This is a genomic window from Arthrobacter sp. A2-55, from assembly GCF_025548615.1.
Classification (GTDB): domain Bacteria; phylum Actinomycetota; class Actinomycetes; order Actinomycetales; family Micrococcaceae; genus Specibacter; species Specibacter silviterrae.
The window spans coordinates 1-99,646 of the sequence record NZ_JAJLOZ010000006.1 but is presented as its reverse complement, the minus strand read 5'-3'; the positions used below and the strand labels follow the sequence as shown (position 1 = coordinate 99,646).

Below are 99,646 nucleotides of genomic sequence, written 5' to 3'. Positions count from 1 at the left end.
AACATCACCACCCCCTTGGGGTGCGGCAAAACAATCAAAGGATGCAGGACGACGTCATCCGCCCCCAAAAACAACTACACCACCCCGCCCAACAGCAGCGGCTCCCCGGCAGCAAACGCCCCCAACCGCTCCCGGACCTCCTCCGGCAACACCAGCTCCGGCTCCCGCCCCTCCAACCCCAGCAGGACCGCCGTCATCGTCCCATGCCCGCGCCCCGTCGCAGCCAGGGACCCATACAAATCCACACTGACCCAGGCCACCCGGGCCAACACGCCCGCAGCAGCCAGCCCGCCCGCAAACGCCGCCGCCGCCCGCATCGGCCCCACCGTATGCGAACTCGACGGACCAATACCCACCGAAAACAAATCAAAAACACCAACAGACATGGCACTAACACCTTTCGGGTTTCCGGTGATGCTGCGGCCGGGAACAACGTCGACGAAAAAAGGGGAAGAGGAAAACAAGGCCCTCCGGGCGCCCCCAGGGGACACCCGGAGGGGGACGCCCGGAGGGCCCAGGCTGTCAGGACAGCGCGGCAACCCCGGGATACAGCGGATGGGCAGCGGCCAGGGCGGCCACCCGCGAGCGCAGGCCCGAGAGGTCGTCGCCGGGTGCAGCGATGAGTGCCTCGGCAATGATGTCCGCGACCTCGGTGAACGCTTCCAGGCCGAAGCCGCGCGTGGCCAGGGCGGGCGTGCCGATGCGCAGGCCGGAGGTGACCATGGGCGGCCGGGGGTCAAACGGCACGGCGTTGCGGTTGACCGTGACGTCAATCGCTGCCAGCCGGTCCTCGGCCTGCTGCCCGTCCAGCTCGCAGTTGCGCAGGTCCACCAGGACCAGGTGGACGTCGGTGCCCCCGGAGATGACGGAGATCCCCTTGGCGGCGACGTCGGGCTGGATGAGGCGCTCGGCCAGGATCCGCGCGCCGGCCAGCACCCGTTCCTGCCGCTCCCTGAACTCGGCCGAGGCGGCGATCTTGAACGCCACGGCCTTGCCGGCAATGACGTGCTCCAGGGGTCCGCCCTGCTGTCCGGGGAACACGGCAGAGTTGATCTTCTTGGCGATCTCGGCGTCGTTGGAAAGGATGATGCCGCCGCGCGGACCGGCCAGGGTCTTGTGCGTGGTGGAAGTGGTGACGTGGGCGTGCGGCACGGGGGACGGGTGCAGCCCGGCCGCGACCAGGCCGGCGAAGTGGGCCATGTCCACCATGAGGTAGGCCCCCACCAGGTCCGCAATGCGGCGGAACTCGGCGAAGTCGAGCTGGCGGGCGTAGGCGGACCAGCCGGCCACGATCAGCGCCGGCCTGTGTTCCAGGGCCAGGCGTTCGACATCGGCCATGTCAACCTGGTGCGTGTCCTCGCGGACCTGATACGGGACCACGTTGTACAGCCGGCCGGAGAAGTTGATGCGCATGCCGTGCGTCAGGTGCCCGCCGTGGGCCAGGTTCAGCCCCATGATGGTGTCGCCGGGCTTGATGAGCGCATGCATCACCGAGGCGTTGGCCTGGGCGCCGGAGTGCGGCTGCACATTCGCATACGCCGCCCCGAACAGGGCCTTGACCCGGTCAATGGCCAGCTGCTCAATGGCGTCCACGTGCTCGCAGCCGCCGTAGTAGCGCCGGCCCGGATACCCTTCGGCGTACTTGTTGGTCAGCACGGATCCTTGGGCCGCCATGACGGCCGCCGCGGTGTGGTTCTCCGAGGCGATCATTTCCAGGCCGTTGCGCTGGCGGGCCAGCTCGGCGTCGATCTGGGCGGCCACTTCCGGATCGAGGGTGGCCAGGGGCGCATCCAGGCTGGGCGAGACCACCTGGGCATAGCCGACGGCGGCGCTCACAGCGTGCCTCCGTTGGCCGCGGCGTATTCCTCAGCTGTCAGCAGCGGGCCCTCGGCGTCAACAGCCACCTTGAACAGCCAGCCTGCCCCGTAGGGGTCGGAGTTGATCACTGCCGGGTCTTCGACGGCGGCGGCATTCACTTCCGTGACCTGGCCGGTGACGGGGGCGTACAAATCGGAGACGGACTTCGTTGACTCGATCTCCCCGCAGGTCTCGCCTGCCGTGACGGTGGCACCCACCTCGGGCAGGTCCACGTACACAATGTCGCCGAGGGCTTCGGTGGCCACGGCGGTGACGCCGACAGTGGAGGGGCCGGCGCCGTCGGAGGCGAGCCACTCATGTTCGGCGGAATACTTCAGTTCAGCAACTACCTTGCTCATCATGATCCTTGTCGTTGGACGTAAATAAACGGGAGTGGGGACTACTTTTGGCGCTTGTAGAACGGCAGGGCGACAACCTCGAAGGGCTCGGCCTTGCCGCGGAGGTCCACGTCCAGCCGGGTGCCCACCGCGGAGTGCTCGACGTCGACATAGGCCAGGGCCACCGGGTAGCCGAGGGTGGGGCTGGGCTGGCCTGAGGTGACCTCGCCAACGGCGGCACCGTCCTTGAGGACCGTGTAGTGCCCGCGGGCGGCCCGGCGGCCCATGCCCTTCAGGCCCACCAGGCGGCGGCCGGAGGTGACGCCGTCGCCGGATTCCTTGATCGCGGCGAGCGCGGCCTTGCCCACAAAGTCGCTTTCCTTGGCCAGGGAGACCACGGGCCCCAGGCCGGCGGCGTAGGCGTGGCCGTCCCGGGAGAGCTCGTTGCCGTACAGCGGCATGCCCGCTTCCAGGCGCAGGGAGTCGCGCGCGGCCAGCCCGGCCGGAATGAGCCCCCGGTCCTTGCCGTTTTCGAGCAGGGCCTGCCAGAGGGCCGGCGCCGCGGCGTTGGGCAGGTAGATCTCAAAGCCGTCCTCGCCGGTGTAGCCGGTCCGGGCCACGAGCAGCTTCCCCGTGGCGCCGTTGACGGTGATGCCCACCTCCGCGGCGGAGTAGTACTTCATCTCCGTCACGAGCTGGTGCTGGTCCTCGGGCACCAGCGACAGGAGGATGGCCTCGGCGTTGGGGCCCTGCACGGCGATCAGGGAGGTTTCGCCGGAGACGTTTTCGACGGCGGCGTCAAAGCCGGCGGACCGCTCTGCCAGGAGGGCGGCCACGGTGGCGGCGTTGCCGGCGTTGGGGACCACCAGGTACCTGTCCGCGCTGCGACGGTAGGAGATCAGGTCGTCAATGATGCCGCCGTCGTCCTTGCAGATCAGGGAGTACTTGGCCTTGCCGACCGCGACGGCGGACAGCTTGCCGGCGAGCGCATAGTCCAGGAACGCTGCGGCGTCGGGGCCGGTGACCCAGACCTCGCCCATGTGGGCGAGGTCGAAGAGGCCGGCGGCGTTGCGGACGGCGTGGTGTTCGGCCAGCTCGGAGGAGTACTTCAGCGGCATCTGCCAACCGCCGAAGTCGGTGAAGGAGGCGCCGGCTTTTTCGTGTTCGCCGTAAAGGGCTGTGTGGTTCTCAGTCATGGGAATTCCTTTGCGGTGCTAGTTGGTGAAGTCTGCTGCGAAGTCTTCGATGGGCGGGCAGGAGCAGACCAGGTTCCGGTCACCCGCTGCGCCGTCGATGCGCCCCACAGGCGGGAAGTACTTGTCCTGGCGCAGGCTGTCCACCGGGAAGGCGCCCTGTTCGCGCGGGTAGCCGCGGTCCCAGTCGGAGGTGATCAGGGAGGCGGCCGTGTGGGGGGCGTTGCGCAGCGGGCTGTCCGCGAGCGTGAACGCGCCGTCGGCCACCTGGTCGATCTCCTGGCGGATGGAGACCATGGCGGTGATGAAGCGGTTGATTTCGCCCAGGTCTTCGGATTCCGTGGGCTCCACCATGAGGGTGCCGGCCACGGGGAAGGACAGGGTGGGTGCGTGGAAGCCGTAGTCGATGAGGCGCTTGGCCACGTCTTCGGCGGTGACGCCGGTTTTGGCCGTCAGCTCGCGCAGGTCCAGGATGCACTCGTGGGCCACCAGCTCCCCGGCCCCGGTGTAGAGGACGGGGAAGTGGGCGTCCAGCTGGGCGGCAATGTAGTTGGCCGCCAGGAGTGCGGACTTCGTAGCTTCGGTCAGGCCCTGCCCGCCCATCAGCTTCACGTAGGCCCAGGAGATGGGCAGCACGCCGGCTGATCCGAAGCGGGACGCGGAAATCGGCAGCATGGAACCCGTGCCGGCCGCGGCGTTGGCGTCGCCGGGCATGAACGGCGCCAGGTGGGCCTTGGCTGCCACGGGACCCACGCCGGGGCCGCCGCCGCCGTGCGGGATGCAGAAGGTCTTGTGCAGGTTCAGGTGGCTGACGTCCCCGCCGAACTTGCCGGGCTGGGCCAGGCCCACCAGGGCGTTGAGGTTGGCGCCGTCAACGTAGACCTGCCCGCCAGCGGCGTGGACCTCCTCGCAGACCTCGCGCACGTCGGCGTCGTAGACACCATGTGTGGACGGGTAGGTGATCATGATGGCCGCCAGCTGGTCCTTGTGGGCCTCGATCTTCGCGGCGAGGTCGGCCCGGTCGATGGCGCCGTCGCCGGCCGTTCCCACCACAACCACCTTCATGCCGGCCAGGACGGCGGAGGCGGCGTTGGTGCCGTGCGCGGACTGCGGGATGAGGCAGATGGTGCGCTGCACGTCTCCCCGGGAGAGGTGGTAGCCGCGGATGGCCAGCAGGCCCGCCAGTTCGCCCTGGGAGCCGGCGTTGGGCTGGAGGGACACCTGGTCGTAGCCGGTGATCTCGCACAGGTCGGCTTCGAGCCCCGCGATGAGTTCACGCCAGCCAACGGTCTGGGAGTCCGGGGCAAAGGGGTGGATGGAGGCGAAGCCGGGCCAGGAAATGGCCTCCATCTCCGCCGTGGCATTGAGCTTCATGGTGCACGAGCCCAGCGGGATCATGGTGCGGTCCAGGGCCAGGTCGCGGTCGCTGAGGCGGCGGATGTAGCGCAGCAGCTGCGTCTCCGAGCGGTGGGTGTTGAAAATCGGGTGGCTCAGGTAGTCCGAGGTGCGCAGGGTGTCCGCGGCGAGGGCGAAGGCCGCCCCGGTGCCGTGGTCGGTGCCGTCGCCTGCGGGTGCGGCGCCAAAGGCTGCGGCCACACGGGCCACGATGTCCGCCGTCGTGGTTTCATCCAGGGAGATTCCGACATGGTCGGCGTCGATGGGGCGCAGGTTGATGCCGTCCCGCTCGGCCAGTTCGACGACGGCGCCCGCGCGCCCGGGCACCCGCACCGTGAGGGTGTCGAAGAAGGAGGTGTGGAGCACCTCGATGCCGGAGGACTGCAGCGCGGCGGCGAGGGTGAGGGCGTGGCCGTGGACGGTTTCGGCAATCGCCTTCAGGCCGGCCGGGCCGTGGTAGACGGCATACATCGAGGCGACGATGGCCAGCAGGGCCTGGGCCGTGCAGATGTTGGAGGTGGCCTTTTCGCGGCGGATGTGCTGCTCGCGGGTTTGCAGGGCCAGCCGGTAGGCCGGGAGGCCGGTGGAGTCGGCGGAGACGCCCACAATGCGCCCGGGCAGGGAGCGTTCCATGCCCTTGCGCACTGCCATGTAGGCCGCGTGGGGGCCGCCGAAGAACAGCGGGACGCCGAAGCGCTGGGCGGTTCCGACGGCGATGTCGGCACCCTGCTCGCCGGGGGCCGTGATGACGGTCAGGGCCAGCAGGTCCGCGGCCACGGTGACCAGGGCGCCGCGTTCCTTGGCTGCCGCAATGACGGGGGCGTGGTTGAAAACGCGGCCCGAAACGCCGGGCTGCTGGAGGACGATGCCGTTGATGTCGCCGTCGGGCAGGCCCAGGGCGAGGTCAGCAACCTCCACCTCGAAGCCCAGCGCCTCGGCGCGCCCGCGGACCACGGCGATGGTCTGCGGCAGCAGGTCCGCGTCCAGCACGGTCTTGGCGTCCGCGGCACCCTTGGCCTTGTTGGCACGGCGCATCAGCAGCACGGCTTCAGCCACGGCGGTTGCCTCATCGAGCAGCGAGGCGTTGGCCACGGGCAGGGCGGTGAGGTCGCTGACCATGGTCTGGAAGTTCAGGAGCGCCTCGAGCCGGCCCTGGGAAATTTCCGGCTGGTAGGGCGTGTAAGCGGTGTACCAGGCCGGGGATTCCAGGATGTTGCGGCGAATCACGGCCGGCGTGACGGTGTCGTAGTAGCCCTGGCCGATGAGCTGGACGGCCGTCTTGTTCTTGGCGGCGAGCCCGCGGAGCTCGGCCAGCACCTCCACCTCGCTGAGCGCGGGCTGGAGCGCCAGTGGCGTGGCCTGGCGGATGGAATCGGGAACGGCGGTGTCCACCAGCGAGTCAACGCTGTCGTAGCCGACGGCCTTGAGCATGTGCGCAATGTCGGCGTCGCGGCGGGCGCCAATGTGCCGGTCGGCGAACACGGTGGGCTGGGACAGAATCGTCATGAGGAACTCCAAGTTACGGCCGCACCAAGGGGCGCGGCATGGGTTGGGTTCCTCCCCGCTCTGTCGTGGACCTGAGAGATTCCGCAGAAAGTATCTTCCGCTTGCACCGTCGGTGAGCCCGGTTTCCCGGGCTGCTTTCCAGAGTTGCCTCGCCGTGGCGGTACATGGGCCTGAGAGATTCCTGGGGAGGGTTTGCTCCTACGGCGCCGCCAAAATTGCTGGGAGGACTCTCCCGCCACGATTTGTTAGGCATATGAAAATGTGGGTGATTCGCAGCACACATTACAGTATTTGTCCTGGCTGGGCAAAACCACGCCGCCCGCGGCGCACCCTGGCCAGGCCCCACTTCGTGCCGCCGGAGACCCGGGTTTGCGCAAAGCCACCCGGCTGCATTACCGTGTGACTCGCGTCACCCAGCATGTTGAAGTGCCCATGATCCGCGGCGGGAGAGTCCTGCCGGTACAGTCAGCAGGCGCCGAAGGAGCAAACCCTCCCCGGGAATCTCTCAGGCCCATGTACCGCCGTGGCAAGGCAACTCTGGAAAGCAGCCCGGGAAACCGGTCTCACCGACGGTGCAAGCGCCCCTGTTCCCTCATGGACGCGGAAACTCTCAGGTCCCAGACAGAGTGGGGAGGAACCCGAAAATACGTGACACTGTGCCACAGAAACGATGGAGTTCCTTTTGACGATTCAACGAACCAAGGCCCCGCTGGCCTCCGCACCGCACCTTGAACGGCAACTCAGCAACCGGCACATCCAGCTCATCGCCATCGGCGGGGCCATCGGAACCGGCCTCTTCATGGGCTCTGGCAAGACCATTTCCGCTGCCGGGCCCTCCGTCATCTTCGTCTACATGATCATTGGCTTCATGCTCTTCTTCGTCATGCGTGCCATGGGCGAGCTGCTGCTGAGCAACCTCAGCTACAAGTCGTTCAGCGATTTCGCGGCGGACCTCCTTGGCCCCTGGGCAGGTTTTTTCACCGGCTGGACCTACTGGTTCTGCTGGGTGATCACCGGAATCGCGGACGTCATTGCCATCGCCGGATATTCGAAGGAACTCTGGCCTGCGCTGCCGCTGTGGATCCCCGGACTTGCAACAGTTGGCATCCTGCTGGTGCTCAACCTCACCACGGTCAAGGCGTTTGGCGAGACCGAATTCTGGTTTGCGCTGATCAAGATCGTAGCCATCGCCGCCCTGATCATTGTGGGCCTGTTCATGATCTTCGGCGGCTTCCGCTCCGAGGCCGGGACGGCCAGCTTCACCAATCTGTGGAGCCACGGCGGGTTTTTCCCGCACGAATTCATGGGCTTCGTTGCCGGATTCCAGATTGCCGTCTTTGCGTTCGTGGGCATTGAATTGGTGGGCACCACAGCCGCCGAGGCAAAGGACCCTGAGAAGAACCTCCCCAAGGCCATCAACTCCATCCCGGTCCGTGTGCTGCTGTTCTATGTGGGCGCCCTGATCATCCTCATGTCGGTCATCCCGTGGACCCAGTTCGCCGCCGGACACAGCCCGTTCATTGCCATGTTCTCGCTGGCCGGCTTGGGTGCAGCCGCGACGGTAGTCAACCTGGTGGTGCTGACGTCCGCGATGTCCTCGGCCAACTCCGGAATTTACTCCACCTCCCGCATGGTCTACGGCCTGGCCCACGAAGGTGACGCCCCGGGCTTCTTTGCCAAGCTCTCCGGCCGAAAGGTGCCCCGCAACGCCCTCTTCCTCTCTTGCGTGCTGCTGCTCTCGGGCGTGGTGCTGATGTACGCCGGGCAGGATGTCGGCAAGGCCTTTGAAATGGTGACCACAGTTTCGGCCGTCTGTTTCATCTTCGTCTGGTCTGTAATCCTTGCCAGCTACCTCGCCTTCCGCCGGCGCCGTCCCGAGATGCACAAGTCATCCACCTTCAAGATGCCGGGCGGCATTCCGATGGTGTTTGCAGTCTTCGCGTTCTTTGCGTTCGTCCTCTGGGCGCTGACCACCCAGGTCGACACCCTCCTGGCCCTGCTGGTCACGCCGATTTGGTTCATCGTCCTGGCAGTGGTGTGGTCCTTCCTGCGCCGGCGCCCGGGCCACCTGCTCCGCTACAAAAAGTTCCAGGATGACATCAAGGGCGAACGCACTGCCGCCGTGGCGGTCATTCCGCAGGCGTAGCGGGCGTTACATTGCGGCCGGGACGGCCGAACCAGCGCTTTAACGCTTGGTCGAGGCCGTCCTGGCCGTTGGCCCCGCCCTGGCCGTCCCCCGCCCACACGATGTGGCCGTCGGGGCGCAGGAGCACGGCTGGCGCGCCAAGTTCCCCGATGGGTCCGGCAATCACATCCACGCGGTTCTCCCAGCCGGCAACCGCGAGCCGGCCGGACTGGTCCAGGAGCAGGCCGTTGCCGGCATGCATCCTTTCGTACAACCGGCCGTGCTCCAGCCCCATGTCCCGCAGCCGCCGCCCGAGCATCCCCTGCCCTTGGCCGACGTCGTACCTCACGGAGATCGCGGTGAGCTTTTCGATCAGGAAGCGGTTGACGTCGTCGAAGTCCATGAGCTCGGAGACCAGCCTGCGGACGGACTGCGGGCCAGGCTCGGTGTCGAGCAGCAGCATGCTGGCCCGCGTCGTCTCCAGCACGTCGGCGGCCACGGGGTGCCGCTCGGTGTGGTAGCTGTCCAGGAGTCCGCCCGGCGCCCAGCCGTTGATCGTTGCGGCCAGCTTCCAGCCCAGGTTGAACGCGTCCTGGACGCCCAGGTTCAGGCCCTGGCCGCCCACGGGCGGGTGGATGTGGGCGGCGTCGCCCGCAAGCATCACCCGCCCCACCCGGTAACGGTCGGCAAGCCGGGTGGCGTCGCCAAAACGGGACAGCCAGCGCGGGGAATGGACACCAAAGTCGGTTCCGGCCACCGCCAGCAGCTGCTGCCTGACCTCGCCAAAATCCGGAGGGGTCCCCCGGTCTTCGGCCACCTGGGCGGCGGGCACCACCACCCGGTAAAGGCCGCCGCCAATGGGGCCCACGCCGAACCGCTTCTGGGTCTTTCGTATGTCACCGACGACGGCGGCGACCTCCTCGGGCGCGGCCGTCACCTCCATCTCGCCCATGAGCGTGTCGACCCGGGACGGTTCTCCGGGAAACCCCACCCCCAGCAGTTTCCGCACGGTGCTGCGGCCGCCGTCGCACCCCACCACGTAGCGGGCGGCCAGCCGGGCGCCGTCCGCCAGTTTCACGTCAACGCGGCCGTCGCCTTCGGCGAGCGCCACCACCTCGCAGCCGCGGCGGATTTCGGCGCCCAGTTCCGCGGCGTGCTCCTCCAGCAGTTGGTCGGTGAGGGGCTGGGGGATACCCAGGACGTAGCCGTGGGCCGTGTCAAGGTTTGCCGGCGCCGGTTTGGAGATGCCGGCGAAGAAGCCGTCCAGCGGGTACTTCTGCCCGCGGGCCAGGAACTTGTCAAGCAGCCCGCGCTGGTCCATTACCTCGATGCTGCGCACGTGCAGGCCCAGCGCCCTGGCGATCCCGGTGGGCTGGGTTTCCCTTTCCAGCACCAGCGTTGAGACGCCGTGCAGCCGCAGCTCCGCCGCCAGCATGGTGCCCGTGGGGCCGGCACCGACAATGATTACGTCGAACACAAGAATCTCCAGACCTGTCAGGGGATGGCCCGCCAGGGGCGTCCCGGCGGCGGCTCCGGAGGGGCCGGCCTATCATTATGCGCCCGCGCTGGGCCCTTGCGGCAAGGCCCCCCTGGGCGGATATCCTGAAGATGGCAGGACACGCGGCCCACTGCCTTTCGGCCAGGCGTACCATCACACCATGGGAACAGTCACCACGTATCTGGCCACCATCGACGGACCCGACCGTGCCGCCTTGGAGCGCGTCTATGCCATGGCACAGGAAATGGTGCCGGAGGCCGAGGAAGGCACCAGCTACGCGATGGCGGCACTCATCTATCGGGGGAAAGGGCTGATTGCCGCCGTGCAGGCCAAGAAGTTCCTGTCCATCTACCCCTACAGTGGCGCGGTCATCGCCGCCAACCTCGAGGCAATCACCGGCTTCGAGACCACCACCGGCAGCATCCACTTCTCCGCCGCCCATCAATTGCCGGATGACGCCCTGAGACGGATCGTCCAGGCACGCCGGGCGGAGATTGACACCAAGGCCCGCTAGGAAACAGCCGCCTTGACCAACTCTTCAACCTTCTTCGCCACCACGGGGCTCCACTCTTTCAGGGCGTAGGACACCGGCCAGATCTCGCCGTCGTCGAGCCTGGCGGCCTCCTGGAATTCAATGGTGGAGTACCGGGTGCCGAACTTGCCGGCGTTCTTGAAGCAGAAGACCACCTTGCCCTCGGCATTTGCATAGGCCGGCATTCCGTACCAGGTCTTCGGCGTAAGCCCCGGGGCGTTCTCGGCAACCGCCACATGCACCCGCTCGGCAATCAGGCGGTCTTCCGGATCCATCTTGGCGATGGCATCCAGCACCGCCTGCAGGCCATCCGCCTTCTTGGCCCCTTGTTTCCCCTCGGCACGCAACTCCGCGGCGCGCTGCTTGATGGCGGCGTGCTCCGCTGCGGAAAACCCGGTGGATTCGGTCTTGGCTGTCGTGCTTGGCATTTTGTGCTCCCAATGGTGGTGGGGCCGCGCTTCCCGCCGCCCTATGGAATGAGGCTATGCCACACCGCCGTCGGGCGCTTCTTCAATCCTGCTCAAACGAAGCACACCGAAACCGGCCCTCAGGCCGTCAGCCCCAGCTGGCTCATGCGCTTGGAGTGCCCGCGGGTGAGGGCCGTCAGGATGGCGTGCACTTCAGCCGCGGCCTCCTCCTGCGTGCCGTCGGGCCGGAGCCCCACCAGGAAGCTGTGCTTGGCGCCGATTCGCTGCACCTGCGTCAGGGCCTCGCCCACCAGGCGCCGCCCCCACAGCGCCAGCCGGGAAGACAGCCTGGGGTCCTCGGCCAGCATCTTTTGCAACAACCCCACCAGCAGGGCGGACTGTTCCTCGCCGGTGCGGGCCTGGGCAATCACGGCACGTGTGTCGGCGTCGAGGTGTTCGGCAATCCTGGCGTAAAAGTCCTCCGTGATGGCATCCACCACATAGGCCTTCATGAGCGATTCATGCCAGTCGGCCGGGCGGGTCCGCGCGTGGAAGGCATCCACGATGAGCTGGAACGGCAGCATGGCCAGTTCCGGGTCCATGCCCATGGCCGAAAGCCGGGCGCACACCATTTCAAAGTGGCCAAACTCCGCCACCGCCATTTTCCCCAGGACGGCCCTGTCCTGCAGGGTTGGCGAATGGCGGGCGTCAGAGGAAAGGTGCTCAAAGGCGGACAGTTCGCCATAGGCAATGCCGCCGAGCAAATCAACCACGAACTTGTCATAGCGGGCGCTTAATTCCCCGGCTGAGATGGCATCGTCGGAGCCGGGGGACGGAATACTCATAGGCCCCAGCTTAACCCGTGCCGCGCCGCCCTTGTGCCTGTGGCCGAATCGTTTACGCTGAAACCGTGCCGTACTCTCACATTGGCGTCAGACAAAGCGCCGCGCAGCAGTCCCTCGCCCAGGCCCTTGACGCCCTGTCGGCGGAGTTCAAGTTGCCGGACGGCTTTGACCCGCAGGTCATGACCGAGGTGGACAAGGTGATTGCGGGCCACCAGCTTCCCACCCCCGACCTGACGGCGCTTCCGTTCATCACCATCGATCCGCCCGCCTCGCAGGACCTCGACCAGGCCATGTTCCTGGAGCGGGAGGGCTGCGGTTACGTGGTGCACTACGCCATTGCCGACGTCCCCTCCTTCGTCCCTGCCGGCGGCCCCCTGGACACCGAGACGCGCCGCCGCGGCCAGACCATCTACACGCCCGGCAACCGCATTCCGCTGCACCCGATCCCCCTGAGCGAGGGCGCGGCCAGCCTGTTTGCCAACGATTCCCGCTCCGCGTTCGTGTGGGAAATCCACCTCGCCGCCGACGGCACCCAGACCACCGCCCAGGTCCGCCGCGCCACCGTCCGCAGCGTGGCCAAGCTTGGCTACGAGCAGGCCCAGCAGATGCTCGACGCCGGGAACGCACCTGCCGCTTATGCCGAAACCTTGGCGCTGTTGGCTGAGATCGGGACGAAGCGCATTGCGCTGGAGCGCGCCCGGGGCGGGGCCAGCCTGAATGTGCCCCAGCAGGAAGTGGAATTTGTGGACGGGCACTACGTGCTGGAATTCCGCCCCGCCCTGCCCATCGAGGACTGGAACGCCCAGATTTCCCTGCTGACGGGCATGGCTGCCGCCCAGGTGATGCTGGCGGGCAAGGTGGGGATACTGCGCACCATGCCGGCGCCGGACGCCGACGCCATCGCAGCGTACCGACTGCAAACTGTTGCGCTGGGCAAGCCGTGGGCCGCCGACATCGCCTACGGGGAGTACCTGCGCACCCTTGACACGGCCGACCCAAAGCAGCTTGCCCTGATGCACGGCGCCAGCACGCTGTTTCGCGGCGCCGGCTACACCCCGTTTAACGGCAGCATCCCGGAAGCCGTGACCCAGGCTGCCGTCGCCGCGCCTTACGCGCACGCCACCGCCCCACTGCGCCGGCTGGTGGACCGCTTTGTGCTGGCCATCTGCGCCGCCCTCTGTGCCGGGGAAGAGGTGCCGGGCTGGGCCGTCGAGGCGCTGGACGCCCTCCCGGAGATCATGTCCGCCTCCAATCAGCTGGCCAGCAAGGTGGACCGCGCAGCCATTGACACCGTCGAAGCGGCGCTCCTGAGCCATCGGGTCGGCGCCGAGTTCGACGCCGTCGTGCTGGCAGGGCCGCGGACCAACGGACACAACACGAAGGCCTCTGCGGCACGCAGCTCCATCCAAATCCAGGACCCGGCCGTCACCGGCTATTGCGAGGGCATCCTGGAGCCCGGCTCCGTGGTCCGCGTCAAGCTCGTGGCGGCGGACATTGCCACCCGCACCATCACCTTTGTTCCGGCAACCGCCGTCCCCACAGCCGTCCCATCGGGCAGTTAATGGGCATGCCGGGCGCCAACACCCCCGTTATGTGCCGGTTCGCGCAAGGGAATTGGGGGTGAGCGGCTAGACTGATGGGGTAGACATGGTTGCCCGGTCGTTGATTGATGTTATTAGTTCAACAAACCCGCCCCTGCGCGCGTCTTTTATGCTCCTCCCGCAACCGCCACTTCCCGGCGGAGGGAGGGCACGTTTTTGTTAGCCCGCGATCGGCTTCCCAAGATTGTGCTGTGCCGCCAGGCTCCGTTGGCCCCCTGAAAGCGCCCGCGTTGAGCCCACGGTCCGGCACCTGTACAGACGAATTGAACGGTAAGCATTTGAGCATTGAGACAGACACCCTGCTGCAGGCTGAAGACAACAGCGAAAACGTTGAAATTGACGGCACCCTCAGCAGCAACGAACCTCCCCGCCAGGAAGACAAGGCAACCTTTGCCAGCTTCGGCGTTCACCCCGACATTGTCCTGTCCCTGACGGACGCGGGCATCACCCACCCCTTCCCCATCCAGGCCATGACCTTGCCCATCGCCCTGGGCGGCCACGACATCATTGGCCAGGCCAAGACGGGAACGGGCAAGACCCTCGGCTTCGGCATCCCGGCACTTCAGCGCGTGGTGGGGCCCAAGGATGACGGCTATGACAAGCTCCCCGTGCCCGGCGCACCGCAGGCCCTGGTCATTGTGCCCACCCGCGAGCTGGCCGTCCAGGTGGCCGGCGACCTGACGACGGCGTCCAAGCACCGCGGCGTGCGCATCGCCACCATCTACGGCGGCCGCGCCTACGAACCCCAGATCGAATCCCTGCAAAAGGGCGTGGAAGTGGTGGTGGGCACCCCCGGGCGCCTGATCGACCTGCTCCGCCAGCGCCACCTGAACCTGAAGAACGTCAAGATCGTCATTCTCGACGAAGCCGACGAAATGCTGGACCTGGGCTTCCTGCCAGACGTGGAAACCCTCATCGCCGGCACCCCGGCCGTGCGCCAGACCATGCTGTTCTCCGCCACCATGCCCGGCCCGGTGGTGGCCATGGCCCGCCGCTACATGACGCAGCCCACCCACATCCGCGCCGCCGACCCCAATGACGAAGGCCTGACCAAGCGCGACATCCGCCAGCTGATCTACCGCTGCCACAATTTGGACAAGATCGAGGTCCTGGCCCGGATCCTGCAGGCCAGGGGCCGCGGCCGCTCCATCATCTTCACCAAGACCAAGCGCACCGCCGCCAAGGTCTCCGAGGAACTGGTGGACCGCGGCTTCGCCGCCGCCGCCATCCACGGGGACCTGGGCCAGGGTGCCCGCGAGCAGGCCCTGCGGGCATTCCGCAACAACAAGGTGGACGTGCTGGTGGCCACCGACGTGGCCGCCCGCGGCATCGACGTGGACGACGTCACACACGTGGTCAACTACCAGTGCGTCGAGGACGAGAAGATCTACCTGCACCGCGTGGGCCGCACGGGCCGTGCCGGCAACAAGGGCACGGCAGTGACGTTTGTGGACTGGGACGACATGCCCCGCTGGGCGCTCATCAACAAGGCGCTGGGCCTGAGCGTGCCCGAGCCCATCGAAACCTACTCCTCCTCCCCGCACCTGTTCACGGACCTGGACATTCCCGCGGGCACCAAGGGCCGCCTGCCGCGCAACATGCGCACGCATGCCGGCATTGAAGCCGAAACCCTTGAGGACCTGGGCGAGACAGGCAAGCGCCACGGGTCCGGTTCGGGCAGCCACGACGGCGGCCACGACGGCGCTCGGGGCGGCAACCGCGGTGGCAACCGCTCCGGTGCCCACCATGGCGAGCGCCGCACGGGTGAGAGGAACGACGGCGGCCGCAGCCGGCGTCGTCCGTCTTCAGAAAGCCCCGCCACCGCTGAGGCCAGCGGCCCTGCGGAAACCGCCGGCGAGGCCGCTCCCCGGGCCCGCCGCACCCGCAGCCGCACCCGCCGCCGCAACGGCGAGGTCGTGGGCGCCCCGGAAACGTCCGGCGAGTAGCGTCCTCGCCCCATGACTGCAACCGCCTGGCAACCGGATGGACTGGGCCCGAACTTGGTGGTCCATGCGGACAATTCCGAGTTTCTGCCCACCCTGCCGGACGGCGCCTTCACCATGATCTACGTGGACCCGCCCTTCAACACGGGGCGGGTGCAGAGCCGCCAGCAAACCACCACGGTGCGCAATGCGGACGGTGGCGGCGACCGCGTGGGCTTTGGCGGGCGCAGTTACGACACCATCAAGGGCGCGCTGCACAGCTACGACGACGCTTTCACCGACTACTGGTCGTTTTTGGAGCCGCGGCTGGCGGAGGCGTGGCGGCTGCTGGCGGAGGACGGCACACTGTACCTGCACCTGGACTACCGCGAGGTGCACTATGCCAAAGTGATGCTGGATGCAATCTTTGGCCGCGAATGCTTCCTGAACGAGATCATTTGGGCCTACGACTACGGCGCGCGGGCCAAGAGCCGCTGGCCGGCCAAGCACGACAACATCCTGGTGTACGTGAAAAACCCGAAGAAGTACCACTTCGACAGCGCCGAGGTGGACCGCGAGCCGTACATGGCGCCGGGGCTGGTGACGGCGGAGAAGCGTGAACGCGGCAAGCTGCCCACCGACGTGTGGTGGCACACCATTGTCTCCCCCACGGGCAAGGAAAAGACGGGCTACCCCACCCAAAAGCCCGAGGGGCTGTTGCGCCGGGCCGTGACGGCCTCCTCCCGCGAGGGCGACTGGGTGCTGGACTTCTTCGCCGGCTCCGGCACGCTCGGCGCGGTGGCGGCGAAGCTGGGGCGCCGTTTTGTGTGCGTGGACCAAAACCCGCAGGCCATCGACATCATGGCGGCGCGCCTGGGGCATGTGGCGACGGTGGTCGGGCGCCCGGCGGCCGAGCCTGTCGAGACGCCGGTGGCCGGGCCTGTCGAGACGCCGGCCCCGCTGTTCGACAGCTAGGGCAGGAAGGCCTTTGCGCCGGTCGCCGTTGCGATGATCCGCTCGAGCACCTCCTGCGCCGTGGTGTTTTCACCCAGCAGGTTCGGCTTCCCGGCGCCGTGGTAGTCCGATGATCCCGTGACCATGAGACCTTCCTCGCGGGCCAGGGCGCGGAGCCACTCGCGGCCCTCGGGAGGATTGTCCCGGTGGTCGACCTCCAAACCCAGCAGGCCGGCGTCGATCATGTCATGGAAGATGTGCGGAGCCACCACCCGGCCCCGGGAGGACGCCACGGGGTGCGCAAAAACGGGCACCCCTCCGGCCGCCCGGACCAGCTGCACGGCCAGGACGGGGTCCGGGGCGTAGTGGCTGACGAAGTAGCGCGAGTGTGAGGTGAGAATGCTGGCGAAGGCTTCATTCCTGTCGGCGGCAATGCCCGCGGCCACCAGGGCGTCGGCAATGTGGGGCCGGCCCACGGTGGCCCCGGGTGCGACATGGGCACTGACGTCGTCCCAGTTCAGGGGGTAGTCCTCGGCCAGCCGCTCCACCATGCGTTCGGCACGGGTCAGCCGGGCGTCCTTGGACTTGGTGATTTCCTCCAGAAGCCCGGGATGGGCCGGATCGTGGAGGTAGCTGAGCAGGTGGACGCTGATGCCCTCCGGCGTCTTGCAGGAAATCTCCATGCCGGGCACCAGCCCCACGCCGAGTTCCCGGGCGGCGGAGAGCGCCTGGGCCCAGCCCGCCGTGGAATCGTGGTCCGTCAGCGCCACAATATCGAGGCGGGCGGCCGACGCCGCGGCCACCAATGCGGCGGGCGGCTGCGTGCCGTCGGAGACGTTGGAATGCGCATGCAGGTCGATCCTCACGCACCAAGCCTACGTCCCTTCCTCCCCGGACGGCGCAGGCGGCCTGCTTTGTGCCCCCGCATGGCCGGTGAGAGACTTAAGGGGTGAACCAGACAGAGCAATCCTCCGTGCACCCCGACCCCTCCAACCAGCAGCCGCTTGAGGAGCGCGTGAACAACCGTTCGCACCGCCCCGACTCCGATGCTTTCCGGTCCTTCATGGCCGCCAACTGGGCCCCGGCCTCCACCGCGCTGCCTGCCCGGGCGGACGTCGCGGACCATGCCGCGCGCCGCCGTCGTGCCATTTCCGTGCAATTCACGGGTGAGCGCCTGGTGATCCCGGCCGGTGCCTTGAAGGTGCGCTCGAATGACTGCGACTACCGTTTCCGCCCGCACTCCGCCTTTGCCCACCTGACGGGGCTGGGCGTGGACCACGAGCCGGATGCCGTGCTGGTCCTGGAGCCGGTGGCCGACGGCGAGGGGGACGACGGCGGCAACCACCGTGCGTCGCTGTACTTCCGCCCGCTGGCCGGTCGGGACACGAAGCAGTTCTACGCCGATTCGCGCAGCGGCGAGTTCTGGATCGGCCCGCGGCCCACCCTGGCCGAGTTCAAGGCCCTGCTGGGCCTTGAGACAGTGGACATTTCCGAGTTGGAGGTGGCCATCACCAAGAACGTGGGCGAGCCGTCCGTGGGCGGCATTTCCGTCCGCCTGGTCCGCAAGGTGGATGAAAACATTGACGCGCTCGTGGACACGGCCCGCTACAACACGGCCAAGGACCCGGACAACATGGACTTCGCGGCCCTCGACGCGCTGGACGCCAAGCTGGCCGAGGCCCTCTCCGAACTGCGCCTCCTCAAGGACCCCTGGGAAATCGAGCAGATGAAGGTGGCCGTCGCCGCAACCGCCGCCGGCTTTGAGGAAATCATCAAGGCGCTGCCCCGTGCAGTGGCCCACCGCCGCGGAGAGCGCGTGGTGGAAGGGGCGTTCTTCGCCCGGGCCCGCGAGGAAGGCAACGAACTCGGCTATGACACCATCGCCGCCGGCGGCAACAACGCCACCATCCTGCACTGGACGCACAACACCGGCACCGTGAATGAGGGCGAAATGCTCCTGGTCGACGCCGGTGTTGAGGCCGACTCCCTCTACACGGCGGACATCACCCGCACCCTGCCCGTCAACGGGAAGTACTCCGAGGTCCAGCGCAAGATCTACCAAGCCGTGCTGGACGCTGCCGACGCCGCCTTCGCCGTGGCCGTTCCGGGACGGAAGTTCCGCGACGTGCACAGCGCCGCCATGGAGGTCCTCGCGGCACGCCTGGAGGACTGGGGGCTGCTGCCGGCCTCCGCCGCCGTCGCGCTCTCACCCGAGGGCCAGCAGCACCGGCGGTGGATGCCGCACGGCACCAGCCACCACCTGGGCCTTGACGTGCACGACTGCGCCCAGGCCCGTGCCGAACTGTACCTGGACGGCACCATCACCGAGGGCATGGTCTTCACGATCGAGCCGGGCCTGTACTTCAAGGACGAGGACCTGGCCATCCCGGCCGAGTACCGCGGCAACGGCGTGCGCATCGAGGACGACATCCTGATCACCGCCAACGGGCCCGTCAACCTCAGCGCTGCCCTCCCCCGCACCCCGGACGACGTTGAGGCCTGGATGGCCCGCCTGTCGGCCTAAGCAGCCATCAAACGGACAAGGCACGAGCAGGGCCCAAGGTACGAACAAGGGGCAAGGTTCGGTCAAGGGGCAATGCACGACGGCGGGAGGTCACCTTCATCAGGTGGCCTCCCGCCGTCGTCCTCAGACCCTCGGTTCCAATCGGGGCGTTTTTCCCAGACCCTCGGTTCCAACCGGGGCGTTTTTCCCCAACGCTCCCGCAGCACGTGAGGGAACGTCCCCTCAAACAACCCGAAAGATGAGGGAGGACCGGCCAAAACACCTCGAAAGGTGAGGGAGCGTCTTATTGGGCGTGGCCGGGTTGCTGCGTCAGTGCTGCCCTGGCACGTCCTTGCCGGGCTCCGTGGGCGCCTGCTGCGGCGCGTCGTCGACGCGGATGCCGTACTGCGGGCGGCCGTCGGGCAGGTCGGGGAACTGGCCGCGGCGGGGTCCGCTCAGCGGAGCCTGGCCGGGGCGCTCGCTGCCTTCGGCCGCGGGGCCCTGCCCCACGGGCTGGTCAACGGGCTGGGCGGGGGCGCCGTAGGGATCGTGCCACCCCTCGGGCCGTGCGGGAGGCTGCTGTCCCGGCTGCTGCGCGGGCGGCTGGGCCGGCGGGCGGTAACCCTGGCCCTGGTAAGGCTTCGCCGCGGTGGAGTTCATCGGCAGTTGGGCGAGGAGGCGGCGCGCATCCATGGCCACGTCGGGGGTGACAATCACGTCGTAGCTGCTGGCCAGGACCTGGTTGGTGGAGGTGAAGTCACGCTTGCCTCGCTGGGCGGCGTAACCGATGATGGCGAACAGCATCCAAAAGGCAGCACCCATCAGCACCGCCGTCATGACATTGAGGTACGGCCCGCCGGACGCGCCGGAATTGCTGTCAAAGAAGGAAAGCATGACGCCAATGAACAGGCCGAACCAGGCACCGGTCATGGCCCCGTTCAGGGCCACCCTGGGGTAGCTGAGCTTGCCCGTAACCCGCTCCACCATCTTCAGGTCATTACCCACAATGGATACATGCTGCACAGGGAATTTTTCGTCAGCGAGGTAGTCAACCGCCTTTTGGGCATCCAAATATGAGATGTAGGAACCGATTGTCTCGCCTGTGGGGACAATGCGGGCCTCATCCATCGGTCGGGTGCGTCCAAAGAGGTTAGCCATATCCCCATTGTTCACCATCATCCTGCAGGTTGGCTGGAGTATCGCTGGCAGTGAAACCCAAGGCCTTGAAAGTTCGGGTAATTCCGGGGCAGGGAAGTAGCCTGTAAGAGTGAGCACACAACCCACGCGCATCTTTGTTGCGCGACTCCTTGGCCTGGACGTCTTTGACCCGCTGGGCGACCGGCTGGGCAAATTGCGCGACGTCGTCGTGCTGGGCCGCGGCCCCGCCCGCACGGCCCCCCACGCCGTCGGCATCGTGGTTGAAGTGCCGGGCAAGAAACGGGTGTTCGTGCCCATGACGCGTCTGACGTCCATGGACCAGTCCCAGATCATCTGCACCGGCCTGGTCAACCTGCGCCGCTTTGAGCAGCGCGGCGCCGAGCAACTGGTGGTGGGCGGCATTTTTGACCGCAGGGTCACGCTGGTGGACGGAAGCGGCGACGCCGTCATTGAGGACATTGCCATGGACCAGCAGCGCAACGGCGACTGGCTGGTCACGAAGCTCTTTGTCCGGCGCGGCAGCAGCACCTCACGGCTGCGCGGGCTGCGCCGCGGGCACACCCTGCTGATCGACTGGGAAGAGGCGCACCCGGAGGACGCCGCCGAGCCTCAGGGCGCCCTCCAATTTGTGGCCACCCATGAGGACTTGAAGCCCGCCGACTTCGCCGACGCCCTGCAGGAAATGAGCGACAAGCGCCGGGTGGAGGTGGCCAGCGAACTCCAGGATGAACGCCTGGCGGACATCATGTCGGAGCTGCCTGAGGAAGACCAGGTCACCCTGCTCTCAGCTCTGGACAACGAACGCGCCGCGGATGTCCTGGAGGAAATGGACCCCGACGACGCAGCCGACCTCCTGGCGGACCTGCCCCAGGCCAAGGCCGAGGAACTGCTGCTGCTCATGGAGCCCGAGGAAGCCAAGGATGTCCGCCGGCTGCTCCAATATGAGGAGGGAACAGCGGGCGCGCTCATGACCCCGGTCCCCGTCATCCTGCCGCCGGAAGCCACGGTTGCGGAGGCGCTGGCCCATGTGCGCAGCGAAGACCTCTCGCCCGCCCTGGCCTCCGCCATTTTCATCTGCCGCCCTCCCCTGGAAACCCCCACGGGACGCTTCCTGGGCCTGGTCCACATCCAGCAACTGCTGCGCAGTGCGCCCCCCGAGCAGCTGGGCACCCTGGTGGACAAGAACCTGGAGCCCGTTTCGGACCACGACACGATCTCGGTGGTCAGCCACACCATGGCCTCGTACAACCTGAATTCGCTTCCGGTGGTCAACAAGGAAGGCCGCCTGGTGGGTGCGGTCACGGTGGATGACCTGTTGGACCACCTGCTGCCGGAAGACTGGCGGACACACGAGGACGGCGCGCCGATCCGCAAGCTAGGAGGACGCATTGGCTGAACGGCACCATTCCAAGGGCGGCGGCCTTGACACGCCCATGGAGCTCAAGTCCCGGCTCCTGCCCAACCTTGCCGGCGACCCCGACCTTTTTGGGCGCTTCGCCGAACGCTTTGCCCGCTACATGGGCACTGCCAACTTCCTGCTGTACATGACCATTTTCGTGGTGGTCTGGATTGCACTGAACGTCATCGGGCTGTTCGGGCTCAAGTGGGACCCATACCCCTTCATCCTGCTCAACCTGTTTTTCTCCACTCAGGCCTCGTACGCGGCCCCGCTGATCCTGCTCGCCCAGAACCGCCAGGATGACAGGGACCGGGTCCAGATTGAACAGGACCGGACCCGCAATGAGCGCAACCTGGCGGACACGGAGTACCTGACCCGCGAGGTGGCGGCGCTGCGCATTTCACTGCGCGAGGTTGCCACGAGGGACTTCATCCGTTCGGAACTGCGCAGCCTCCTCGAGGAGCTCTCCACCCTGTCGGACGACGACGCCCCCGAGCCCAGCGAGCGCCGCGACTCCCGGGCCCAGCACCCCGCCACCACCTCCCTGAAAACCGTTTCCCCCAAGCGCACCACCAACCCCTAAGGCAAGCTCCACATGTCCTCCCCAACACCCGACGCCCTCCAAGCTGCCCTCGCCACGGTCATCGACCCTGAACTGCGCCGGCCCATCACGGAGCTGGGCATGGTGGAGTCCGTGGAGGCGTCCGACGGCGGCCGGGTACACGCCGTCGTCCGCCTCACCATCGCAGGCTGCCCACTGCGCGGCACCATCACCAAGGACGCCACGGCGGCCCTGATGAGGCTCGACGGCGTCACGGACGTCTCCGTGGACCTCACCGTCATGACGGCGGAGCAGCGTGTGGAGCTCAAGGAAAGGCTGAAGGGCTCCACGCCGGAGCGCGGCATCCCGTTCAACGCCGAATCCTCCCTGACCAGGGTTTACGCGGTGGCCAGCGGCAAGGGCGGCGTCGGCAAGTCGAGCGTCACGGTGAATCTGGCGTGCGCCCTGGCGGCCAAGGGCCTGCGGGTGGGCATTGTGGATGCGGACATTTACGGTTTCTCCGTCCCGGCACTGATGGGTATCACGCAGGCGCCCACGCGGGTGGACGAAATGATCCTGCCACCAGTGGCCCACGATGTGAAGGTCATCTCGATCGGCATGTTTGTCACCGGCAACCAGCCCGTGGCGTGGCGCGGCCCCATGCTGCACCGGGCTTTGGAGCAGTTCCTGACGGACGTGTATTTTGGCGACCTCGACGCCTTGTTCCTTGACCTGCCCCCGGGCACGGGTGACGTTGCCATTTCCGTGGCGCAGCTGCTGCCCAAGGCGGAGATCCTGGTGGTGACCACCCCCCAGGTGGCCGCGGCCGATGTGGCGGAGCGGGCCGGCGCGATTGCCGTTCAGACCGGGCAGAAGGTGGCCGGCGTCATTGAAAACATGTCGTTCCTGACGCTGCCGGACGGCAGCACCATGGAACTCTTTGGCTCCGGCGGCGGCCAGGTCCTGGCCAAGCGGCTGAGCCAGACGGTCAACTCAAATGTGGAGCTGCTGGGGCAGATTCCCCTGGATGTGGCCTTGCGGGAGGGCGGGGACATTGGCGCCCCGATTGTGCTGGCCAATCCGGAGTCGCCCGCTGCGGCGGCCCTGCTGGGCATTGCCGACAAGCTGGCCGTCCGCCCGCGCGGATTGTCCGGGCTGCACCTGGGCGTCACCCCGCGCTGACACCGACGCGAACACCCGACGCGAACACCGACGCTCGGTTGCAATCGGGGCACTTTTGGGCAACGCTCCCTCAGCTGCTGCGGGAGCGTTTGCGAAAACACCCCCGATTGCAACCGAGCGTCGAAAGGGTTAGGTGGCCTCGACGTCGAAGGGGGCCCTTTGGCCTTCGGCGAGGCGTTCAATCTCGGGCGCCGCAGGAGTGGCTGCCTCAATGGCGTTTTCGTTGCTGTCCTTGCCCATCATTGAGGCAATGGCGGCGCCGGGGGCGGCTTTCAGGGAGTTCAGTGCCGCAACGTCGTCGTCGTCCATGAGCGCTTCGCGAATGATGCGCCGGGGATCGTATTGGCGGGGGTCCAGCTTCTTCCAGTCGATGTCATCAATATCCAGCCCGGACTCTTCCTTGATGGTTTCGCGCGCGCCGGAAGCCATCTTGCGCACCTCGCGGATGAGGTTCTTGAGCATCTCCACATAGCCGGGGAGCCGCTTGGGGCCGATCACCAGGACTGCCACAATGACAATCACGATCAGCTCAGGGGTATTGATACCAAACACGTTAGGAAGATTACCCTCTCAAGGCTAAAAGCAACGATTCCGCAGGGGCAATGGTCCAGATTCTGGCCGTTGTCGCGGTCTGGCCCGCTGAATCGAATGCTACAGGGCGGCTGATGCGCCCACAATCCGGGGCAGGGACAGCCGGGGCTTCTTGGGCCCGCGCCCGTCGCGGCTGCGGGCGGGGTCCCGGTCTGCCAGCGATTCGCGCAACATCGCACGCCCGCGGTGGATCCGGGAACGGACGGTCCCCAGCTTGATGTCCAGCGTGTGGGCCACCTCGTCGTAGGACAGGCCCTCCATGTCGCACAGGACCACGGCGGCCCGGAAATCCGGCGGCAAGGCCTCCAGGGCGGCGGCAATGTCGACGTCGAGGTTGTTGAATTCAAAGGTGCGTTCCGGGCCGGGGTCCGAACCCGCAAGCCGGGACTCGGCGTCGTCCGCCAGCGGGTCAAAGCGGATCCGCTGCTTGCGGCGTGCCTGGTCAAGGAAAAGATTGGTGGTGATGCGGTGCAGCCAGCCGTCCAGGGTGCCCGGCTTGAAGTTGGCGAGGGCGCGGAAAGCCCGGACAAAAACCTCCTGGGTGAGGTCCTCGGCGTCGTATTTGTTGCCTGTCAGCCGGTAGGCCAGGCGGAAGACCTTGGCGGAATGGTTGGTGACCACCTCATCCCACGACGGCGCAACCCAGTCCTGCACGGACCGCGGGGGCATGGCGTCGGAATCCGCGGTGATGGCTGCGGAGCTGGCGGCGGAACTCATGGCGGCACCTCGTCTCTTGCGGCTCCCGGCCGGACGGCTTGTGGCCCCGGACCGGCCCGGGCATGTCATCCCCGGGTCCCAACATTGTGCCAAGGAAAGCTGACATTTTGCTGGGCAATCGGGTAAATTCAGCCCACGGCGCAGGCAGTAGGCTAGAGGAAATCATTGCGACAGTTTAGGAACCGGCACCCATGAGCGCTGACAAGTCCACCAGTTGGTCATATGCGGAAGGCCTTCCCGTGGAGGATGACGTCCTCCGCCGGGCCCGTGAGCGCTCCCACGAGCTGGGCCTGTTCCCCGTCAGCCATGGCGTTGCGGCCGCCCTGACCGTCCTGGCGGCGGCTTCGAAGGCGCAGACCGCAGTGGAGGTGGGTACCGGGGCCGGGGTCTCAGGGGTTGCCCTGCTGCGAGGTCTGGGTCCGACGGCGGTGCTGACCACCATTGATCCCGACGTTGACCACCTCCGCGCCGCCCGCGAGGCGTTCATTGAGTCCGGTTCCCGCGCCAACCGCACGCGCACCATCTCCGGGCGCGGGCAGGACGTGCTGCCGCGCCTCACGGATGCCGCCTACGACCTGGTGTTCATCGATGCCGACAAGCCCAGCTTCCCGGACTATGTGGAGCAGGGCATCAGGCTGCTGAAATCCGGCGGGCTGCTGGTCATCAACGACGCCCTGGACAAGGACAGGGTTTCCGATCCTGCCATCCGCGAAGCCAGCACCGTGGTGCTGCGCCGGGTGGGCAAGGTGATCCGGGACAACGACTCCCTCATGTCGGCCATGCTGCCCACGGGGGACGGCCTGCTGCTCGCCGTCAAGCGCTGAGCGGCGCCGTCAAGCGCTGAACGCAGCCAAGCGCTGAGCGCGGCCCCATGCGGCTTAAACGCCAAGCGGGACAGCAGCAGCTGCCCCGCAGGTACATCAGCGGTGGAAATGGAGGTGCTTGCTACTCAGTCACGCCCACCAGGCAGTCCTTGAGACTGCTTGCCTCGTCGGCATTCATTTCCACCACAAGCCGGCCGCCGCCTTCAAGCGGGAGCCGCAAGATCAGGCTGCGCCCCTCCTTGGTCACTTCCATTGGACCGTCGCCGGTTCTGGGTTTCATGGCCGCCATCAGGACTTCCCCTTTTCATAGTACGAACCCACACGGTATGTGGGCTTTCCCCACATGAGGATTCGTGTTGTATCCCTCACAATCCATTATTCCGCACTTGGGCCACCGGGTGCTAATCGGGGGCTCCCGCCGGCACCTGAGGACACACCCCGCACGCACCCGTCACGGCGGCCACGCCTGCCCGGTACTGACGGCGGAGAACTGCCACAGCCACACCACCCATACAATCTGCAGCAGCGTAAACATGACCACCACGGCCCACCGGTAGGCCCTGTCGGCCGAAAGGAAGGCCGCGGCAAGCGCCAGCGGGAACAGCGGGAGCATCATCCGGAAGGTGCTCGACTGCGGGTCCAGCACAGCGAACAGGTACGCCATGTACAGGGCGCACCACAGGCGCAGCTCCGTGCCCATCCGCCGCACCGACTGCGAGCCAAGGTACAGTGCAGCAACAACCATCAACAACACGGGCAGCAGCGGACCAAAGAACGGCCCTGCCAGCTGGACTCCGGCGTCGAACCAGGGCTTGAACAGGACCAGGCCGGTGCCGCGCCAGGCCGTTTCGGTGTCCGTATAAGCGGTGCGCTCCCCCGTCGCAACCCAGGCAATGCCCATCCAGGCAAACGCCATAACCGCGCTGGCCGCAAACAGAACAATTCCCCCTGCCGCTGACCGGCCCCCCAACGGCTCGCTCCGCCGCTTGCGCCACCGCAGGAGCAGGTGAATGCCGACGACGGCGGCAAACGGCACCCCGGCCGGCCGCGAAAGGCACATGAGCACCATGACGGGAACGGCCGCCCAGTACCGGCGCCGGACCAGCAGCAACAGGGACGCAGCCAGCAGGAAGGTGCTCAGCGACTCGGCATACCCCACCTGCAAAATGGGCGAGATGGGAAAGGTGGCAAAGAAGGCGGTGCCCCACAAGGCCGTGCCCGGGGGTGCGGCGTGGGCAACCACCGCGAACAGGCGGTAGATCACCAGCGCGGCCGCCAGCCCGGCCAGCCCGGCCACCAGCGGCGCCACCTCCGCCCACGGCAGGCCCGTGACGGCGTTGAACCCGCGGGCCAGCAGTGGAAACAGCGGGTAAAACGCCCATTGGTTGGGCTGTGCCGTCCCGTTGGGGTTGCGGGGAATGGTGTCCGGGTAGCCGCCGTTGAAGATGCGTTCGTACCAGCCTGCGTCCCAGCGGTTGATGAACGTGAGGTAGTCGGGCCGGGCCCCGCTCCACGGCGATTCGCCCGCATGGTAGGCCGCCACGGCCAGGATGATGAAGGAGACCCCGCGTGCACCGAGGTACACCAAAACCACCTTGAGCCACCACGGCGCCGTCCGGAGGGCGCCGCGCACAGGAACCACAACGGGGGCCAGCCAGGACGCCAGCACCGTGCCAGCCCAGCCGGACTTTTCCACACTGGACGGGAGCCGGGCCGGCGGCCTCACACCGGGTCCGCGGCCAGGGTCTCCGCCACCCAGCAGCCGGGCTGGTGGTCGTTCGCCAGCCCCACAGCCTGCATCATGGCGTAGGCGGTGGTGGGCCCGACGAAGGCAAATCCGCGCTTCTTCAGCTCCTTTGCAAGGGCCGTGGATTCGGCTGTTTTCGCCGGCACGGGGCTCCCGGCGGGGCGCGGCGCGGGGGCGTGCCCGTGCAGCAGCGAGCCCAGCGTCACGCCGTCGGGCAGTGCCAGGATGGCCTTGGCGTTGCCGATCGTGGCGTTGATTTTCATCAGGTTCCGGACAATCCCGGCATTGGCCATCAGCCGGTCTACGTCCGCGGGGCCGAAGCGGGCCACGGCGGCGGGCTCAAAGTTGGCGAACGCCTCCCGGAACGACTCACGCTTGCGCAGGATGGTGATCCAGCTCAGCCCGGACTGGAACGCCTCAAGGCTCAGCCGCTCAAAAAGCTCCCGCTCCCCCGCCACGGGACGGCCCCACTCTTCATCATGGTAGCGCTGGTAGAGCAGGTCCGATTCAATCCCGGCCCAGGCGCAGCGGGGTTTTCCATCGGAACCGACGACGACGTTTTCCATGCTTTAGCCTTCCCCGTCCGGTTGGGTGCCGCTCACGTCCGGTGACGGCGCAGCGTCGTCCGGGCCCCCGGCCGCCAGGGCGGCCTCAAGCTCTGCGATGCGGCTGTCCTTGGCGGCCAACTCATCACGCAGGCGGTCCAGCACCTCGTCGACCTGGTCCATGCGGTAGCCGCGCAGGCCCAGGGCAAAACGGAGCCTGTCAATGTCGGCGGGCACGGCCCCTGCGGGGAGCAGCACGGGAGGGAGCCCGTCCACGGGGGCGGCCAGGCCGTCGTCGTACACGGCGCCGGCCGGCTTTTTCAGGCCAACCACATACATCGCCACCGCGGCGGCCAGCATGACGGCCAGGAAAATCAGGAAGTAGCTCACCCCACCAATGGTGCCAGATGATCGGCTCAGCCGGCGGCGACCTTGTTCCCGGCCTCGCCTGCCATGACCAGGGCCACCGCCTCCTCGGGGGTGTCGGCCAGGGCGATGATGTCCAGGTCCCCGGGAGAAACCAGCCCCTGCTCCACCATGGTGTCCTTGATCCAGGCCACCAGCGGGCTCCAGAACGCGGAGTCAACCAGGACAATGGGGAACTGCGTGACCTTGCTGGTCTGCACCAGCACCATGGCCTCAAAAAGTTCATCGAGCGTGCCGAGCCCGCCGGGGAGCACCACGAAGCCCTGTGCGTACTTGACGAACATGGTCTTGCGGGCGAAGAAGTAGCGGAAGTCCACGCCGAGTCCCACCCACTGGTTCATGCCCTGCTCAAAAGGCAGTTCAATGCCCAGGCCGATCGAGAGGCCGTCGGCCTCGAAGGCACCTTTGTTGGCGGCCTCCATGGAGCCGGGCCCGCCGCCGGTGATGACGGCCACGCCTGCTTCCACCAGCCGCCGGCCCACCTCAACGCCCATCTCATAGTGCCGGGTGCCGGGCTTGGTGCGGGCGGAGCCAAACACGCTGATGGCGGGGCCAATTTCGGCGAGGGAGTCAAAGCCCTGCACAAACTCGCTTTGGATCCGCATGACCCGCCACGGGTCCGTGTGCGTGAAGTCGCTGCTGGGCGGGGTGTCCAGGAGGCGGGAGTCGGCAGTTGACCCCACGGCCGCGCCTTTCCGCCAGCTGCCGAAACGCGGCTTTTTGGAACGGAGGGGGCTGCTGGAACCGGTGGGTGCACTCATGCCTCCAAGCGTACGTGAAAGCGGCCCCAAGCATTCCAGCAGAGGTATCGAACACGCAACGATCGGTGGCGAATCGTGAAACTCATTTACCGTAAGTGGAAATGTTCGATAGATTCGCTTCATGACTATTCCCGTACAGGCAACTGCCCTCGTGGAGCTCAAGGCCGTCAACAAGCACTACGGCCCCCTCCACGTGTTGCAGGACATCAACTTGCAGGTCAAAAAGGGTGAGGTGGTGGTGGTCATCGGGCCTTCGGGCTCCGGCAAGTCCACGCTGTGCCGCACCATCAACCGCCTCGAGACCATTGATGACGGCTCCATCACCATTGAAGGTGCCGAGCTGCCCAAGGAAGGCAAGGGGCTCGCAGCGTTGCGCGCCGACGTCGGCATGGTCTTCCAGTCCTTCAACCTGTTCGCCCACAAGACCATCCTGGAAAACGTCACGCTTGGCCCCATCAAGGTCAAGGGCGCTTCCAAGGCCGACGCCGACAAGCAGGCACTTGCGCTGCTGGAACGTGTTGGCGTGGGCCACCAGGCTGCCAAGCTGCCGGCCCAGCTCTCCGGCGGGCAGCAGCAGCGCGTGGCCATTGCCCGCGCGCTGGCCATGAAGCCGAAGGTCATGCTCTTTGATGAGCCCACCAGCGCCCTGGACCCCGAAATGATCAATGAGGTCCTGGACGTCATGGTGGAACTGGCCAAGGAGGGCATGACCATGGTGGTGGTCACGCATGAGATGGGATTTGCCCGGAAGGCTGCAGACAGGGTTGTCTTCATGGCCGACGGACAGATCGTGGAGGAAGCCACCCCGGATGAATTCTTCACCAACCCGCAGAGCGACCGCGCCAAGGACTTCCTCTCGAAGATCCTGACCAACGGCTGACCAGCCGCTGGCAAGCCGAATTTTCAGTCCCATCCGTTGAGTCCCATCACGCTCAAATTTTTTCACCCGCACCGGCGGCCGCACAGGCCGTTTATGAAAGGAAACCATGAAGAACTTCTTTAGCCGAAAGAGCCTCAGTGTTGCGGCGATCGTCGCTGCCGCAGGCCTGGCACTGTCCGGTTGCGGCGGGGGTGGCACCGCAGGGGGCGGTTCCTCCGACGCGGCAGGGCCCGCCTTTGACGTCGCCAAGACCGTTGCCCTGACCGGCAGCCCCACGTACGACAAGGTCAAGTCCGCCGGCGCCATCCGCATCGGTGTCAAGGAAGACCAGCCCGGCCTGGGCTACCTCGACGCCGCTACGGGCGAGCGCACCGGCTTTGACATCGAGATTGCCACCTGGATGGCGGCTTCCCTGGGCATTGCCAAGGACAAGATCCAGTTCAAGGCCATCCCGTCCGCCAACCGTGAAACGGCCCTCGCCAACGGCGACGTGGACCTCTACGTGGGCACCTACTCCATCACGGACAAGCGCAAGAAGATCGTGGACTTCGCCGGCCCCTACTTCATCACGGGCCAGGGCCTGTTGGTGCAGAAGGCGAACACCACCATCAACAGCGAGAAGGACCTGGACGGCAAGAAGGTTTGCTCGGCCACGGGTTCCACGCCCATCCAAAACATCCGCCAAAACTTCCCGAAGGCCATTCCCGTCGAATTCGACCTCTACTCGAAATGTGTGGAGAACCTCAAGAACGGTTCTGTGGACGCGGTGACGACCGACCAGGCCATCCTGTTGGGCTTCGCTTCGTCTCAGGATGGTCTCAAGGTAGTGGGCCAGCCGTTCACTGTTGAAAAGTACGGGGTCGGCCTGGCCAAGGGCGACACCGCGCTGCGCACCTTCCTGAACAAGACCCTGACCGACGGCGGCGCCACGTGGACCAAGATCTACAAGGACACGCTGGGCAAGTCGGGCACCACGGTGGAACAGCCGAAGGTCGACCAGTACTAACAGTCCAACGCCGCAGGTGGTGTGCCGGCATTGGGGACCGGCACACCGCCTTGCGGCTTCGTCCTCTCGACATCACTGAAAGCGACACTGCACTGTGAACGTACTCATTGACAACAGCGAGCTCTTTGTCACCGGCTTCAAGAACACCGGCATCTTGTTTGTCATCTCGGCGTTCTTTGCCCTGATCCTGGGCACCATCGTGGCCGGCATGCGCGTGTCCCCGGCCCCCGCCATGCGAGCGGCCGGCACCCTGTATGTCAACGCCGTCCGCAACACCCCGTTGACGCTGATCCTGGCATTCTTTGCCCTGGGCTACCCGAAGCTGGGACTGCCGGAAATCAGCTTCATGACCGCTGCGATCGTGGGCCTCTCGCTCTACACGGCCACCTATGTTTCCGAGGCCATCCGCTCAGGCATCAACACTGTTGCCGTGGGCCAGTCCGAGGCCGCCCGGGCCATCGGCCTCCCCTTCATGCAAACCCTGACGTTGATCGTCCTGCCCCAGGCGTTCCGCTCCGTGCTGCCGCCGCTGTTCAGCGTCTTCATCGCGCTGCTGAAGAACACCACGGTTGCGGCCGGCTTCTCCGTCTTCGAGGCCGGCGCCATTCGCGCCTACCTCAGCGAACGCGGCGAACCTCTGCTGCCGGGCCTGCTGTGGGTGGCCCTGATTTTTGTGCTGCTGGTATTGGGCATCCTGACACCGCTGCAACGCTACCTTGAGAAGAAGTGGAGGGTGGCCCGATGAGCTCGGTACTCTTTGACGTTCCCGGCCCCAAGGCCCGTACCCGCAACGTTTTCCTGAACGTTTTCACTGTCCTTGTGGTGGTCGGCATCATTGCCTTCATCCTCTATAGGTTCAATGAATCGGGCCAGTTCACGGCAAAAAAGTGGGAGATCTTCACCTTCCCGCGGGTCCAGCAAATGTTCCTGACTGTCATCGGTGCCACGCTGAAGGCGTTCGCGGCGTCAGCCGTCGGCAGTTTGGTGCTGGGCATCCTCCTGGCCTTCGGCCGCCTGGCCGACTCCAAGTGGGTTCGGGTGCCCTGCTACTGGTTCACCGAATTGTTCCGCGCCATCCCGGTACTCGTGCTCATGATGATCGTGTACTACGGCCTGCCGTCCGCCGGGGTTAAGGGCATTACGCCGTTCATCGCCGTCGTCGTCGGCTTGATCCTGTACAACGGCTCGGTCCTGGCCGAGGTGTTCCGTGCCGGCATCGAGTCGCTGCCCAAGGGGCAGCGCGAGGCCGGGCTGGCCGTGGGCCTGAGCAAGGGCCAGGTGCAGCGGATCATCCTGCTGCCGCAGGCCGTCCGCTCCATGCTGCCCGTCATCATCTCGCAGCTGGTGGTCATCCTCAAGGACACCGCGCTGGGCTTCCTGATCACATACAACGAGGTCCTGTACTACGCCGACTTCCTCGGTTCCCAGGGCCAATACGGCTCCCCCGTGGTCCCGGCGCTCATGGTCACGGCCGTCATCTACGTGGGCCTGTGCCTGATCCTCTCCGGCATTGCCAAGCTGGTGGAGTCGAAGATGTCCTCCCGAGTCAAGGTCGTCAAGACCCGCGTGGGCCTGGCAGGCTAACCCCTCCAACTGTGTGTCAGAAGTTGCATTAAGAAATCGTTTTCTACACGGTTTTCGTGCAGCTTCTGGCACACAGTTGGGGTTTAAGGGGCGACGGCGGCGCTTGGGCTTGGGTGTCAGTAGAGCCAGCGGGTCAGGGCGGCCAGGCACTCCCGGATCGCATCCGCGTCCACGTGCTCGTTGTCGCTGTGGGCCAGGAGGGGATCGCCCGGACCGAAATTCACGGCCGGGATGCCCATCTCGCTCAGCCGCGCCACATCCGTCCAGCCGTACTTGGGCAGGGGCTCGCGGCCCACGGCCGTCACGAACGAAGCTGCCGCGGGGGCGTTGAGGCCGGGCCGGGCTCCCGCCGAAGAATCCGTGCACACCAGCTCAAAGCCGGAAAGCAGCTCCCGGACATGGGCCTCGGCCTGGGCGGGCGATTTGTCCGGGGCGAAGCGGTAGTTGATCTCCACCACGCACTGGTCCGGAATCACGTTTCCGGCCGTGCCGCCGTGGATTTTCACAGCATTGAGGGATTCGCGGTAGTCCAACCCGTCAACTGTGACAGTGGCCGGCTCATACTCTGCCAGCCGCGCCAGGATGGGCGCGGCCTTGTGGATGGCGTTCTCCCCCATCCAGGCGCGGGCCGAGTGGGCCGCCAGGCCGCTGGTGGTGGCCTCAAAGCGGATGGTGCCGTTGCAGCCCCCCTCCACCGTGCCGTTGGTGGGTTCGAGCAAAATGCCGAAGTCTGCGTCCAGCAATTCCCGGTTCTCGCGGACCAGCCGTCCCAGCCCGCTCTTGACGGCCGCCACTTCCTCATTGTCATAGAAGATGAAGGTGATGTCCTTGCTGGGCTCGGGCACCGTGGCCGCAATGGCCAGCTGGACGGCCACGCCGCCCTTCATGTCCGTGGCCCCGCGGCCGTACAGCACCTCCCCGTCCCATGAGACAGGCACCGTCCCGCGCGAGCCGGCCACGGTGGGCAGCGGCACGGTGTCCAGGTGCCCCGCCAGAATGATTCTCTCGGCCCGGCCCAGCATGGTCCGGGCGACGACGGCGTCACCGTTGCGGGTGACCTCCAGCCGGCCCAGCCCGCGCAGGGCGGACTCCACGGCATCGGCCAGTGCGGCCTCGTTGCCGGAGACGCTCTCGATGTCCATGACGGCAGCAGTCAAAAGCGCCACATCGGCAAACAGGTCAAGTGCGGGGCGGTCTGCGGGGGCGTCGTCGTCGTAAGTCACCGCCCAAGTTTACCGGGCGCGGTGTTGGCGGCCGCGCAAGGCGGCGAGAACTTTTCGATCCGGGCCGGCAAGTCGATAGACTGCATGCATGACGCAGAACCCAGCAACGCCCGCCGAACGCACCGCCCACGGACACGGCCTGGCCTCCATTGCCGATGACGGCTCAGTCCTCGATGTGTGGTTCCCCAGCCCCGCGCTGGGCACCTCCGTCAACTCACTTGGCACGGTCCGCGAGGCCGGACCGGAGCTGACGGCGCTTGCCGTTGCCGGGCGTGACGACGACCGCGGCGTCACGCCCACCGTTGTCTTCGCCCAAATCGACCTTGATGAAGCTCCCGCTGACGCCGTCGACACCTACCTGCGCCTGCACCTGCTCTCCCAACGCCTGGTGGCCCCGAACACCATCAACCTGGACGGGATCTTCGGCAAGCTCAACAACGTGGTGTGGACCAATTTCGGCCCGGCCCCCGTGGAGGGCTTTGAACTCACCCGGGCCAGGCTGCGCCGCCGCGGTCCGGTCACGGTGTATGGCGTGGACAAGTTCCCGCGCATGGTGGACTACGTGGTCCCCTCCGGTGTCCGCATTGCCGACGCCGACCGCGTCCGCCTCGGCGCCCACCTGGCCGACGGCACCACCGTCATGCACGAAGGCTTCGTCAACTACAATGCCGGCACACTGGGAGCCTCCATGGTGGAAGGCCGCATTTCCGCTGGCGTGGTGGTGGGCGAAGGCACCGACGTGGGCGGCGGCGCCTCCATCATGGGCACCCTCTCCGGCGGCGGCAAGGAGCGGATCACCCTGGGCGAGCGGGTGCTCCTGGGTGCCAATTCCGGCGTCGGCATCAGCATTGGCGACGACTCCGTGGTGGAGGCCGGCCTCTACGTGACGGCGGGAACCCGGGTGCGCGTCCAGGGCCCCAAGAACGACGACGGCGAAGACACCGCCGTCATCGTCAAGGCCAGCGAGCTTTCCGGCAAGGCCAACCTGCTCTTCCGCCGCAATTCCAGCACGGGCGAGGTGGAGGTGCTCCCCCGGCACGGATCCACCGTCTCCCTCAACGACTCGCTGCACAGCAACTAGGGCCGCTTGCGCAACACCAAGCGACGCCGGCGCGGCCGGGCATTCGCGGTACTGCTGACCGTCACCCTGGTCGCCGCCGGCCTGCTGGTGGGCGGCGGCATCTGGGTGGCAAGCTACCTGCGCGGCGCCCTGGCGCCCGGGCTCAGCGTGGGCTGCACGGCCACGGTGGGCGGCACGCCCTACACGCTGGCCGTTGACCAGACGGGCTACGCGGCGCTGATCTCCGGCATCTCCATTCAGCGCGGCATGCCTGCGCGGGCCGCCTCGATTGCACTCGCCACTGCCCTGCAGGAGTCCAAGCTGCGCAACATTGACTACGGCGACCTGGATTCCGTGGGACTGTTCCAGCAGCGGCCCTCCCAGGACTGGGGCACGGTGGCGCAAATCATGGACCCCGTCTACTCCACGAACGCGTTTTACAGTGCCCTGGACAAGGTGCCCGGCTACGTTGACATGCCCCTGAACGACGCCGCCCAAATAGTCCAGCGCTCCGCCTTTCCGCACGCCTACGCCCAACACGAGAGCCTGTCCCGCGCCTTTGCCTCCGCCTTGACGGGCCAGTCGCCGGGGGCGCTGAGCTGCACGCTTCCCCCGGCCACGGCTGCGGGCTCCCCCGCCGCCGTTGAGGCGGCGCTGAAACAGGCGCTGGGCACACTGCCGGTCGCCACCATGCCGGGGCAGTCCGCCACCACCCTCGAGGTGGCGGCATCCGGCAACATGGGGTGGGCCGTGGCGCACTGGGCCGTTGCCAATGCCTCCCAGTTGGGCCTGACCCATGTCAGCTACGGCGGCCTGGCCTGGGACCGCAACACGAACGACGCCGGCACAAACGTTGGGTGGAAGGGCGCCGGGAACGCCGGGGGCAATGTGGTCATCACGATGGCCGCGGCCGGTTCCTAGACGAGCAGCTCCACGACGGGCTGGACGTAGCTGAGGAAGTTTTGCTGGTCATCGAGCAGGTGTTCGCTCATGATGAGCCTGTCGGGTTCAATGAACCAGGCCCGCTGTTCGGCCAGCGGCATCTCCACAATGGTCAGGGTGAAGTCGCGGGCGCTGCGGCCCAGTTCCATTTCCCGGTTCTGCACCAGGTCCGCGAGGATCTTGTGCCCGCCCAGGGTCTCGCGTTCAGCCGCCATGAGCGAATAGGCCCGGCTTTGTTCCCGGGACCAGGTCAGGGCCGCCCCGAAGTGGGCCTGAACCACCCGTTGCAGCGCGGGCATCGCATTGAACTCGGGGAACGACGGCGGAGTCATGGCCGGCTCCGTGCCGTCCGGCTGCACCAACAGGGTGCCCCACCAGGCTTCCCACTGCCCGCGCAGCGCCTTTTCGCCGCCCACATGGGCCGTGAGCCTGCTGTGGTCGGCCGCGCGGACGTGCGGTGCCACGTGGGACAGGGAGGGGCTGCCGGCCCCCGTCAGGCCTGCCACATCCCGAATGTACAGTGCAATCAACATGGGGCCCGACGTGTCCATGGTGATCCGCCAGCCCGGCCCGCCCGTATGATGCATGGTTCTCGCCTCCAGCGGCCGCAGACTGCGGCCTCCCACGTCCAAGATTACCCTTTTGCACGGTGGAGCGGCAGGGGCGGGCAGCCGGGCCGCCTAGGGTGCCAGCAGGGATTCCAGGTGGCGGCGGAGCGTGGTCCGGCCTTGTTTCGGGGTTGCCCAGGCGGGCTGCAGCACCAGGCGCAGGCCCAGTCCGTCCAGCACGGCAATGAGCCTTTCGGCCTCGTCAACGGGTTCGGGCGATCCGGCCATGAGCCCGCTGCCCAGCAGTGCCAGCACCACCCGGCCCACCACTGCCCCGGTGGCACGGTAGTCGTCCCGGGCCGCGTTCTGAAGATTGTTGTCCGTGCGGGCCGCCAGCATGAATTCCATGTGCACCACGGCCTCGCTGCGGCGCAAGTCATCCAGCGGCAGCAGTTCCTCGAGCACCCTTGCGCATTTGTCCACCACGGCGGCGGGGTCCCGGGGCAGGACGTGTTGTTCCAGGATTTCCAGGGCGTCCAGGGCGCGCAGGTGGATGCGCTCGGAATTCACCCGGAAGGCAAATTCCATGAGCTCGGCCTGGTTGTCAAAGTAGTGGCGCACCGACCCCAGCGCCAGCCCGGCTTGGGCAGCCACGTTGCGTAGCGAGGCTTGTGCCAGGCCCTGCTGGAGAATGACGGCGAAGACGGCATCGGCTACGAGTTCGCGGCGGTCATCCGCGTCAACAATTTTCGGCACAAGTCTTTTTTAGCACAGATGTTTCATCTGTTTCCCCATTACGGCGCCCGTGGCGGAAATTCGCGCGGATTTCAGTGCACGGCTACTTGCCGACGGCCCGGCGCCGCCTGTCCACCAGGACCACGGCCACCAGCGCCAGCGTGATGACGGCGGCAACAATGGCCACCGGCCAAAGCTCCGGGTGCCCGGCCAGCGCCACCACAACCACCACCACGGTGACCAGGCCCAATGCCAGGGCGGACGCCTGGCCAATCATTTTCAACATCTTCTTCTCCGGTGGTGCCGAGGGTCAGCGCGAGGGGTACATGCGCTCCGGTTCGCCTGTGTACAGCTGGCGCGGGCGGCCGATCTTGGTCTGGGGGTCCTTCATCATTTCGCGCCACTGGGCAATCCAGCCCGGGAGGCGGCCAATGGCGAAGAGCACCGTGAACATCTTTTCCGGGAAGCCCATGGCCTTGTAGATCAGGCCGGTGTAGAAATCGACGTTCGGGTAGAGCTTGCGGGAGATGAAGTATTCGTCCGTCAGGGCAACTTCCTCCAGGCGCATGGCGATGTCGAGGAGTTCGTCGTTGCCGCCCAGCTTGGCCAGGATTTCGTGGGCGGTGGCCTTGACGATCTTGGCGCGGGGGTCGTAGTTCTTGTAGACGCGGTGCCCGAAGCCCATGAGCTTGACGCCGGCTTCCTTGTTCTTCACCCGTTCCACGAACTTCTCAACAGGCTCGCCGCTGGCCTGGATCTGGCGGAGCATGTTCAGCACGGCCTCATTCGCTCCGCCGTGCAGCGGGCCGAAGAGGGCGTTGATGCCGGCGGAAACGGAGGCGAACATGTTGGCGTTGGCGCTGCCCACCAGCCGGACGGTGGACGTGGAGCAGTTTTGCTCGTGGTCGGCGTGCAGGATCAGCAGCAGGTCCAGTGCCTTGACCACCACGGGGTCCATCTCGTAGGGCTCCGCGGGCAGGCCGAAGCTCAGGCGGAGGAAGTTTTCCACCAGGCCCATGGAGTTGTCCGGATACAGCATGGGCTGGCCAATGGACTTCTTGTGCGCGTAGGCGGCGATGACGGGCATCTTGGCCATGAGGCGGATGGTGGCCATCTCCACCTGCTCGTCGTCGAACGGGTCCAGGGAGTCCTGGTAAAAAGTGGAGAGCGCCGACACCGCGGAGGAAAGCACCGGCATGGGGTGCGCGTCACGGGGGAAGCCGCCGAAGAAGCCCTTCAGGTCCTCGTGCAGCATGGTGTGGCGGCGGATCCGCTGGTCGAACTTTTCCAGCTCGGAGGCGGAGGGCAGGTTGCCGTAGATGAGCAGGTAGGACACTTCCAGGAAGCTGGAGTGCTCGGCCAGTTCTTCAATGGGGTAGCCGCGGTAGCGCAGGATTCCCTTGTCGCCGTCGATGTAGGTGATGGCGGAAGACGTGGCCGCAGTGTTGACGAAGCCGGGGTCGTAGGTGACCGCGCCGGTGTCCTTGAGGAGCTTGGATACGTCGAAGCCGGCGTTGCCTTCTACCGCTTCGATGCGCGGAAGAATAAGCTCCCCGCCGTCGTAGCGCAGTGTTGCGCTCGTGGAGTCAGTCATGGAGTCCCCTTCATGAGGTAGCCCTTGTCGGGCTGTGCTTGGATCTATGCAGCTGTCCAGCCCGCAGGGTTGACCTGCGCACCGTGTGGCCCCAAAGTGCCCGCCGGGCAGGGGCCCAAGCTGGCGTCAAGGCGCGCGGCGGCATAAACGTCTAAGTACGAAACTACCGCTTGGGTGCCCTTCTACACTAATCCTGCCCCGTTTTGTGTCTCCGCCATGGGCCGTGCCGGGCCGGTTCAGCCCTTGAGCCGCCGGACGGCGGCATCGATGCGCTCATCGGTCCCGGTGAGCGCCACCCGGACAAATCCGTTGCCGGCGTCGCCGTAGAAAACGCCGGGGCCGGCCACAATGCCCAGCTCCGCGAGCCGGCCGATGGTGGTCCAGGTGTCCTCCCCGGCCGTGCACCACAGGTACAGTCCGGCCTCGGAGTGGTGGATGGCCAGGCCAAAGGATTCCAGCGCGGGCACCAGCCGGGCCCGGCGGTTGCGGTACAGGGCCTTTTGGGCGCTGACATGGGAGTCATCCCCCAGCGCCACGCGCATGGCTTCCTGGACGGGGCGGGGCACAATCATGCCTGCGTGCTTGCGGCTGTTGACGAGGTTGGCGATGATGGCGGCGTCTCCAGCCGCGAAGGCGGCCCGGTAGCCGGCCACATTGGACTGCTTGCTGAGGGAGTAGACGGCCAGGAGGCCGTCGTTGCTGCCACCGGACACACGCGGGTCCAGCACGCTGGGGACCGGTTCCCCGCCGTTTTCCGGGTCCCAGGCTCCCCAGCCCAGCTCCCCGTAGCATTCGTCGGAGGCGACGACGGCGCCAACGGCCCGCGCCTGCCCCACCAGTTCGCGCAGGGACTCCACGCCGCGGACAATGCCGGTGGGGTTCCCCGGGGAGTTCACCCACACCAGGCGCACGCGGGCACGCGTGCCGGCGTCGAGCTCGTCAAGGGAGTCCGCGGCAACTGCCGTGGCGCCGGCAAACTCGGCGCCCATGTCGTAGGTGGGATAGGCCACGGTGGGGCGGACCACCACATCCCCGGCACCGAGGCCCAGCAACAGCGGCAGCCAGGCCACCAGTTCCTTTGAACCCACTGTGGGCAGGACATCATTCGGGTCCAGGCCGGGCACGTTCCGGCGCCGGGCAAACCAGTCCACAACGGCCTGGCGCAAGGCCGTGGTGCCGTGCGTGGTGGGGTAGCCATGGGCGTCCGAGGCAGCCTGCAGGGCCCCCTGGATCAGCGTGGGCGTCGGGTCAACGGGCGTGCCGATGGACAGGTCCACCACGCCGTCGGGGTGCAAGGCGGCCGTGGCCCGGTAGGGCGCCATGGCCTCCCAGGGGTACTCGGGCAGCTGCAGGCCAAAAGGCTTTGCCTGGGGCGGCGTCACGGCGGCGCTCAGCCCTGGTTCTGCGGCGGCAGCGCGGCAATGATCGGGTGGTCGGTGTGGGTGTTGCCGATCTTGGCGGCTCCGCCCGGGGACCCCAGGACGTCAAAGAACTCCACATTGGCCTTGTAGTATTCGGCCCACTCTTCGGGGGTGTCGTCCTCGTAGTAGATGGCCTCCACGGGGCAGACAGGTTCGCAGGCACCGCAGTCAACGCATTCGTCGGGGTGGATGTAGAGCGAGCGTTCACCCTCGTAGATACAGTCAACAGGGCACTCCTCAACACATGCCTTGTCCTTGACATCCACGCACGGCTGCGCAATTACATACGTCACGTCCCCAACCTTCCTCATTTGCGGCTCGACCCCGGCCGGGAGCCGGGTACGTTCATTATCCCCCACCGGGGACGGCCATGCATCCTGGCGAGACTTAGTATGAAGTGGTGAGCCATCCACTCCAGCTTTTGTCCAGCGTTCCCCTCGGCACCCGCGTGGTGGTCCGGTACCGGATTCCCGGCGGAACCACCGACGCCCTGGGCACGCTCGAGGCCCGCGACTCCGCCAGTTGCACCGTGGCAACGCGCTCCGGGAGCGTCATGGTGAAGCTCGACGACGTCCAGCTCGCCAAGGCTGTCCCCCCGCCGCCACCGCGGCGCGAACGGCGCGCAACGCCGGCGTAGCACCCTCTCCCCGCACCGAAAGGACACTTTGGGCGGCCCGGATCAGCGCCGACCCGCCGCATCCGTACTCTCGGCGGGCACTGTGGCAGCTATTTTCCGCGCGTGGTGTTGCCCGGCCTCAGGATCAGCACAGCAATCCACGCCATGACAGGCGTCAGCACGGCAATGCCGTACAGCCACAAGTTGCCCTGGAGGTTGGCCGAGATCATGCCAAACGCGCCGAGCCGCAGCGACAGCAGGCCGGCGCACAGGTAGGCAGCACCGCCGCACAGCACCACCACCCAGGCGCTTCTGCCCCACAGGCCAACGAAGAGTTCCACGGCGGCCAGCATGACCAGCGCCGCCACGGCGCCCAGCGGCACAATGTAGCCGGTCCCATACAAGGCGTGGCCGTGCAGCGAAGTGCCCAGCAGGCCCGTTCCGATCCCGGCCCCGAATGCCGCAGCAACCACCGCCCAGCGCCGCGGCGTGGGCATCCGGGCACCGGGTTCGTGGCGGTCCGCCAGCTCCGGACCGCTCATTGGCACACCGTGGCGCCCACGGGCCCTTCAACTGCAACTTGGCCGGGTTCGTCCCCGCCCGCCCCGGCACCGCCTGTTGCGATGCTGCCTGCTGCAATGCCTCCCGCTGGCGCCCGGAGGACTTCAATGAACTCCTCGGTCCCGGAGATGTCCTTCCGGACACCGTCGGAGAGCGCGTAACGGCTGCCCTCCACCGTTATCTGGGTCCGGTGCGCCCGCATCGCAGCGGTCTTCGCGGCCACATTGCCGTCCACAGCAATGCGCGGCACGCCCTCCCCCAGGGGGCGCTCGGGCCGGTCGCTGACAATCGCGAAGACGCGTGGCACGCGCCAGCCGTCCGCACGGGTCCCGTCACTGAGGGTCCCGCTGCCGGCACCTCCGGGGTGCGCCGCCAGCTCCAAGGCCGCCATGGACAGCTGGTGCGCCCGCACGTGGTCGGGGTGGCCATAGCCCCCGTCGGGCGCATAGGTGACCAGCGCATCCGGGCGCAGCGCACGGATCAGCTGGGCCGCCAGCGCGGCAAGTTCGGACAGCGGGGTGCGTGAAAGCGAACCGTCCAGGACGGTGTCCGCAGCCATGGCGCGCCCGTCCGGACCCCACTGCATCCCTGAGTCCCGGAAAACCACGGGTCCCGCTGCCGGCGCAGTGGCGCCCTGTCCCAGCCACACGTGTTCAGTGACGCCCAATGCCACAAGGGCGGCGCCCAGTTCGCGTTCGCGCTCCCGGGCCAGCCCCGTGCCATCCGCGGCGGCCCGCGGACCCGGCCCGCCGGCGTCGTGCATCCCGGGCTCATCGGGGAGGCGGAGCTCGCGCCCAATTTCCAGGTGGCCAAGCTCCGGCGGGATGACCTCGCCCAGCTCGCCGCGTGTGCACGTCAGCAGCACCACGCGCGCCCCGGCGGCGGCGTAGGCGGCCATGGTGGCTCCCGTGGCGATGGACTCATCGTCCGGGTGGGCGTGCACAAAGAGGAGGGTGGCATCGGGGCCGAGCCCTGGCAAGAGCTGCGGCGTGGGCGTGTCGGGGCTGATGTCCATGGCAACCAATCTACTCGCCGCGGGCCGCCGGGCGTGAACGGGGGAACGGCAAAAGGCCGGCACGCCCACGTAAAATCCGTGGGCGTGCCGGCCTTGTGGCACCAGCCGGGGCAGCGCTAAACCAGCAGCGTGGCTCCCGGAATGGCGTTGAGCAGTTCCTGCGTGTAGACCTGCTTCGGGTTGCTGAAGACCTCATCCGTGGAGGAGGCCTCAACGACGCGGCCCTTTTGCATGACGGTGACGTGGTCTGCAATCTGGCGGACCACGGCAAGGTCGTGCGTGATGAACAGGTAGGTCAGGCCCAGGTCCTCCTGCAGCTCGTTGAGCAGATTCAGCACCTGCGCCTGCACCAGCACGTCCAGGGCGGACACGGCCTCGTCACAGATGATCACATCCGGGTTGAGGGCCAGGGCACGCGCAATGGCGATGCGCTGGCGCTGGCCGCCGGAGAGCTCATTCGGGTAGCGGTGCATGGTGCTGGCAGGCATGGAAACCTGGTCCAGCAGCTCGCGGACCTTCTTCTCCCGGGACTTTGAATCGCCGATCTTGTGGATCTTCAGCGGCTCCTCAATGGTCCGGTAGATGTTGAACATCGGGTCCAGCGATCCATACGGGTCCTGGAAGATGGGCTGCACGCGGCGGCGGAAGTCAAAGAGCGCCCTCCCCTTGAGCGTGTTGACCTCAACACCGTCGAACAGGATGCTGCCCTCGGTCGGGGCCAGCAGGCTCAGCGCCATCTGTGCCACCGTGGACTTGCCCGAGCCGGACTCGCCCACAATGGCCATGGTGGTGCCGCGCGGCACGGAGAAGGACACGTCGTCCACAGCCTTGAAGTCCGTGGACTTGCCAAGCGCACCGCGGAGTTTGAACACCTTGGTGAGGTTCTTGATCTCCAGGATGGTGTCGCCGGCCTGCGCGTGCTGGCGGCCGTCGGCGCTCACCGGCTTGGCTGCCGCGGGGACTGTCCTCGGCGCAACGGGGGCCGGGTGCTCGCCATCTAGGGGCGTGTCCAGGTCCGCGACGGCCGCGGCCAGCGCGTCCTTGGCCTTCTGCGACTGCAGCCGGCGGGATGCCAGCGATGGCGCGGAGTTGACCAGGCGCTGCGTGTAGGGGTGCTGTGGGTTGCGCAGGATCTCCAGCGCCGGACCCGATTCCACCACCTGCCCCTTGTACATGACCACCAGCTTCTCGGCACGTTCCGCGGCCAGGCCGAGGTCGTGGGTGATCAGCAGCACGGCCGTGCCGAGCTCGGTGGTCATCTTGTCCAGGTGGTCCAGGATCTGCCGCTGCACTGTCACGTCCAGGGCGGACGTGGGCTCATCGGCAATCAGCAGGCGAGGCCGGCAGGCCAGGCCGATGGCGATGAGCGCGCGCTGGCGCATGCCGCCGGAGAACTCGTGCGGGTACTGCTTGGCGCGTGCGGCGGCGTCCGGGAGGCCTGCCTCGGAAAGCACTTCCGCGACCCGTTCCTTGGAATTGGCGCCGTCCAGACCGTTGGCCCTGAGCGTCTCCTTGACCTGGAAACCGATCTTCCACACGGGGTTCAGGTTCGACATGGGGTCCTGGGGGACCATGCCAATGGAGTTTCCGCGCAGTTCGACGATCCGCTTGCTGCTGACGTTGGTGATGTCCTCGCCGTCGAAAATGATCTTGCCGCCGCTGACCCGGCCGTTGGACGGGAGCAGGCCGATGGCGGCCAGGGCCGTGGTGGACTTGCCCGAACCGGACTCCCCCACAATGGCCACTGTCTCGCCGGGCATGATGGTCAGGTGTGCGTTGCGCACTGCCTCGACCGGGCCGTTGGAGGTTTCGAAGGTGATGGCCAGGTCCTGGATGTCCAGAAGTGGCTGGTCGCTTGACCGGAGGGCGCGGGCGCCCTGTCCTGTTGCATGGTTGGACATGGTGGTCACCGCTTCCTTGCTTTGGGGTCGAGGGCGTCACGGAGTGCGTCACCGAGCATGATGAAGCTCAGGACGGTGACGGACAGCGCGGCTGCTGGCCACAGCAGCACGCCGGGGTTGTTGCGCACCTGCGGCTGGGCGGCCGCAATGTCATTGCCCCAGGACATGACGGTGTCCGGCAGGCCGATGCCCAGGAAGGACAGCGTGGCCTCGGCCACGATGAACGTACCAAGCGAGATACTGGCCACCACAATGATGGGGGCCAGCGAGTTCGGCAGCACGTGGCGCACCAGCGCGTTGAAACGGGACAGCCCCAGCGCCTTGGCGGCGGTGACGAAATCAGCGTTGCGGTTTTCAATGACCGCACCGCGGGTGATGCGCGCAATCTGCGGCCAGCCGAAGATCACCAGCGTTAGCACCACTGTCCACACGCTGCGGTTGTCGCGGAACGCGGGCAGCTGCATCATGACAATGGCACCCAGGATCAGCGGCAGGGCGAAGAAGACGTCGCCCAGGCGGGCCAGGATGGCGTCGACCCAGCCGCCGTAGTAGCCGGCCAGGGCGCCCATGATGCCGCCAAAAACCAGCACGCCGAGGGTGGTGAAAACACCCACCATGAGGGACGCGCGCGTGCCGTAAATCATGCGGGAGTACACGTCACAGCCCTGGAGGGTGAAGCCCATAGGGTGCCCGCCGCGCGGGCCCGCGGAGGAATCGTTGAGGGTGCAGCTGGTGGGATCGACATTCGCGAACAGCTGGGGCAGGAAGGCCACCACCAGCACCAGCACGATCAGGATGACCGAAATGATGAACAGGGGCTGGCGGCGCAGGTTGCGCCAGGCGTCTGCCCACAGGCTCAGCGGCGCTTCACTCTCATCCACATTGTCGATGGCGGCGAGGGGTGTTTCCTCCAGCGGAGCCACGAAATGAACAATTGCGCGGCTGGACGTTTTTCCTTGACGCGCGGCTGCCGGGATCACCGGCTTGGTCAGGTCAGTTTCAGGTGTCAGGTTCTCAGACATAGCGAATCCTTGGGTCGAGCCAGGCGTACAAGAGGTCCACCACGAGGTTGGCGACCACGAAGACAATGACCAGAATGCCGACGACGGCCACCACGGTGGCGCTCTCGCCCTTCAGGATGGCCTTGTAGAGCAGGTTGCCGACGCCGGGGACGTTGAAGATGCCTTCGGTGACAATGGCGCCGCCCATGAGGGAGCCGAGGTCGGCACCCAGAAAGGTCACCACAGGGATCAGTGAGTTGCGCAGGATGTGCACCACTACCACGCGTCCGCGGCTCAGGCCCTTGGCCGTGGCGGTGCGGACGTAGTCTGCATTCATGTTTTCACTGATGGAGGCGCGGGTGAGCCGGATGACATAGGCCAGGGACACCAGTCCCAGTACCAGAGCCGGCAAAATCAGTTCGTTCCACGGCGCGGCGCCGCTGACGGTGGGGCGGGCCCAGCCAAGCTGAACGCCGATGACCAGCTGCAGGACGAAGCCCAGGACGAAGGTGGGGACGGCGATGACGACCAGTGAGGCCACCAGGACCGTGGCGTCGAACAGCTTGCCCTTGCGCAGGCCGGCGATGACGCCGAACAGGACGCCGAAGATGGCTTCAATGGCCAGCGCCATGAAGGCCAGCCGGGCGGTGACGGGGTAGGCGCGCCCAATGACGGCCGACACGTCCTGTCCGGAGAACGTCTGGCCCAGGTTGAGGGTCACCAGGTTCTTCAGGTAGAGGCCGTACTGGATCCAGAAGGGCTGGTCCAGGTTGTACTGGGCCCGGAGGGCGGCCTGCACGGCGGGCGCCATCGGCTTGCCGCCGGACAGGGCAGCGATGGGATCGCCGGGGGTTGCAAAGACGAGGAAGTACACCAGTAGCGTGGCCCCGAAAAAGACGGGAATCAGCTGCAGGAAGCGGCGGAGCGTGAACATGACCATTATGGCGTCTCCTCCCCCGGTGTTCCTGTTGGCAAATCGTTCATGAAATTACCTGTTCAAATAGTGGACGGTACTGGACAACATGCGGGATCACCGCATTGTCCCTGTACGGAAAGTAACACAAAGGCATGTGATTTAGACAATGAAAGGGGACCCGGCACCTAGACCGGGTCCCCCTTCATGCGTCAGTGCTACTGATCTTACTTAGCGGTGATGTTGTAGTACAGCGGAACGCCGTTCCAGCCAAACTCCACGTTGGTGACATTGTTGCTCCACACGCCCTGGACTGCGGCGTACCACAGCGGGATGACGGGCAGGTCCTTGAGCAGGATTTCCTGGGCCTGGTTGAAGAGCTTGTTGCCTTCGTCAACGCTCTTGGCGGCCAGGCCTTCCTTCAGCTTGGCGTCAAACGCCGGGCTGGAGTAGTCACCGTCATTGGAACCTGCCCCGGTGCCATACAGCGGGCCGAGGAAGTCCTGCAGCGACGGGTAGTCCGCCTGCCAGCCGGCACGCGAGGCACCGGTGAGCTTCTTGGAATTGATCAGGTTGCGGGATTCCTTGAAGGTGGCAATCGGGTTCAGCTGAGCCTTGATCCCCAGGGTGGTGGCGATCTGGTTGGCCATGGCCGTGATGTATTCCTTGTTGCCGGCACCATCGATGTTGGACGTGATGGTGAAGACCTTGCCTGCGGGCCACGGGCTGATCTTGTCAGCAGCCGCCCAGAGTTCCTTGGCCTTGGTGGGGTTGTACTTCAGCACGTCGCTGCCGGGCAGGTTGGCGTCGTAGCCGTCCAGCACGGGCGAGGTGAAGTCGGTGGCGACCTTCTTGTTGCCGTAGAAGATCTTGTCAATGATCTGCTGGCGGTCGATCGACATGGAGATCGCCTGGCGGCGCATCTGGCCGGCCTCGCCCTTGAATTCGGGCAGGTAGCTGGGGATCGTCATGGTGGCGTTGCCCGCGTAGGCCTGGTTGACGAAACGTCCCTTGAAGTCCGTCTTGTAGTTCTGCAGGCCGCTCGGGGGAACCTGGTCCAGGACGTCAAGGTTGTCAGACTGCACATCCGTGTAGGCGGCGTCCGGGCTGGAGTACAGCGTGAAGGTCACGCCGCCGTTCTTCGGCTTGTTCGGACCCTGGTACTTGTCGTTCGGAATGAGCGTGATGGAGGTGTCGTGCTTCCAGCCACCGGGTGCCAGCTTGTACGGGCCGTCGCCGACCGGGTTCTGGCCGTATGCCTTGATGTCCTTGTAGGCGGACTCGGGCATCGGGTAGAACGCCGTGTAGCCCAGTGCCAGCGGGAAGTCGGATTCCGGAGCGGTCAGGTCAACCGTGAAGGTGGTGTCGTCGACAACCTTCAGGCCTTCCATGGTGTCCAGGGTGGACTTGTCGGCGCTTACCTTGTCGTAGCCCTTGATGGGTGCGAAGAAGTAGCTGTTCAGCTGGGCGTTCTTGGCTGCCGCACCGTAGTTCCAGGCATCCACGAAGTTCTTTGCCGTGATGGGGGTGCCGTCACTGAACGTCTGGCCGGACTTGATCTTGATGGTGTAGTGCTGGGAATCCGTGGTCGTGATGGACTGCGCCAGTTCGTTGACGGTTTTGCCGTGGACGTCGTAGCTGACAAGGCCGGAGAAGATGAGGTCCATGACACGGCCGCCACCAACTTCGTTGGTGTTTGCCGGCAGCAGCGGGTTTTGGGGTTCGGTGCCGTTGGCCGTAATTGCCTTGCTGGTGTTGGCAGCTGCGCTGGTGTTGTTCCCACCCGAAGTGCCGCCACATGCGGTGATGGACATGGCGAGAACTGCCGCCAGGCCCAGTGCTTTGGAAGTGCGCGAGTAACGCATTCCGCCTCCTTGACTAATTAATGGATTCGAGTAGAAGCACTCAAGTGCAGATTCACCGTTGAATCTTGATGTGTTTCAGCTCATACCCGTCAAGGCTACAGACAAACACCTACTTGTGAGTAATCCAGCGCACAGTTCGAACATATCTTTATCGAGATGAAACCTTAAACGAAGCAGCCCGCCCCCGGTTTTGGCCGGGGACGGGCTGGATTCAAGGCGTGGAAGCCGCCTGGGGCGCTGGGGATCAGGCCTTGGCGCGGCTGCGGAACGCCTTGGCGCGGTCGCCGGCGTTCAGGATGACCTTGCGGATGCGGATGGACTCCGGGGTGACCTCAACGCACTCGTCCTCGCGGGCGAATTCCAGGGACTCTTCCAGGGTCAGGTTGCGCGGCGGGGTCATGTTCTCGAAGGTGTCGGAAGAAGCTGCACGCATGTTGGTGAGCTGCTTTTCCCTGGTGATGTTGACATCCATGTCATCGGAGCGTGAATTCTCGCCAACGATCATGCCCTCGTAGACCTCGGAGGTGGGCTGCACGAAGAAGTTCATGCGTTCCTGGAGCTTGATCATCGCGAACGGGGTGACCACGCCGGAGCGGTCAGCCACGATGGAACCGTTGGTGCGGTACTCGATGGGGCCGGCCCACGGCTCGTAACCCTCAGCGATGGACGAAGCAATGCCGGCGCCGCGGGTGTCGGTCAGGAAGCGCGTGCGGAAACCGATCAGGCCACGGGCCGGAACGATGAATTCCATGCGGCACCAGCCGGTGCCGTGGTTGGCCATGTTGATCATGCGTCCCTTGCGGGCCGCCATCAGCTGGGTGACGCCGCCCAAGTATTCCTCGGGTACGTCGATGGTCATGTGGTCCATCGGCTCGTGCGTCTTGCCGTCGACCTGCTTGGTCACAACCTGGGGCTTGCCCACTGTCAGCTCGAAGCCTTCACGGCGCATCTGCTCCACCAGGATGGACAGGGCCAGCTCGCCACGGCCCTGGACTTCCCAGGCGTCGGGACGCTCCGTGGGAAGGACCCTGAGGGACACATTGCCCACCAGTTCCTTGTCAAGGCGGTCCTTGACCTGGCGTGCGGTGACCTTGTGGCCCTTGACGCGGCCGGCGATCGGGGAGGTGTTGATACCGATGGTCATGGAGATGGCCGGCGGGTCAACGGTGATCAGCGGAAGCGGCTGCGGGTCCTCAAGGTCGGTGAGGGTTTCACCAATGGTGATGTCCTCAATGCCCGCAACAGCCACAATCTCACCGGGGCCGGCGGATTCGGCGGGAACACGGGTCAGGGCCTGGGTGGCCAGCAGTTCGGTGATCTTCACCGGCTTGATGGTGCCGTCGTGGCGGTACCAGGCAACAGTCTGGCCCTTGCGCAGGGTGCCGTTGAAGATGCGCAGCAGGGCAAGGCGGCCCAGGAACGGTGAGGCATCCAGGTTGGTGACGTGCGCCTGCAGGACACCCTCCGGGTTGTAGCGGGGGGCCGGGATGTGCTCGAGGATCGTCTTGAAAAGCGGCTCAAGGTCCTCGTTGTCCGGGGCTTCACCATTGGCAGGCTGGGTCAGCGAGGCGCGGCCCAACTTGCCGGAGGCGTACACGACGGGCACGTTCAAAACGGCGTCGAGGTCCAGGTCGGGAACTTCGTCGGACATGTCGGAGGCCAGGCCCAGGAGCAGGTCCATGGATTCGGCGACAACTTCGTCGATGCGGGCATCGGGGCGGTCGGTCTTGTTGACCAGCAGGATCACGGGCAGCTTGGCGGCCAGGGCCTTGCGCAGCACAAAGCGGGTCTGCGGCAGCGGGCCTTCGGAAGCGTCAACGAGGAGCACCACGCCGTCCACCATGGACAGGCCGCGCTCCACCTCGCCGCCGAAGTCGGCGTGGCCCGGGGTGTCAATGACGTTGATGGTCATGACGGTGCCGTCAGCTGACGGACCGTTGTAGGCCACGGTGGTGTTCTTGGCCAAAATGGTGATGCCCTTTTCACGCTCCAGGTCACCGGAGTCCATGACGCGCTCAGCAACATTGCCGTGCTCGGCAAATGAGTGCGTCTGCTTGAGCATGGCGTCCACCAGGGTGGTCTTGCCATGGTCAACGTGCGCCACAATGGCGACGTTGCGCAGGTCATTGCGCGAGGCAGTGTTGAGGGAAGTATCGCTCATGCGTGAAGACTCGTTTCAGTTGGGCCCGGCTGCAGGCCCTAAGGGGCGACGGCAGAAAGTCACATTTATGTTTGGCCGCGATTATCGGCAGATAACACCATTCTAGACGTAGTGCCAAATACGGCCTAGTCACTTTATCGCATGACGGCCATGTTTTGCGCCACGCTGGCGCTGAATTCACCGCTTGGGGCGGGTTTTTCCGCCCAAAGTACGACGGCGGCAGGCGGCTTGCGTGACCAAGCTCACCCGCCGCCGTCGTGCTTCAGGGCCGCTGCCGGCGCTACTTGACGTAGCTCCAGTCCCAGACGTTCCACCACACACCAACCGGCACGGGCGAGTAGGCGACGCCGGCCACGTGCGGGCCGGTGGCGGCCAGCCCCAGGCGCTGAAACAGGGGAAGCCCGTACCCGGCGTCGACAACGAGCTTGTCAATCTGCATCTTGAGGGCATTTTGCTTGGCGTCGTCGGGTTCGCCGGCCAGCTGCCCGGCCAGCTGGTCCACCACGGTGTTGGAGAAGTTGTTGAGGTTTGATTCGGCGCCGGTCTTGAAAATCTGCGGGACCTGCACGGATCCCGTGGCGTTGCTGGTCCAACCGTAAAGCGCCACGTCAAAGGCGCCTTCCTTGAGTGCCTGCTGCCACTGGCCGGCGGGCTTGCCGGCATCCGTGACCGTGAACCCGGCCAGCTGGGCCGAGGCCGAAATCAGGGAATATTCCTCCGCGCGGACAGGATCGTCCTTGTTGTAGAGGATCCGGATGGTGGGCTTGGCCCCCGCCAGCAGGGTCTTGGCCGCGTCGATGTCCGCCTTCGCATAGCCGGAAGTGCCGTTGCTGCGCGCGGACTCCTTGTAGGGGGTTTGCGCAGGGCGGAACACAAAGGAGTCCAGCGTGCCGGCGTTGCTTTCCAGCGGCTGGGCCAGCTGGTCGACGATGTCCTGGCGGGGCACCGTTTTGAGGAAGGCCGTGCGAAGGTCCGCTTTGGCAAAGACGCCTTTGAAATTCAACACAGCTTGGTCAAATCCGAGGCCCTGGCCCTGCAGGATCGCGATCTTCGCCGTCTTCATCGCTTCCAGTTGGGCATGGACGTCCGCGGTGTCGGGAGGCGAGATCACATCCGCAGTCTTGTCGGTGAGGGCCGCAACCTGCGCCTGGGAATCAGCTGCGTAGTGCACCGTCAGCGTGTCCAGCTTCGGGGTGGGACCCCACGTGTAGTCAACGTTGCGGGTCAGCACCAGCTCGTGGCCTGCCGTGACGCTCTTGACCAGGTAGGGGCCATTGGACAGCGCCAGTGAGGGATCCGGCATGGACTTGGTGTCAAAGCCCGTGTTCCAAAAGTCGGCCACCTTTTTGAGTTCCGCGTTGGGCCGCACCGGCACGGCGGCGTCGCCCTTGGGGACGGTTTGCAGGAGGGCCGTGAGTGCGTCGGCGTCCTTCAGGCCGGCGCGGACTGCCACAATGTGTGCCGGGATGCTCACGGTTGAACCCAGCGCGGTTTCCCAGTCGGAGAAGGGCTTGGTGTAGCTAAGGGTCAGGGACATGCCGTTGTCGCCGATGACGGGCAGTGCCGTGCGGGAAAGGCCCGTGGTGTCCCCCGTGGCATGGAAGTATGAGGTCCCCTTGACCACCTTGAACGTTGCATCCAGCGTGGCGTCGTTGTAGTAGCCGGAATCCGCTGCCCACTGCAGCAACAGATCCGCCGCCGTGACGGGCGCGCCGTCGGACCACTGGACGCCGTTGTTGATGGTGTACTTGACCACCAGCGGGTTGTCCGAGATTTTTTCGTATTTGCCGAACTTGTCATTCTTGACAATCTTCAGCCCGGGATCCACGTAGTTGAACCCGGTGTGGGTGGCATAGTCAACCCTGGCGTTCGTGGCCGATGATCCGGTGACGCTTCCTGCGTTAAAGGAGGTGAAGGGAGTGGACTCGAGCACCGTGACGTTGCCACCTGCCACGGCGGTGGCCGTGGAGGTGGGGTTGTTGGGGGCGGGCGGCGTGCCCGTGCAGGCACCCAGTGCCAGCACTGTGGCCACGGCCACCGTTAGTGCCTTGGAAATGCGACCGGCGCGCATTCCACCTCCATTGTCTCTTTGGGTGTTGGGGGGTTTCCCATGGATCGCGGCGGCACTGCCGCAGCGGGGTTCAGCCTGTCTGAAAGACTACCGCAGCGCGCCAGCCCGCGGCCGACGGCGGCAGGCGGGGACCGGCGTCGGCAGGCGGGGACCGGCGTCGGCAGGCGGGGGCCGGCGTCGAGCGTCAGTAACCGGTGCTGCCGTCGAGGCATTCGCGCAGCAGGTCCACGTGTCCCAGGTGCCGCGCGTATTCCTCGATCATGTGCGTGTACACCCAGCGCAGGTTCATCTCACGGCCGCGCCAAAGCCCGGGCAGGGGTGCGCTGAGGTCGGCAACCGACGCTGCATGCGCGCGGACGCGTTCGAGTTCCGCCGAGTAGGCGGCCACGTCCGCCAGGGCCGCCTCCTCGCCGTAGCCGTTGAAGTCGGCGCTGCGGTCAGCCTCACGGTAAAGGGCTTTTTCCCCCGTCCCGGCCGCCACGTTGGAAAACCAAAAGCGTTCGACGTCGGTCAGGTGCCGGACGATCCCCGCGATGGTCAGGGCGGACGGCGGAATGGCGGCGCGGCACAACTGTTCCGCGGTGAGCCCGCCAACCTTCCAGGGCAGCGTTTGGCGGTAAAACTCCAGCCACGCCTCCAGCGATTCCCGTTCCCCTGCCGCAATCACGGGCATGGTGCGGGTGTCGGGGATGTCCGGCGTGCGTTCCTCGGGGGTGTCCATGGGACCACTGTTCCACAAGCTGGTGGTGTCCGTCTTGGACGTTCCTGTGCAATTGCTGTGGCCATTGCACGGCTCCGGTGCTGGCCAAGCGCCGGCGGGCACGGCAGAATGTCGGCATGGGATTCCGCATCGAAAACATTTCCATTGACTCCACCTCGCCGGCTGAAACCGCCCAATTTTGGGCAGAGGTGCTGGGCTGGGTGATTGTTGAGGACGACGACGACGAAATCGCCCTGCAGCCGCCCGCGGGGAGCCCGGAAGCCGGGGTGGTGCCGGACATCTTGTTCCTGAGGGTTCCTGAGGACAAGGCTGCCAAGAACCGGCTGCACCTGGACCTGCGCCCCGACAACCAGGCCGCGGAGGTGGCCCGCCTGGAAGCCTTGGGCGCCACCCGGGTTGACATTGGGCAGGGCGGGGACGTGACGTGGGTGGTCATGGCCGATCCGGAGGGCAACGAGTTTTGCGTGCTGCGGGCGGTGCCTGCGGCGCCGTAGGGCCTTTGGGCCTGTGGATAACTTCAAGCAGGAATTCCGGTTCGCTGGAAAAATTGCTCCATGGGAATCAAATACTTTGCACTTCCGGTGCCAGCTCCATTGGTCAATATCGCGCGCATCAATCCGCGTGCGTTCCTTTCCGACCCGCACTTTTGGGAATCCTGGTCCGATCCCCCTGACCGGCCCGAATGCCTTTACCTGGACAAGCCGTGGAGGGATCTGAGGGACCTGCTGGGCCAGCCGGGGGCCGAACCGGCCAGGCCTGCCTATGAATTGCTCAGGGGTGAGGTGAAACCGTATGGGTACGGCTGGATTCCATACTGCCGGGTGCTCGGCACAGACGAAGTTGCCGCCGTCGCGGAGGACCTGGAGCGGGTGGACCTGCCGCCGCTCTACCAGCGCTGGAGCGCCCACGTTTCACCTGACTGGGCCGCCATTGTGAACGGACGCCGGGACATGGTGGAGTCCTACCTCAAGGACGCCAGGCGATTTACCACCGAACTGGCAGGCCAGGGCCTGGGCCTGGTGTATTCAATCGGCTGAGTGCTGCAGACTCAGCTGAGCGCTACTCATTCCGCTAAGCGCTGCTTATTCCGCTGACCCGCGGCGGGCCGCCGTGGTCCAGATGTCCCGCACTGCGTCGAGGGAACGCCTGTCCAGCCATCGCGGAGTCCGCGCGCAGTACTCGAGGTACGCCTCTGCGAACCGGCCGCGCAGCGCTTCCTCCTCGCGGACCACCTGGAGCCGGTCGAGAGCCACCACAAACCCGGCCACGGGCAGCAGTGCCTGCCAGGAGCCCCTTTTCACGGCAAGGGAAAGCAGCAGGCCCGCCAGGCCCACATACATGGGGTTGCGCGAGATGCTGTTGCTGCCGCCCGTCACCAGCACCGAGGCGGTCCCCGGGGCGTTCGGGTTGAGAGTGGTGCCGCGCCTGGCGAAGTCGGCGAGGGTGGCAAGAACCAGCGTTCCGGAAGCTGCCGCCAGGACCACTGCGGCCACGCGGCGGAGCTTCCGCACCTTGCGTCCCCGCGGCGTAAACCGTTGCGTCAGTGCTGCCACGGCCATGGCCACCGGTGGAACGGGTATGCCTTCATGCTTCTTCATGGTGCTCCTCCACGTTGGTGTGTCCGCCCCCTCCTCCAAGAGTAGGACCTTGGCTGGCCGGAAGGCACGGACCCGTATCCGGGAATCCTCTTTTAGGGATTGGAAAAGCCAAAACTGACCATGGGCGGCAGTCCGGCTGTGAGCCGATCCAAGACGTACCGTTCGTGGGGAACCACTGTCTTGGGAAGACCGTTGAGGCTGTACCACTGCAATCCGGCCGCCTTGCTGGCTTCCATGATGTGCGGGTTGCCAGCCCAGGATTCGCAGATGAAGAAGAAATCCACGCGGCCAGCCTTGTCCGGGTCCGTCGGTTGGCCGCGATGCATCGTGGTGAGCGGAACCAGCTCCTTGGGGTCAATTACCACACCGAGTTCCTCATGGGCCTCGCGGACAGCAGCCTCAATTGCGGACTCCCGGGGCTCAACATGGCCCGCCGCTGCCGTGGCCCAATGGCCGTCCATGTACCCGGTGCCCTGGCGCAGTTGCAGCAGGACGGAGTCGTCTCGCCGGAAGATGACGTAGGCAACAGGGACCAACGGATTTCGACAAGCCGCTTCTTTACAGTTCATTGGTGGTTCCGTTCGTGATGCCATTCAGCGATGGTAGCAAGGGAGTAGGATGACAATTACCACGGAAAATGCCGTAGTAATTACAGGAGCGTGTCATAGATGGCAACCGAAAGTCCCGGCGACGATGCACTCGTTGCGACGGTCGGCCACCTCATCAAGGCCTTGCGCGCGTTGGGACTCTCAGGCGACCCGGACGCTGCCAATCGAATCGCCGCAAGGGCATGGCTCGCCCTTCGTGACGGGCAGCCCCGGCAGGCTGAGCGGCTCAACGGCGCGATGCACTATTTGGTCCGCCTGCCCCAGGGACCCGGCACAGACTCCACCAGTCCACCCACCAAACAGGAGGAAAGATGAGCAACGATCCAAAGCTCGACGTACGCAATGACCCGCCACAGCGGCGCCACGAGTTGATTCTGCAGAACTACCACGACCTGGGGTCAGGCAAGGGATTCGAACTGGTCAACGACCACGACCCGAAACCGCTCTGGTACCAGTTCGACGCCGAGTTCAAGAACCAGTTCACGTGGGACTACCTTGAGGAAGGCCCCACCGTATGGCGGGTGCGGATCGGGAAGCCGGAGTCCTGACGACAGCCGTTTGACCATCCCGGGTGTCCCTCTGACGGGGCGCCCGGGATGTCGCGTCCTACGCCCTCATCAATGGACGTCGTTCCATCCATGGGCCCGCCGTGCTGGGTTCGTCCGCGGCGGGTGGTTAGGCTGGGTGGATGGCGACAGTAATCCTCGTGCGGCACGGCCGCTCCACAGCCAATGCCACAGGGCTGCTGGCCGGCCGGGCTGGCGGCGTCGTCCTGGACCAAATCGGGCGGGACCAGGCAGCCATTGCCGGAGACCGGCTGGCGCCCGTGCCTTTGGCCGGGGTGGTGTCCAGCCCTCTTGAGCGTTGCCGGCAAACTGCCCGGCTCATCCTTGATCGCCAGGCTGGAGCGCCGTACGCGCCCGTCGATCCAGATCTCACCGAGTGCGATTACGGCCAGTGGCAGGGCCGCACACTCATTGATCTCGCAACCGAGGATTTGTGGCGGGTTGTCCAGTCGCAACCGTCCGCCGTCGTTTTTCCGGGCGGCGAGTCCATGGCAGCGATGCAGGCTCGGTCAGTGGCCGCGATCCGGCGCCACGATGCGGCCTTCGAAGCCGAGTTCGGGCCAGGGGCTGTATGGGCGGCAGTGAGCCACGGCGACATCATCAAGTCCATTCTCGCCGACGCACTCGGCATGCACCTTGACCTGTTCCAACGCATTAACGTGGGCCCCGCCTCCATATCGATCGTGCACTACGGCGCCAGCCGGCCGACCGTCTATGCGAGCAACACGGATGGGGGCGATCTGTCGTGGCTGGCGAACGGCATCAACTCGGGCGATGCGTCGGTGGGCGGCGGTGCGGGGCAAAAGGTGCCATGAACCTCATTGGCCTAGAATACTGACATGCCTACACGTGTTCACGAGTTTGCCTGGCCTGATCGAGTCGTGGTTGGCACCATCGGCGTTCCGGGAGCGCGCACCTTTTACCTGCAGGTGCGCGCCGGGAAACAAGTTGTGAGTATTTCCATGGAGAAGCAGCAGTCGGCGCTGCTCGCAGAGAGCATCGATGAAATTCTCGATGAGCTGATCACGGTCAAGGGCAACCCCTTCAGCGTTCCCACGGGTACTCCCATAGAGCTTGTCGACAATGACCCGCTCGAAGCCGTCCAGGAGCAGTTTCGCACTGGGGCCATGAGCTTGGGGTGGGACCCAACCACTGCCCAGATCGTCATAGAGGCCCACCCCCTCACCGAGGGCGACGCTGATGACGACGGCGAATCGCTTCATGAGGAAGCGGCTGACGAGCCCGAAATGCTGCGCGTAAGAATGCCGGTCGGCACCGCCCGAGCATTCACCAAGCGCACCCGCGAGATCGTGGGTGCAGGGCGCCCAATTTGCCCGCTCTGCGGTTATCCCATGGACGCTGACGGACACATCTGCACCATTCCCGAGGTCTGATGGCAACACGTGACCTCGTGACCGCCGAGCTGACTCTCACCGGCCGCATCACGACGGCTTCAAACGCCACATTTCTGGGCAGCATCGGTGACGCGACCGTTGTCTACAAGCCGATTGCCGGCGAAAGTCCGCTGTGGGATTTTCCCCAGGGAACGCTGGCCCACCGGGAGGTGGCCGCCTACCTGGTCTCGCAGGCCATTGGCTGGGACGTGGTGCCGCACACCTGGCTGCGCGATGGCCCGCTGGGTGAAGGAATGGTGCAGCTCTGGCAGGAGCAGGATCCCTCCCAAGATGCCGTGGACTTGGTCGCCGCGGACCATGTGCCGGAGACGGGTTGGAAACAGATTCTGACGGGGCAGGATCAAAACGGACGGAGCGTCGCCCTCATTCACGAAGACTCGCCGGCGCTCAGACGCATGGCAGTGTTCGACGTCGTCGTCAATAACGCCGACCGCAAAGGCGACCACATCCTTGCCATGCCTGACGGACAAAGGCACGGCGTGGACCACGGCCTCACCTTTCACCGTGACCACAAACTGCGCACAGTGCTGTGGGGATGGCAGGGAGAGGCGCTGTCCGCCGAGGAAGAAGACGGCCTGGACCGTATCAGCGCAGGACTGCGCGGTGGGCTGGGCCTGGACCTGGCGGAGCTGCTCAGCGCCGAAGAAATTGCCTCGCTCGCCGCGCGCTGCGCCCGGTTGCGCCGGGCAGGACAGTTTCCATCTCCGAGCGGTGACATGCCAGCGGTGCCCTGGCCGCTGTTCTGACGGGAATGCTGCTGGCTGCCGCCACTCGTGCGTCTAGCAGTCCAGCACTTCTCCACGCCAAACGGAACGCCACCACGTCGCCACAAAGTAGCCTCTGGACGTGCGGCGGACGTCACGGCTCAAAAGTGGCTAACTTCCTTTTCGCTCCCCACAGAGTTCGTCGAACTTAGACCTTGCATCTGGTATCGCTTCAATGAGTCTTGCCAATACTTGAGTCGAGGATTCCAGGACCACATCCAGATTCGTGTCGCGTCGGTCTCGGTAGAGCTCCTGCCGGCTGTTCCCTCCGTTTCTCCACTCCTTGGTCGTAATGCACGCATGCAGTCGCCACACGCCGTTTGGCATCACCTGGAACGCGATTGCCGCAACCCATGTGAAGCTGTACTGCGGCCGGTGTTCACCCACCACCATCAATCCGGCCTCATAGGCTATGACTTCTCCCGGAAGGCCCGGCCGATTGCGGTCCCCGACGCGCCGGCACACATTCTGCACGAGGTAGATCCGATGAAAGGCGTCCGGGACGTGATCGCCGAGGCAAAGGTATTCGCCAACATCGGCTGACACGTCCCGAGCCAGAAACCAGTCCTGAGCTGGAGATAGAAGACCGGCGGCAATGTCGCCATACCAAAGGCTAAGTGAGTAGCCTTTGGTACACTTGGTGGATGATGTCGGATAGACGACAGCCCGAAGCCTGGCCAGCGACCGGTTACGAAGCGCACCCCTGGGTGCGCGTCGGCGACGAAGTCGGGTCCCGGCGAGCTTTACTCCAAGCCCGCGGCGACTACCAAGCCGCCGTCCCGCCGTTCATCGCCGCTGCACAACTTGTACTGCCCGCAGAGACGATTGCCTTGGCCGATGATGCCAGCCAGGAGCTCGCCCGATTCGACGCCGAGGCTGGAATGATCGCTGCCCCGTTCGCGTCGATCCTGTTGCGCAGCGAGTCTGCCTCCAGCTCGGAGGTGGAGAACCTGACCTCCAGCGCCAAACAGGTGGCTCTGGCGGAGATAGGCGAGTCGAAGTCCGGGAACGCGCGCCTGGTGGTCGCAAACGTGCGCGCCATGACCGCGGCCATCGCACTGTCAGACCAACTGGACGAGAACTCGATCATCGCGATGAACGACGCATTGCTGCGGGACACTGCACCGGAATACGCCGGCCAGTGGCGCAACGAACAAGTATGGATCGGCGGCGACAGCATCTCGCCACACGCCGCGTCGTTCGTACCACCGCACCACTCACGCGTTCCCAGCCTCATGGCTGACGTTGTAGCATTCGCCGAGCGCACGGACGTCCCTGTGCTAATTCAGGCAGCGATCGCACACGCGCAGTTTGAGACCATCCACCCCTTCCCTGACGGCAACGGCCGGACAGGGCGGGCACTCCTCCAAGGCATGCTTCGCCACGGCGGCTTAACACGCAACGTCACTGTTCCCGTGTCAGCTGGACTCTTGCACGACACCGATGCTTACTTTCGCGCGCTGACTGATTATCGAGCGGGCAGGGCCGAAGCCATAGTCACTGCCGTTGCTGAAGCTTCCTTCGCTGCGATCCGGAACGGGCGCCGGCTGGTCGACGACATCCAGGCTGCGGCTGCGCGCTGGGACAGCCGGGTGATCGGACGAAGCGACTCCTCCGTGCACCGGGTCAAGAGCTACCTACTCGGACAGCCGGTTGTGAACGCCAGGACCATCGCCAGTGAGCTGAGCATCAGCGACGTTGCCGCGCAGAAGGCAATTGACCGGCTGGTCGACGCCGAGGTCCTCACGCAAAGCAGCACCGGCCGAAGGAACCGCATCTGGCAGGCGCCGGAGATTCTCGCTGCGCTCGATGCTTTCGGTGCACGGGCCAGACGCCGCCGCGGCTGAGGGCGTTCCCCATCGGCTAGGTGCTGGCCAACACGGCACCGGGCGCTCGAAACGGACTCAGCTGCCAGGCCGACCTCATACTCCTCCAACCATCGGCAACCGATCAGTCGGCTGCTGCGATGCGTCGCACGAAGTCGTTGGTCCAGGCGAGCGCCTCGTCGACGGTAGGCAAGAGATCGCGGCCTTCTAGTGCTTCCGCATACAACGTGTCTCAATGCCCGCCCACGATGATAGATGGCGGCCAGGCCTGTTGCCGCCGCTAATCGAAGAGTCGGACGCATGTCGCGGCTGCCTCGATAGTCGAGCTTCACATCGAAGGGTTGCATGACGTAGGCCCTCGGAACGGCTGGCGGCCGGGGTGCGTCTTTCTCCACCAAGCGCCCGGAGAACCCAGCCCAACCTTTTGCCAGAGCCGTCTCGAAGTCGCTGCGGAATCGGGCCAGTGTCGGGTTCCGTGCGGCGTCGAGGTCCTGGGTGAACCGCGTCCCTCGCCCGTAGCGCAGCGCCATGGCGCTGCCACCCTTGATTGCTCCTCCGGGGAGCAGTTGGCCAACGACGACCAAGGCCATGCTGACGCTGCGCCGTTGGGCCAACCCGTCGTCACCTTCAAGGTTGCGGATGCGCTGCTCCAAGGAGCGCACATTGGTCGGTGCGTCCGAGTACGTCATGTCCGGAATCCTTTTCTCACTCGCTGCAACTCAGCGGCGGTCAACAGTCCTTCCGACCGGGCCTGTTTTGCTGCGGCCAGCAGCCGCTCGTTCTCGATGCGCCCCCGACACTCAAGGAGAGCATCGGCAACGGGTTGTGCAACGAGTCCCTCGTAGATGGTCGTACGCACGCCATCTCTTACCTGTGTCAGTTCAACGAACGCTGGCAGCTTCGGGCGCGCGCGCCGAGGAACGGCCACCTTGATCCGGCGGGGGTTAACATCGGCGAGCCCGAAGAGGGCCAGCACCGACTCACCGTGGAGGAATGCGCCCTCACCGGCGCGCAAGAGAGCTTCGGCAAATTGGTCATACCGGGTAAGAGGAATGTACGGCACCCGATACAGTCCGTAAGCGACATTCTCCAGACCGCCCCGGGCGGCCAGCTTTGGGAGCTCAACGGCGGGAACGCCTGCCTCGACGGCTTCTCTTGTGGTGACGTACCCGTAGTGATCGAGCGCTATCTCTCGCACAATGTCCCGGTACTTCGCGCTTGCAACCATGTCACAACCATACCGAAAACGGTAGTGTTGTGACAAAATTCCAGTATCCAGCTTCGGACACCGAAGCGGAATTCAATCACGCTATTTCACGGAGAAGCAGTTGGCGACGACGAATCCCGTTGACAGTCCCTGCTTATCACTGGACAGTTTGGCCTTGTTCTAACCACCCGGCCACCTAGAGCCAGCAGGTCCCGCACACCTCCTTGCCGCCGGACACAGAAACGCCCGGAATGCTTGAAGCATCCCGGGCGTCACTAAAAGCAGTCCAGCGGCACTAAACGTTGAAGCGGAACTCCACCACGTCGCCGTCGTGCATGACATAGTCCTTGCCTTCGATGCGGACCTTGCCCTTGGCCTTGGCCTCGTGCATGGAGCCGGCCTCGATCAGGTCCTCGAAGTGGACCACCTCTGCCTTGATGAAGCCACGCTGGAAGTCGGAGTGGATCACCCCGGCAGCCATCGGGGCGGTGTCGCCCTGGTGGATGGTCCAGGCCCGGGTTTCCTTGGGACCGGCCGTCAGGTACGTCTGCAGTCCCAGGGTGTGGAAGCCGACGCGTGCCAGCTGATCCAGGCCGGACTCCTCCTGGCCGCTCATCTCCAGCATTTCGCGGGCCTCGTCCTCGTCCAGCTCAACGAGGTCCGATTCCAGCTTGGCGTCCAGGAAGATGGCGTCAGCAGGCTCCACCAGCGCGCGCAACTCAGCCTGGCGCTCCGGGTTGCCCAGCACTGCGTCGTCAACATTGAAGACGTAAATGAAGGGCTTGGCCGTGAGCAGGCCCAGTTCCTTCAGGTGCTCCATCTCCAGCTTGTCGCTCTTGATGGAGGCAAAAATGGTGTCCCCGCGCTCCAGCACCTTCTGTGCGGCCAGGACGGCGTTGAGCTCGGCGGCCTCGCGCTGCTTGAGCTTTACTGCCTTTTCAAGGCGCGGAACGGCCTTCTCAATGGTCTGCAGGTCGGCCAGGATCAGCTCGGTGTTGATGGTTTCCATGTCGGAGCCCGGATCAACCTTGCCGTCCACGTGGACCACGTCGGGATCGTCAAAGACGCGGATCACCTGGGCAATGGCCTCGGCCTCGCGGATGTTCGCCAGGAACTTGTTGCCCAGCCCTTCACCCTCCGAGGCGCCCTTGACGATGCCGGCAATATCCACGAAGGACACGGTGGCCGGCAGCAGGCGCTGGGAGCCGAACACCTCGGCCAGCTTGGCCAGGCGGGGGTCGGGCAGGCTGACCATGCCAACGTTGGGCTCAATGGTGGCGAACGGGTAGTTCGCCGCGAGCACGTTGTTGCGCGTCAGTGCGTTGAAAAGGGTTGATTTGCCGACGTTGGGCAGTCCGACGATGCCAATAGTTAGAGCCACCCGTCAATCGTACCGGCTGCCCCGGGTTCGGGCTAAAGCAAAAATGTCAGAGCCCCATGGGAAGGTGGTGCCATGACTGGAATTGGATGGCTTGTTGCGTTTTTGATGCTGGTGGTGGGGCTGCTGGGTGGGGCTGCCGCGGTGGGGTGGCTGCTGCGCGGCCGCCTGCTCGCCTCGGAGGAACAGGAAAATGCCGCCCTGGAGCGGGCCGGAGCCCTCGCAGCGGACTTCGCAGCCGCCGACGCCGAACGCCGGCTCCTTTTCAACCAGAACCAGGCCTTGTCCCAGCGGCAGGGCTCGGACGCCTCGGTGCTGCAGGCCCTGGGCCCCGTGTCCGAAAAGCTCAACGCCGTCCAGCGCCAGGTTGCCCTCCTGGAGCGAGACCGCGTGGAGCAGTACGGCCAGCTCGCCGAGCAGTTGCGGGACGCCAAGGACGCCGACGCGCGCCTGCTGGCCACCACCCGTTCACTCGAGTCCGCGCTGCGTTCCAACAGCGCTCGGGGCAAGTGGGGCGAGGTCCAGCTGCGCCGGGTGGTGGAGGCGGCCGGCATGCTGGCCCACGTTGACTTTAACGAGCAGGTACACCTGGTCACCGGCGACGGCGCCCACCGCCCCGACATGGTGGTGCGCCTGCCGGGCGGCAAGGAGCTGGTCCTTGATGCCAAGGTGCCGCTGTCCTCCTACCTTCAGGCGCACGACGCCGGCACCCCGGCAGGTGCCACGGCTAGCGAACACTTGTCCCGCCACGCGAAGGCGGTGAAGGCCCACGTTGACGCCCTGGCCGGCAAGAAGTACTGGGAAAGCGCCCAGAATTCGCCGGAGCTGGTGATTTGCTTTGTCCCCGTCGAGTCAATCCTGTCCGCCGCCCTCATGGCGGACCCCGGACTGCTGGACTACGCCATGGCGCGCAACGTGGTGCTGGCCTCCCCCATGTCGCTGCTGGCCATACTGAAGGCGGTTGCTTTCAGCTGGCGCCAGGACGTGCTGACCGAAAACGCCAAGGAGCTCTTTGACCTCTCGGCCCAGCTGTATACCCGCTTGGGTGCGATGGGCGAGGCCGTTTCCGGCGTGGGCGCTTCGCTGAAAACGTCCGTGGACCGCTACAACAAGCTGGTCGGCACACTTGAAGCCAGGGTGTTGCCCACGGCACGCAAGCTCAATGCCCTCGACGCGGGCACCATTGCCGCGCCCGCCGCCGTCGAGCTTTCACCGCGGTCCCTGACCGCACCGGAGTTTGGCGACAAGGCCTCATAGGCCACGGCAGCCGCTAGCCGACGGGGCGCTGGCCGTGCCCGCCCAGGCCGCGGGAGGTGTCGCCGGCTTCTTTGAGCGTGGCACGCAGCTCCTTAGGGAGGGAAAAGAGGATGTCTTCCTGGGCCGTGACCACTTCCTCCACCTCGCCGTAGCCGTATTCAGCCAGGAGCGCCAGCACGTCCTGCACCAGGATTTCCGGCACGGAAGCGCCGCTGGTGACGCCTACTGTGGCCACGCCCTCAAACCAGGACTCGTCTATTTCGTTGGCAAAGTCCACGCGGTGGGAGGCGAGGGCGCCATATTCCAGGGCAACCTCCATCAGCCGGACGGAGTTGGAGGAGTTGGCCGAGCCCACCACGATGACCAGCTGGGCTTGCGGCGCAATTTTCTTGATGGCCACCTGGCGGTTGGTGGTGGCGTAGCAAATGTCGTCGCTGGGCGGGTTCTGCAGTTTCGGGAAGCGCTCGCGCAGGATCTCGACAATTTCCATGGTTTCATCCACCGACAAAGTGGTCTGCGACAGCCAGATCAGGTGGTCCGGATCCTCAACCTGGACAGTGCGCGCCTCCGCCGGGTTGTTGACGATGGTGGTGCTTTCGGGCGCCTCGCCGTAGGTCCCCTCGACCTCCTCGTGGCCCTTGTGGCCGATGAGCAGGATGTGGTTTTTGGCCTTGGCGAAGCGAACTGCCTCGCGGTGGACCTTGGTGACGAGCGGGCAGGTGGCGTCAATGGTGCGCAGGTGCCTGTCCTCGGCGGACTGCACCACGGCGGGGCTCACCCCGTGCGCGGAGAAGACCACCAGGGCGCCTTCCGGGACCTCGTCGGTTTCCTCGACAAAAATGGCGCCCTTGGCCTCGAGGGAGGAGACCACATGGACGTTGTGCACAATCTGCTTGCGCACATAGACGGGTGCGCCGTAGTGTTCCAGCGCCTTTTCCACGGCGATCACGGCCCGGTCGACGCCTGCGCAATAGCCCCGGGGGGCGGCCAGCAGCACACTCTTTTTGCCCACCACCGGCGCGGCCGCCGCCACCTCTTCGGGCGATTTGCGGCGACGCGGAACGACGGGCATGGGGACGGAAACGGCGGAGGCACTCATGCCCACCATCTTACGTGGTGCGCCTGCGTCCCACCACGAGCCCCAGCACACCTGCCGCCGCCAGGACGGCCGCCGCAACAAACCCGGCCGTGATCCCCGACTGCCAGCTGCCCTGGGCCAGGGCACCCAGCTGCCGCCCAAAATCACCCACCAGGGCATTGGCCGTGCCGTTGCTCCCGCCGCCAAAATCGGCAAACCTTCCGGCCAGATAGCCCGACCCGGCCAGCCAGGCCAGTGCCACGCAGCCCAGCCCCGCACCGGCAAGGATCAAGGCCACAGCCCGCCTGCGGGCCATAATGAGTGCCAGGACAAGCACGACGGCGGCAATGACCGCCAGCCAGCTGCCCGCTCCGGCCAGCGTGGCCAGCAGCGGGACAGCCCGGGCCAATGCTGGCTGGTCCACGTTGACCAGCACCGAGGCCGGTGCCGGCACTGTGATTCCAAGGGTGGCACCCATCCTGTGGGCCACGAGGTCAACCAGCGGCGTCACGTCCAGCGTCAGTCCCGTGGGCCCGTCCGGTGTTGCGGACGTGGCTGCGTCCGGCTTGCCGGGCGATCCTGACGTGCCATGCGATCCTGACGTGCCGGCGAACGCCAGGGCGTGGCTGCGCCGCAGCGTTTCCTCCCACGCCTTCGGGTACCCCGGATCGGACTGGAGTGACTTTGCGGCCTGTGAGATGGCACCGGCGGCCAATGCCTGAAGCTGGGGTGGCAGCTTCACCTTCGCGGCCGCCCGGGAGGCCACCAGGGTGGAGAGTCCCTGCTGGAACTGCGCATCGGAGCCCAGGGGTGCCGCGAGGGCAACAAAGCCGTCCTCGCTGGCCAAATTGCGTTCCGCCCACAACGCGGGCCCGGCCACGGCCGCCAGCAAAAGCGCCACAATGACCATCAACGCCGAGCCAAAAGTGCGCACGGAACCATCCTTGCCTTGGTGTGGGTGTGAGGAATCAACTTTAGGCCATGCAGCCCCCTGTGGATGACGGCGCCGTCGTGTCAGTGCCGAAAGCTAGAGTTGTTCCAAGAGATGCAGGCCAATGAGGACGGAGAGCGCTGCCCATGCAGGATGTCACCCCTGAACGCAAAGTCATCCCCCTGACGGCGGGAGAGACCACACCGGAGAACCCCTGGCCGCTGGCCCTGCTAAGCCAAAAACTCAAGGCGCACATTGAGAAAGCCCCGCCCGCTTGGGTGGAGGGCCAAATCATCGAGCTGAACAAGCGGGCCAACGTCAGTTACTTGACCATCCGCGACATTGATGCCGAGGTGTCCCTGAGCGTCACGGTCTGGGGTTCGGTCATGGCCCAGCTCGCCACGCCGCTGGAACGCGGGGCCCGAGTGGTGGCCCAGCTCAAGCCCGACTTCTGGCTGAAAACCGGCCGGCTCTCCATGCAGGGGCGCGACATCCGCCCCGTGGGGCTGGGCGACCTCCTGGCCCGGATCGAGCAGTTGCGGCAGGCCCTGGCGGCCGAAGGCCTGTTTGACGCCCGCCGCAAGAAGCCGCTGCCGCTGCTCCCCCACCGCATCGGCCTCATCACGGGCCGCAATTCCGACGCCATGAAGGACGTCCTGCGCAACGCCGCCCTGCGCTGGCCCGCCGTCGAATTTGAGGTCCGCGAGGTGGCTGTCCAGGGCGTCAACGCCGTCACCGCCGTCATCGGCGCCCTCCAGGAGCTCGACGCCGATCCCGCCGTCGACGTCATTGTCATCGCCCGCGGCGGAGGGTCGCTGGAAGACCTGCTCCCGTTCAGCCATGAATCCCTGGTTCGTGCCGTCTCCGCCGCCGCCACCCCTGTGGTGAGCGCAATCGGACACGAGGCCGACCGCCCCCTGCTGGATGACGTTGCGGACCTGCGCGCCTCCACGCCCACGGATGCGGCCAAGCGGATTGTGCCGGATGTGGCGGAGGAACTGCGCCGGGTGGACGCCGCACGCCTCCAGCTGAACCGGCGCATCAACCAACTGCTGGAACGGGAGGGCGACCGCCTGGCCCAGCTGCGCTCCAGGCCCTCGCTGGCCCACCCCGAGTCCATGCTCACGGCCCGGCACGAGGATGTCGTCCGGCTGGGCGGGCGCGCCCTGACGGCGGTTCGCACCCAGGTGGGCAGGCATGCCGACCAGCTGGTGCACCTGCGCGCACAGGTACGGGCCCTCTCACCGCAAAAAACCCTGGACCGCGGCTATGCAGTGGTCCAGCTGGAAGACCGCAGCATTGTTCGCCAGCCCGGGCAGGCACCGTCCGGCACCCCGCTGAACATCCGCGTGGCCGGCGGCGACTTCACCGCCACCGCCTCGACCAAGTAAAGGAATCCCCATGAACACTCCCGACCCCAATGCAGACGTTGCCACCCTCAGCTATGAGCAGGCGCGCGAACAGCTCGTCGCCGTCGTCAACCAGCTCGAGGCCGGCAGCTCCAGCCTTGAGGACTCGCTGGCCCTCTGGGAGCGCGGCGAGGCGCTGGCCAAGAAGTGCGAGGAATGGCTTGAAGGCGCCAAGGCCCGCCTCGACGCCGCCCGTGCGTCCGCCGAATAGCCACAAATCGCTTCCGGATGCCGGTTCGGACTTTTGATCCTGGCCTATCAGGATCAAAAGTCCGAACCGGCATCCCCAGCGCCTTCACGTGTTTTTCGGCCGGCCACGCTGGGGCAGCGGGCCGCTTGTTCCCGGCATCCGTCCGGCACTTCTGAGCGCATCCCTGAGCAGGATCTCGATCTGCGCGTTCACACTGCGCAGTTCGTCCGCGGCCCAGCCGGAGATCGCGTCATGGATGGCAGGATCGATCCGCAGAAGTACTTGTTTTCGCTGTCCAGCCACGGCTAATACAACGTCCCGGCGTTGACGATCGGGGAAGCGGGCTGGTCGCCGCAGAGCACCACCATCAGGTTGCTGACCATGGCCGCCTTGCGTTCGTCGTCGAGGTCAACGATTTGCCGCTCGCCCAGTTGGGCCAGGGCCATCTCCACCATTCCGACGGCGCCTTCCACAATCCGGGACCTGGCGGCCACCACGGCGTTGGCCTGCTGGCGCCGCAGCATTGCCTGCGCAATCTCCGGTGCGTAAGCCAGGTGGCTGATCCGAACTTCCACGATTTCCACACCAGCCAACGACACACGTTCGGTCACCTCCTTGGCGAGTTCCGCCGCGACCGTGTCGGTGGAACCACGCAGGGACTCCCCTTCGCTGTCGGCGTTGTCGTAGGGGTGGGTTGTCGCCGTATGGCGAAGTGCCGACTCGGCCTGCACCGAGACGAAGTTCAGGTAGTCATCAACGGCATAGACCGCTTTGGAGGTGTCCGCCGCCTGCCAGACCACGATTGCCGCGATCTCGACCGGGTTTCCGTCGGCGTCATTGACCTTGAGCCGGTTCGTCTCGAAATTGCGGACCCGGACACTGATGCTTCGCCGGGTTGCCAGCGGGACCACCCACGACATCCCTGTGCGGCGCACGGTTCCAACGTAACGGCCGAAGAACTGGATGACCCGGGTTTCGCCGGGCTGGACGACCACGAGAGAGGATGCCACCACAGCAAAGACTGTCGCAGGCAGCACAGACCACCAGGTGGCAGAACCCATCACCAGCCAGATGAAGGCCGCAATGCAGAGGGCCAAAACGAGCATTGCCCAACCGCCGCTGACCGCTGCGGCCCTGCGTTCGTGGATTTGAACGCGCGCCCCGTTGTGGCCAACAGGGACGGCCTCGGAAGAAGACATGTCACATCCCTTTCATAAAGTGATAGAAAAATGATATCACTTTATGGCAACCCCGGAAGGTCCGGAATCGCCCGAGGATGACGATTCGGACTTATGATCCTGGCCTATCAGGATCAAAAGTCCGAACCGGCATCCCCGGCGCTTTCGGCAGCCGGCTCAGGCGTCCTTGAGGCGGGCCCTCTCGTGCTGGAGGTCGAAGTTTCCGGCCGGCCACTGCAGGTTCATGGCGCCGAGCGTCTCGATCAGGATTTCCTGGACGGCCAGGCGGGCGTACCATTTTTTGTCGGCCGGCACCACATACCAGGGCGCTGAGGCGGTGCTGGTGCGCTCAAACGCTTTTTGGTAGGCGTCCATGTAGGCGGGCCAGAAGGCGCGCTCGTCGAGGTCGCCGGAACTGTACTTCCAGAACTTGGTGGGGTCGTGGAGCCTGGCGCCGAGCCGTTTGAGTTGTTCATCCGGCCCCAGGTGGAGCATAACCTTGACCACGGTGGTCCCGGCGGCGGCCAGTTCCGCTTCAAAGCCGTTGATGGCCTCGTAGCGCCGGTCCAGTTCCGCCTCGCCGGCCCAGCCGTGCACGCGGTGGATGAGCACGTCCTCGTAGTGGGAGCGGTCAAAGACGCCGAACATGCCCGGTTCCGGGGCTGCGGGGCGGACTCGCCACAGGAAGTCGTGGGCCTTTTCCTCCTCGGTGGGCGCCTTGAAGGCCTGCAACTTCACGCCTTGCGGATCGACGGCACCCACCACATGCCCCACGATGCCGCCCTTGCCCGCCGTGTCCATGGCCTGCAGCACCAGCAGGACCGAGCGTCGGCCGCCAAAACGGCTCTCCGCGAACAGCTGCTCCTGGAGCTGGGCCAAAACCGGCGCCCGCGCTGCCAAGGCTGCGGCGCCGTCGTGCTTCTTGCCGGAAAAGCCGGGAGCCGCATTGGTGGGCCGGGCCGCCAGGGAAAACCCCGGGCCAACCTTGAGCACGCCGGCCGGGGAAGCGGTAAATCCAAGGGGAAGTGACACGGTGGGGCCTTTCCTTAGGGTTTGTAGGTGCTGAGGAACTCCCCGATCCGGCCCACTGCCTCTTCCAGGTCCAAGACGCTGGGCAGGGTGACGAGGCGGAAGTGGTCGGGCCGGATCCAGTTGAATGCGGTGCCGTGGGAGATGAGGATTTTCTGCTGCTGCAGGAGGTCAAGGGCAAACTTTTCATCACTCTTGATGGGGTAGATTTCCGGATCCAGCCTGGGGAAAAGGTACAGCGCCCCCTTGGCCTGGTTGACCGAGACGCCCGGAATTTCGTTGAGCATGCGGTAGGCGAGGTCACGCTGTTCGCGGAGCCGGCCGCCGGGCAGGATCAGGTCCTCGATGCTTTGGTGCCCGCCCAGGGCCGTCTGGATGGCGTGCTGGCCGGGAACGTTGGCGCACATGCGCATGTTGGCGAGGAGGTTGATGCCTTCCAGGTAGTCCGCGGCGGCGGCCTTGGGGCCGGAGATGGCCAGCCAGCCGGAGCGGTAGCCGCAGATGCGGTAGGCCTTGGACAGGCCGCTGAACGTCATGCACAGCACGTCGTCGCCCGTGATGGCGGCCGTGTTGGTGAACTCGGTGCCGTCGTAGAGGATTTTCTCGTAAATCTCGTCGGAGAACACGATCAGCCCGTGCTTGCGGGCCAGGTCCACCATGCCCGCAATGATGTGCGGCGGGTAGACGGCGCCGGTGGGGTTGTTCGGGTTGATGATGACCAGGCCCTTGGTGCGGGGCGTGATTTTCGCCGCCAGGTCCTCCAAGTCGGGCCACCACTCGTTTTCCTCATCGCACAGGTAATGCACGGGGCGGCCGCCGGCCAGGCTGACGGAGGCCGTCCACAGCGGGTAGTCCGGCGTGGGGACCAGCACCTCGTCCCCCGTGTCCAGCAGTGCCATGAGGGAGAGCGTGATGAGTTCGCTGACCCCGTTGCCGAGGTAGACATCATCAACGTGGATGGTGTGGATGCCGCGTGTTTGGTAGTACTGCACCACGGCCGTGCGCGCCGAAAAGATGCCGCGCGAATCGCTGTAGCCCTGTGCGTGGGGCAGGTGGCGGATCATGTCCACGAGAATGGCATCCGGGGCTTCAAAGCCAAATGGCGCCGGGTTGCCGATGTTCAGCTTGAGGATCCGGTGGCCCTCGGACTCCATCTTCTGCGCCTGCTCCAGCACCGGGCCGCGGATGTCATAGAGCACATTGTGAAGCTTGGTGGACTGCTTGAATTCTGCCATTTACCAAATATGGCACAACAGCTGAGCCAGCGCTGGCTGGACATGGGGCCTGCTGCGGGCCAATGGCTAATTATTGGCCTTGACCAGACCCTTTTGCACCAGCCAGGAACGGGCGACGGCGTCAAGTGACGTTTTGTTGCTGCCCGCGGCAAGCCTGTTCAGGTTGACGAGTTCGTCGGTGCTCAGGGCCCCGGAAACCTTGTTCAGCACGCCCTGGACATCGGCCGGGACCTTGGCAGCCAAAACCACCGGCACCACGTTTTGGGGCAGGAACAGGTGCTTGGGGTCAGTGAGGACCACCAGCGCGTTGTCCGGGATGGCCGGGGAGGAACTGTGGATGTCGGCCACCTGGACGTCATCGCGGATCAGCGCCAGCAGGAGCTCATTTTTGGTGTTGGGCAGCTGCACATAGGACTTCGGCACGCAGTTGTAGTCGGAGCCCAGTGCCGACAGGCCGCGCTCGGCAAGGCGAAACTCTGCGGAGCCGCCGAACGCGAGTTTGTCACACACCTTCGCCAGGTCTGCGATGGTCTTGAGCTGGTACTTTTCGGCCGTCACGGTGGTGACGGCGATGCTGTCGCTGTCTTCGGCCTTGGCCGCGTCCAGCACGGCCAGGGACTGCGGCAGCTCCTTCTTGAGCGCATCCAGCACCTGCGCCGTGGTGGCGGCGTCCGGGACCGCGGTGGAGCCCTTGGCGGCCGCAGCGGCCAGCAGCACGCGCGAATAGCCGGGGGCAATGTCCACCGTGCCGGCCTCCAGCTTGTCCAGCAAGGTGCCGTCGGCCGGATCTGCCGGGCTGACGACGGCGTTGACGCCTGCGGCATTGAGGGCTGCCGCGTACACATGGGCCAGCAGGGCACCCTCGGTCGGGTTGGTGCCGTCGGGGGCTGCCGGCGTGCCCACCACCAGCGGTGCAACACCCACGGAACGGGTCACGCTGGGGATCACCACGATGGGCTCGGGCGAGCAGGCCGGGACACCGGTGAGCAGGAGCCCCGCGGCAAGGACGACGGCGGCGGATCGGCGAAGGCGCATGCTCTCCCTTGGCGGCAGGTGGGCGGGGGCCCATGGGGCCGCTCCGGGCGATGGACGCACGACGCGCCCCGCACCCACCAGCTTACCGGTGGGCTACCCCAGGTCCTCCACGTGGGTGGCATGCGTCGATCCCAGTTGGGCCGCTGCCAGCAGCTGCGCCCCCTCCCCGCCGTGTTCCAGCTCCAGGACCGTGAGGGCGTTGGGCCCCTCGCGCAGCAGCGGAGCTGGAACATACAGGCTGTGCTGCGGGCCGATCTCCCAATAGCGGCCCAGCAGGAAGCCGTTGACCCAGACCATGCCCTTGCCAAAGCCGGGCAGGGCCAGGTGCGTGTCGGCAGGCCTGTCGACGTGGAATTCACCGTGGAAGAAGCCGGAGGCGCCGGCGCCCGTGGCCGTGCCGGCGCCGGTGCCCGCGCCGGTGTCCAGGGCCAGCAGCCGCTCCAGTGGCAGCTCAAGGTTGACGGCGCGCTGTTCCCAGTGGAAAACGTAACGCTGGTTGACCAGCACGCCGTCCAGGATTCCCTTGCCCTGGCCAAACAGCGGGCCGTAGTTGATGCGGCCCTGGTTTTCCACAAGGATTTCCAGCGCCGCCGGGGCACCCGTGCCCTGGACCGTGAGGCCGTCGGCACCCGTCGCGTCCGTCAGCACCCCGACGAACGTTCCGTCCACCCAGACATAGGCCCGGTCGTGGAGCCCCCGCAACTTGATGGTTCCGTCCCCGCGTGGCAGCACGGCCGTGGCGCTGTAGTGGACCAGTCCGCGGTCAAGGCCCAGGTTCTCAAAGCTCAATGGCTTGACGCTGCGCACCGGTTCCACGGCGCGGACAAAGTCCAGCAGCCCCGTGCCAGCCTCCAGGGCGACGGCGGCCTCCGGCAGCACAGCGGCGGGCTCAAGGAGAGCGGCCGGAACGGGCTCCGGCTCGCGGCCCTGTGCGGCCAGAAAGACCTCCCGCATGGCATGGAACTTGGCGGTCAGGGCGCCGTCTTCGGCGATGGGGGCGTCGGAGTCGTAGCTGGTGACCGTAGGCTGGAGGGCGCCGTCGTGGTTGGCCCCGGAGGCCAGGCCGAAGTTGGTGCCGCCGTGGGCCATGTAAAGGCAGATGGAACCGCCCACGTCCAGGATCTTGGCGGCTTCCGCGGCTGCTTCGGTGCTGCTGCGGGTGTGGTGGTCCTCGCCCCAGTGGTCAAACCAGCCGTTCCAAAACTCGACGGTGAAGAAGGGCTCGCCGGGGCGGCGGCGCTCCCAGACGGCGTCGGACTCGTCGCCGCGGGAGCCCAGCGTGGCAGCGGCCCAGGTGTCCGGCAGGGCGCCACCGTCCAGGAAGTAGTCCGTGCCGCCGTCGGCCGTGAACAGCATTTCCGTGATGCCGCGGGCCCGCAGGGCCGCACGGTTCCAGCGCAGGTACTCCTGGTCGTCGCCGTAGCTGCCGTATTCGTTTTCCACCTGCACGGCCACCACGGGCCCGCCGTTGGCTGCCTGGAGGGGTGCGATGACGGGCAGCAGGGCGTCAAACCACCGTTCCACGACGGCGGTGAAGCGGGGGTCGGAGGAGCGCAGCGCCATGTCTCTGCCGGAGATCGCCCAGGCCGGGAAGCCGCCGTTGTCCCATTCGGCGCAGATGTAGGGCCCGGGCCGGACAATGACGTCCAGCCCGGCGTCGCCCGCCATCGTGATGAACCGGGCCAGATCGCGCCAGCCCGTGAAGTCGGGTGCAACCCCTTTCTCCGGCTGGTGGAAGTTCCAGGCCACGTACGTGTCCAGGGTGTTCACGCCGAGGGCAACCAAGCGGTCGATCCTGTCCTGCCACTGCTCCGGGTGGACACGGAAATAGTGGATGGCGCCTGCAATGATTTGGTGCTGGCGGCCGTTTCTGAACAGCGTGCGCCCGGCGTAGGACAGCGCCCGCGCTGCGGGCTCCTGGCCTGCGGGCGCTGCGGCTGCGGGCGTCGGGACGGCAGGCGTGGCGGCTTGGGTGGACAAGTAATCTCCTGGCGCTGGATTCACGGGAACGGACGTTGGCCGGCGGCACGCCGCCGGGTACATTCTGTTATGGATAACAATCATAAGCTCATTCCGCGCCCCCATGAGTTTCGCGGTCCCGGCGGGATCAACGGCGTTCGGTGTTGTTACACGAAACAATTAGACTGGGCATACATCCACCTTTGGCCTGCACGCGGTTATGCAGCCCTCCACAGCAAGGGAAAACGCACCATGGAGCGCAAATTCAACAGGGGGCCGGCCATGCGCGATGTGGCCCGGGCTGCCGGGGTCTCGGCGCAGACTGTCTCGCGGGTCCTGAGCAACCACCCCAACGTCCAGGAAAGCACCCGGCAACGGGTCATGGCGGCGGCCGACGAGCTCGGCTACCGCCGCAACAACATGGCGAGGGCACTCGTGACGGGCAGGTCAAAGACCCTGGGCGTGCTGACGCTGGCCACGAACAACTATTCACGGTCCTCGCTGGCCCTGGGTGTGGAGCTGGGCGCCCGGGAGGCCGGCTACACGGTCAACTCGGTCACCTCGGGCCTGAGCGCGGAGGCCCTCACGGGTGCCGTGTCCCGGCTGGTCAACCAAGGGGTGGACGGCATCATCATCGCCGCCCCGCTGCGGGACGCCGCCTCCACTGTGCGCCGGCTGACGATGCGCGTGCCCACGGTCAACACCGATGGTTCGTCCGGGATCTCCGACGGGCTGGTGGGCGTGGACCAGGACCTGGCGGCCGTGCTGGCCACCCGGCACCTGCTGGAACTTGGCCACGCAACAGTGTGGCATGTGGCCGGGCCGGAGGACTGGTCCGACTCTGCCGCCCGGCTGGGCAGCTGGCGCCGGACCTTGGAGGAGGCCGGGCGTGAGGTGCCGCCGGAACTCCATGGCGACTGGAGCCCCGAATCCGGGTACCGCAACGGGCTGGTCCTGGGCCGCATGCCGGAGGTGACGGCCATTCTGGTGGCGAGCGACGAAATGGCCTTTGGTGTGATCCGGGCCCTGAGCGAGCTGGGCCGGCGCATCCCCGAGGACGTCTCCGTGGTGGGCATCGACGACATTGATCTGGCCGCCTATTCCAACCCGCCCCTGACCACCGTGCGGCAGTCCTTTGAGGACACCGGCCGGCGCGCCGTGACGCACCTGGTGGAGCTCATCGCCAACCCGGGCATGGACAACCCGCCGGACCTGGCGGCGCCGGTGCTGGTGGTGCGGGGCAGCACCGCCCCGCCCCCGGCAGCCTAGCTTTTCGCTGTTGGCCGTGCTGCGGCGACCGATGCCTGCGCCTCCACCAGCAGGGGGACGCCAAAGATGGGGTCCTGGTCCAGTATCCGCACGTCGTCGAGCCCCTTGGCCGCCAGGTGCTTCCTGAACGCCTCCTGCAGTGCCGGGACATTGCTGCCCAGTCCGCTGCCGAGGACCACCGGCCCGGGCACGCCCAGCTGGGTGGCCACCTGGTGTGCCATGGCGGCCAGGTCTGACCCGGCCTGGTCCACCATCCGCAGCGCCTCGGCGTGCCCCTGGGCGGCCGCGGCAAAAATAACGGGGGAAGCGGCGGCCCAGTAGCGCCGCGTGGTGCCCGCATGGAAATGGCCGATCAATTCACCGGGATCGCTGAGCTTGCAGTAGTCCAGCAGGCCGCGGGTGAGCAGGTCGGGTTCGGCGCCAAGGTCCATCTGGTGCAGGCTGTGGCGGACAGCCTCACGGCCCAGCCAGTAGCCGCTGCCCTCGTCGCCGAGCAGGTAGCCCCAGCCGCCCGCCCGGGCCTCGTCGCCGGCGTCATTGGCGCCCCAGGCAGCGGAGCCGGTCCCGGCAATGACGGCCACGCCTGTGGACGCCCCGCCCGCGGCCAGGAGCAGGCGCGTGTCATGGACCACCGTGATCCTGGCGCCCGGCACAAACGGAGCGATGAGCGCGCTCAAGGCGGCGGCGTCGTCGTCCGTGTCAACTCCCCCGGCTCCGGCGAAAACCACCTTCGCGGCGGGGTGCCCCAACGCGGCAAAGAGCTCGGCCAGATGTTTCCGTGCATCCGCCACGCTCACGTTTTGCACGTTGGCGCTGCCGGCGCTGGCATCGGCCACCACCTGCCCGCCCGACCAGACCATGCCGCGTGTCTTGGAACCGCCGATGTCCAGGCCCAGCACCGGGTCTGGGGAGGATGTTGGGTTAAAAGTGTTGTTTGCCACCCACCTAGACTAATGGCATGTTCCCTTCACCCATCATTGCCGCTCCGATGGCTGGCGGAACCACGACGACGGAACTCGCCTTGGCCGCCCAGCTCGCCGGAGCCTTCCCTTTCGCAGCCGGCGGCTACAAGTCCGCGGAGGCGCTTGCCGCCCACATTGCGCCGCTGCGCGCCGCAGGCGGCGACTTCGGCGTCAACCTGTTTGTGCCCCGGACCGGCCCCCTCCCGTCCGGGGATGCCGCTGCACTTGAACGGTACCGCCGCGAACTGTCCGCCGATGCCGAAGCGCTCGGGGCCGTGGTCCCGGCCGTGTCTCCGCCGCAGGAGGATCCCCGTTCCACGGATTATTGGGAAGAGAAGGTCGAGCTGCTGCTCAACGAGCCCGTGCCGCTGCTCAGCTTTACCTTCGGCCTGGCTCCGGCAGCCCTGGTGGCGCGGCTGCACAAGGCGGGCACCCGGGTGGTTGCCTCGGTGACCAGCGTGCCCGAGGCCCTGGCCGCGGCGGAAACCGGCGTTGACGCGCTGGTGGTCCAGCACTCCAACGCGGGCGGGCATTCAGCCGCCTTCCTGCCGCCCTCCGGAGCCGGCGCGCCAAGTGTCCTGGAGCTGGTCGCTGCGGTGCGCGCCGCCGTCGGGCTTCCACTGGCCGGGGCCGGCGGGATCGGCACGGCCGCCACGGCACGGGCCGTGCTTGCGGCCGGCGCTGAAGCCGTGCAGCTGGGTACGGCGCTGCTGCGCACGGACGAAAGCGGAGCGCGGGCACTGCACAAGGACGCACTCGCGGACCCGCAGTTCAGCGAAACCGCGGTGACGCGGGCCTTTACCGGCAAGCCGGCGCGGGCCCTGGTGAACGGTTTTGTCCGGCGGCATTCGGCCACGGCCCCCAATGCCTACCCCGAGGTGCATTTCGCCACGGCGCCCCTGCGGGCCGCCGCTGCTGCAGCCGGCGACAGGGAAATGCTGAACCTGTGGGCAGGCACCGCGTGGCAATCCGCGCAGTCCGGGCCCGTGGCGGACGTGGTCAAGGGTTTCCTGGCGGGACTTTAGCCGGCCGATTGAAGCAAAGCGGGCACGCCGCCCACACGGCACCCGGCTCCCGGCACACTTCAGCGCTGCGCGGCAGTCAGCAATTCCTTCCCCTCGGCCAGCACCATGTCGCGAAACCGGACGGCCTGAGGCGGGCCGTCCGGGCGGTTGCGCCAGACCAGCCCGATGTCGCGGCTTGCTGCAGGCCAGGTGATGTCCACCTCGCGCCAGCCCAGCGCCGCGGAGCCCGCGATTCCCCGACCCTGCCGGGATGCCGGCAGTCCCGCCGCCGGCACTCGCACCGCCGGCATCCCGGGCAGCACCGGCGGACCGGTCGGCACCGACCCCGCCACCCGGGGCCGGGACGGCGGGGCCACGGCCACGCCCAGGCCGGCGGAGACCAGCCCGCGGATGGTGTGCAGGTCCTGGCCCTGGAAGGCCACGCGGGGGCGGAAACCGGCTGCCTGGCACAGGGCCTCCACAATGGAGCGCATGCCGTAGCCGGACTCCAGCATGATGAACCCTTCGTCCCGCACGGCGTCGAGCCTGGCGCCGGAGGCACCCGCCAGGGGATGGCCCTCTGGCACCACGAGCTTCAGCGGCTCCGAATACAGCACCTCGGCGCCGATGGTGCGGCTGGGCGCGGGCGGGGGTGCCACCAGGGCAAGGTCCGCCCCGCCTGCGGCCAGCAGCTCCAGGCAAAACTGCCGGCTGCCCTGCTGGAGGTCAAAGGACACGTCCGGGTTGTCCCGTGCGAATGCCCTGACCAGCAACGGCAGGGCTGCCTCGCCAAAGGTGTGCTGGAAGGCCACCCGGATCCGCCCGAAGGACTTCCCGGACTCCTGGCGGGCCGCGGCGAGGCCCAAACGAACCTGCTCCACAGCCTCGGCGGCGTGCGGGACAAGGGCCAGGGCGGCCGGCGTCAATTCCACGCCCCGGCCGCGGCGGATCATCAAGGGGGTCCCGACGACGGCGGCTGCCCGCGCAAGTGCCCGGCTCACCGTGGACTGCGGGATGCCCAGCGCCTCGGCAGTGGCCGTCACGTGGCGGCTGGCTCCCAGCTCCACCAGGATGGGCAGCACGGCCAGCAGTCGGGTCAGGCTCCCCTGTTCGTTATCCATCCCTCATGGAACCATGCGGGCCGGCGTGCTGTCATCCAAATATGGATCTATTTATCGATTTCCATGCATTGGACGCATGGGTTTGTGAGTCCTACCGTGGTTCTTGTGACTAACGCAGACCACGCAAGGACGGCACCGCCGGCCGGGACACGGACCGAAACCGCTGCACAGGCCGGAACGGCTGCACAGCAGGCCCCCTGGACCGGACACGTGCACGGCAGCGCCGGCTACGGCAGGGTGCTGGCTGCCCTGGCATGTTCCGGTGTGGCAACATTTGCCCAGCTGTATTCGGTCCAGGGCCTGCTGCCGCTCATGTCCTCCGAGCTGGGTGTCAGTGCGGCCCAGGCATCCCTGTCGATTTCCGCAGCGACCATGGGGCTCGCCTTCGCCGTCCTGCCGTGGTCGTTTGTGGCGGACCGCTTTGGCCGGGTCCGCACCATGGGGCTGGCCCTGGTCCTGGCCACCGCTTTCGGCCTGCTGGTCCCGGCAGCGCCCACCTTTGGCATGCTGCTGGCACTGCGTGCACTGGAGGGGGCGGCCCTGGGAGGGGTTCCCGCACTCGCCATCGCCTATCTCACCGAAGAGATCAGCACACGGCATGCAGCAGCGGCGGCCGGCGCGTACGTGGCCGGCACCACCCTGGGCGGGCTCTTCGGCCGGCTGCTGGCAGGGCCCGTGGCGGACCTGGCCGGGTGGCGGATGGGGACCCTGGCTGTTTCGGCCTGCGCCGCCGTGGCCGCCGTCGGATTCTTGCTGCTGGCGCCCGCACCCCGGGGTTTCCAGCCGGCAGCCGGCGGCGGTTTCGGCGCCATGCTGGCCAGGCTGCGCCCTCCCTTGCGGAGCAGGCCGTTGCTGGCCCTGTACGCCCAGGCGTTCCTGCTCATGGGCGTGTTTGTCAGCGTGTACAACTACCTCGGGTTCCGGCTTGAAGCGCCACCCTACCTGTTTCCTGCCACCGCGGTGGCCCTGCTGTTCCTGGCCTACCTGGCAGGCACCGTTTCCTCGCGGGCCGTGGCCGGGCTGGCCGCCCGGTTTGGCCGGCGCAGCGTGCTTTTGGCCTCCACGGCAGCCATGGTGGCCGGCCTTGCCGTGACCATGGCCGCCCCCCTGCCGCTGATCCTTGCGGGGCTTGTGCTCTTTACGGCCGGGTTTTTTGGCGCCCACAGCATCGCCTCCGGCTGGACAGGGGCCATCGCCACCACCGGCCGCGCGCAGGCGTCCTCACTGTACAACCTCAGCTACTACGCCGGTTCCAGCGTGGTGGGCTGGAGTGCGGGCCTGGTGTTCCAGCAGTTTGGCTGGGCCGCACTGGCAGGTGTCCTGGCGCTGCTGGCAGCCCTTGCAGCTGCCGCCGCCGTCGTGCTGTTGCCGCCCGGGCGCCCCGCGGGACGCTGACGGCCGCCCAGGCAGGCCAGCCAACCTTCTCAGCCAACCGCACGGCGGACTGGTCAGCGGCCGGATCAGCAGACAGCCTCGATCGCCTGGGCCAGGTCTGCCACAATGTCCTCCGGATCCTCCAGCCCTATGGACACGCGCAGCATGGTTGCATGGGGCTTGGCCGCAGCCGCAACCGGGCGGTGCGTGAGGCCTGCGGGGTGCTGGATCAAGGTGTCGACCCCGCCCAGCGACACGGCATGGGTCATCATCCGCACCCGGGACGGAATGGCTTCGGCGTGCTCGGCAGTGTCCACCTCAAAGGACAGCATGGAGCCGGGACCGGACATTTGCGTGCCCACCAGGCCCAAGGGGTCGCACTCGGCAAGACCGGGGTACAGCACGCGGGCCACGGCCTCGTGGCTGGCCAGCGCCACGGCCACCTTGTGGGCGGATTCCTGCTGGGCGCGGACGCGCACGGGCAGGGTGGCGAGCCCTCGGTGCAGCAGGTAGGCCGGCCAGGGCGTGAGGAGCCCGCCGGTAATGGCCCGGACCTGTCGCAGGCGCACGGCCCACTCCGTGTCGGTCGCCACCACCCCGCCCATCGCGTCGCCGTGCCCGCCCAGGAACTTTGTGGCGCTGTGCAGCACCAGCGCAGCGCCCAGTTCCAGCGGGCGCTGGAGCACCGGCGTGGCAAAGGTGTTGTCGATCATGACCGGCACGCCGTCCGCCTCGGCCACCAGGGACTTGATGTCCAGCAGGCGCAGGTCCGGGTTGGCAGGGGTTTCGGCGATGACAAGGCCCGTGTCGGGGCGCAGCGCGGCGCGCACCCCGCCGGGCTGGACAAAGGTCACGCGGGTGCCGAGCAGGCCCGTGGCCAGGACGTGGTCCGATCCCCCGTAGAGCGGCCGGACGGCCACCACATGCGGTTTCCCACCGGCGACGGCGGCCAGCAGCACCGCTGCCAGCGCCGCCATGCCGGTGGCGAGGGACACGGACGCTGCGGAGCCTTCCAGCGTGGACACGCCGTCTTCAAAACGGGCCACGGTGGGGTTCCACAGCCGCTGGTACACGGTGGTCTGGCCCGGTGCCGGAACGCCCCCGGTGGCCATCAATTCGTACGCTTCCCCGCCGGTGGCCACGTCGGCCAGCGGTGCCGTGGTGGACATGTCCAGGGGTATGGCGTGGACGCCCAGCCCGGCCAAATCTTCCCGCCCCGCGTGGACTGCCCGTGAGTCCCAACCCAACATCTCTTCCCTGCCTTCCCGTGGCACCTTTGCCACGAACCCAAGCGTCTCCGTTGCAAGCCAGTATGGACCCGGATGTTGGATATTTGGTAGAGTTGCGAACTATTATCTAATTCATTGGCAAAGGCTGATTTTATATACCATTTTGGAGGGTGTTATGGCGTCATTGGCGAAGAACGTTCGGCGGGAAAACCAGGATGCAGGGCTGGCGGCCGAGCCGCTGGACGCCGTCGACCGCCAGATCATTGACGCCCTGGTGGCCGACGCCCGGATCACCAACCGGGACCTGGCGGACGCCGTCGGCATCGCACCGTCCACGGCCCTGATGCGCACCCGGTCCCTGGTGGAGCGGGGCGCCATTGAGGGCTTCTCCGCCAAGCTGAACCTGGCCGTGATTGGCCGCGCCGTGCAGGCCCTCATTGCTGTCCGCCTGCGCGCCCATGACCGCGACCAGATTGACGCCTTCACCTCACGGGTGCCGCGCCTGCCGGAGGTGCTCTCCACTTTCCACACCTCCGGCTCGGTGGACTACCTGCTGCACATTGCCGTCCGGGACACCGACGCGCTGCGGGACTGGGTCCTGGACAACCTGACCACCGACCCCGTGGTGGGGCACACGGAGACCACGCTGGTGTTCAAGCACATGCCGGGGCATCAGGGCCCGCTGGACTGACCCGGCCGCGGCGCTGCGCCACGAGTGCCAGCACGGCGCAGGCTGCGGCAATGGGGATGGCGAATCCGGCCACGGAAGCTTGCAGCCCCCACAGCTTGACGGCCACCCCCAGTCCCAGGACGGGGATGGCGCTGCCCAGGTAGGTCACGATGTAGACAGCTGAAATGACCTGCGCATGGCGGTCCGGCTCCACGGCTTCTGCCACGTCGTTGAACACCACGCGGAAGGCGGCGCCCTGGCCCAGCCCGGCGCTGATGCTTGCCAACACCAGCAGCAGCGGGGAATGCACGGCCCCGGCGGCTGCGATCAGCAGCACGGACACGCCCAGCAGCAGCAGGCCCGCCGGCACCAGGTACCGGCCCCGGAGGGACAGGAGCTGGCTGAGGGCCGAGCAGGCCAGCGTCACGGCGGCCAGCAGCCCAATCAGCGGGCGGGAATCGGCGTGCATGATCTGGGCAAAGTAGCCGGGTGCCAGGGACAGGCAAAAGCCGAAGACAGCAAAGCTGACAAAGCCGGTCACGGCGGCGAGCCAAAACGTGCCACGGGCGTTCCTGGCCAGAGACGGCACGCGGGGGCGCAGGTAGTTCCGGCCCTGTCCTGCCGGGGCGGGATTGAGCGCGGGGCGGGCGTCCAGGAGGAGCAGCGGCACCAGCAGCATCAGCAGCACCACGGAGTGGACCAGGAACGGGGCCCGTGTGTGGTGCGGCAACAGCGAGAGCAGCCCGCCCATGACCGGCCCGGCCGCCACTCCGCCGGAGGAGGAAAGCAGCGTGAACCGGGACGCCCATTCGGGCCTGCTGGGCATCAGGTCGCGCAGTGCGGCGGCGCTGGCCCCGGTGCCTATGGCTACGGCCAGCCCCTGCAGGGACCGGCCGGCCACCAGCTGGGGCAGGGAATCGGCTGTGCCGAAGACAGCGCCGCCCGCCAGGCCCACGACGACGGCGAGAACCAGGGCAGCCCGCCGCCCGATGTGATCGGACCAGTGGCCAAACAGCACCAGCCCGCCAATGAGCGCTCCCACGTAGGCGGTGAATGCAACGGTGACGCCTACCGTGTCGAATCCGATTTGGGCCTGCAGCAGCGGGTATAGCGGGGTGGCCAGGTTGGCCCCCACCAGCAGGGTGAAAATGACGGTTCCGGCAAGGGCAAGGCGCACGGCCACGGACGGGTCCCAGCCACGGCCGGCCACGGAGGGGCGGCGCATGGCCAATTCCTGCAGCACGCTCACAAAAAACTCACTCTCACCACTACGCTGAATCAAATACCTCTATAGAATGAGTCAGCACCGTCACTAAATATGAGTTTTCGTCACGATATGCTTCAAAATAGTCAAAAGTATCCGTTGCCACGATCCCGGAGTGATCCCCATGAGCATTTTGGACCCCCTTGACGTCCGCCTGGTGTTGGCCCTCATCGCCGAGCCCCGCGCCCAAATTGGCGAACTCTCCGACACCTTGGGAGTGGCCCGCAACACCATCCAGTCACACCTGCGCCAGCTGTCCCGTTCAGGGGCACTGCGGCGCGGCGGCCGCGAAGTCGACCTGGCAGCCATCGGCTACGACGTGGTGGCGTTCATTACGATCGAGGTCAACCACCGGGACCTGGACGGCGTCATTGCCGCCATGCGGGCCGTGCCCCAGGTGCTGGAAGTCTACGAAATCTCCGGCCGCGGCGATGTCTGGTGCCGCCTTGCAGCACGCGACGTCCACCACCTCCAGGCGGCGCTGCGCCAGCTGCTGCGGATCAAGGGGGTCATCCGCACGGAAACGTCGCTGGCCCTGCACGAGCACATCCCGTACCGGATCCAGCCGCTGCTCAACGGCATGAGCCACGGCTGAACCACGGCATCATGACGGCGGGGCTGCGCGCAGCGAATGCCCGCGGCGGCCATAATGGGCAGGTGACCATCATTGACAATGCCGTGTATGTCAGCGGCCGCCGCCACGCAGACCCCAAGTCCCTGGACCAGACCTACGACGTCATGGCCGCGTGCGGCGGCATGGCCTGGATCGGCATGTTCCGGCCCACTTCCGAGGAAATGGCGTCGCTGGCGGACGAATTTTCCCTCCACCAGCTGGCGGTCGAGGACACCATCAAGGCACACCAGCGGCCCAAGGTGGAACAGTACGACGACGTGCTGTTCACCGTGCTGCGCCCCGCCCGCTATCTGGATGACAGGGAAGCAGTGGAATTTGGCGAGCTGCACATTTTTACGGGCAAGAACTTCGTCATCACCATCCGGCACGCTGAAACGCCGGGGTTGGCTTCCACGCGCCACCGCCTCGAAGCCGATCCGGAACTGCTGGCCAAGGGGCCGGAGGCTGTGCTGTACGCCATTCTGGACCAGGTGGTGGACGACTACACGCCCGTGGTCAACGGCCTGGAAAACGACATTGACGAGATCGAGGACCAGCTCTTTGCCGGAGATCCCAACGTCTCGCGGCGCATCTACCAGCTGTCGCGGGAGGTCATCGCCTTCCAGCGTGCCATCCATCCGCTGCACGACATCATGGCCCAGCTGCGGGGCGGCCTGATGAAGTACGGTGCGGACAAGGAGCTGCTGCGCTACGTCCGTGACGTGGCCGACCATGTGGAAACGGTCAAGGCGAAGGTCGATTCCTTCCGCCAGCTGCTTCAAAACGCGCTCACCGTGGACGGCACGCTGACGGCCAACCGGCAAAACGAGGCCAGCGCAGCCCAAAACGAACAGGTCAAGAAGATTTCTTCGTGGGCGGCCATCCTGTTCGCACCGTCGTTCGTGGCAGGCATTTACGGCATGAATTTCCACATCATCCCGGAACTGAGCTGGGCGTGGGGCTACCCGTATGCCATTGCCCTGATGGTCCTGGTGGCCGTTGTCATGTACCTCATCTTCAAGAAAAAGACCTGGCTGTAACGGGCTAGGTCCGCGCCAGCGCGTCAATGTCCTCCAGGAAGTCCTGGGCGACGGCGTCGCTTACGGTGGCTTTTGTCTCGGCAATGGTGTCCAGGTAGTCGGCCGTGACCGGGCCGCGCACACCGGCTCCTTCCGCCGTGGAGAAAGCGCCGCCGTCGAACATGGCCGCTTCCAACGCCCGCTGGGAGGCGCTGCGGGCGGCAAACTCAATGTCTGCCGGCGAGAAGCCGCGGCTGGCTGCAACCAGCCCCGCAACATCCACCCCTTCCACGGCGGACGCGGGGATGAAGCGGTGCCACATGGCGGTGCGGGCCTCGTCGTCCGGCAGGCCGATGGGGATCACGTAGTCGAATCGGCCGTGGCGCAGGAACGCGGAATCCAGGGAGCGGATGAAATTCGTGGCACACACCAGCAGCCGGCCGGGCTGGTCGCGGAACGCCGGGATGATCTTGAGCAGCTCATTCGTGACGCCCTGCATGGGTGACGGCGGCTTCCCCGAGCGCTGGGACGCAATTTCCTCCACCTCGTCGATGAAGACCACGGCGTGTTCCAACTCGGCAATGTCCAAAAACGTCTGCCGCAGCGCACCGGCCAGCCCGCCCGGCTCCCCCGCCAGCCGCGACGGGAACACCTCCACAAATGGCCATTCCAGGCGCGAGGCAATGGCCTTGGCGAACGTTGTCTTGCCGGTGCCGGGAGGCCCAAACAGCACCACGGCGCGCGGCGGCACCACGCCGAATTCCTCCGCGAGCTCCGACTCGGCCAGCGGCAGCACCAGCCGCCGCTCCAGCAGCTCCTTTTCGGCCGTCATGCCTGCCACCCGGTCCCAAAGGTCGCGCGGAAGCACCCGCCCGCCCAGTTCCTCCAGCGCCCCGAGTTCGGCCCGCTGAACCGGGATGCGGCGTTCAAAGTAGCGAAGGTTTTTCTTCACCACGAAGCCGCGGTTGGAGAACGCCTCCACCCGCGTCTCGGTTTCCGGCATGAGCGCCGAGAGCTTGTTGAGGCCATGGGCCGCCATGCGGTTTTCGACGGCGGCCAGCAGCGAGGTGCCGATGCCCCTGCCACGGAATGCCGGCAGCGTGGACAAGAAAACGATCCAGCCCTGGTCGTGCGCGGCCCGGGCCACGGCGGCGCCCACCAGTTTTTCGCCCTGGACGGCCACGACGGCGTGGTCTTTTTCGCAGGAGGCCAGGACTTCGGAGAGGTCATAGACAGGCTCCACTCCGTTGGCCTTCAGGGACTGCCACAAGCCCAATATTCCCTCGACGTCTTGCGAATGAAAGTCACGTATCTTCCACGTTGTCATGTTCCGCCGCTCCCTTTCCCTGCCTCTGCCTTGTCCGTGCTACGCATCATGGCACGGCGGCAGCCTCCGCGTCGACGGCTGTCCGCACCATGGGTGCGCGGGACGGCTACCGTGTCCGCACAACCTCCCCGGCGGAGCGGTGCATGAGCAGCGCCTCCACCACGGGGTACAGCATCAGCACGCCCAGGACGGCGAATGTCCACTGGTAGGCGGCCACGGGCGGCGCGCCGGCCAGCAGTGCGCCGGCGGCACGCAGGATCAGGGCGCCGACGGCCACGCCCAGGCCCGTGGCAATCTGGGCGATGGTGGAGGACAGGGTGTTGGCGCCGGACATTCCCGCCTGTGGCACGTCCGCAAACTGCAGCGTGTTGTAGGCGCTGAAGCCGATGGAGCGCAGCACGCCGCTGGCAAACAGGACGGCGGCAATTGCGGCAAGGGGCGTGCCCGGCCCAAGCAGCGCGCACGCCCCCAGCACCAGTGCGCCGCCCAGGTTGCTCAGCAGCAGCACGGTGCGGAAGCCAAAGCGGCGGATCAACGGCGAGGTGGCTGGCTTGATCAGCACGTTCCCGGCGAACACGGCCATGGTCATCAGCCCGGCCTCGAACGCCGTCCAGCCGAACCCCAGCATGAACATCAGCGGCAACAAGAATGGCACGGCGTTGATGACCAGCCGGTACAGCGCCCCGCCGCCGTTGCCCACGCGGAACGTGGGAATGCGCAGGGCGCGCAGGTCCAGCAGCGGGTGCCGCGACCGCTTGAACCACCACAGGGCTGCCATTCCGCTGGCCAGCGCCAGCACAAGCCACAGCACGACGGCGGCCCACGGCGTGGGTGCCGCGCCGATCTGTTCCAGCCCAATCACCAGGGCGGCGAGCGCGATCCCGCACAGCACAAAGCCGGTCCAGTCCGGCGGCGGCACCTTGAGTGCCCGGATGGACGGCACCACCTTCAGCGCCACCGCAAACGCGAGGATGCCCAGGGGCACATTGACCAGGAAGATCCAGTGCCAGCTGGCGTAGGTGGTCAGCAGCCCGCCCAGGGCCGGGGCAATCACCGGCGCAATGAGGGCCGGCCACGTCAGGTAGGCGATGGCCTCGAGGAATTCCTTCCGGTCCGCATCCCGCAGCACCACCAGCCTGCCCACGGGGACCATGAGGGCCCCGCCCAGGCCCTGCAGCATCCGGGCGCCGCAGAGAAAGGCGAGGTTGGGGCTGGCCGCGCACAGCAGCGATGCCACAGTGAAGATGGCAATGGCCGCAGTGAAGACGCGCCGTGCCCCATACCGTTCCGCCAGCCAGCCGCTGATGGGGATGCCCACGGCGAGCGTGATGAGGTACGCCGTCATGGCCAGGTTGATGTCCACGGGCCGGACGTGCAGGTCTGCGGCCATGCCGGCAGCCGCCGTGGCAATGATGGTGCCGTCGAGGATTTCCATGAAATACGTCCCGGCGACCAGCAGCGCCAGGGCACGGCTGAAGGAGGGGGTGCGGGCCGCCGCAGTGGTTCTCTGTCTCACCGGCCCAAGCCTAGCGGCCGAGGGGCCCCGCCCGAGCTTGCGAGGGTGGGGAGGGCGCGACGGCGCTAGCGGCGCTAGGAGCCGAGGGACTGCAGGCACGTGACGAACGTCATACCTCGCCGGGAAACAATTGGACGCTCCTGGGCGCTCTAACCCTGTGAAACCAATTTTCACAACAGAGAGCTGCCCCCATGAGCGTCGACATCGCCACCGAAACCATCCTGCAGGACCAACTCATCCTCGACGCCGACACCGCCGACAACCTCTTCCTGGAGGCCCGCACCGCCAACAGCTGGGCGGACGATGAGATTTCGGACGAAACGCTTGAGGCCGTCTACGCGCTGACCCGCATGGCCCCGACCGCAATGAACATCCAGCCGCTGCGCATCACCTGGGTGCGCTCCGCCGAAGCCCGCGAGCGCCTGGTGGCGCACATGGCCGACGGCAACAAGGCCAAGACCCTGACGGCGCCAATGGTGGCCGTGCTCAGCTACGACACCGACTGGCACGAGCTCATGCCGACGACGGCGCCGCACGCCGCCGGCATGGTGCCCACCTTTGCCGCGAACGACGCCCTGCGCCAGGGGATGGCCGCCAACAACGCCCACATCCAGGCCGGCTTCTTCATCATGGCTGCCCGTGCCGCCGGACTGGCCGCCGGCCCCATGGGCGGTTTCGACGCTGCAGGGATTGACGCCGAGTTCAACGCCGGCACGCCGCGCAAGGCCTTCCTGGTGGTCAACCTGGGCAAGCCGAACGGGATCGTGGACCGCGCCCGCCTGCACCGCCTGGAGTTCGACGCCGCCACCGAAACGGTGTAGGCGCTCAACATAGGGAAACCTTGGCGTTGAAAATCAGTCTTTTACCTTAGTTGGCGCCACCCTCCGCAAATGCGGGAAGGGTGGCGCCAACTGGTGTTAACGGAGCCTTTGCGGCCCTATTGCGGCAACTGGCCAACGCCCTGGCCGGTAAAGTTGGCACGGTTCGCTTATGCGCCAGCCGTGACAGACCGCAGGCACATTGTGGCGCGCACCGGCCAAGAGGAAGGCCCCAGTGCCAGAAAAACAGAGCAGCCGAAATGCCACCGGGGCAGCATCCGGCCCCGTTGCGGACGCCGACACCTGGGCTGGCCACGTGAAGATCCTTCGCACGCCGCGAGTGCTCAGCCGCGAGGTGCTGGCAGGCATGGTCACCACCCTGGCACTGGTGCCCGAGGTCATCTCCTTTTCCGTGATTGCCGGGGTTGACCCGATGATTTCCCTCCTGGCCTCCGTGGTGCTGGCCGTCAGCATGTCTTTTTTAGGCGGGCGTTCGGCCATGGTGACGGCCGCCGCAGGGTCCGTGGCGCTGGTCATCGCACCCCTGGTCAGGAACCATGGGGTGGACTATGTCCTGCCGACGGTGATTGTGGCCGGAATCATCCAAATTGCCTTCGGCTGGGCGGGCCTGGCACGGCTGATGCGATTCATTCCACGTTCCGTCATGATCGGCTTCGTCAACGCCCTGGGCATCCTGATTTTCGCCGCCCAGGTCCCCCACCTGATCGGCGTGCCGTGGCTGGTGTATCCGCTGTTCGCGCTGACCCTGGCCATCATCGCATTCCTGCCCAGGCTCACGCGTTCCGTGCCTGCGCCGCTGGTGGCCATCGTGGTGGTGACGGCCCTGGTTGTCACGACAGGACTGGACGTGCCCAACGTTGCCGGCGAGGGGCCCATGAACGGCGGCCTGCCCGGGTTCACCCCGTTCCTTGTGCCACTCAACCTGGACACTTTCCGCATCATTTGGCCAACAGCGGTGAGCGTGGCGTTTGTGGGCCTCATGGAAACCCTGCTGACGGCCAAGTTGGTTGACGAGCTGACGGACACCCGTTCGCACAAGAGCCGGGAATCCTGGGCCCTTGGCGTGGCCAACATCCTGGCCGGTTTTTACGGCGGCATGGCCGGTTGCGCCATGATCGGCCAGACAGTGGTCAATGTGAAGATCGGCCGGGCCCGCAGCCGCATTTCAACGCTGGTTGCCGGGTTGTTCCTGCTGCTGCTGATCACCTCGCTCAGCACCGTGATGGGGCGGATCCCCATGGTGGCGCTGGCCGCCGTCATGATGGTGGTGGCCGTGTCCACGGTGAACTGGCACAGCGTCAGGCCGTCCACGCTGAAGCGGATGCCGCTGCCTGAAACCGTGGTGCTGGCGGTGACAATTGCCGTGGTGGTGGCCACTGGCAACCTGGCCTTGGGTGTTGCCGTGGGCGTGGTGCTGGCCATGGTCTTGTTTGCCCGGCGTGTGGCGCACGTGATCTCCGTGGACCGCACGCCTGCCGCTGACGGCGCATCCGTGCGCTATGTGGTGACCGGACCGCTGTTCTTTGGCAGCAGCAACGACCTGGTGGAGCAGTTCAGTTACGCACTTGATCCGCCGCAGGTGGTGGTGGATTTTGCCGCTGCACAAATCTGGGACGCCTCCTCCGTTGCCGCCGTGGATTCGGTGGTGGACAAGTTCGCCCGGCACGGCTGCACCGTGGCCATCACCGGACTCGACAGCCGGAGCCGGGCTTTCCACGGCAGGCTGACCGGCACGCTTTCCTAGCACCCAGCGTGAGCCGGCCCCATTCCGCTCCGGCCGGTCTAGACTGGCGCCATGGCTGCACACGATCCCGTCACGGTCACCGTCACTGGGGCCGCCGGACAAATTGGTTACGCATTGCTGTTCCGCATCGCCTCCGGGGCCATGCTGGGCCCGGACGTCGCTGTCAGGCTCAGGCTCCTGGAAGTCGCGCAAGCGGTCAGGGCCGCGGAGGGGACGGCGCTGGAACTGACGGACTGCGCGTTTCCGCTGCTGGCTGGCCTGGACGTCATGGACGATCCAGCCAGGGCGTTCGACGGCGCCAACATCGCCCTGCTGGTCGGTGCGCGGCCGCGCGGCCCAGGCATGGAGCGGGCGGAGCTGCTGAGCGCAAACGCGGGCATCTTTTCCGTCCAGGGCCGCGCCATCAATGACGGCGCCGCCCCCGATTTCCGGGCCGTGGTGGTGGGCAATCCGGCCAACACAAATGCCTTGATCGCCTCCGCCCATGCCCCCGACGTGCCTGCACGGAGGTTTACGGCCATGACCCGCCTGGACCACAACCGCGCCGTGGCGCAGCTGGCGGCCAAGGCCGGGGCAGCGGTCTCAGAGGTCAGGAACGTGGCCATCTGGGGCAACCACTCGGCATCCCAGTACCCGGACATCAGCCACGCCACGGTCTCGGGGCGGGCCGCTTCCTCGCTGGTGGACCAGGAGTGGATCGCAGGGCACTTCATCCCGCGAGTGTCCCAGCGCGGGGCGGAGGTCATTGCCGTGCGCGGCGGTTCCTCGGCCGCGTCCGCCGCCAACGCCGCCATTGAGCACATGAAGTTGTGGGTCCAGGGCACCCCGGCCGGCGACTGGACCAGCATGGCCGTCCCGTCCGACGGTTCCCATGGAATTGAGGAAGGACTGTTCGCCTCGGTTCCGGTCACCGCGGACGGCGGCGATTATGCCGTGGTCCGGGACTTGGACATCAGCAGCTTTTCGCGCAGCAGGATCGATGCCTCCGTGGCTGAGCTGGCGGCCGAACGCGACGCCGTGCGTGGGCTGGGCCTGCTCCCCTGAGCTGGCGGGCGGCCTTGCTGCATCGAAACTGCTGCTTACTTTTTCCGGCCCCGCACAAAGTAGGCGATGGGCCCGGCAAAATTAATGAACGACGCCGCCACCCAGGCTTTCTTGGGGCCGTTGACTTCCAGCGGTGTGCGCCGTGAGAGGTCATGCAGGGCCGCCAGTTGCAGCAGCAGCTGCAGCACGCCGGCCACGATGATGGCGCGCCTCTTCCCCGGGGCCAGGTCCTGCCACTTTTGCCTGCCGTCCATGGTGCCCTCCGTAGTGGTGTCCTGCCGTTGTGGTCTCCTGCCGATGTGCCCAGTCTAAGGCGCGGACTGTGGCTAAAACCCCGTCCGTTCAAACACCCACGGCAGCTTCGTCATGGTCAGCCGGTGGCGCGCACCGGCCGTCCCCTCGCTGCCGGCTTCCGGGTAGGCCTCGTCCCCGGCCCACACCACACCTGACGGGGCCGCAGGGGTGGCGACACCGCCGTCGCCCGTTGCTGCCGGCACGCCTGGAGACATGGCGGGCGGCAGCAGGTGGCTGTTGTAGGAAAATGGGGTGGCGGCCGTGGCGGCCTCGAGTGCCTGGCCTACCGTGGCCCAGCCAGCCAACTGGTGCAGCGTCACCCAGGTGGGAGGCACCAGCTGCATCTCGCCGCGCGCATGCCTGGCAAGTGCCGCCGCCGGCGCAAGCCAGGCATGGTCGACATGCTCCCCCGGGTTCAGGCGGACCTGCGCGGACGGAGCCTCCGCGAGAAAGAACCAGGTGCGGTAACGGCGCGGCAGCCGCTGCATGGGAGTCCACTGGGACAGCGGCACCAAGCTGTCGCTGCGCAACAGCTGCCCCGTTTCCTCCAGGACCTCACGCAGCCCGGCCGTGCGCGCCGCCGCGTCCGCAGCCTGGATTGCGGACAGCCGGCCGCCGGGCAGCCGGCCGCCGGTCAGTGGCGTTCCGCCGGGCCCCTGACGATCCGCCGGATCCACCTTCCCGCCGGGAAACACCCATGCCCCTGCGAAGGAGCGGCTGGTGCCGGGCCGCTCCAGCATCAGCACCTCAAGGCCCGCGGCTCCGTCGCGCAGCAGCACCACGGTGCAGGCATCCTCCAGCGGCGCCAGCGGCGGCAGCGGTTCGCGTGTGTCCATGGGGCCAGCCTACCCGCGCCGGGACTCACCGACGGGCCCCTCACGGCCAGGCAAAAGCCAGTCCGGAAATGGTTGTTGCCAACGACTATACACGCGAGTAGTCTGCTATTCATGAGTACAGCACAGGACGACCTGACCGGCCGGGCAAGGCTGCGAGACGCCGCCATTGAGGGCTTTGCCGCGCACGGCTTTGACGAATCGCTGCGCGCCATTGCGGCCCGGGCGGGCGTCAGCGCGGGGCTGGTCCGCCACCACTTCGGTTCAAAGGAGGAACTGCGCGCCGAGTGCGACGCCACTGTCCTGGAACGTTACCGCATCATGAAGGAGGACAGCATTAATGTGCCCGCCACGCGCGTGTTTGCCCAACTGCCGTCCTCCCATGAGGGCGGGCTGCTGATGGTCTACATATTGCGCAGCGTCCAGGACGGCAGCGCGGCAGGGCGCACGTTCATCGAAAACATGGTGGCCGAGGCTGCGGCCTTCACGGCGGACGCCGTGGCGCGGGGCCTGGTGGTCCCCAGCCGCGATGAGGCCGCCCGGGCGCGCTACATGGTGCAGCAGTCGATCGGCAGCATGCTGGTGAACTTGGCCATGCGCCCCGACGTGCGCCTGGACGATTTCCCCGCTGTCATGGAGCAGTACATGGCAGAGACCATGCTCCCAACCCTGGAGCTGTACACAGAGGGCGTTTTCACCGACAGCAGCTACCTGGACCAGTACCTGTCCTTCCGGGCCGCCAACACCAACCCGCCCGCGGGCCGCGCGGGAGAACCTTTAGCAAGGTAAGGAAACACCATGTCCCCAAACATTCCGGCCGTTGAGGTCACGGGACTGCGCAAGCGGTTCGGGACGACCACGGCATTGGCAGGCCTGGACCTGCAGGTTGAGCAGGGCACCGTTGCGGGCTTCCTGGGCCCCAACGGTTCAGGAAAGTCCACCACCATCCGCATCCTGCTTGGCCTGTTGCGGGCCGACGGGGGAAGCGCCACTCTCCTGGGCGGCGATCCCTGGCGCGACGCCGTCGAGCTTCACCGGCGCATCGCCTACGTTCCGGGGGACGTCAGCCTGTGGCCCAACCTCACCGGCGGCCAGGCCATCGACATCCTCGCCCGGTTGCGCGGCGGCGTGGACACGGCCCAGCGCGACGAACTGCTGGCCCGGTTTGAGCTGGACCCGAGCAAGAAGGCTCGCAGCTATTCCAAGGGCAACCGGCAGAAGGTGGCCCTGGTGGCGGGCCTGGCCTCGAGCGCCGAGCTGCTGATCCTGGATGAGCCGACGTCGGGCCTGGACCCGCTCATGGAACAGGTGTTCACCGACTGCATCAGGGAGGTCAAGGGGCAGGGCCGCAGCGTGCTGCTCTCCAGCCACATTTTCGCCGAAGTGGAAAAGCTCTGCGACACGGTGACGATCATCCGGGACGGCCGGACGGTTGAGGCGGGCCGGCTGGACGAACTCCGCCACCTGCACCGCACCACCGTTTCGGTAACCCTTGACCGCGAAGCGACCGTACTGGCCGGCGTGCCCGGCATCAACGACCTTGCCGCGGACGGCAACCGGGCCACTTTCACCGTGGGCGAGGAAGCCCTGGGCGGCGTCCTTGCCGCCATCGCAGCCTACGCGCCGCGCACCCTGGTCTCCAGCCCGCCATCCCTTGAGGAACTGTTCCTGCGCCACTACGGCGCCGCCGGGGCCCCTGCCGCGGCAGGCAAGGGCTCCGGGACTGGCACGACGGCGGCGCAGACGGCGGGTGCGCGATGAGCATCGCAGCCCCCCGCCTGCACGTTGCGGCGGCGCCGGCGGCCATGTCAACGCTGGCCGGCTTCGGCCTGTCCGTGAGGTTCATCCTGCGCCGCAACTGGCTGCGCCTGGTGATTTGGGCGGCTGTCCTGGCCATGATGATCCCCATCGTCTACACGTCCCAGCAGGCCACCTTTCCCACCCAGGCGGCCCGCGACGCCTACGCCAATGTGGCCAACACCCCCGCCATTGCGGCCATGACGGGCCTGCCCTATGCGGCCGGCAGCCTGGGCGGCATTCTGGTCATCAAGATTTGGATGACGCTCGCCGTCGCCCTGGGGTTTGCCTCCATCTTCCTGGTGACCCGCAACGGCCGCGCCGATGAGGAGGCAGGGCGCACCGAGCTGCTGCGCGGCTCCGCCCTGGGACGGCATGCCTTCAGCCTGGCCAACTACACCGTTGCCGGCAGCCTCAGCGTTGTGACAGGCCTGCTGATTTCACTGTTGGCCCTTTCGGACAAGCTGCCTGCAGCGGGGTCGTGGGTGCTGGGCGGCTCGGTCGCCGGCGTCGGGCTGGCGTTTGTGGGGGTCTCCGCGCTCTGCGGGCAGCTGGCTTCCACCAGCCGCGGCGCCAACTCCCTGGGCGTGGCGGTGCTTGCCGTGTTCTATCTCATCCGGGCCGTTGCCGACGTGGATGCCCATGACACCAACGTCACGGCACTGAGCTGGTTCTCGCCGATCGGCTGGGGGCAGAACATGCGTTCCTACGCCCAGGACACGTGGTGGCCTTTCCTGGCACTGCTGGCCCTCGCCGCCGCCGCGTGCATCCTGGCCCTGCGCATTGAAACCCGCCGCGACTTGGGCATGGGATTGCTGCCGGCACGCCCGGGGCCGGCCCGTGCCACCGCGTTCCTGGCCTCCCCCCTGGGCCTGTCCCTGAGGCTGCAGCGGGCCACGCTCATTTCCTGGCTGTTCGGCGCCATTGTGGCCGGCCTGTTCTTTGGCAGCGTGGCGAAGGCCATGACCAGCGTCCTGGACCCGTCAAACACCGTTGCCAAGGCCTTCCTGGGCGGATCCCACGACATGCTCAACGGCATCCTGGGCACCTTCGTGCTGTTCACAGGCATGCTGGCTGGCGCGTTTGCCCTGCAGAGCCTCTCCGGCGCCCGCGCCGAGGAATCCGGCGGGCGGCTCGAATCCCAGCTCGCCGGATCGCTGGCGCGGACCCGGTGGCTCGGCGCCCACATCGCCGTGGCCGCGGCAGGCTCCGCACTGATGCTGCTGCTGGGCGGCTGGCTCACGGGCGTCTCCTCCAACGGGGCGGCAAGCGGTTCCGCCATGGCATGGGCCGCGTTTGCCTACTGGCCCGCCGTGCTGCTGATGATGGGCGCCATGCTGTTCCTGCACGGGTTCCTGCCGCGGCAAAGCGTCAGCCTGAGCTGGGCAATTTACGGCGTTTCGGTGGTGGTGGCAATGTTCGGGCCCCTGTTTTCACTGTCCGAAAGCGCCATCAAGGCCACCCCGTTTGGGGCTGTTCCGAGGATGCCGGCCGTTGACTTTTCGCTGCCGCCCGTCCTGGTGCTGACGGCCATTGCCGTGGGCCTTGGGGCCCTGGGCGTTTGGCGATTCCGCACCCGCGACATCATCCCGGAGTAGCCTGAGAGAAGGAGTGAATCCAAGAAGAATCCGAAAGGGAGCAGTCGTGGAAGACGCAACGCTGGGCAAGGCACTGGAGATTGAACACCGGGACATTGACGGCGGCATCGAGGCGTATCTGGCCAGCCTGGGCGGCACGGCAGACCCTGCGCCGCTCCGGGCCGCGCTGGCCGGGCTGCGGCGGCACATCTACCTTGAAGAGCAGTTCCTGTTCCCGCCGCTGAAGGCCGCCGGGCTCATGGGTCCCATTTTCGTCATGCTGCGCGAGCACGGGGAACTCTGGCGTTCCATGGACGCCGTGGAAGCACTGCTGGCTGCGGCGGCAGACACAGCGGCAGTGCGGGATGCCTGCACGGGGCTGCTGGCATTGCTCGACGCCCACAATTCCAAGGAAGAGCCCATCATCTACACCCAGGCGGACCAGCTCCTGGACGGAGCCGCCAGCACCGAGCTGCTGGACTTTCTCGAGGGCGGCACCACCCCGGACGGCTGGGTGGCCAGCGCCGCGTAGCCCCCCTCTGGCGCCACCGCGCGAATCGTGTGAAAGTGTCACCATGGGAACCATGATTAGCTTCACCGCAGCCGGTGAAACCATCCAGGCCTATCAGGCCGAAGCTGTCGGGCCTCTGCGCGGCGCCGTGGTGGTCATCCACGAAATCTGGGGACTGACCGGGCACATCAAAAATGTGGCCGACAGGTTCGCCGCCGAGGGGTACCTGGCCCTGGCCCCTGACTTGATGGGGCTCGCCGGGCTGGATGCAACGTTGCTGGCCGAGCTGGGCGCGGACAGGAGCGATCCGGCCAAGCGGACGGCCGTCCAGCCCAAGATCAGGGCGGCCACCGGGCCCCTGCGCGACCCCGGAAAGGCCGCGCGAATCCAGGCGGGCGTCGCTGCCGCTTTCCACCACCTCGACGACGGCGTTGGGCAGGCCGTGAGAACCGCCGTCGTCGGTTACTGCTTTGGCGGAACATATGCGTTTGCGCTGGCGGTGTCCGAACCCGGGCTCGCGGCAGCAGTGCCGTTTTACGGCCAGGCGAACTACACCGTGGCGGAGCTGGCCGGGGTGAAGAGCCCCATTTTGGCGTTTTACGGCGAGGAGGACACTGCGCTGACGGACACGCTGCCGGAATTGATTTCACGCATGCGTGAGGCCGGGGTGGATTTCCGGTACACGGTCTTTTCCGGTGCCGGGCACGCGTTTTTCAATGACAGCAACCCTGTTGCCTACCGGCCGGAAGCTGCCCGGATTGCCTGGACGGAGACGCTGGAGTTCCTCGCCGAGCAATTGGGGTGAGCCACAGCCGGGACCCAGCTGGTGCAGACGCAATTCAGTTGCCGGCTGCTGCCTGCAACATTTTCCGCGCGATCGGACCGGCCGTGACCGCCCCGAGGTCCCCGTCCTCCACAAACACCGCCACGGCCACGTCGCCCTGGGCCGCAATGACCCAGGAATGCGTGTGCGGCGGCGTCGCGGTGCCAAACTCCGCGGTGCCCGTCTTGCCTATGGCGGGGGCGCCCGGCAAGTCAGCGAGGACGCCCAGGTAGCCGTCGGTCACCACGGAACGCATCATGGTGCGCAGGCCGTCTGCTTCCTTGGCGGTCAACGCGGAGCCTCCCACCTGGCCCGCCTTGCCGTCGTGGCCCTCAATCAGCTCGGGAACCACCACCGAACCCTTGACCACCGTGGCCATCATGGTGGCGAGGTCCAGCGGGGACACCAGCACCTTGCCCTGCCCGATCATGGAGGCGGCGTGCTCGGTGCCGGCTGAATCGCGCGGCACGGAACCGGTGAACGCGTCTATGCCAAGATTGTTGGTCATGCCAATGCCCAGGGCACCGGCGGCGTCCGCCAGCTTGGCCTGGGACAATTTTTCAAATTGCGACACAAACGCCGTGTTGCAGGAGTGGGCAATGGCAACTGTCATGGACACCTGGCCCGTGGCCTCCGCCGCATAACCGGGCGCGTTGAGGAATTTCTTGCCGTCCGCCGTGAATTCCGGCGTGCAGCTGAGCGTGGAGGCCGGCGTCATGCCTTCGCGGAACAGCCCCAGCGAGGTGGCGATTTTGAACGTGGAACCGGGCGCATACTGGCCAAGGAAGGCCGTGTTGTAGCCGTTGCTGTCGGGTCCGTTGGCGGCAGCCAGGATGGCGCCCGTGGAGGGCTTGATGACCACCACGGAGCTTGGCGTCTTGACGTCGGTGAGCGCACTTTCAGCATCAGTTTGCAGCTTTTGGACCAGCGTGGTCTTGACGTCCTTGCCGTCCACGGGGGCTGCGCTGAAGAGGATTTTCGCAGCTTGGCTGTTCGCGGCGGCGGGTGCCGGTGTACTCCCGTCCGTGGCCGTGGCAGTTGCCCCGGCGGAGGGCAGGGCGGCCGGCACGGCCTCCACGGTGACGCCCGGCGTTCCTTCCAACTGGGCACCCTGGGACGCCTGCAGGCCGCTGCCGCCCACTATTTCCCCGGCCACCACCTGGCCCTTGGAGTTGGCAATGTCCTCGGCCGTGGCCTGGTGCACGGAGCCCAGGATGGCCTGCGCAAAGGTGCGGGTGGGTGCCAGCGGCAGCGTCCCCGGCACGGCCAGGAACCCCTGGACCGCCTTCAGCTGCCCTGGCGGCAGTGCGGCGAAAGCGTCATCGCGCAGCGTGATTGCGTCCACAAAGGCCACGGGGCCGTAGGCCTTGACCTTGGCCACGTAGGCGGCCGGGTCAATGCCAACCACGGCGGCCAGGGCTTTCGCACCCGCCTCGGCCTGCGCCTCGTCCAGGCCGTCCTTGTTGATCCCGACGGTTTGGACAGGCCGTTCCTTGACGATGGCCTGTCCGGCCGAGTCCAGGATGGAGGCCCGCTGCGGGTACGTGGTGGAGATCTTTAGGCCCTCGCCGGGCAGCAGCCTTGGCTCCACCATGGCCGGCGTCCAGGTGATGGTCCATCCCGTGCCGTTGCGCTTCATGTCCGCCCCGGTTGCATACGTCCACGGCTTGGCCTGCTTGGGGAGGGACCAGGAGTAGTTCAGCGACACCCGGGCCGTGTCCTTCTCCCCCAGGGCCACTTGGGCAACGCTGACCTTGGGCCACACCGGGTCGATCCCCTTTGCCAGGGCGGCCAGCTCCTTTTGGACCTCGGCGGCCGGCTTGTCAAACGCCACGGCACCGACGGTGTGGCTGGTCAGGGCGGCTGCAAGCGCTGTGGCCGCTGCCGTCCCGTCGTCCTTGGGCGGGGAGCATGCAACCACGGCCGACAGGACCAGGCCAAACGAAAGCGCAAGGGCGCAAGCGCGACGAATCATGGATTTCCTCAAGGTAGATGTTTGACCAGCCTAGCCACTGTGCCTTGACAAGGCTGTCATCGACGCGGGGCGGGCACCAAACCGGCGGGTGCCGCCGTCGTGCCTTGGTTTTCAAGGCTCGACGGCGGCACCGGCCGCACGCTGGAGGGCGTTACCGGGCTGCGCCCACGATGATCTCGTTGACCACAGGTGCCGCGCCCGCGTCCAGGACAAGCCGGATGCCCGTGACGGGATTGCCGCCCACGGACACGTTCGTGTAGCCGGACTTGAGCCGGCCGGCCGCCGTCCAGGCGCCCCCGCGCTGGACCTCGACGGTCCCGGCAGCGGTGCCGACCACCGTTACCGCCGGCACCGTGCGGGCGTCAAACAACTGGGTGATGTTGTCCCCGGCCACGGCCGGGCGGGCACCGGTCCAGGCCGTGTCCACCCTGCCGTCCACGGCGGCGGAAAGCACACTGCCGTCAGCCGAGGGGATGGTGGACGTCACCCCCACAGGAACGGTGCTGACAGTGAATTCGCGAATCTTGATCCACTTCCCGCCGGGGTTGGGGGCTGTGGCAATGATCCGCACGTAGCGGGCCGTCACGGGTGTCGCGAAGGTGGCGGAAATGACGGGGGCGTTGTCGAAGGTGCCCGCGTCGGTCCAGGTGGCGCCGTCCACGGAGTACTGCAGCAACGCGTGGTACATCATGTCGGCGCTGACGGTGTCGGAGTCTGATTGCTGGATTTTGACGCCTGTGATGCTGGCGGGGCCGCCCAGGTCGGCCCCGATGGTGGAGCCGACGGCGGGGGCGCTGTTCGTCCAGAAGATGGTGCCGGTGTCGCCGTCGAACATCTTGTCGGCGGTGTTGTTGCCGTAGGGCGCGAAGCTGGTCACGGCCGTTGGCGCCGAACCTGCCGTCGGCACTGCCCCGAGCCATGCGTCCGCAACGGACTTGGCCTTGGTGATGAACTGGCCGAAGACGCCGTCACCAACTTGGGGGACCACCAGCCCCTGGTCCAGGGTGGGCTGCGTGGCCGCACCCGCAGCGGCGACGGCGGTGTTCAGCCTGGTCCGGGCCTGGACCACGGCAGGGCCGTCGCCCTTCGTGACTGCCCGGAGCATGTCAAGGGCATAGCCGGTGGCCCCGCCCCAGTTGGCGGCCGTGTCGATCCAGTGCTTCGTGTCGGCGTAGAAGCCGGCCGAAGCCATCCCGGCCAGGTCCTGGGGCATTTGCCGGATCAGTGCCGTGCGGTCGGCGAGGGCGGAATGCACAGGGAACGTCCCGGAGCCGTACTGGGCCCAGAAAGCGGCGACGTCGGCCGAAAGCGCCGGCGCGCTTGGCGTCAGGGAGTCGTTCTGCCAGTTTTGGTTGAGGTCAGCGAAGGCAGTGAGGGATTCCAGCGCGCCCTTCCTGGTGCCGGCAAGCAGTTTGAGGGCGGCGTCCATGGACTGCCGCGGCTGGTAGGCCGGGCCGTTCCAGGTGAAGTCGGCGAAGTTGAACAGGGTGGGCAGGGAAGCGTAGGACTCGATCATCGGGTTGGCGGTGATGCCCGTGGTGGCGGTGTAGAGGTCAGCATCGCGGCCAATCAGCGGGGCCAAAAACAGCTTGTTCTGGGCGAAGTCGTTGACCGGGTAGTTGTCCCAAATGAACAGGCCGCGGGGATCGGACGCCGTGCCATAGGTGACTTGGGCGGCCTTGGTGCTGGCCGTGGTGATCCGGTGCGAGACCACCTGTTCGCCGGTCCACTGGAGCAGGATGTCCTTGTCCATCGCAAGCCCCAGTTCGCCCTTGTAGGGATCTGCGGCGGAG

97 protein-coding genes, 1 pseudogene and 2 riboswitches are annotated in these 99,646 nt (G+C 66.5%); of the genes and pseudogenes, 43 read left to right on the top strand and 55 right to left on the bottom strand.

What is annotated here, in order from left to right:
* From LPN03_RS03500 to gcvP, 5 genes and pseudogenes are all read right to left on the bottom strand, one after another.
* Positions 1 to 386 (bottom strand): annotated as a pseudogene (locus tag LPN03_RS03500) (serine dehydratase beta chain); the annotation flags it as partial.
* A 136-nt stretch (positions 387 to 522) separates the two neighbouring features.
* The gene (glyA, locus tag LPN03_RS03495) at positions 523 to 1,836 is read right to left on the bottom strand and encodes a serine hydroxymethyltransferase (RefSeq protein ID WP_306987120.1); all 1,314 of its coding nucleotides are present in this window, start codon (positions 1,834 to 1,836) and stop codon (positions 523 to 525) included.
* The gene (gene gcvH / locus LPN03_RS03490; protein WP_165180938.1) at positions 1,833 to 2,216 is read right to left on the bottom strand and encodes a glycine cleavage system protein GcvH; all 384 of its coding nucleotides are present in this window, start codon (positions 2,214 to 2,216) and stop codon (positions 1,833 to 1,835) included. The genes glyA and gcvH overlap by 4 nt, the downstream gene beginning before the upstream one ends.
* A gap of 41 nt (positions 2,217 to 2,257) precedes the next feature.
* On the bottom strand, positions 2,258 to 3,391 hold the full coding sequence (gcvT, locus tag LPN03_RS03485) for a glycine cleavage system aminomethyltransferase GcvT (protein ID WP_262453147.1): 1,134 nt from the start codon (positions 3,389 to 3,391) through the stop codon (positions 2,258 to 2,260).
* Positions 3,392 to 3,409: 18 nt separating this feature from the next.
* Complete coding sequence (gene gcvP, locus LPN03_RS03480; RefSeq protein ID WP_165180940.1) at positions 3,410 to 6,289, bottom strand: aminomethyl-transferring glycine dehydrogenase; 2,880 nt, start codon at positions 6,287 to 6,289, stop codon at positions 3,410 to 3,412.
* A gap of 148 nt (positions 6,290 to 6,437) precedes the next feature.
* Positions 6,438 to 6,534, bottom strand: a riboswitch (glycine riboswitch).
* Between the two features lie 188 nt (positions 6,535 to 6,722).
* A riboswitch (glycine riboswitch) is annotated at positions 6,723 to 6,820 on the top strand.
* Between the two features lie 151 nt (positions 6,821 to 6,971).
* On the opposite strand from gcvP, the gene LPN03_RS03475 reads away from it, so the two are divergent.
* Positions 6,972 to 8,435 (top strand): amino acid permease, encoded by a 1,464-nt coding sequence (locus LPN03_RS03475; RefSeq protein ID WP_240901699.1) that lies wholly within the window; start codon positions 6,972 to 6,974, stop codon positions 8,433 to 8,435.
* On the opposite strand, the gene rox is transcribed toward LPN03_RS03475, so the two are convergent.
* Positions 8,419 to 9,891, bottom strand: a complete 1,473-nt coding sequence (rox, locus tag LPN03_RS03470; RefSeq protein ID WP_262453146.1) for a rifampin monooxygenase — start codon at positions 9,889 to 9,891, stop codon at positions 8,419 to 8,421. The genes LPN03_RS03475 and rox overlap by 17 nt on opposite strands.
* Before the next feature lie 181 nt (positions 9,892 to 10,072).
* On the opposite strand from rox, the gene LPN03_RS03465 reads away from it, so the two are divergent.
* A complete protein-coding gene (locus tag LPN03_RS03465; protein ID WP_262453145.1) occupies positions 10,073 to 10,426 on the top strand; it encodes an iron chaperone in 354 nt (117 codons plus the stop codon).
* Here LPN03_RS03465 and LPN03_RS03460 read toward each other — a convergent pair.
* Both LPN03_RS03460 and LPN03_RS03455 read right to left on the bottom strand, forming a co-directional pair.
* Positions 10,423 to 10,872, bottom strand: a complete 450-nt coding sequence (locus LPN03_RS03460) for an iron chaperone (RefSeq protein ID WP_262453144.1) — start codon at positions 10,870 to 10,872, stop codon at positions 10,423 to 10,425. The genes LPN03_RS03465 and LPN03_RS03460 overlap by 4 nt on opposite strands.
* 119 nt (positions 10,873 to 10,991) lie before the next feature.
* Entirely contained in the window at positions 10,992 to 11,696 is a 705-nt protein-coding gene (locus LPN03_RS03455; protein WP_165180945.1) for a ferritin-like fold-containing protein, read from the bottom strand.
* A gap of 65 nt (positions 11,697 to 11,761) precedes the next feature.
* Between LPN03_RS03455 and LPN03_RS03450 the strand changes: the two genes are divergently transcribed.
* The 3 genes from LPN03_RS03450 to LPN03_RS03440 all read left to right on the top strand — a co-directional run bounded on the left by LPN03_RS03450 (position 11,762) and on the right by LPN03_RS03440 (position 16,194).
* Entirely contained in the window at positions 11,762 to 13,258 is a 1,497-nt protein-coding gene (locus LPN03_RS03450) for an RNB domain-containing ribonuclease (RefSeq protein WP_262453143.1), read from the top strand.
* A gap of 323 nt (positions 13,259 to 13,581) precedes the next feature.
* On the top strand, positions 13,582 to 15,243 hold the full coding sequence (locus LPN03_RS03445) for a DEAD/DEAH box helicase (RefSeq protein WP_410468552.1): 1,662 nt from the start codon (positions 13,582 to 13,584) through the stop codon (positions 15,241 to 15,243).
* 12 nt (positions 15,244 to 15,255) lie between these two features.
* On the top strand, positions 15,256 to 16,194 hold the full coding sequence (locus LPN03_RS03440) for a DNA-methyltransferase (protein WP_262453141.1): 939 nt from the start codon (positions 15,256 to 15,258) through the stop codon (positions 16,192 to 16,194).
* Here the strand turns inward: LPN03_RS03440 and LPN03_RS03435 are convergent.
* On the bottom strand, positions 16,191 to 17,039 hold the full coding sequence (locus LPN03_RS03435; protein ID WP_262453140.1) for a PHP domain-containing protein: 849 nt from the start codon (positions 17,037 to 17,039) through the stop codon (positions 16,191 to 16,193). The genes LPN03_RS03440 and LPN03_RS03435 overlap by 4 nt on opposite strands.
* An 83-nt stretch (positions 17,040 to 17,122) precedes the next feature.
* On the opposite strand from LPN03_RS03435, the gene LPN03_RS03430 reads away from it, so the two are divergent.
* Entirely contained in the window at positions 17,123 to 18,697 is a 1,575-nt protein-coding gene (locus LPN03_RS03430) for an aminopeptidase P family protein (RefSeq protein WP_262453139.1), read from the top strand.
* A gap of 309 nt (positions 18,698 to 19,006) precedes the next feature.
* On the opposite strand, the gene LPN03_RS03425 is transcribed toward LPN03_RS03430, so the two are convergent.
* Positions 19,007 to 19,834, bottom strand: a complete 828-nt coding sequence (locus LPN03_RS03425) for a general stress protein (RefSeq protein ID WP_262453138.1) — start codon at positions 19,832 to 19,834, stop codon at positions 19,007 to 19,009.
* 109 nt (positions 19,835 to 19,943) lie between these two features.
* Between LPN03_RS03425 and LPN03_RS03420 the strand changes: the two genes are divergently transcribed.
* The 3 genes from LPN03_RS03420 to LPN03_RS03410 are packed head-to-tail and all read left to right on the top strand — an operon-like array spanning position 19,944 to position 22,956.
* Positions 19,944 to 21,230, top strand: coding sequence for a magnesium transporter MgtE N-terminal domain-containing protein (locus LPN03_RS03420; RefSeq protein ID WP_165180950.1), 1,287 nt, complete (start codon positions 19,944 to 19,946; stop codon positions 21,228 to 21,230).
* A complete protein-coding gene (locus LPN03_RS03415; RefSeq protein ID WP_370875207.1) occupies positions 21,223 to 21,816 on the top strand; it encodes a DUF1003 domain-containing protein in 594 nt (197 codons plus the stop codon). The genes LPN03_RS03420 and LPN03_RS03415 overlap by 8 nt, the downstream gene beginning before the upstream one ends.
* Before the next feature lie 12 nt (positions 21,817 to 21,828).
* Entirely contained in the window at positions 21,829 to 22,956 is a 1,128-nt protein-coding gene (locus LPN03_RS03410) for an Mrp/NBP35 family ATP-binding protein (RefSeq protein WP_262453137.1), read from the top strand.
* A gap of 129 nt (positions 22,957 to 23,085) precedes the next feature.
* Here LPN03_RS03410 and LPN03_RS03405 read toward each other — a convergent pair whose 3' ends face one another.
* Positions 23,086 to 23,508, bottom strand: coding sequence for a twin-arginine translocase TatA/TatE family subunit (locus LPN03_RS03405; protein ID WP_262453136.1), 423 nt, complete (start codon positions 23,506 to 23,508; stop codon positions 23,086 to 23,088).
* Between the two features lie 99 nt (positions 23,509 to 23,607).
* A complete protein-coding gene (sigE, locus tag LPN03_RS03400) occupies positions 23,608 to 24,264 on the bottom strand; it encodes an RNA polymerase sigma factor SigE (RefSeq protein WP_262453135.1) in 657 nt (218 codons plus the stop codon).
* A 191-nt stretch (positions 24,265 to 24,455) separates the two neighbouring features.
* Between sigE and LPN03_RS03395 the strand changes: the two genes are divergently transcribed.
* The gene (locus tag LPN03_RS03395) at positions 24,456 to 25,088 is read left to right on the top strand and encodes an O-methyltransferase (protein WP_262453134.1); all 633 of its coding nucleotides are present in this window, start codon (positions 24,456 to 24,458) and stop codon (positions 25,086 to 25,088) included.
* A gap of 121 nt (positions 25,089 to 25,209) precedes the next feature.
* On the opposite strand, the gene LPN03_RS03390 is transcribed toward LPN03_RS03395, so the two are convergent.
* From LPN03_RS03390 to LPN03_RS03370, 5 genes are all read right to left on the bottom strand, one after another.
* Positions 25,210 to 25,377 (bottom strand): DUF3117 domain-containing protein, encoded by a 168-nt coding sequence (locus tag LPN03_RS03390; protein WP_165180955.1) that lies wholly within the window; start codon positions 25,375 to 25,377, stop codon positions 25,210 to 25,212.
* 162 nt (positions 25,378 to 25,539) lie between these two features.
* Positions 25,540 to 26,814 (bottom strand): hypothetical protein, encoded by a 1,275-nt coding sequence (locus LPN03_RS03385; protein WP_262453133.1) that lies wholly within the window; start codon positions 26,812 to 26,814, stop codon positions 25,540 to 25,542.
* Positions 26,811 to 27,401 (bottom strand): DNA-3-methyladenine glycosylase I, encoded by a 591-nt coding sequence (locus tag LPN03_RS03380; RefSeq protein WP_262453132.1) that lies wholly within the window; start codon positions 27,399 to 27,401, stop codon positions 26,811 to 26,813. Before LPN03_RS03380 ends, LPN03_RS03385 begins: the two co-directional genes overlap by 4 nt.
* A 3-nt stretch (positions 27,402 to 27,404) precedes the next feature.
* The gene (locus tag LPN03_RS03375) at positions 27,405 to 27,770 is read right to left on the bottom strand and encodes a DivIVA domain-containing protein (protein ID WP_262453131.1); all 366 of its coding nucleotides are present in this window, start codon (positions 27,768 to 27,770) and stop codon (positions 27,405 to 27,407) included.
* Positions 27,771 to 27,796: 26 nt separating this feature from the next.
* On the bottom strand, positions 27,797 to 28,567 hold the full coding sequence (locus LPN03_RS03370) for a TIGR00730 family Rossman fold protein (RefSeq protein ID WP_165180957.1): 771 nt from the start codon (positions 28,565 to 28,567) through the stop codon (positions 27,797 to 27,799).
* Positions 28,568 to 28,688: 121 nt separating this feature from the next.
* On the opposite strand from LPN03_RS03370, the gene LPN03_RS03365 reads away from it, so the two are divergent.
* The 4 genes from LPN03_RS03365 (at position 28,689) to LPN03_RS03350 (ending at position 32,037) form a co-directional block, all read left to right on the top strand.
* Positions 28,689 to 29,447 carry an amino acid ABC transporter ATP-binding protein gene (locus tag LPN03_RS03365; RefSeq protein WP_165180958.1) on the top strand — a complete coding sequence of 253 codons (759 nt, stop codon included), beginning with the start codon at positions 28,689 to 28,691 and terminating at the stop codon, positions 29,445 to 29,447.
* 106 nt (positions 29,448 to 29,553) lie between these two features.
* Complete coding sequence (locus LPN03_RS03360) at positions 29,554 to 30,453, top strand: glutamate ABC transporter substrate-binding protein (RefSeq protein WP_165180959.1); 900 nt, start codon at positions 29,554 to 29,556, stop codon at positions 30,451 to 30,453.
* Between the two features lie 94 nt (positions 30,454 to 30,547).
* Positions 30,548 to 31,198 (top strand): amino acid ABC transporter permease, encoded by a 651-nt coding sequence (locus LPN03_RS03355; protein ID WP_165180960.1) that lies wholly within the window; start codon positions 30,548 to 30,550, stop codon positions 31,196 to 31,198.
* Entirely contained in the window at positions 31,195 to 32,037 is an 843-nt protein-coding gene (locus LPN03_RS03350; RefSeq protein WP_165180961.1) for an amino acid ABC transporter permease, read from the top strand. Before LPN03_RS03355 ends, LPN03_RS03350 begins: the two co-directional genes overlap by 4 nt.
* 116 nt (positions 32,038 to 32,153) lie before the next feature.
* Here LPN03_RS03350 and dapE read toward each other — a convergent pair whose 3' ends face one another.
* Entirely contained in the window at positions 32,154 to 33,260 is a 1,107-nt protein-coding gene (gene dapE / locus LPN03_RS03345) for a succinyl-diaminopimelate desuccinylase (protein ID WP_262453130.1), read from the bottom strand.
* 88 nt (positions 33,261 to 33,348) lie between these two features.
* On the opposite strand from dapE, the gene dapD reads away from it, so the two are divergent.
* Together dapD and LPN03_RS03335 are read left to right on the top strand one after the other, a co-directional pair.
* A complete protein-coding gene (gene dapD, locus LPN03_RS03340; protein WP_262453129.1) occupies positions 33,349 to 34,341 on the top strand; it encodes a 2,3,4,5-tetrahydropyridine-2,6-dicarboxylate N-succinyltransferase in 993 nt (330 codons plus the stop codon).
* 6 nt (positions 34,342 to 34,347) lie between these two features.
* The gene (locus LPN03_RS03335; protein WP_262453128.1) at positions 34,348 to 35,241 is read left to right on the top strand and encodes a hypothetical protein; all 894 of its coding nucleotides are present in this window, start codon (positions 34,348 to 34,350) and stop codon (positions 35,239 to 35,241) included.
* Here LPN03_RS03335 and LPN03_RS03330 read toward each other — a convergent pair.
* The 6 genes from LPN03_RS03330 to fdxA all read right to left on the bottom strand — a co-directional run bounded on the left by LPN03_RS03330 (position 35,238) and on the right by fdxA (position 39,853).
* Positions 35,238 to 35,849, bottom strand: coding sequence for a hypothetical protein (locus LPN03_RS03330; RefSeq protein WP_165180964.1), 612 nt, complete (start codon positions 35,847 to 35,849; stop codon positions 35,238 to 35,240). The genes LPN03_RS03335 and LPN03_RS03330 overlap by 4 nt on opposite strands.
* A gap of 93 nt (positions 35,850 to 35,942) precedes the next feature.
* A complete protein-coding gene (locus LPN03_RS03325; protein WP_262453127.1) occupies positions 35,943 to 36,566 on the bottom strand; it encodes a TetR/AcrR family transcriptional regulator in 624 nt (207 codons plus the stop codon).
* Between the two features lie 82 nt (positions 36,567 to 36,648).
* The gene (locus LPN03_RS03320; protein ID WP_262453126.1) at positions 36,649 to 36,831 is read right to left on the bottom strand and encodes a hypothetical protein; all 183 of its coding nucleotides are present in this window, start codon (positions 36,829 to 36,831) and stop codon (positions 36,649 to 36,651) included.
* Positions 36,832 to 36,855: 24 nt separating this feature from the next.
* A complete protein-coding gene (locus LPN03_RS03315) occupies positions 36,856 to 38,139 on the bottom strand; it encodes a citrate synthase (protein ID WP_165180967.1) in 1,284 nt (427 codons plus the stop codon).
* A 236-nt stretch (positions 38,140 to 38,375) separates the two neighbouring features.
* Entirely contained in the window at positions 38,376 to 39,521 is a 1,146-nt protein-coding gene (gene dapC / locus LPN03_RS03310; RefSeq protein ID WP_262453125.1) for a succinyldiaminopimelate transaminase, read from the bottom strand.
* A gap of 8 nt (positions 39,522 to 39,529) precedes the next feature.
* Entirely contained in the window at positions 39,530 to 39,853 is a 324-nt protein-coding gene (fdxA, locus tag LPN03_RS03305; protein ID WP_262453124.1) for a ferredoxin, read from the bottom strand.
* 107 nt (positions 39,854 to 39,960) lie between these two features.
* Here fdxA and LPN03_RS03300 point away from each other — a divergent pair, with 107 nt between their 5' ends.
* Positions 39,961 to 40,197 carry a hypothetical protein gene (locus tag LPN03_RS03300; RefSeq protein ID WP_262453123.1) on the top strand — a complete coding sequence of 79 codons (237 nt, stop codon included), beginning with the start codon at positions 39,961 to 39,963 and terminating at the stop codon, positions 40,195 to 40,197.
* Positions 40,198 to 40,286: 89 nt separating this feature from the next.
* Here the strand turns inward: LPN03_RS03300 and LPN03_RS03295 are convergent, their stop codons facing one another.
* The 9 genes from LPN03_RS03295 to LPN03_RS03255 all read right to left on the bottom strand — a co-directional run bounded on the left by LPN03_RS03295 (position 40,287) and on the right by LPN03_RS03255 (position 52,385).
* Positions 40,287 to 40,718 (bottom strand): hypothetical protein, encoded by a 432-nt coding sequence (locus LPN03_RS03295; protein WP_165180969.1) that lies wholly within the window; start codon positions 40,716 to 40,718, stop codon positions 40,287 to 40,289.
* Complete coding sequence (locus tag LPN03_RS03290; protein WP_262453122.1) at positions 40,715 to 41,752, bottom strand: PIG-L family deacetylase; 1,038 nt, start codon at positions 41,750 to 41,752, stop codon at positions 40,715 to 40,717. Before LPN03_RS03290 ends, LPN03_RS03295 begins: the two co-directional genes overlap by 4 nt.
* A 116-nt stretch (positions 41,753 to 41,868) precedes the next feature.
* Positions 41,869 to 43,653: a dipeptide ABC transporter ATP-binding protein gene (locus LPN03_RS03285; protein WP_262453121.1), complete on the bottom strand. Its 1,785-nt coding sequence runs from the start codon at positions 43,651 to 43,653 to the stop codon at positions 41,869 to 41,871.
* A 5-nt stretch (positions 43,654 to 43,658) separates the two neighbouring features.
* Positions 43,659 to 44,675: an ABC transporter permease gene (locus tag LPN03_RS03280; RefSeq protein WP_262453120.1), complete on the bottom strand. Its 1,017-nt coding sequence runs from the start codon at positions 44,673 to 44,675 to the stop codon at positions 43,659 to 43,661.
* The gene (locus tag LPN03_RS03275; protein WP_262453119.1) at positions 44,668 to 45,594 is read right to left on the bottom strand and encodes an ABC transporter permease; all 927 of its coding nucleotides are present in this window, start codon (positions 45,592 to 45,594) and stop codon (positions 44,668 to 44,670) included. The genes LPN03_RS03280 and LPN03_RS03275 overlap by 8 nt, the downstream gene beginning before the upstream one ends.
* Before the next feature lie 200 nt (positions 45,595 to 45,794).
* Entirely contained in the window at positions 45,795 to 47,432 is a 1,638-nt protein-coding gene (locus LPN03_RS03270) for an ABC transporter substrate-binding protein (RefSeq protein WP_262453118.1), read from the bottom strand.
* Positions 47,433 to 47,676: 244 nt separating this feature from the next.
* Positions 47,677 to 49,593: a translational GTPase TypA gene (gene typA / locus LPN03_RS03265; protein WP_262453117.1), complete on the bottom strand. Its 1,917-nt coding sequence runs from the start codon at positions 49,591 to 49,593 to the stop codon at positions 47,677 to 47,679.
* 280 nt (positions 49,594 to 49,873) lie between these two features.
* Positions 49,874 to 51,664 carry an ABC transporter substrate-binding protein gene (locus LPN03_RS03260; RefSeq protein ID WP_262453116.1) on the bottom strand — a complete coding sequence of 597 codons (1,791 nt, stop codon included), beginning with the start codon at positions 51,662 to 51,664 and terminating at the stop codon, positions 49,874 to 49,876.
* A gap of 184 nt (positions 51,665 to 51,848) precedes the next feature.
* Positions 51,849 to 52,385 carry a DinB family protein gene (locus tag LPN03_RS03255; protein WP_262453115.1) on the bottom strand — a complete coding sequence of 179 codons (537 nt, stop codon included), beginning with the start codon at positions 52,383 to 52,385 and terminating at the stop codon, positions 51,849 to 51,851.
* A 116-nt stretch (positions 52,386 to 52,501) separates the two neighbouring features.
* On the opposite strand from LPN03_RS03255, the gene LPN03_RS03250 reads away from it, so the two are divergent.
* Positions 52,502 to 52,879 carry a VOC family protein gene (locus LPN03_RS03250; protein WP_262453114.1) on the top strand — a complete coding sequence of 126 codons (378 nt, stop codon included), beginning with the start codon at positions 52,502 to 52,504 and terminating at the stop codon, positions 52,877 to 52,879.
* Between the two features lie 60 nt (positions 52,880 to 52,939).
* Positions 52,940 to 53,422: a YfbM family protein gene (locus tag LPN03_RS03245; protein ID WP_262453113.1), complete on the top strand. Its 483-nt coding sequence runs from the start codon at positions 52,940 to 52,942 to the stop codon at positions 53,420 to 53,422.
* Between the two features lie 45 nt (positions 53,423 to 53,467).
* Here the strand turns inward: LPN03_RS03245 and LPN03_RS03240 are convergent, their stop codons facing one another.
* Positions 53,468 to 53,983, bottom strand: coding sequence for a methyltransferase family protein (locus LPN03_RS03240; protein ID WP_165180980.1), 516 nt, complete (start codon positions 53,981 to 53,983; stop codon positions 53,468 to 53,470).
* A 92-nt stretch (positions 53,984 to 54,075) separates the two neighbouring features.
* Positions 54,076 to 54,552 (bottom strand): NUDIX hydrolase, encoded by a 477-nt coding sequence (locus LPN03_RS03235; protein WP_165180981.1) that lies wholly within the window; start codon positions 54,550 to 54,552, stop codon positions 54,076 to 54,078.
* Positions 54,553 to 54,651: 99 nt separating this feature from the next.
* Here LPN03_RS03235 and LPN03_RS03230 point away from each other — a divergent pair, with 99 nt between their 5' ends.
* The 7 genes from LPN03_RS03230 to LPN03_RS03200 all read left to right on the top strand — a co-directional run bounded on the left by LPN03_RS03230 (position 54,652) and on the right by LPN03_RS03200 (position 59,183).
* The gene (locus LPN03_RS03230) at positions 54,652 to 54,906 is read left to right on the top strand and encodes a hypothetical protein (protein WP_165180983.1); all 255 of its coding nucleotides are present in this window, start codon (positions 54,652 to 54,654) and stop codon (positions 54,904 to 54,906) included.
* Positions 54,903 to 55,139 (top strand): DUF2249 domain-containing protein, encoded by a 237-nt coding sequence (locus LPN03_RS03225; protein ID WP_165180984.1) that lies wholly within the window; start codon positions 54,903 to 54,905, stop codon positions 55,137 to 55,139. The genes LPN03_RS03230 and LPN03_RS03225 overlap by 4 nt, the downstream gene beginning before the upstream one ends.
* Positions 55,140 to 55,279: 140 nt before the next feature.
* Positions 55,280 to 55,972 carry a histidine phosphatase family protein gene (locus LPN03_RS03220; RefSeq protein ID WP_262453112.1) on the top strand — a complete coding sequence of 231 codons (693 nt, stop codon included), beginning with the start codon at positions 55,280 to 55,282 and terminating at the stop codon, positions 55,970 to 55,972.
* A 24-nt stretch (positions 55,973 to 55,996) separates the two neighbouring features.
* Entirely contained in the window at positions 55,997 to 56,551 is a 555-nt protein-coding gene (locus LPN03_RS03215; protein WP_262453111.1) for a DUF3090 domain-containing protein, read from the top strand.
* Positions 56,551 to 57,318, top strand: coding sequence for an SCO1664 family protein (locus tag LPN03_RS03210; protein WP_262453110.1), 768 nt, complete (start codon positions 56,551 to 56,553; stop codon positions 57,316 to 57,318). Before LPN03_RS03215 ends, LPN03_RS03210 begins: the two co-directional genes overlap by 1 nt.
* A gap of 318 nt (positions 57,319 to 57,636) precedes the next feature.
* On the top strand, positions 57,637 to 57,879 hold the full coding sequence (locus tag LPN03_RS03205; protein WP_165180988.1) for a hypothetical protein: 243 nt from the start codon (positions 57,637 to 57,639) through the stop codon (positions 57,877 to 57,879).
* Positions 57,880 to 57,980: 101 nt separating this feature from the next.
* On the top strand, positions 57,981 to 59,183 hold the full coding sequence (locus tag LPN03_RS03200) for a Fic family protein (RefSeq protein WP_262453109.1): 1,203 nt from the start codon (positions 57,981 to 57,983) through the stop codon (positions 59,181 to 59,183).
* Between the two features lie 664 nt (positions 59,184 to 59,847).
* On the opposite strand, the gene LPN03_RS03195 is transcribed toward LPN03_RS03200, so the two are convergent.
* Entirely contained in the window at positions 59,848 to 60,390 is a 543-nt protein-coding gene (locus LPN03_RS03195) for a type IV toxin-antitoxin system AbiEi family antitoxin domain-containing protein (protein ID WP_262453108.1), read from the bottom strand.
* Between the two features lie 274 nt (positions 60,391 to 60,664).
* Complete coding sequence (gene ychF / locus LPN03_RS03190; RefSeq protein ID WP_165180991.1) at positions 60,665 to 61,750, bottom strand: redox-regulated ATPase YchF; 1,086 nt, start codon at positions 61,748 to 61,750, stop codon at positions 60,665 to 60,667.
* Between the two features lie 72 nt (positions 61,751 to 61,822).
* Here ychF and LPN03_RS03185 point away from each other — a divergent pair, with 72 nt between their 5' ends.
* On the top strand, positions 61,823 to 63,004 hold the full coding sequence (locus LPN03_RS03185; protein WP_165180992.1) for a DNA recombination protein RmuC: 1,182 nt from the start codon (positions 61,823 to 61,825) through the stop codon (positions 63,002 to 63,004).
* 13 nt (positions 63,005 to 63,017) lie between these two features.
* On the opposite strand, the gene LPN03_RS03180 is transcribed toward LPN03_RS03185, so the two are convergent.
* Both LPN03_RS03180 and LPN03_RS03175 read right to left on the bottom strand, forming a co-directional pair.
* Positions 63,018 to 64,103 (bottom strand): 4-hydroxy-3-methylbut-2-enyl diphosphate reductase, encoded by a 1,086-nt coding sequence (locus LPN03_RS03180; protein ID WP_165180993.1) that lies wholly within the window; start codon positions 64,101 to 64,103, stop codon positions 63,018 to 63,020.
* A 10-nt stretch (positions 64,104 to 64,113) separates the two neighbouring features.
* Complete coding sequence (locus LPN03_RS03175; RefSeq protein ID WP_165180994.1) at positions 64,114 to 65,016, bottom strand: hypothetical protein; 903 nt, start codon at positions 65,014 to 65,016, stop codon at positions 64,114 to 64,116.
* Between the two features lie 143 nt (positions 65,017 to 65,159).
* Between LPN03_RS03175 and xseA the strand changes: the two genes are divergently transcribed.
* Positions 65,160 to 66,404 (top strand): exodeoxyribonuclease VII large subunit, encoded by a 1,245-nt coding sequence (xseA, locus tag LPN03_RS03170; RefSeq protein WP_262453107.1) that lies wholly within the window; start codon positions 65,160 to 65,162, stop codon positions 66,402 to 66,404.
* Positions 66,405 to 66,414: 10 nt separating this feature from the next.
* A complete protein-coding gene (locus tag LPN03_RS03165) occupies positions 66,415 to 66,633 on the top strand; it encodes an exodeoxyribonuclease VII small subunit (RefSeq protein ID WP_262453106.1) in 219 nt (72 codons plus the stop codon).
* Between the two features lie 84 nt (positions 66,634 to 66,717).
* On the opposite strand, the gene LPN03_RS03160 is transcribed toward LPN03_RS03165, so the two are convergent.
* The 6 genes from LPN03_RS03160 to LPN03_RS03135 all read right to left on the bottom strand — a co-directional run bounded on the left by LPN03_RS03160 (position 66,718) and on the right by LPN03_RS03135 (position 73,069).
* Positions 66,718 to 66,915, bottom strand: a complete 198-nt coding sequence (locus LPN03_RS03160) for a hypothetical protein (protein ID WP_262453105.1) — start codon at positions 66,913 to 66,915, stop codon at positions 66,718 to 66,720.
* A gap of 2 nt (positions 66,916 to 66,917) precedes the next feature.
* Positions 66,918 to 67,811 (bottom strand): SPFH domain-containing protein, encoded by an 894-nt coding sequence (locus tag LPN03_RS03155; RefSeq protein ID WP_262453104.1) that lies wholly within the window; start codon positions 67,809 to 67,811, stop codon positions 66,918 to 66,920.
* Positions 67,812 to 67,967: 156 nt separating this feature from the next.
* Positions 67,968 to 68,822, bottom strand: coding sequence for a PPK2 family polyphosphate kinase (locus tag LPN03_RS03150; RefSeq protein ID WP_262453103.1), 855 nt, complete (start codon positions 68,820 to 68,822; stop codon positions 67,968 to 67,970).
* Between the two features lie 14 nt (positions 68,823 to 68,836).
* Positions 68,837 to 70,054, bottom strand: a complete 1,218-nt coding sequence (locus LPN03_RS03145) for a pyridoxal phosphate-dependent aminotransferase (protein ID WP_262453102.1) — start codon at positions 70,052 to 70,054, stop codon at positions 68,837 to 68,839.
* Positions 70,055 to 70,120: 66 nt separating this feature from the next.
* Positions 70,121 to 71,089 (bottom strand): ABC transporter substrate-binding protein, encoded by a 969-nt coding sequence (locus LPN03_RS03140; RefSeq protein WP_262453101.1) that lies wholly within the window; start codon positions 71,087 to 71,089, stop codon positions 70,121 to 70,123.
* Positions 71,090 to 71,182: 93 nt separating this feature from the next.
* Complete coding sequence (locus LPN03_RS03135; protein WP_262453100.1) at positions 71,183 to 73,069, bottom strand: glycoside hydrolase family 35 protein; 1,887 nt, start codon at positions 73,067 to 73,069, stop codon at positions 71,183 to 71,185.
* A gap of 231 nt (positions 73,070 to 73,300) precedes the next feature.
* On the opposite strand from LPN03_RS03135, the gene LPN03_RS03130 reads away from it, so the two are divergent.
* Positions 73,301 to 74,317 (top strand): LacI family DNA-binding transcriptional regulator, encoded by a 1,017-nt coding sequence (locus LPN03_RS03130; RefSeq protein ID WP_262453099.1) that lies wholly within the window; start codon positions 73,301 to 73,303, stop codon positions 74,315 to 74,317.
* Here LPN03_RS03130 and LPN03_RS03125 read toward each other — a convergent pair.
* A complete protein-coding gene (locus LPN03_RS03125) occupies positions 74,314 to 75,258 on the bottom strand; it encodes an N-acetylglucosamine kinase (RefSeq protein ID WP_262453098.1) in 945 nt (314 codons plus the stop codon). The genes LPN03_RS03130 and LPN03_RS03125 overlap by 4 nt on opposite strands.
* 17 nt (positions 75,259 to 75,275) lie before the next feature.
* On the opposite strand from LPN03_RS03125, the gene LPN03_RS03120 reads away from it, so the two are divergent.
* Positions 75,276 to 76,304: a nitronate monooxygenase gene (locus LPN03_RS03120; protein WP_262453097.1), complete on the top strand. Its 1,029-nt coding sequence runs from the start codon at positions 75,276 to 75,278 to the stop codon at positions 76,302 to 76,304.
* A 59-nt stretch (positions 76,305 to 76,363) separates the two neighbouring features.
* Here the strand turns inward: LPN03_RS03120 and LPN03_RS03115 are convergent, their stop codons facing one another.
* A complete protein-coding gene (locus LPN03_RS03115) occupies positions 76,364 to 77,404 on the bottom strand; it encodes a LysR family transcriptional regulator (RefSeq protein ID WP_262453096.1) in 1,041 nt (346 codons plus the stop codon).
* A gap of 105 nt (positions 77,405 to 77,509) precedes the next feature.
* Between LPN03_RS03115 and LPN03_RS03110 the strand changes: the two genes are divergently transcribed.
* Complete coding sequence (locus LPN03_RS03110; RefSeq protein ID WP_262453095.1) at positions 77,510 to 78,799, top strand: MFS transporter; 1,290 nt, start codon at positions 77,510 to 77,512, stop codon at positions 78,797 to 78,799.
* Between the two features lie 65 nt (positions 78,800 to 78,864).
* Here the strand turns inward: LPN03_RS03110 and LPN03_RS03105 are convergent, their stop codons facing one another.
* Positions 78,865 to 80,028: a trans-sulfuration enzyme family protein gene (locus LPN03_RS03105; RefSeq protein ID WP_262453149.1), complete on the bottom strand. Its 1,164-nt coding sequence runs from the start codon at positions 80,026 to 80,028 to the stop codon at positions 78,865 to 78,867.
* Between the two features lie 154 nt (positions 80,029 to 80,182).
* Here LPN03_RS03105 and LPN03_RS03100 point away from each other — a divergent pair, with 154 nt between their 5' ends.
* Complete coding sequence (locus LPN03_RS03100; protein WP_262453094.1) at positions 80,183 to 80,698, top strand: Lrp/AsnC family transcriptional regulator; 516 nt, start codon at positions 80,183 to 80,185, stop codon at positions 80,696 to 80,698.
* Here LPN03_RS03100 and LPN03_RS03095 read toward each other — a convergent pair.
* Positions 80,661 to 81,926, bottom strand: a complete 1,266-nt coding sequence (locus tag LPN03_RS03095) for an MFS transporter (protein WP_262453093.1) — start codon at positions 81,924 to 81,926, stop codon at positions 80,661 to 80,663. The two genes, LPN03_RS03100 and LPN03_RS03095, sit on opposite strands and share 38 nt — an antisense overlap.
* Before the next feature lie 139 nt (positions 81,927 to 82,065).
* On the opposite strand from LPN03_RS03095, the gene LPN03_RS03090 reads away from it, so the two are divergent.
* Together LPN03_RS03090 and corA are read left to right on the top strand one after the other, a co-directional pair.
* Positions 82,066 to 82,536: an Lrp/AsnC family transcriptional regulator gene (locus LPN03_RS03090; protein WP_205678012.1), complete on the top strand. Its 471-nt coding sequence runs from the start codon at positions 82,066 to 82,068 to the stop codon at positions 82,534 to 82,536.
* Positions 82,537 to 82,598: 62 nt separating this feature from the next.
* Positions 82,599 to 83,594 (top strand): magnesium/cobalt transporter CorA, encoded by a 996-nt coding sequence (corA, locus tag LPN03_RS03085; RefSeq protein ID WP_262453092.1) that lies wholly within the window; start codon positions 82,599 to 82,601, stop codon positions 83,592 to 83,594.
* 4 nt (positions 83,595 to 83,598) lie between these two features.
* Here corA and LPN03_RS03080 read toward each other — a convergent pair whose 3' ends face one another.
* Together LPN03_RS03080 and LPN03_RS03075 are read right to left on the bottom strand one after the other, a co-directional pair.
* Entirely contained in the window at positions 83,599 to 84,900 is a 1,302-nt protein-coding gene (locus tag LPN03_RS03080; protein WP_262453091.1) for an ATP-binding protein, read from the bottom strand.
* 106 nt (positions 84,901 to 85,006) lie between these two features.
* Positions 85,007 to 86,416 carry an MFS transporter gene (locus tag LPN03_RS03075; RefSeq protein WP_262453090.1) on the bottom strand — a complete coding sequence of 470 codons (1,410 nt, stop codon included), beginning with the start codon at positions 86,414 to 86,416 and terminating at the stop codon, positions 85,007 to 85,009.
* A gap of 191 nt (positions 86,417 to 86,607) precedes the next feature.
* On the opposite strand from LPN03_RS03075, the gene LPN03_RS03070 reads away from it, so the two are divergent.
* The 3 genes from LPN03_RS03070 (at position 86,608) to LPN03_RS03060 (ending at position 90,043) form a co-directional block, all read left to right on the top strand.
* Complete coding sequence (locus LPN03_RS03070) at positions 86,608 to 87,237, top strand: malonic semialdehyde reductase (protein WP_262453089.1); 630 nt, start codon at positions 86,608 to 86,610, stop codon at positions 87,235 to 87,237.
* 313 nt (positions 87,238 to 87,550) lie between these two features.
* Positions 87,551 to 88,999 carry a SulP family inorganic anion transporter gene (locus LPN03_RS03065; protein ID WP_262453148.1) on the top strand — a complete coding sequence of 483 codons (1,449 nt, stop codon included), beginning with the start codon at positions 87,551 to 87,553 and terminating at the stop codon, positions 88,997 to 88,999.
* Positions 89,000 to 89,050: 51 nt separating this feature from the next.
* Positions 89,051 to 90,043 (top strand): malate dehydrogenase, encoded by a 993-nt coding sequence (locus LPN03_RS03060; protein ID WP_262453088.1) that lies wholly within the window; start codon positions 89,051 to 89,053, stop codon positions 90,041 to 90,043.
* Positions 90,044 to 90,078: 35 nt separating this feature from the next.
* On the opposite strand, the gene LPN03_RS03055 is transcribed toward LPN03_RS03060, so the two are convergent.
* Positions 90,079 to 90,297 carry a hypothetical protein gene (locus LPN03_RS03055; RefSeq protein ID WP_165181019.1) on the bottom strand — a complete coding sequence of 73 codons (219 nt, stop codon included), beginning with the start codon at positions 90,295 to 90,297 and terminating at the stop codon, positions 90,079 to 90,081.
* Between the two features lie 72 nt (positions 90,298 to 90,369).
* Complete coding sequence (locus LPN03_RS03050) at positions 90,370 to 91,173, bottom strand: NUDIX hydrolase (protein WP_262453087.1); 804 nt, start codon at positions 91,171 to 91,173, stop codon at positions 90,370 to 90,372.
* Between the two features lie 111 nt (positions 91,174 to 91,284).
* Here LPN03_RS03050 and LPN03_RS03045 point away from each other — a divergent pair, with 111 nt between their 5' ends.
* The 5 genes from LPN03_RS03045 to LPN03_RS03025 are packed head-to-tail and all read left to right on the top strand — an operon-like array spanning position 91,285 to position 95,860.
* The gene (locus tag LPN03_RS03045; RefSeq protein WP_262453086.1) at positions 91,285 to 91,959 is read left to right on the top strand and encodes a TetR family transcriptional regulator; all 675 of its coding nucleotides are present in this window, start codon (positions 91,285 to 91,287) and stop codon (positions 91,957 to 91,959) included.
* Positions 91,960 to 91,968: 9 nt separating this feature from the next.
* Positions 91,969 to 92,931 carry an ABC transporter ATP-binding protein gene (locus LPN03_RS03040; protein ID WP_262453085.1) on the top strand — a complete coding sequence of 321 codons (963 nt, stop codon included), beginning with the start codon at positions 91,969 to 91,971 and terminating at the stop codon, positions 92,929 to 92,931.
* Entirely contained in the window at positions 92,928 to 94,565 is a 1,638-nt protein-coding gene (locus tag LPN03_RS03035; RefSeq protein WP_165181022.1) for an ABC transporter permease, read from the top strand. The genes LPN03_RS03040 and LPN03_RS03035 overlap by 4 nt, the downstream gene beginning before the upstream one ends.
* Positions 94,566 to 94,611: 46 nt before the next feature.
* A complete protein-coding gene (locus tag LPN03_RS03030) occupies positions 94,612 to 95,076 on the top strand; it encodes a hemerythrin domain-containing protein (protein WP_165181023.1) in 465 nt (154 codons plus the stop codon).
* 43 nt (positions 95,077 to 95,119) lie between these two features.
* Positions 95,120 to 95,860 (top strand): dienelactone hydrolase family protein, encoded by a 741-nt coding sequence (locus LPN03_RS03025; RefSeq protein ID WP_240901702.1) that lies wholly within the window; start codon positions 95,120 to 95,122, stop codon positions 95,858 to 95,860.
* Between the two features lie 34 nt (positions 95,861 to 95,894).
* On the opposite strand, the gene LPN03_RS03020 is transcribed toward LPN03_RS03025, so the two are convergent.
* Positions 95,895 to 97,853 (bottom strand): penicillin-binding transpeptidase domain-containing protein, encoded by a 1,959-nt coding sequence (locus LPN03_RS03020; RefSeq protein WP_165181024.1) that lies wholly within the window; start codon positions 97,851 to 97,853, stop codon positions 95,895 to 95,897.
* Positions 97,854 to 98,004: 151 nt separating this feature from the next.
* Positions 98,005 to 99,646, bottom strand: a 1,642-nt coding sequence (locus LPN03_RS03015) for a beta-N-acetylglucosaminidase domain-containing protein (RefSeq protein ID WP_262453084.1), incomplete at its 5' end; no start/stop codon positions are given.

Bases quoted from the DNA above. Each gene is read 5' to 3' on its own strand.
- LPN03_RS03250 (WP_262453114.1), top strand. From the start codon at position 52,502: ATGGGATTCCGCATCGAAAACATTTCCATTGACTCCACCTCGCCGGCT.
- LPN03_RS03285 (WP_262453121.1), bottom strand. From the start codon at position 43,653: ATGTCCAACCATGCAACAGGACAGGGCGCCCGCGCCCTCCGGTCAAGC.
- LPN03_RS03270 (WP_262453118.1), bottom strand. From the start codon at position 47,432: ATGCGTTACTCGCGCACTTCCAAAGCACTGGGCCTGGCGGCAGTTCTC.
- LPN03_RS03215 (WP_262453111.1), top strand. From the start codon at position 55,997: ATGCCTACACGTGTTCACGAGTTTGCCTGGCCTGATCGAGTCGTGGTT.
- LPN03_RS03145 (WP_262453102.1), bottom strand. From the start codon at position 70,054: ATGGCAGAATTCAAGCAGTCCACCAAGCTTCACAATGTGCTCTATGAC.
- LPN03_RS03390 (WP_165180955.1), bottom strand. From the start codon at position 25,377: ATGGCGGCCATGAAACCCAGAACCGGCGACGGTCCAATGGAAGTGACC.
- LPN03_RS03460 (WP_262453144.1), bottom strand. From the start codon at position 10,872: ATGCCAAGCACGACAGCCAAGACCGAATCCACCGGGTTTTCCGCAGCG.
- xseA (WP_262453107.1), top strand. From the start codon at position 65,160: ATGCAGGATGTCACCCCTGAACGCAAAGTCATCCCCCTGACGGCGGGA.
- LPN03_RS03020 (WP_165181024.1), bottom strand. From the start codon at position 97,853: ATGATTCGTCGCGCTTGCGCCCTTGCGCTTTCGTTTGGCCTGGTCCTG.
- gcvP (WP_165180940.1), bottom strand. From the start codon at position 6,289: ATGACGATTCTGTCCCAGCCCACCGTGTTCGCCGACCGGCACATTGGC.
- LPN03_RS03195 (WP_262453108.1), bottom strand. From the start codon at position 60,390: ATGGTTGCAAGCGCGAAGTACCGGGACATTGTGCGAGAGATAGCGCTC.
- sigE (WP_262453135.1), bottom strand. From the start codon at position 24,264: ATGAGTTCCGCCGCCAGCTCCGCAGCCATCACCGCGGATTCCGACGCC.
- LPN03_RS03140 (WP_262453101.1), bottom strand. From the start codon at position 71,089: ATGCGCCTTCGCCGATCCGCCGCCGTCGTCCTTGCCGCGGGGCTCCTG.
- LPN03_RS03070 (WP_262453089.1), top strand. From the start codon at position 86,608: ATGAGCGTCGACATCGCCACCGAAACCATCCTGCAGGACCAACTCATC.
- LPN03_RS03130 (WP_262453099.1), top strand. From the start codon at position 73,301: ATGGAGCGCAAATTCAACAGGGGGCCGGCCATGCGCGATGTGGCCCGG.
- LPN03_RS03440 (WP_262453141.1), top strand. From the start codon at position 15,256: ATGACTGCAACCGCCTGGCAACCGGATGGACTGGGCCCGAACTTGGTG.
- LPN03_RS03050 (WP_262453087.1), bottom strand. From the start codon at position 91,173: ATGGACACACGCGAACCGCTGCCGCCGCTGGCGCCGCTGGAGGATGCC.
- LPN03_RS03395 (WP_262453134.1), top strand. From the start codon at position 24,456: ATGAGCGCTGACAAGTCCACCAGTTGGTCATATGCGGAAGGCCTTCCC.
- LPN03_RS03040 (WP_262453085.1), top strand. From the start codon at position 91,969: ATGTCCCCAAACATTCCGGCCGTTGAGGTCACGGGACTGCGCAAGCGG.
- LPN03_RS03230 (WP_165180983.1), top strand. From the start codon at position 54,652: ATGGCAACCGAAAGTCCCGGCGACGATGCACTCGTTGCGACGGTCGGC.
- LPN03_RS03025 (WP_240901702.1), top strand. From the start codon at position 95,120: ATGGGAACCATGATTAGCTTCACCGCAGCCGGTGAAACCATCCAGGCC.
- LPN03_RS03320 (WP_262453126.1), bottom strand. From the start codon at position 36,831: ATGTTGAAAATGATTGGCCAGGCGTCCGCCCTGGCATTGGGCCTGGTC.
- LPN03_RS03205 (WP_165180988.1), top strand. From the start codon at position 57,637: ATGCAGTCGCCACACGCCGTTTGGCATCACCTGGAACGCGATTGCCGC.
- LPN03_RS03275 (WP_262453119.1), bottom strand. From the start codon at position 45,594: ATGGTCATGTTCACGCTCCGCCGCTTCCTGCAGCTGATTCCCGTCTTT.
- LPN03_RS03365 (WP_165180958.1), top strand. From the start codon at position 28,689: ATGACTATTCCCGTACAGGCAACTGCCCTCGTGGAGCTCAAGGCCGTC.
- LPN03_RS03315 (WP_165180967.1), bottom strand. From the start codon at position 38,139: ATGACTGACTCCACGAGCGCAACACTGCGCTACGACGGCGGGGAGCTT.
- LPN03_RS03350 (WP_165180961.1), top strand. From the start codon at position 31,195: ATGAGCTCGGTACTCTTTGACGTTCCCGGCCCCAAGGCCCGTACCCGC.
- LPN03_RS03210 (WP_262453110.1), top strand. From the start codon at position 56,551: ATGGCAACACGTGACCTCGTGACCGCCGAGCTGACTCTCACCGGCCGC.
- LPN03_RS03280 (WP_262453120.1), bottom strand. From the start codon at position 44,675: ATGTCTGAGAACCTGACACCTGAAACTGACCTGACCAAGCCGGTGATC.
- LPN03_RS03180 (WP_165180993.1), bottom strand. From the start codon at position 64,103: ATGAGTGCCTCCGCCGTTTCCGTCCCCATGCCCGTCGTTCCGCGTCGC.
- LPN03_RS03380 (WP_262453132.1), bottom strand. From the start codon at position 27,401: ATGGAAAACGTCGTCGTCGGTTCCGATGGAAAACCCCGCTGCGCCTGG.
- LPN03_RS03165 (WP_262453106.1), top strand. From the start codon at position 66,415: ATGAACACTCCCGACCCCAATGCAGACGTTGCCACCCTCAGCTATGAG.
- LPN03_RS03370 (WP_165180957.1), bottom strand. From the start codon at position 28,567: ATGAGTGCACCCACCGGTTCCAGCAGCCCCCTCCGTTCCAAAAAGCCG.
- LPN03_RS03240 (WP_165180980.1), bottom strand. From the start codon at position 53,983: ATGAAGAAGCATGAAGGCATACCCGTTCCACCGGTGGCCATGGCCGTG.
- typA (WP_262453117.1), bottom strand. From the start codon at position 49,593: ATGAGCGATACTTCCCTCAACACTGCCTCGCGCAATGACCTGCGCAAC.
- LPN03_RS03465 (WP_262453145.1), top strand. From the start codon at position 10,073: ATGGGAACAGTCACCACGTATCTGGCCACCATCGACGGACCCGACCGT.
- LPN03_RS03155 (WP_262453104.1), bottom strand. From the start codon at position 67,811: ATGTCTTCTTCCGAGGCCGTCCCTGTTGGCCACAACGGGGCGCGCGTT.
- LPN03_RS03255 (WP_262453115.1), bottom strand. From the start codon at position 52,385: ATGGACACCCCCGAGGAACGCACGCCGGACATCCCCGACACCCGCACC.
- LPN03_RS03245 (WP_262453113.1), top strand. From the start codon at position 52,940: ATGGGAATCAAATACTTTGCACTTCCGGTGCCAGCTCCATTGGTCAAT.
- LPN03_RS03235 (WP_165180981.1), bottom strand. From the start codon at position 54,552: ATGAACTGTAAAGAAGCGGCTTGTCGAAATCCGTTGGTCCCTGTTGCC.
- LPN03_RS03330 (WP_165180964.1), bottom strand. From the start codon at position 35,849: ATGCATCATACGGGCGGGCCGGGCTGGCGGATCACCATGGACACGTCG.
- LPN03_RS03455 (WP_165180945.1), bottom strand. From the start codon at position 11,696: ATGAGTATTCCGTCCCCCGGCTCCGACGATGCCATCTCAGCCGGGGAA.
- gcvT (WP_262453147.1), bottom strand. From the start codon at position 3,391: ATGACTGAGAACCACACAGCCCTTTACGGCGAACACGAAAAAGCCGGC.
- LPN03_RS03220 (WP_262453112.1), top strand. From the start codon at position 55,280: ATGGCGACAGTAATCCTCGTGCGGCACGGCCGCTCCACAGCCAATGCC.
- LPN03_RS03185 (WP_165180992.1), top strand. From the start codon at position 61,823: ATGACTGGAATTGGATGGCTTGTTGCGTTTTTGATGCTGGTGGTGGGG.
- LPN03_RS03295 (WP_165180969.1), bottom strand. From the start codon at position 40,718: ATGAGCGGTCCGGAGCTGGCGGACCGCCACGAACCCGGTGCCCGGATG.
- LPN03_RS03045 (WP_262453086.1), top strand. From the start codon at position 91,285: ATGAGTACAGCACAGGACGACCTGACCGGCCGGGCAAGGCTGCGAGAC.
- LPN03_RS03100 (WP_262453094.1), top strand. From the start codon at position 80,183: ATGGCGTCATTGGCGAAGAACGTTCGGCGGGAAAACCAGGATGCAGGG.
- LPN03_RS03360 (WP_165180959.1), top strand. From the start codon at position 29,554: ATGAAGAACTTCTTTAGCCGAAAGAGCCTCAGTGTTGCGGCGATCGTC.
- LPN03_RS03080 (WP_262453091.1), bottom strand. From the start codon at position 84,900: ATGACAACGTGGAAGATACGTGACTTTCATTCGCAAGACGTCGAGGGA.
- LPN03_RS03060 (WP_262453088.1), top strand. From the start codon at position 89,051: ATGGCTGCACACGATCCCGTCACGGTCACCGTCACTGGGGCCGCCGGA.
- LPN03_RS03290 (WP_262453122.1), bottom strand. From the start codon at position 41,752: ATGGACATCAGCCCCGACACGCCCACGCCGCAGCTCTTGCCAGGGCTC.
- LPN03_RS03055 (WP_165181019.1), bottom strand. From the start codon at position 90,297: ATGGACGGCAGGCAAAAGTGGCAGGACCTGGCCCCGGGGAAGAGGCGC.
- LPN03_RS03200 (WP_262453109.1), top strand. From the start codon at position 57,981: ATGATGTCGGATAGACGACAGCCCGAAGCCTGGCCAGCGACCGGTTAC.
- LPN03_RS03105 (WP_262453149.1), bottom strand. From the start codon at position 80,028: ATGTTGGGTTGGGACTCACGGGCAGTCCACGCGGGGCGGGAAGATTTG.
- LPN03_RS03090 (WP_205678012.1), top strand. From the start codon at position 82,066: ATGAGCATTTTGGACCCCCTTGACGTCCGCCTGGTGTTGGCCCTCATC.
- LPN03_RS03120 (WP_262453097.1), top strand. From the start codon at position 75,276: ATGTTCCCTTCACCCATCATTGCCGCTCCGATGGCTGGCGGAACCACG.
- LPN03_RS03260 (WP_262453116.1), bottom strand. From the start codon at position 51,664: ATGCGCGCCGGTCGCATTTCCAAGGCACTAACGGTGGCCGTGGCCACA.
- LPN03_RS03115 (WP_262453096.1), bottom strand. From the start codon at position 77,404: ATGGATAACGAACAGGGGAGCCTGACCCGACTGCTGGCCGTGCTGCCC.
- dapD (WP_262453129.1), top strand. From the start codon at position 33,349: ATGACGCAGAACCCAGCAACGCCCGCCGAACGCACCGCCCACGGACAC.
- LPN03_RS03035 (WP_165181022.1), top strand. From the start codon at position 92,928: ATGAGCATCGCAGCCCCCCGCCTGCACGTTGCGGCGGCGCCGGCGGCC.
- LPN03_RS03425 (WP_262453138.1), bottom strand. From the start codon at position 19,834: ATGGCTAACCTCTTTGGACGCACCCGACCGATGGATGAGGCCCGCATT.
- LPN03_RS03225 (WP_165180984.1), top strand. From the start codon at position 54,903: ATGAGCAACGATCCAAAGCTCGACGTACGCAATGACCCGCCACAGCGG.
- LPN03_RS03410 (WP_262453137.1), top strand. From the start codon at position 21,829: ATGTCCTCCCCAACACCCGACGCCCTCCAAGCTGCCCTCGCCACGGTC.
- gcvH (WP_165180938.1), bottom strand. From the start codon at position 2,216: ATGAGCAAGGTAGTTGCTGAACTGAAGTATTCCGCCGAACATGAGTGG.